Origin of the sequence: Quyinboa sediminis, assembly GCF_042219855.1 — a bacterium.
Lineage (GTDB): Bacteria > Bacteroidota > Bacteroidia > Bacteroidales > UBA5342 > JBHJHP01.
The window spans coordinates 164,961-269,213 of record NZ_JBHJHP010000004.1 but is presented as its reverse complement, the minus strand read 5'-3'; the positions used below and the strand labels follow the sequence as shown (position 1 = coordinate 269,213).

The 104,253-nt window shown below is 40.3% G+C and carries 79 protein-coding genes and 1 tRNA gene; 42 read left to right on the top strand and 38 right to left on the bottom strand.

Annotated elements, in window-relative coordinates; translation table 11 throughout:
• Positions 1–628: 628 nt before the first annotated feature.
• From ACE1EF_RS11600 to ACE1EF_RS11585, 4 genes are all read left to right on the top strand, one after another.
• A complete protein-coding gene (locus tag ACE1EF_RS11600) occupies positions 629–2,122 on the top strand; it encodes an ATP-binding response regulator (protein WP_375720834.1) in 1,494 nt (497 codons plus the stop codon).
• Positions 2,123–2,215: 93 nt separating this feature from the next.
• Entirely contained in the window at positions 2,216–3,691 is a 1,476-nt protein-coding gene (gene cysS / locus ACE1EF_RS11595) for a cysteine--tRNA ligase (protein WP_375720833.1), read from the top strand.
• Positions 3,676–4,689, top strand: coding sequence for a M28 family peptidase (locus ACE1EF_RS11590; protein ID WP_375720832.1), 1,014 nt, complete (start codon positions 3,676–3,678; stop codon positions 4,687–4,689). The genes cysS and ACE1EF_RS11590 overlap by 16 nt, the downstream gene beginning before the upstream one ends.
• Positions 4,689–5,285, top strand: a complete 597-nt coding sequence (locus tag ACE1EF_RS11585; protein ID WP_375720831.1) for a ribonuclease HII — start codon at positions 4,689–4,691, stop codon at positions 5,283–5,285. Before ACE1EF_RS11590 ends, ACE1EF_RS11585 begins: the two co-directional genes overlap by 1 nt.
• Positions 5,286–5,669: 384 nt before the next feature.
• Here the strand turns inward: ACE1EF_RS11585 and ACE1EF_RS11580 are convergent, their stop codons facing one another.
• The 4 genes from ACE1EF_RS11580 to ligA all read right to left on the bottom strand — a co-directional run bounded on the left by ACE1EF_RS11580 (position 5,670) and on the right by ligA (position 10,313).
• Positions 5,670–6,548, bottom strand: coding sequence for a hypothetical protein (locus ACE1EF_RS11580; protein WP_375720830.1), 879 nt, complete (start codon positions 6,546–6,548; stop codon positions 5,670–5,672).
• Between the two features lie 293 nt (positions 6,549–6,841).
• Positions 6,842–7,723, bottom strand: a complete 882-nt coding sequence (gene dapA / locus ACE1EF_RS11575; RefSeq protein WP_375720829.1) for a 4-hydroxy-tetrahydrodipicolinate synthase — start codon at positions 7,721–7,723, stop codon at positions 6,842–6,844.
• Positions 7,724–7,761: 38 nt separating this feature from the next.
• Positions 7,762–8,304, bottom strand: a complete 543-nt coding sequence (locus tag ACE1EF_RS11570; protein WP_375720828.1) for a DUF6913 domain-containing protein — start codon at positions 8,302–8,304, stop codon at positions 7,762–7,764.
• The gene (ligA, locus tag ACE1EF_RS11565) at positions 8,304–10,313 is read right to left on the bottom strand and encodes an NAD-dependent DNA ligase LigA (RefSeq protein WP_375720827.1); all 2,010 of its coding nucleotides are present in this window, start codon (positions 10,311–10,313) and stop codon (positions 8,304–8,306) included. Before ligA ends, ACE1EF_RS11570 begins: the two co-directional genes overlap by 1 nt.
• Before the next feature lie 145 nt (positions 10,314–10,458).
• On the opposite strand from ligA, the gene gcvH reads away from it, so the two are divergent.
• Positions 10,459–10,836: a glycine cleavage system protein GcvH gene (gcvH, locus tag ACE1EF_RS11560; RefSeq protein ID WP_375720826.1), complete on the top strand. Its 378-nt coding sequence runs from the start codon at positions 10,459–10,461 to the stop codon at positions 10,834–10,836.
• 125 nt (positions 10,837–10,961) lie between these two features.
• Here the strand turns inward: gcvH and ACE1EF_RS11555 are convergent, their stop codons facing one another.
• From ACE1EF_RS11555 to ACE1EF_RS11530, 6 genes are all read right to left on the bottom strand, one after another.
• The gene (locus tag ACE1EF_RS11555) at positions 10,962–11,531 is read right to left on the bottom strand and encodes a transposase (protein ID WP_375720825.1); all 570 of its coding nucleotides are present in this window, start codon (positions 11,529–11,531) and stop codon (positions 10,962–10,964) included.
• A gap of 126 nt (positions 11,532–11,657) precedes the next feature.
• Positions 11,658–12,038, bottom strand: coding sequence for a VanZ family protein (locus tag ACE1EF_RS11550; protein WP_375720824.1), 381 nt, complete (start codon positions 12,036–12,038; stop codon positions 11,658–11,660).
• Positions 12,035–13,843 carry a sensor histidine kinase gene (locus ACE1EF_RS11545; RefSeq protein WP_375720823.1) on the bottom strand — a complete coding sequence of 603 codons (1,809 nt, stop codon included), beginning with the start codon at positions 13,841–13,843 and terminating at the stop codon, positions 12,035–12,037. The genes ACE1EF_RS11550 and ACE1EF_RS11545 overlap by 4 nt, the downstream gene beginning before the upstream one ends.
• A gap of 1,301 nt (positions 13,844–15,144) precedes the next feature.
• Positions 15,145–16,143, bottom strand: coding sequence for a thioredoxin-disulfide reductase (trxB, locus tag ACE1EF_RS11540; RefSeq protein ID WP_375720822.1), 999 nt, complete (start codon positions 16,141–16,143; stop codon positions 15,145–15,147).
• 23 nt (positions 16,144–16,166) lie between these two features.
• Positions 16,167–16,799 (bottom strand): outer membrane lipoprotein periplasmic chaperone LolA1, encoded by a 633-nt coding sequence (lolA1, locus tag ACE1EF_RS11535; protein WP_375720821.1) that lies wholly within the window; start codon positions 16,797–16,799, stop codon positions 16,167–16,169.
• 176 nt (positions 16,800–16,975) lie between these two features.
• A complete protein-coding gene (locus ACE1EF_RS11530; protein WP_375720820.1) occupies positions 16,976–19,381 on the bottom strand; it encodes an FtsK/SpoIIIE family DNA translocase in 2,406 nt (801 codons plus the stop codon).
• Between the two features lie 194 nt (positions 19,382–19,575).
• On the opposite strand from ACE1EF_RS11530, the gene ACE1EF_RS11525 reads away from it, so the two are divergent.
• The 9 genes from ACE1EF_RS11525 (at position 19,576) to ACE1EF_RS11485 (ending at position 29,771) form a co-directional block, all read left to right on the top strand.
• Complete coding sequence (locus tag ACE1EF_RS11525; protein WP_375720819.1) at positions 19,576–21,132, top strand: LamG-like jellyroll fold domain-containing protein; 1,557 nt, start codon at positions 19,576–19,578, stop codon at positions 21,130–21,132.
• Positions 21,066–21,677, top strand: coding sequence for a LamG-like jellyroll fold domain-containing protein (locus ACE1EF_RS11520; RefSeq protein WP_375720818.1), 612 nt, complete (start codon positions 21,066–21,068; stop codon positions 21,675–21,677). Before ACE1EF_RS11525 ends, ACE1EF_RS11520 begins: the two co-directional genes overlap by 67 nt.
• Before the next feature lie 189 nt (positions 21,678–21,866).
• On the top strand, positions 21,867–23,135 hold the full coding sequence (locus ACE1EF_RS11515; protein WP_375720817.1) for a T9SS type A sorting domain-containing protein: 1,269 nt from the start codon (positions 21,867–21,869) through the stop codon (positions 23,133–23,135).
• 276 nt (positions 23,136–23,411) lie between these two features.
• Positions 23,412–24,338 (top strand): serine O-acetyltransferase, encoded by a 927-nt coding sequence (locus ACE1EF_RS11510; protein WP_375720816.1) that lies wholly within the window; start codon positions 23,412–23,414, stop codon positions 24,336–24,338.
• Positions 24,339–24,349: 11 nt separating this feature from the next.
• A complete protein-coding gene (locus ACE1EF_RS11505; RefSeq protein WP_375720815.1) occupies positions 24,350–25,675 on the top strand; it encodes a THUMP domain-containing class I SAM-dependent RNA methyltransferase in 1,326 nt (441 codons plus the stop codon).
• 232 nt (positions 25,676–25,907) lie between these two features.
• The gene (locus tag ACE1EF_RS11500) at positions 25,908–26,387 is read left to right on the top strand and encodes a WbuC family cupin fold metalloprotein (protein WP_375720814.1); all 480 of its coding nucleotides are present in this window, start codon (positions 25,908–25,910) and stop codon (positions 26,385–26,387) included.
• Positions 26,387–27,028, top strand: a complete 642-nt coding sequence (locus ACE1EF_RS11495; protein WP_375720813.1) for a TatD family hydrolase — start codon at positions 26,387–26,389, stop codon at positions 27,026–27,028. Before ACE1EF_RS11500 ends, ACE1EF_RS11495 begins: the two co-directional genes overlap by 1 nt.
• Positions 27,029–27,075: 47 nt before the next feature.
• A complete protein-coding gene (locus ACE1EF_RS11490; protein WP_375720812.1) occupies positions 27,076–27,900 on the top strand; it encodes an ion transporter in 825 nt (274 codons plus the stop codon).
• Positions 27,901–28,166: 266 nt separating this feature from the next.
• A complete protein-coding gene (locus ACE1EF_RS11485) occupies positions 28,167–29,771 on the top strand; it encodes a fumarate hydratase (protein ID WP_375720811.1) in 1,605 nt (534 codons plus the stop codon).
• Between the two features lie 221 nt (positions 29,772–29,992).
• Here ACE1EF_RS11485 and ACE1EF_RS11480 read toward each other — a convergent pair whose 3' ends face one another.
• Together ACE1EF_RS11480 and ACE1EF_RS11475 are read right to left on the bottom strand one after the other, a co-directional pair.
• Positions 29,993–30,976, bottom strand: coding sequence for an aldo/keto reductase (locus ACE1EF_RS11480; RefSeq protein WP_375720810.1), 984 nt, complete (start codon positions 30,974–30,976; stop codon positions 29,993–29,995).
• Positions 30,977–30,985: 9 nt separating this feature from the next.
• Complete coding sequence (locus tag ACE1EF_RS11475) at positions 30,986–32,230, bottom strand: aminotransferase class I/II-fold pyridoxal phosphate-dependent enzyme (protein WP_375720809.1); 1,245 nt, start codon at positions 32,228–32,230, stop codon at positions 30,986–30,988.
• A gap of 109 nt (positions 32,231–32,339) precedes the next feature.
• On the opposite strand from ACE1EF_RS11475, the gene ACE1EF_RS11470 reads away from it, so the two are divergent.
• Together ACE1EF_RS11470 and buk are read left to right on the top strand one after the other, a co-directional pair.
• On the top strand, positions 32,340–33,632 hold the full coding sequence (locus ACE1EF_RS11470) for a sensor histidine kinase (protein WP_375720808.1): 1,293 nt from the start codon (positions 32,340–32,342) through the stop codon (positions 33,630–33,632).
• Positions 33,633–33,733: 101 nt separating this feature from the next.
• Positions 33,734–34,801: a butyrate kinase gene (gene buk, locus ACE1EF_RS11465; protein ID WP_375720807.1), complete on the top strand. Its 1,068-nt coding sequence runs from the start codon at positions 33,734–33,736 to the stop codon at positions 34,799–34,801.
• 37 nt (positions 34,802–34,838) lie between these two features.
• Here the strand turns inward: buk and ACE1EF_RS11460 are convergent, their stop codons facing one another.
• Both ACE1EF_RS11460 and rfaD read right to left on the bottom strand, forming a co-directional pair.
• The gene (locus ACE1EF_RS11460; protein WP_375720806.1) at positions 34,839–35,567 is read right to left on the bottom strand and encodes a hypothetical protein; all 729 of its coding nucleotides are present in this window, start codon (positions 35,565–35,567) and stop codon (positions 34,839–34,841) included.
• Between the two features lie 61 nt (positions 35,568–35,628).
• Complete coding sequence (rfaD, locus tag ACE1EF_RS11455) at positions 35,629–36,597, bottom strand: ADP-glyceromanno-heptose 6-epimerase (RefSeq protein ID WP_375720805.1); 969 nt, start codon at positions 36,595–36,597, stop codon at positions 35,629–35,631.
• A 157-nt stretch (positions 36,598–36,754) separates the two neighbouring features.
• Here rfaD and folE point away from each other — a divergent pair, with 157 nt between their 5' ends.
• The 9 genes from folE (at position 36,755) to ACE1EF_RS11410 (ending at position 43,863) form a co-directional block, all read left to right on the top strand.
• Positions 36,755–37,366 (top strand): GTP cyclohydrolase I FolE, encoded by a 612-nt coding sequence (gene folE / locus ACE1EF_RS11450; RefSeq protein ID WP_375720804.1) that lies wholly within the window; start codon positions 36,755–36,757, stop codon positions 37,364–37,366.
• Positions 37,367–38,131: a TatD family hydrolase gene (locus tag ACE1EF_RS11445; protein ID WP_375720803.1), complete on the top strand. Its 765-nt coding sequence runs from the start codon at positions 37,367–37,369 to the stop codon at positions 38,129–38,131. It abuts the gene before it with no gap.
• 2 nt (positions 38,132–38,133) lie between these two features.
• Entirely contained in the window at positions 38,134–39,171 is a 1,038-nt protein-coding gene (locus ACE1EF_RS11440) for an asparaginase (RefSeq protein WP_375720802.1), read from the top strand.
• Positions 39,172–39,543: 372 nt separating this feature from the next.
• Positions 39,544–39,631: transfer RNA gene (locus tag ACE1EF_RS11435), tRNA-Ser, on the top strand.
• A 79-nt stretch (positions 39,632–39,710) separates the two neighbouring features.
• Entirely contained in the window at positions 39,711–40,544 is an 834-nt protein-coding gene (locus ACE1EF_RS11430) for a MotA/TolQ/ExbB proton channel family protein (protein WP_375720801.1), read from the top strand.
• Between the two features lie 16 nt (positions 40,545–40,560).
• Positions 40,561–41,004, top strand: coding sequence for a hypothetical protein (locus ACE1EF_RS11425; protein ID WP_375720800.1), 444 nt, complete (start codon positions 40,561–40,563; stop codon positions 41,002–41,004).
• 45 nt (positions 41,005–41,049) lie between these two features.
• A complete protein-coding gene (locus tag ACE1EF_RS11420) occupies positions 41,050–41,628 on the top strand; it encodes an ExbD/TolR family protein (RefSeq protein WP_375720799.1) in 579 nt (192 codons plus the stop codon).
• Between the two features lies 1 nt (position 41,629).
• Positions 41,630–42,103: an ExbD/TolR family protein gene (locus ACE1EF_RS11415; RefSeq protein ID WP_375720798.1), complete on the top strand. Its 474-nt coding sequence runs from the start codon at positions 41,630–41,632 to the stop codon at positions 42,101–42,103.
• Between the two features lie 149 nt (positions 42,104–42,252).
• Positions 42,253–43,863, top strand: coding sequence for an OmpP1/FadL family transporter (locus ACE1EF_RS11410; RefSeq protein ID WP_375720797.1), 1,611 nt, complete (start codon positions 42,253–42,255; stop codon positions 43,861–43,863).
• A gap of 87 nt (positions 43,864–43,950) precedes the next feature.
• On the opposite strand, the gene ACE1EF_RS11405 is transcribed toward ACE1EF_RS11410, so the two are convergent.
• The 9 genes from ACE1EF_RS11405 to porU form a co-directional block, all read right to left on the bottom strand.
• Positions 43,951–47,421 (bottom strand): PPi-type phosphoenolpyruvate carboxykinase family protein, encoded by a 3,471-nt coding sequence (locus ACE1EF_RS11405; protein WP_375720796.1) that lies wholly within the window; start codon positions 47,419–47,421, stop codon positions 43,951–43,953.
• A gap of 229 nt (positions 47,422–47,650) precedes the next feature.
• Positions 47,651–48,028 carry a YccF domain-containing protein gene (locus tag ACE1EF_RS11400; protein ID WP_375720795.1) on the bottom strand — a complete coding sequence of 126 codons (378 nt, stop codon included), beginning with the start codon at positions 48,026–48,028 and terminating at the stop codon, positions 47,651–47,653.
• A gap of 171 nt (positions 48,029–48,199) precedes the next feature.
• Positions 48,200–49,849 (bottom strand): diphosphate--fructose-6-phosphate 1-phosphotransferase, encoded by a 1,650-nt coding sequence (locus ACE1EF_RS11395; protein ID WP_375720794.1) that lies wholly within the window; start codon positions 49,847–49,849, stop codon positions 48,200–48,202.
• Between the two features lie 130 nt (positions 49,850–49,979).
• Positions 49,980–50,882 (bottom strand): 1,4-dihydroxy-2-naphthoate polyprenyltransferase, encoded by a 903-nt coding sequence (locus ACE1EF_RS11390; RefSeq protein ID WP_375720793.1) that lies wholly within the window; start codon positions 50,880–50,882, stop codon positions 49,980–49,982.
• Between the two features lie 45 nt (positions 50,883–50,927).
• A complete protein-coding gene (locus ACE1EF_RS11385; protein WP_375720792.1) occupies positions 50,928–52,274 on the bottom strand; it encodes a dihydroorotase in 1,347 nt (448 codons plus the stop codon).
• A gap of 1 nt (position 52,275) precedes the next feature.
• Positions 52,276–53,019 carry a polyprenol monophosphomannose synthase gene (locus ACE1EF_RS11380; RefSeq protein WP_375720791.1) on the bottom strand — a complete coding sequence of 248 codons (744 nt, stop codon included), beginning with the start codon at positions 53,017–53,019 and terminating at the stop codon, positions 52,276–52,278.
• A gap of 6 nt (positions 53,020–53,025) precedes the next feature.
• On the bottom strand, positions 53,026–53,520 hold the full coding sequence (gene ispF, locus ACE1EF_RS11375) for a 2-C-methyl-D-erythritol 2,4-cyclodiphosphate synthase (protein ID WP_375720790.1): 495 nt from the start codon (positions 53,518–53,520) through the stop codon (positions 53,026–53,028).
• Between the two features lie 93 nt (positions 53,521–53,613).
• Positions 53,614–54,768, bottom strand: coding sequence for a type IX secretion system outer membrane channel protein PorV (porV, locus tag ACE1EF_RS11370; RefSeq protein WP_375720789.1), 1,155 nt, complete (start codon positions 54,766–54,768; stop codon positions 53,614–53,616).
• An 86-nt stretch (positions 54,769–54,854) separates the two neighbouring features.
• The gene (gene porU, locus ACE1EF_RS11365) at positions 54,855–58,667 is read right to left on the bottom strand and encodes a type IX secretion system sortase PorU (protein WP_375720788.1); all 3,813 of its coding nucleotides are present in this window, start codon (positions 58,665–58,667) and stop codon (positions 54,855–54,857) included.
• A 300-nt stretch (positions 58,668–58,967) separates the two neighbouring features.
• Between porU and ACE1EF_RS11360 the strand changes: the two genes are divergently transcribed.
• Complete coding sequence (locus tag ACE1EF_RS11360; protein ID WP_375720787.1) at positions 58,968–59,360, top strand: hypothetical protein; 393 nt, start codon at positions 58,968–58,970, stop codon at positions 59,358–59,360.
• 2 nt (positions 59,361–59,362) lie between these two features.
• The gene (locus ACE1EF_RS11355) at positions 59,363–60,034 is read left to right on the top strand and encodes a DUF3267 domain-containing protein (protein WP_375720786.1); all 672 of its coding nucleotides are present in this window, start codon (positions 59,363–59,365) and stop codon (positions 60,032–60,034) included.
• Positions 60,035–60,052: 18 nt separating this feature from the next.
• On the opposite strand, the gene gdhA is transcribed toward ACE1EF_RS11355, so the two are convergent.
• On the bottom strand, positions 60,053–61,390 hold the full coding sequence (gene gdhA, locus ACE1EF_RS11350; RefSeq protein ID WP_375720785.1) for an NADP-specific glutamate dehydrogenase: 1,338 nt from the start codon (positions 61,388–61,390) through the stop codon (positions 60,053–60,055).
• Positions 61,391–61,626: 236 nt separating this feature from the next.
• Here gdhA and gldB point away from each other — a divergent pair, with 236 nt between their 5' ends.
• Positions 61,627–62,634 carry a gliding motility lipoprotein GldB gene (gldB, locus tag ACE1EF_RS11345; protein ID WP_375720784.1) on the top strand — a complete coding sequence of 336 codons (1,008 nt, stop codon included), beginning with the start codon at positions 61,627–61,629 and terminating at the stop codon, positions 62,632–62,634.
• Positions 62,635–62,686: 52 nt separating this feature from the next.
• On the opposite strand, the gene ACE1EF_RS11340 is transcribed toward gldB, so the two are convergent.
• Entirely contained in the window at positions 62,687–64,768 is a 2,082-nt protein-coding gene (locus tag ACE1EF_RS11340; RefSeq protein ID WP_375720783.1) for a putative porin, read from the bottom strand.
• Positions 64,769–64,960: 192 nt separating this feature from the next.
• Between ACE1EF_RS11340 and ACE1EF_RS11335 the strand changes: the two genes are divergently transcribed.
• Positions 64,961–66,331, top strand: a complete 1,371-nt coding sequence (locus ACE1EF_RS11335; protein ID WP_375720782.1) for a T9SS type B sorting domain-containing protein — start codon at positions 64,961–64,963, stop codon at positions 66,329–66,331.
• 228 nt (positions 66,332–66,559) lie between these two features.
• On the opposite strand, the gene ACE1EF_RS11330 is transcribed toward ACE1EF_RS11335, so the two are convergent.
• Both ACE1EF_RS11330 and ACE1EF_RS11325 read right to left on the bottom strand, forming a co-directional pair.
• On the bottom strand, positions 66,560–68,674 hold the full coding sequence (locus ACE1EF_RS11330) for a sensor histidine kinase (protein WP_375720781.1): 2,115 nt from the start codon (positions 68,672–68,674) through the stop codon (positions 66,560–66,562).
• A gap of 9 nt (positions 68,675–68,683) precedes the next feature.
• Complete coding sequence (locus ACE1EF_RS11325; RefSeq protein ID WP_375720780.1) at positions 68,684–69,418, bottom strand: LytR/AlgR family response regulator transcription factor; 735 nt, start codon at positions 69,416–69,418, stop codon at positions 68,684–68,686.
• 209 nt (positions 69,419–69,627) lie between these two features.
• Between ACE1EF_RS11325 and ACE1EF_RS11320 the strand changes: the two genes are divergently transcribed.
• Together ACE1EF_RS11320 and pgi are read left to right on the top strand one after the other, a co-directional pair.
• The gene (locus ACE1EF_RS11320; protein WP_375720779.1) at positions 69,628–69,996 is read left to right on the top strand and encodes a hypothetical protein; all 369 of its coding nucleotides are present in this window, start codon (positions 69,628–69,630) and stop codon (positions 69,994–69,996) included.
• Between the two features lie 204 nt (positions 69,997–70,200).
• Positions 70,201–71,859 carry a glucose-6-phosphate isomerase gene (pgi, locus tag ACE1EF_RS11315; protein ID WP_375720778.1) on the top strand — a complete coding sequence of 553 codons (1,659 nt, stop codon included), beginning with the start codon at positions 70,201–70,203 and terminating at the stop codon, positions 71,857–71,859.
• A gap of 440 nt (positions 71,860–72,299) precedes the next feature.
• Here pgi and ACE1EF_RS11310 read toward each other — a convergent pair whose 3' ends face one another.
• From ACE1EF_RS11310 to ACE1EF_RS11295, 4 genes are all read right to left on the bottom strand, one after another.
• Entirely contained in the window at positions 72,300–73,298 is a 999-nt protein-coding gene (locus ACE1EF_RS11310) for an NAD(P)H-dependent glycerol-3-phosphate dehydrogenase (RefSeq protein ID WP_375720777.1), read from the bottom strand.
• Between the two features lies 1 nt (position 73,299).
• On the bottom strand, positions 73,300–75,036 hold the full coding sequence (gene lysS / locus ACE1EF_RS11305) for a lysine--tRNA ligase (protein WP_375720776.1): 1,737 nt from the start codon (positions 75,034–75,036) through the stop codon (positions 73,300–73,302).
• Positions 75,037–75,196: 160 nt separating this feature from the next.
• Entirely contained in the window at positions 75,197–76,285 is a 1,089-nt protein-coding gene (locus ACE1EF_RS11300; protein ID WP_375720775.1) for a fibrobacter succinogenes major paralogous domain-containing protein, read from the bottom strand.
• Positions 76,286–76,295: 10 nt separating this feature from the next.
• Positions 76,296–76,769 (bottom strand): T9SS type A sorting domain-containing protein, encoded by a 474-nt coding sequence (locus ACE1EF_RS11295; protein ID WP_375720774.1) that lies wholly within the window; start codon positions 76,767–76,769, stop codon positions 76,296–76,298.
• Positions 76,770–77,157: 388 nt separating this feature from the next.
• Here ACE1EF_RS11295 and ACE1EF_RS11290 point away from each other — a divergent pair, with 388 nt between their 5' ends.
• Positions 77,158–78,624 (top strand): glycosyl hydrolase family 28 protein, encoded by a 1,467-nt coding sequence (locus tag ACE1EF_RS11290; protein ID WP_375720773.1) that lies wholly within the window; start codon positions 77,158–77,160, stop codon positions 78,622–78,624.
• An 18-nt stretch (positions 78,625–78,642) separates the two neighbouring features.
• Here the strand turns inward: ACE1EF_RS11290 and ACE1EF_RS11285 are convergent, their stop codons facing one another.
• Genes ACE1EF_RS11285 through ACE1EF_RS11265 form a run of 5 tightly spaced genes read right to left on the bottom strand, consistent with a single transcriptional unit; the run spans position 78,643 to position 84,383 of the window.
• The gene (locus tag ACE1EF_RS11285) at positions 78,643–79,959 is read right to left on the bottom strand and encodes a TolC family protein (protein ID WP_375720772.1); all 1,317 of its coding nucleotides are present in this window, start codon (positions 79,957–79,959) and stop codon (positions 78,643–78,645) included.
• A 7-nt stretch (positions 79,960–79,966) separates the two neighbouring features.
• Positions 79,967–81,094: an efflux RND transporter periplasmic adaptor subunit gene (locus ACE1EF_RS11280; protein WP_375720771.1), complete on the bottom strand. Its 1,128-nt coding sequence runs from the start codon at positions 81,092–81,094 to the stop codon at positions 79,967–79,969.
• 41 nt (positions 81,095–81,135) lie between these two features.
• Positions 81,136–82,419 (bottom strand): ABC transporter permease, encoded by a 1,284-nt coding sequence (locus ACE1EF_RS11275; RefSeq protein ID WP_375720770.1) that lies wholly within the window; start codon positions 82,417–82,419, stop codon positions 81,136–81,138.
• A gap of 3 nt (positions 82,420–82,422) precedes the next feature.
• Positions 82,423–83,691 (bottom strand): ABC transporter permease, encoded by a 1,269-nt coding sequence (locus tag ACE1EF_RS11270; RefSeq protein WP_375720769.1) that lies wholly within the window; start codon positions 83,689–83,691, stop codon positions 82,423–82,425.
• A gap of 2 nt (positions 83,692–83,693) precedes the next feature.
• Positions 83,694–84,383 (bottom strand): ABC transporter ATP-binding protein, encoded by a 690-nt coding sequence (locus ACE1EF_RS11265; protein ID WP_375720768.1) that lies wholly within the window; start codon positions 84,381–84,383, stop codon positions 83,694–83,696.
• A gap of 207 nt (positions 84,384–84,590) precedes the next feature.
• On the opposite strand from ACE1EF_RS11265, the gene ACE1EF_RS11260 reads away from it, so the two are divergent.
• The 10 genes from ACE1EF_RS11260 to ACE1EF_RS11215 all read left to right on the top strand — a co-directional run bounded on the left by ACE1EF_RS11260 (position 84,591) and on the right by ACE1EF_RS11215 (position 97,320).
• Entirely contained in the window at positions 84,591–85,025 is a 435-nt protein-coding gene (locus tag ACE1EF_RS11260) for a cupin domain-containing protein (RefSeq protein WP_375720767.1), read from the top strand.
• Positions 85,026–85,089: 64 nt separating this feature from the next.
• Positions 85,090–85,692: an SET domain-containing protein gene (locus ACE1EF_RS11255; RefSeq protein ID WP_375720766.1), complete on the top strand. Its 603-nt coding sequence runs from the start codon at positions 85,090–85,092 to the stop codon at positions 85,690–85,692.
• A 136-nt stretch (positions 85,693–85,828) separates the two neighbouring features.
• On the top strand, positions 85,829–87,688 hold the full coding sequence (locus ACE1EF_RS11250) for a glycoside hydrolase family 2 protein (RefSeq protein ID WP_375720765.1): 1,860 nt from the start codon (positions 85,829–85,831) through the stop codon (positions 87,686–87,688).
• Between the two features lie 374 nt (positions 87,689–88,062).
• Positions 88,063–89,637, top strand: coding sequence for a histidine ammonia-lyase (hutH, locus tag ACE1EF_RS11245; RefSeq protein WP_375720764.1), 1,575 nt, complete (start codon positions 88,063–88,065; stop codon positions 89,635–89,637).
• The gene (hutU, locus tag ACE1EF_RS11240) at positions 89,615–91,285 is read left to right on the top strand and encodes a urocanate hydratase (protein ID WP_375720763.1); all 1,671 of its coding nucleotides are present in this window, start codon (positions 89,615–89,617) and stop codon (positions 91,283–91,285) included. The genes hutH and hutU overlap by 23 nt, the downstream gene beginning before the upstream one ends.
• 220 nt (positions 91,286–91,505) lie before the next feature.
• Entirely contained in the window at positions 91,506–92,741 is a 1,236-nt protein-coding gene (gene hutI / locus ACE1EF_RS11235; protein WP_375720762.1) for an imidazolonepropionase, read from the top strand.
• Positions 92,742–92,746: 5 nt separating this feature from the next.
• Positions 92,747–94,438 (top strand): glutamate formimidoyltransferase, encoded by a 1,692-nt coding sequence (ftcD, locus tag ACE1EF_RS11230; protein WP_375720761.1) that lies wholly within the window; start codon positions 92,747–92,749, stop codon positions 94,436–94,438.
• A 128-nt stretch (positions 94,439–94,566) separates the two neighbouring features.
• Entirely contained in the window at positions 94,567–95,544 is a 978-nt protein-coding gene (locus ACE1EF_RS11225; protein ID WP_375720760.1) for a type IV toxin-antitoxin system AbiEi family antitoxin, read from the top strand.
• Entirely contained in the window at positions 95,519–96,352 is an 834-nt protein-coding gene (locus ACE1EF_RS11220; protein ID WP_375720759.1) for a hypothetical protein, read from the top strand. Before ACE1EF_RS11225 ends, ACE1EF_RS11220 begins: the two co-directional genes overlap by 26 nt.
• A 17-nt stretch (positions 96,353–96,369) precedes the next feature.
• Complete coding sequence (locus ACE1EF_RS11215) at positions 96,370–97,320, top strand: pectinesterase family protein (RefSeq protein ID WP_375720758.1); 951 nt, start codon at positions 96,370–96,372, stop codon at positions 97,318–97,320.
• A 349-nt stretch (positions 97,321–97,669) separates the two neighbouring features.
• Here the strand turns inward: ACE1EF_RS11215 and ACE1EF_RS11210 are convergent, their stop codons facing one another.
• Positions 97,670–100,249, bottom strand: a complete 2,580-nt coding sequence (locus tag ACE1EF_RS11210; RefSeq protein ID WP_375720757.1) for an alpha-L-arabinofuranosidase C-terminal domain-containing protein — start codon at positions 100,247–100,249, stop codon at positions 97,670–97,672.
• Between the two features lie 99 nt (positions 100,250–100,348).
• A complete protein-coding gene (locus ACE1EF_RS11205) occupies positions 100,349–104,239 on the bottom strand; it encodes a BNR-4 repeat-containing protein (RefSeq protein ID WP_375720756.1) in 3,891 nt (1,296 codons plus the stop codon).
• Between the last annotated feature and the right edge of the window lie 14 nt (positions 104,240–104,253).

Genomic DNA, 104,253 nt, shown 5'->3' with positions numbered 1-104,253 from the left:
GAAGTGTAGCGAAGCGGAATCCCGATGAGGAAACGATGTCGGGAAGTCCAGTCCCGGGCACTTAAAGGCTTCCATTTCGAGATGGAAGCCTTTTTTTGTTTTAACCGGACTGGACGGGAATTGTAGCGAAGCGGAATCCCAATGAGGAAACGATGTCGGGAAGTCCGGTCCCGGGCACTTAAAAGCTTCCATTTTGATATGGAAGCTTATTTGATTTAATCGGATAAGACGAGAAGTGAAACAGATCGGAATTTTGTAAAAAGCATTGCACCAAAACGGCTCACACCAGAATTCGATACAGGAAAAACTCCTGCCGGACTTTTAAACTTTATGTTAACAATAAAAATCAACTATTTTACAGAATGTAAGTAAAATATAACCGACCATAATACCGTTATACGTCCGAAACAAGTTCAATTAAAATGAGTTGCAATATAAATAAAACATTATCAGGTATCTTATTTTAACAACTACAAACTACAGAATGTCAAATACATATAATATATTTTAACATTTTATTTACATAGATATCGTAATTTAACAAAATATTTATATATTTGCATTGTAGAATTAATACGCCTCATCTCTTAAAGTGATAACTCCAAACTAACAATTTAATATTGTAAGCATGGATTTTATAGAAGAAGTTGTTATGCAGCTGAACGAAGGTTGGTTTGCATTTAACAAAAGATCATCTGAAATCAAAGTCAATTCCGACTGGGAATTTGCACCTGGAAAAACGATTTCAGAACCATTATCTCTCCAGACCTTTACAGAAACATTAAAGGTACTGAACAAAAGTCAGTTCGCTGAAATTCTGGAAGACTGCTCCAGGGAGCTTCCTGTTAAAAATTTTATCCTAAAGACCAAAAGCCGCACCTTCATTATTAATGCACAGGTTGCCCGAACTAATGATTTTCAGGTGATCGGGACGTTTATGAATGGTTCCGAAATTGAAAAAAAGCTTGAAAAATTAATACGGGAGAAAGAAACCGCAGAGTATAACGACAGGTTGAAATCAACTTTTCTTGCCAATCTGGCTCATGATATCAGGATCCCGTTAACGAGTATTTCCGGTTTTGCTGAAATGATGATAGAGGATGATTTCTCGGATGACGACAAGAGAGGGTTTGCCAGGATCATTGAACGCAATACTGAAAACCTGGTCCAGATTATCAACGACATCATTGATGTATCTAAAATTGAATCCGGCCAGATGGAACTGGTAAAATCAGTTTTCAATCCGGAACAACTCTTTCTGGATATGTTCAATCAGTATCAGGGAGAACTTGAAAGAGCCCGAAAAACTGACGTGTCCATTAAAATAGAGTTACCTGAAAACCGTGAAATACTTATTCTGGCGGATAAGTTACGATTAAAACAGATCCTGATACAGCTGCTTGACAATGCGGTAAAATACACCCATACCGGGACCATCAGATTTGGCTACAAATCTGGCAGGGGAAAAGAGATCGAGGTTTTTGTGCGTGATACCGGGATCGGAATTCCAAAGGAAAAACAGGACAACATCTTCCGTCTTTTCAAAAAAGATGAGGAGATTTACACTAAACCCTATGGCAGCAACGGGCTTGGTTTACACATTGTAAAAAACATTGCAGACCTGATGGGCGCGGGCCTGAATTTCAGCTCTGTTCCCCATGAAGGAACATCTTTTTCTTTTGCTCTTCCAGTTTATGACCAGACCAACAGCTCTCTCAGCAAAGTCAGGAAAAGTAAAATCAAAAAAACGATCAGTCCCTGGACCAACAAAAAAATACTTGTTGTGGATGACATCAAGGAGATCTATGAATACATCCGCTTATCACTCCGAAATTCAAATGTCACCTGTCTTTATGCCAACTCCGGAGATTCTGCTATAAAAATTATTGAAACCATCTCCGATATCGATCTCATCCTGATGGATATTCAGATGCCTGGAAAGAGTGGAATTGAAACGCTGGAAGAATTACGGGCACATAAATTATCCATCCCCGTAATCGCATTAACGGCATTTGCACTGACCGGTGACAAGGAGAAATTCCTCGAGCAGGGCTTCAATGAATATATTTCAAAGCCTATCCGGCAGAATGATCTCTTTAAAACATTGAAAGCATTTTTATAGGAACAGGTTTAACTGCAAAATATCGAGCCGGGAAATACATTGAATTTTCCGGCTTTTATTTGTATTTTTGCCGCTCTGATAAATGCAGGTAAAATGACTAGCAAACTCACTTTTTACAATTCTCTGTCGCGTAAAAAAGAGGTTTTTAAACCGATAAAACCACCTTATGTCGGACTTTACGTTTGTGGCCCTACGGTTTATGGTGAGCCACATCTGGGGCATGCCCGTTCAGCTATTACATTCGACCTGCTGTTCCGATATCTGAAACAACTGGATTACAAAGTGCGCTATGTGCGTAACATAACCGATGTCGGGCATCTGGAAAATGATTCCGATGAAGGAGAGGATAAAATCGGGAAAAAAGCCAGACTGGAAGAGCTGGAACCTATGGAAGTGGTTCAGTACTATACCAACAGCTACCATAATATGATGGACAAACTGAACGTTCAGCGGCCTTCCATTGAACCACAGGCCTCGGGTCACCTGATTGAACAGATTGAATTTATTAAAACCCTGGAGAAAAACGGCTGGACCTATGAATCCAACGGATCGGTTTATTTTGATGTGGTAAAATACAACCAGTCACACCAGTACGGCAAGCTTTCAGGCAGAAAGATTGAAGATCTGCTGAACACAACCCGTGCACTGGACGGACAGGATGAAAAGCACAACAGTGTAGATTTTGCCCTCTGGAAAAAAGCAGCCCCGGAGCACATCATGCGCTGGCCTTCACCCTGGAGCGACGGCTTCCCCGGCTGGCACCTGGAGTGTTCTGTTCTGAGCACCAAGTATCTGGGTGACACCTTTGATATTCACGGAGGTGGAATGGATCTTTTATTTCCGCACCATGAATGTGAGATTGCCCAGGGCGTTGGAGCCAAAGGGCATGAAACCGTAAAATACTGGCTTCATAATAACATGATCACCATTGACGGACAAAAGATGGGGAAATCACTCGGAAATTTCATCACCCTTGAGCAACTGTTTTCCGGTGATCACATAAGGCTGGAGAAAGCCTATGATCCAATGACCATCCGTTTCTTCATTCTGCAGGCACATTACAGAAGCACGCTGGATTTCTCGAACGAAGCACTTCAGGCTTCAGAAAAGGGACTGGCCCGTTTGATGGATGGTTTCAATAAGCTCAGTAAAATAGAATCGACTGATAAATCCACTGTGGATATACAGAAACTTGAAGATGCCTGTTATGCAGCCATAAACGATGATCTGAACAGTCCAATTGTCATTGCCAGCCTTTTCGATGGTGTAAGAATAATCAACAGTCTTCTGGCTGGTAAAGATACGATCACCAAAACTGATCTTGATAAATTAACAGCCCTGTTCCATATCTTTATATTTGACATTCTGGGGCTTACCGCCATAAATGAACAGAGTGCAGATTCAGGTTCAGAGCCGTACAAAAAAGCAGTGGACATGTTACTGAACCTGCGTATGGAAGCAAAAAAGAATAAAGACTGGGCTACGTCGGACCTCATTCGCGATAAGTTGAATGAGTTCGGATTTGAAGTGAAAGATACTAAAGAGGGTTTCGAATGGAAATTAAAATAAACAAACTTCTGCTTATCATTGCCCTTCCGGTTTTTCTGACCGGTTGTCCCAAAAGCAATACCGTTCAAAAAGTTTCAGAACCGGAGACGGTGAAAAAGCAGATACTGACAACACCACCTTTTAATCCGGATTCAGCCTATACATATATTGCAGAGCAGGTTGCGTTCGGGCCAAGGGTAATGAACAGTGCAGCACATACAGCCTGTGGTGATTATCTTGTACGTCAGATGAAGAGATTCGGAGCAAAGGTTTACGAACAAAAAGCCGATCTGACCGGCTTCGACAATACGGTTTATAAAGCCCGGAATATCATAGGCTCATTCAATCCGGAACTGCAACAGCGTGTCATGCTTTGCGCGCATTGGGACAGCCGTATGTTTGCGGACCAGGAAAAAGATGAGAGCCTGATGAAAAAACCCATTGACGGTGCCAATGATGGTGCGAGCGGTGTTGGTGTACTGATGGAACTGGCCCGTCAGATCGGTCAACACAAACTTCCCTTTGGTGTTGATATCATCTTTTTTGATGCCGAAGACCAGGGACAACCTCATTTCTTACCTGCATCCAATAATTCTGCCGACACCTGGTGTCTGGGCTCACAATACTGGTCAAAACACCCCCATAAAGAAAACTACTGGGCACAATACGGGATTCTGCTGGATATGGTTGGAGCAGAAAATGCGATATTTCCAATGGAAGGTTTCTCCATGGAGAATGCCCCTGAGTTAGTCAACAAGGTATGGAACCTGGCCTCAGAGATGGGATACGGACAGTATTTCCTGTTTGAACGTTCTGCACCGGTGACTGACGATCATTATTACGTAACCAAAGGAAGCGGCATCCCGTGCATCGACATCATACACTACCACAGGAGTAACAGACACGGGTTTGGTGATTTCTGGCATACACACGACGATACCATGGATATCATTTACAAGCCTACACTTTACGCTGTTGGCAGTGTATTACTGGAGCATCTGTATCAACAACCATTTTAATGCTGGAACTGTGTTATAAGAAAGGAATTCCTGAAGCCGGTTGCGACGAAGCCGGAAGAGGCTGTCTTGCAGGTCCGGTCTATGCAGCTGCTGTTATTTTACCACCGGACTTCAAAAACACACTGCTTAACGATTCCAAACAACTTTCAGAAAAGAACAGATACCAGCTACGCGAAATAATTGAAAGGGAAGCTTTAACCTGGGCAGTTGCGTCATGTTCACCCGAAGAGATTGATCAGATTAACATCCTCAATGCATCTATCCTTTCCATGCACCGGGCTATTGAAAAACTTAACATTCTTCCTGAACACCTGATTATTGACGGAAACCGGTTCAAACGGTATAAGGAAATTCCGCATTTATGTGTGGTAAAAGGGGACGGGAAATATCTGTCCATTGCAGCAGCATCCATCCTGGCTAAAACCTACCGTGACGATTATATGCTGAAACTGCATCGGGATTTTCCGGATTATGCATGGGAACGGAATAAGGGATATCCGACTAAAGCGCATCGGGCAGCCATTGCCGAAAAAGGAATTACACCGCACCACCGTAAATCTTTCCAGCTTCTGGACCGTCAGATGAAGTTGTTTTAATCAACATTTCTCGCTGATTATCGCAGATTAACACGCAGATTATCACAGAAACAAATAAGTACCGTTTAGAATTTTACGCGTTGACTTCGATATTACGAATGTAAAATTACATATTAATGATCCTTCGCATGAAATTTTGGATTACAATGGAATTTCAATTTTCGACCTACGGTTCACGAGTCACGACTAACGATTTACGTCTAACTGTTAACGATTCACGATTCACGGTTAACGAATTACGGCTCACGACAGCCCTTTTCCGGTTCCCGCAGATAACGCAGATTTACGCAGAGATAATGAAGTACGACTAACGATTTACGTATAACCGTTAACGATTCACGGTTAACGATTCACGAATTACGGTTCACGACTGACGGTTCACCTCTACCGATTAAGAAACAGACAAGTTCCGCTTTTATCTCCAATCTGTACCTTTACGATAAGAGATGTCTGGCCAGAAAAAGCAGATAAGTCCATCTCTCCTTTATACGTTGTTATGGCTTCAATCAGCTTTCCATTTAAGGTGTAAATATATACCTCTGCCTTTTCTCCCAGTGGATTTGAAAACATTATATCATTTCCTTTCTGCACAATCCTGAAATCAGCATTTTGATAAACATCAGTTTTACCGGATTTTGGACTGACAAAAATCTGATAAGCTGTGTTTTCAGCTGATTTACAACCTTTTTGATCAACAGCATAAGTATTATATTCAGTAGTCTTATTCGGCTTTAACCACACATAACCTTGTGATAATTCTGTCATTCCATCTTCTGATTCCCAGTAAAACTCCAATGGTTCAAATCCCCCACCTATACCGCCACCCGGTGAAGGTAAATAAATACTGTCACCTTCTTCAATATAAAAGCCTTGGTATCCTAAAGAATATGCATATACAGTAAACCACACATTAATGGTATCTGAAACGCTATCGCCATTGGCGTCATAAACGGTCAGGTAAAACGGGTTCCATTCGTTGCCTAACGGATAATCCAGAAACTCCGGAAATTGTGCTGTTGTATCATTCAGAAAAGCGCTTGCGGTATAAACCTTACTGAGACCGATATCATATGTGGTATGCCATGCAAATCGATAGGGTTCCACACCACCTGAAAGTTGCATCTTATCGCCCAACAGGTAAGGTTCATGTTGATCTAAGGCGACACAATAGGCGGTATCCGGTCCAAGATCAAGGGTCAGTTGTGCTGAAGCTGTACATACAGCAAACATAAAAATGAGAAGTGTAATGGTTGTTTTAGGCATAGTAAATAGTTTTATGAGTAACTGATTTGAACAAAGTTACTGAATTAATTACGAATTATGAATGACGAATGACGAATTACGATTCACGACAAACCTATTTCAGGTTCCCGCAGATTACGCAGAACTACGCAGAGATAACGAATGACAACTTACGATTTACGGCTAACGATTCACGAATTACGGTTCACGTTTCATGACTTACGATTCACGACTTACGACTAACAATTCCCTTTAAAACGTGACAGATCTGTGTGCATCCGCGAAATCTGCGGGATTCTAAAATGATGTAAGTTTTAGTTCAGCCCTTTCAGTAAACCGCTGAGTTTATTCTGAGTAGAAGTTGTGGCAGGAACAATCGGCAAACGCACCACATTTTTTATCATTCCCATTTCGTGCAGTAAGGCTTTGATGCCGGGAGGATTGCCATCCACAAATAAATAATCCGTGAACTTACCAATTTCAGCATACAGTTCTTCTGCCTTTTCCATATCACCGTTTAATGCTGCATGAATCGATCTTGAAAACCGTTCCGGGAATGCATTACCGATGACAGAGATTACACCATCACCTCCCTGTTTGATCAGGGGCAGTGTCAATCCGTCGTCACCTGAGATCATCATAAAACCGGCAGGACGATCTTTAATAATGGCTTTCATTTGTTCAACTGAACTCGAAGCCTCCTTAACACCAATAATATTGGGATGTTGCGCCAGTCTGAGACAGGTTTCTGCTGCAATATTGGCTGCCGTTCTACCCGGTACATTATATAACACAACCGGCACCGGTGACGCATCGGCAATGGCTTTAAAATGCTGATAAATACCTTCCTGAACCGGACGGTTATAATACGGCACAACCGACAGGATACAATCCACGCCGGCAAAATCAGTCGTAGCTATCTGTTCCAGTACATTTTTGGTACAGTTGCCGCCAAGGCCCATCATAATGGGTAGGCGTCCCTTATTTTTTTCAATAACAAACTGAGCAACCTTTTTCTGTTCTTCTTTATTCAGGGTTGGGGTTTCTGCTGTAGTTCCAAGCACAACAAGATAATCTGCACCACCATTAATCAAATGGTCGGTTAAGTTTCCCAATGCCTCAAAATCTACTGTTTCGTCCTCATTAAACGGTGTCACCATTGCCACACCTAATCCTCTTAGTCTGTTAGGATCCATAAAGTTACAGTTTGTTGTTTTAATCAGTGAAACACTTATTATACAGTGGATTTCACGCTGCGAAGATAATACTTTATTTGTTCAGCTAAAAATGTTTCGTCCTTATCATCGGTCACATCAATCACCAGATCGGCAACAGTTCCCTTACCAAAATTCTTACCTGCTTTCAGCTCTGCATCTGCTATCTGGCACAATACATCCACAAAATCAGACTTCAGGAGATTAAGGTTCAGACACAAATTATACCTGAATTTTAAAAACTCATCTGCAAAATCAGAATTTGGCAAGCCTTTCCAGTCAAATTCACTTCTGCTGATAAACTGCATGTTATTCTGGGTAAGACAAATGTCATCCAGTTCCTTTTTATCGAAAAAAGCCAGACAGGTCACTGTTTTCCCTTCATTTTGCAGTGACTTAATGATGTTGTTTATTCTCCCGTATTTTGAAATATCCGTACCGTCAAAAACAATTAAAATACGGCTGATATCGCTCAGTGACCGATATTGCCGCTGCGATTTATGGTGTGCCAGGACATCTTTCAGGGCCTTATTTTTCAGATATGTCTTAATCGCCTGTATCACTACTGCTGGTTTATCATTTCTAAAAAATCGTCCTCACTGACGATCGGAATTCCCAGTTTTTCAACTTTCTGGAGCTTGCTTGGTCCGATGCCCTCGCCACCAAGCAGGAAATCCGTATTTTTTGATATGGAACCGGTATTTTTACCACCGTTGTCCTCTATCATTTTCTTCAGTTCATCACGCGAATACTTTTCAAATGTGCCGCTGATCACAATGGTTTTACCTTTCAGCAATTCAGTTCTGTTCTCCAGTACCGATTGATCCAAAGCTAACTGAACCCCATATTCTTTCAAACGGCGAATAATTTCGAGATTATCGTCCTGCTGAAACCAGGCGATAACAGACTGTGCAATCCGGGTTCCGATCTCATCAATGGTAACCAGTTCATCTTCTGAGGCTTGCATCAGTTTATCGATATTGGTCATGGCATATGCCAGTTTTTTGGCAACCGTTGCGCCCACAAAACGAATTCCCAGGGCATACAACACCTTTTCGAAGGGTACCTCCAGCGATGCTTTAACACCAGCTACAATATTCTCTGCCGACTTTTCTCCAAGGCGTTCAAGCGATGCGATATCTTCTTTTTTCAACCGGTACAAATCGGCTATATTTTTCACCATATCCTGCTGATAAAACAAGTCCACTGTTTCGGCGCCTATACCCTCTATATTCATGGCCTTGCGGCTGATAAAGTGTTCTATCCTGCCCTTTATCTGTGGCGGACAACCGTTCTGGTTCGGACAGTAATGCGCAGCTTCGCCTTCGTAGCGGATCAGTTCTGTATCGCATTCCGGACAGTTTCTAATAAACTGAACCGGGACATTCTCCATAAACCGGGACTCCTTATCCACCCCAACAATTTTAGGGATAATCTCTCCTCCTTTCTCCACAAATACAACATCGTTCAATCGAAGATCCAGGCCCTCAATAATATCTGCATTATGCAACGAAGCTCTTTTTACCGTAGTTCCGGCCAGCTGAACCGGTTCAAGATTGGCAACCGGTGTAACCGCACCTGTACGCCCAACCTGAAATGACACACTTAAAAGCTGCGTTTTGACCATCTCAGCCTTAAACTTATACGAAATGGCCCAACGTGGAGACTTGGCTGTAAATCCAAGTTGCTTTTGCTGCCGGATTGAGTTCACCTTAATCACAATGCCATCAATGGCAAATTCAAGGTCATGTCGTTTGCTGTCCCAGGTATGAATAAAGTCATATACTTCGTCAAGCGTTTTGCATTTTTGGGTATGATCACTAATCTTAAACCCCCATTCTTTTGCCTTCTGAAGGTTTTCATAATGCCCGTCAAACGGTACACTGTCACCCGGCATATAGTAAAAGAACCCATCCAGCTTACGCTTGGCAACCTCTGATGAATTCTGCATTTTCAAAGATCCTGCTGCCGAATTTCGTGGATTGGCAAACTGAGGTTCACCGTTTTCCTCGCGTTCCCGGTTAATCGCTTCAAACACCTTGAACGGCATCACAATCTCACCACGAATCTCAAACTCATCGGGATAATCGTTGCCATGCAATTTTAATGGAATAGAACGGATTGTTTTTACATTTTCAGTCACGTCATCACCCTGCTCACCATCTCCCCTTGTCACTGCCCGGACTAACATACCGTTTTCGTAAGTCAGACTAATGGAGGTGCCATCAAATTTTAGTTCGCAGACATATTCGTACGGATCAGAAAGTGCTTTCTGCACACGTCCGTCAAAATCGGCCAGCTCATTCTCGTTATAGGTATTACCCAACGACAACATCGGGTATGTATGCTTCACACTGGTAAAACTCTGGTTCAGATCGCTCCCCACCCTTTTTGTCGGTGAGGAAGCATCATCAAACTCCGGATGTGCTTCTTCCAGTGCCTGAAGCTCCTTCATCATCATATCGTACTGATAATCGCTGACAGAAGGATCGTTCAACACATAATAACGGTAGTTATAGTCGTTGAGCTGCTCCCTGAGTTTCTCTATGTTTTGTTTTATCTCCGTATTCATGTTTCGTAATCAACAAAATTAAAAATTATTATTAGACACAAGACATAAGAAACAAGAATCAAGAGTTACAAAAATCATTATTTTTCAAGCTTAACCGTATATTTTTTCTAATTTTGATAAAAATTAAAATCAAAAGCTGAAAAACATGAGTATACCACAGGAATTAAAGTACACTAAAGATCATGAGTGGATTAAGGTTGACGGTGATGAAGCCTTGATCGGTATTACTGATTTTGCCCAGGGAGAACTTGGCGATGTTGTGTTTGTTGAAGTGGAGACTGTTGGCGAAACAATTGAAAAAGAAGAGGTTTTCGGTACCATAGAAGCCGTTAAAACGGTATCGGATCTTTACATGCCCGTGAGTGGCGAGGTTCTGGAACTGAACGCCAAAGTTGAGGATGATCCGGAAATAGTCAATAAAGATCCTTACGGAGATGGCTGGATCATTAAAATTAAAATTGCAGATGCTGCTCAACTGGACGACCTACTTTCTGCAGATGCCTACAAAGAAATGATTGGATAATTTTTAATACCATTATACCACCGAAGCCCTCGCTATGTACATCTTCATCTTTTAAATAGCGGGGGCTTCGGTTTTAATTTATCGATTCATCGTATCCATACAATACGTTTACATATTTGTTGATATCATTTGTTATGTTCATCCGCTTTCCAGTTTTTAACATTTTCTTTTATATAATTTCGGATTCTGTAATATTCTGATTCATTTCTGATGATATGATCATGGAATCGGGATTGCCACGCGAAATCACAATTGAATTTATGAATCTCAAAGGTTATACTTCCCTTGAACCACCGTATTATCCTTGATAAATTTTGATATAACATAGGATTTGTGTTCCCTGTAATCCCACCTCTTTTGCCATTATCAGAGACGCGATGAATCGGCGTCTCTACGAATACATTTTCCGTTGCAACAGATCTGCATTTGATTTGTATGATACCATGAATGTGATTCGGCATAACTATAAATTCGTCGATATCAGCAAAAGGAAATTTTTCGGGAATTTTATGCCATATATTTGCAACGATATTCCCCTCGGATGATGATATGAACGTATTGTTTTCTATCTTCCCTAAAGAACATTCCCTGTGTTTTGTACAAATGGTGATAAAATATTTACCCAGACTGCCATAATCCCAATTTTGCAACCGATTGGATGGAATCCTGTAATATTCCTGAAATTTATCCGACATATGGTTTGGTTTGGGGATTAACCACATACATATTTAGGACAAATAAATGAATTTATCAAATGATGTGCGAAGCTACCTGTAGAGACATCAATTCATCGCGTCTCCATAATACATGTTTATTTAATTCTATTCGCTTCCAGCCCTGTTCCTGTAAACCGGAATAATTACAAACCAAACAATTAAGCTGCCCAAAGCATCGGCCACAAAATCGCCCCATTCGGCAGAACGGCCCGATGTCAGTGCACTTTGCATCAGTTCTATTAATCCGCCCCAGATAATGGGAAGTAAAAGGATAATATACCATTTGGCTTTTGCAGGCTCATGCCGGTATCCGTCAATAAAAATGACAAACGACAGGGAAAAATAAAACATGAAATGCACCAGTTTATCTATTCCGATTTTTCCGGTCTCCGGTGCTTCAAGCGGTATTTTATTGATCAGACTGGCAAATGTGATTACACTGAACCAAAGCAGTGATCTCCAATAGGTTTTAATAAATTGTCTCATTCTTCGTCATCTTCAAGATAGGCAGGTAAAGAAAAATAAAACGTTGATCCTTTCCCTTCCTGCGATTTAAACCATAACTCCCCGCCGTTGCGCTCTATAAAATCCTTACAGAGAATCAATCCCATTCCGGTGCCCGATTCATTTTCTGTTCCCGGTGTGGTTTTAACAGCGTCCAGCGAAAATAACGACTTTTTATCTTTTGATGCTATTCCCATTCCAAAATCTTCCACAAAAATCACCGCTTTCCCTTCATCTCTGAAATGTTTAATGCCGACCACAATTTTTCCTCCGCGGTACGAAAACTTAATGGCATTGCTGATCAGGTTCCGCAAGACCGTATCTACCATCTTCTGGTCTGCAATGGCAAAAACCTCTTCACTGCAGTCTTGTTCCAGCTTAATTTCTTTTTTTGCCGCCTGTAAACCCGAGAATTTAATGGCATCATCAATCACTTTATTCAGGAAGATGATTTCCGGATCAACCACCATAGAGCCACTTTGCGACCTGGCCCAGGTTAGTACATCGTCAATCAAACGGACCAGAACCTGTGTGGCATTTTCCATGGCAGACAACACTTTTTCCCGTCCCTGATGCGACATGGAGTCGTAGTTTGTTTTCATGATTTCCGTAAATCCTGTAATAGATGCTATCGGATTTTTAAGGTCGTGAGCCAGAATGGATATAAACTTATCCTTGGTTTTGTTAGCCAGTTTCAGATTGCGTTCAGAACTAATGAGCTGATTCTCAAAATCGAAGCGTTTTTTTACGTTATTGGTTATGATAATACTCAGCAGCAGTACCAGGAAAAAACCGGTAATGATCATCGCATAATCCCTGGGTTCAAACACATGCGACCTAAGCTCTTTAAAATGCTTCATGGGAAGAAGGCTAACGATATACCAGTTTTCGTCCATTACTTTTTCACCATTTTGAGACAAGGCAAAATTATTCCTGTCAATTCTGTGAAAGGTAAATAAACCATAAGGTGTTAAAAAGGTTGATTTTTCATCCGGATTATCCAGAATATTTACATTTTTAAATTCATCCTGAAAGCGCGGTGCGTTGATGCTGTCCTTAAAAGAAAGCCACTCTTTCAGCGGATCAGGCCCCATAAGAAAGTTACCGCTCTGGTTCAGAAAGTAAGTCTGCCAGCCATACTCATTCCCGATTACCCGTAGGTTTTCAAAAAATTCATGTCCTTTTAAGTTGACCACAAACACGCCATATAACTTCCCGTCTCTGATGATGGGTGTTGCAATTCGTAATATGGGTTTTACGGGATAGGTTATGGCATTTTTCTCCGGATCAAGATCAAACCGTGATATATAAATTTCGTTTTCGCCAAGCTCCTTCGTTTTCTGAAAATAATAACGGCTGCTTATATCCCTGAAATCCTTCGGATCAACCACATGAGGTTTACCATTAATATTATTTACCCTGACATGTTCAATACCTGAAGCGCACACAATCCGTACCTGATCGAAAAAATTTGAGTTTTTAATCATCCCGGAAAAATAGTTCTCCATGTATTTTCGGGATTTTTCCTGCTCCGCTTTATTTTTAGAAAAGATCTCGGTCACATGTTCCTGCTGTGAAATAGTCAGTATTTCGGATTCCATAAACCGGAAATAGTCTGAAAGCTGCCGGACATTCAGCTCTACCTCTTTTTCCTGTTCTTTACGTACAGAAAGATTAAAGCGTTGAATGCGGCTGTTATAATAGGTATATTCAACTACAACTACCGGTAAGAGCAGCAGTAGAAAGTAAATAGTCAACCGTTTAAAATATGAAAAATGTCCGGGCATTGATTTTTACAAAATTTAACAATTGCAAATATATAACTTTTTTAGAACCTTTATAAATTCATTATTTGACTCACCCCAATCCATATGATGAATTCGTCAATTTCATACCGGCCCCTCTCTCTTTTTCCGTTTCACTCCAAAACAAAGAGGGGTACAACTCACAACTTTGACTGAAATTATTTAATGAAAGGCCTTAAGCCCCTGAAGGGGGCGAAGCAAATAACCCGGGGTAAATGAGCATTGCGAGTGCAACCCCGGGTTTTGAACAAAATGTAATTCAAGGCCTGAGTTGGTTTCGTTTATTGATAAACTGACGGAGCAAGGCCGCATAATAAGGCAGATACATGAAATATAACTCACCCCGGTTCTAAATACAAAATTGCTACTGGCATACCGCCCCCTCTCTTTTTTTGTTTCACTGCAAAACAAAAAGGGGTAGAACTCACAACTTTGACTGAAATTATTTAATGAAAGGCCTTAAGCCCCTGAAGGGGGCGAAGCAAATAACCCGGGGTAAATGAGCATTGCGAGTGCAAGCCCGGGTTTTGAACAAAATGTAATTCAAGGCCTGAGTTGGTTTCGTTTATTGATATACTGACGGAGCAAGGCCGCATAATAAGGCGGATACATGAAATATAACTCACCCCGGTTCTAAATACGAAATTGCTACTGGCATACCGACCCCTCTCTCTTTTTTTGTTTCACTGCAAAACAAAGAGGGGTAGAACTCACAACTTTGTCTGACTTCTTCTAATAAAAAACAATAAGCCCCTGAATGGGGCTAAGCAAATAACCCGGGGTAAATGAGCATTGCGAGTGCAACCCCGGGTTTTGAACAAAATGTAATTCAAGGCCTGAGTTGGTTTCGTTTATTGATATACCGACGGAGCAAGGCCGCATAATAAGGCGGATACATGAAATATAACTCACCCCGGTTCTAAATACGAAAATGCAACTGGCATACCGACCCCTCTCTCTTTTTTTGTTTCACTGCAAAACAAAAAGGGGTAGAACTCACAACTTTGACTGACATTATTTAATGAAAGGCCTTAAGCCCCTGAAGGGGGCGAAGCAAATAACCCGGGGTAAATGAGCATTGCGAGTGCAACCCCGGGTTTTGAACAAAATGTAATTCAAGGCCTGAGTTGGTTTCGTTTATTGATAAACTGACGGAGCAAGGCCGCATAATAAGGCGGATACATGAAGTATGACTCATCACGGAACCCACAACGTACCCTCCACATAAACCAAAACGGCCCCGTTAATACCGGAGCCGTTCTGAATTGCAATTTAATATCTTCTTATTCCTGTTCTGCAAGAAAGCGTTCAGATTCGATAGCTGCCATACATCCTGAACCGGCAGCAGTTACTGCCTGACGGTAAACCCTGTCCTGAACATCGCCACAGGCAAATACGCCCGGAATACTTGTTTTTGGAGTTCCGTTCATGGTTTTAATGTACCCTACCTCATCTGTTTCAAGGTAATCCTTAAAGATGTGCGAGTTTGGCGTATGACCAATGGCAAGGAAAAATCCATCGATCTTAATCTTCACTTCCTTCTCTTCCGGTGTTCCCTTTTTATGCCACAATACTGCACCTTCCACTCCGTTGTCACCAAACAAACCTTTGGTCTGGTGTTCCCAAAGCATTTCTATGTTTTTGGTTTTAAACACCCTTTCCTGCATTACTTTCGAGGCACGCAGTTCATCACGACGCACCACCATGTAAACTTTTTTACATAGTCCGGCCAGATACAATGCCTCTTCAGCAGCCGTATCACCGCCACCAACAACAGCTACATCCTTGCCACGATAGAAGAAGCCATCGCAGGTTGCACAGGCAGATACACCCATTCCGGCATATTTATCCTCATCTTCAAGACCCAGGTATTTCGCAGTGGCACCGGTCGCAATAATGAGTGCATTAGCTTCAATAACCTTATCATCATCAATGGTGACTTTAAACGGACGTTTACTCAGGTCGGCTGCAGTAGCCATTCCAAAGCGTACGTCTGCGCCAAATCGTTCAGCCTGTTTTTTAAGGTCTTCCATCATTTCCGGACCGGTAATCCCTGAGGGATAACCCGGAAAGTTCTCCACTTCAGTCGTAGTTGTCAATTGTCCACCGGGCTGCATGCCTTCGTACATCACCGGCGAAAGGTTTGCTCTTGAAGCATAAATGGCTGCAGTATATCCCGCAGGTCCCGAACCAATGATCAGGCATTTAACCTTCTCTGTTTCCTTAGGTTCATCCTTAGAAACTTTAGGAGCATCGGAGAGATTCATTTTCTTAAAGTCCATTTGTCTTATGTTTTAGTTACTATTTATCGCATATCAATTATTTCAACATCGGGATGTTGAGACGAATTGAAAACAAACTCACTTTCGTTTAGGTTCAACCCCTTTTGCATGTTTTTTATCTCAACTTTGGTATCCACACCATCCCTGCCATAAGCCTCCACTGCCTTAAACAGTTTTGCAGCCTTGTCAATCACCAGCCTGATCTTATAATAGGGCATATCCTTATCATCCGGAAACATGTCAATAGTCGCCTCATTTCCTTTTTCTTCCACAATTCTGAACCGGAATCCCTGCTCGTACAATGTAAAAAGATTAACCGGTGTCAGCTCCATTTTATCATCCGGATCAGGATTGGAAATATTCACCTCCTCTTCATCCACCATATGAACCCATTGTGTTGTTCCGTCAAAATAAGTCTCGGTTCCCATCACGGACAGGTGATATTTATTCCCCTGCAACACCAGTTTTCCTGAATCTGTTTCGCTCAGCTCCTTTTGCTTGTTTTCAAGAGTGAACACAAAATCAGCAGATACGCCACTTGAATTCAGAATCGATTCAGATACCGGTTTAATAAGATCAACCGCCTCAGGATTAAACTGGGCACTAAGCTGAAAAAAAGCCAACAGAAAAAGTATGGTGAATGACAGATGCTTCATAATTAATATTTAGTTTTTTACATATATCAAAAAGCAGGCCAAAATACTTCGACAGGCTGAGTAACCTAATTACGGATTAGGAATTACGAATTAGGAATTACGAATTACGAATTGTGTCTTGATTCTTATGTCTTGATTCTTATGTCTTGCATCTTGTGTCTTGATTCTTGTGTCTGTCAAAGGGCATTCAGATGATGCTCAAGCGATATCTCGTCCGGAATCAGTACTTTCCGGGCTTTGCTGCCTTCAAAGGGGCCGACAATGCTGGCTGCTTCCAACTGGTCCATAATGCGGCCTGCCCGGTTGTATCCAATGGAAAAACGCCGTTGCAACAGGGATGTTGATCCCGATTGGTGTGCCACCACAATGCGGGCAGCTTCCTCGAACAGCGAATCCTTGGAGGCCAACAAATCTTCAGCGCTTCCCGGCGTAACCTCTTCCGATTCATACTCCGGCAGCTGGAACGGCATCTGATAGCCCTGCTGATCACCGATGTAGGTTACAATCTCCTCCACTTCAGGCGTATCCACAAACGCACACTGCACTCGTACCAGTTCGCTGTTGTAACTGATCAACATATCACCACGACCAATCAGGTGATTAGCACCGGGTGTATCCAAAATAGTCCGCGAATCGATCATTTGAGATACCTTGAATGCAATTCTGGCAGGAAAGTTTGCCTTTATGACACCCGTAATAATATTGGTTGATGGTCGCTGAGTAGCAATGATCATGTGAATACCGATGGCACGGGCCAGCTGAGCAATACGTGCAATGGGTAGTTCCACCTCCTTACCCGCTGTCATGATAAGGTCTGCAAACTCATCAATAACCACAACAATATAGGGTAAAAACCGGTGCCCATTGTCAGGATTCAGCTTTCGCTTAATAAATTTTGTATTATATTCCTTGATGTTTCTTGCGTGTGCTTTTTTAAGCAGATCATACCTCGCATCCATTTCGATGGTCAGTGAATTCAGAGTCTGAACCACTTTTTGAACATCCGTAATGATAGATTCATCCGCATCCGGTAGTGTGGCTAAAAAATGATTTTCAATTTTTGTATATATACTCAGTTCTACCTTTTTGGGATCAATCAACACAAATTTAAGCTGAGCCGGATGTTTCTTGAACAGCAGTGATGTTAAAATAGCATTCAAACCAACTGATTTTCCCTGCCCGGTAGCACCGGCAACCAACAGGTGTGGCATTTTAACCAGATCGAATGTAAACGTTTCGTTGGTTATTGTTTTCCCGATTGCCACCGGAAGTTCATATTTGCTTTCCTGGAACTTTTTACTCGCGATCACACTTCGCATGGAAACCACCTCCGGCTTGCTGTTCGGCACCTCAATACCAATGGTTCCTTTACCGGGAATCGGAGCTATTATACGAATTCCGAGAGCTGATAAACTGAGTGCAATATCGTCCTCCAGGTTCTTAATCTTGGCGATCCTGACACCTTTGGCCGGAATAATCTCATAGAGTGTTACGGTAGGACCAATGGTTGCTTTTATCTTATCAATGGAAATGCCGTAGCTTTCCAACGTACGAACAATCTTGTTTTTGTTTTCGTACAATTCCTCATCTGTAACAACCTCATCGTTTTTATATTCCACCAACAAGTCAAGACCGGGATATTTGTAACGTGACAAATCCAGTGTGGGATCATAGTCCTCCATATCTTCCGTCTTCATGGCCTTTTTAACGACCTCTTCCTCCTCGCCTTCCTCAACCGTCATAGTCACATCATCATCTTCATCCTCCGGTTCATTTTCCTCTTCACCGGTTTCGGGATAGGACTCAATGGTCTCCTCCACTACCCGTTCCATAATCTCTTCTTCGATAACCGGTTCTTCATCATCAGAAAGATCCACCTCTTTGGCTTCCTTGTCATCCTGAGCCTCAATTTTGGGCTCTTCCATCGGCACATCCGGATTCATTTCCTTATGTCCTGATTTTAACCTGCCGGGAAGAGATTTTAAAATGGAGATCGAATTGCTGAAGGAGAAGATAAAAAAGAGTAACAATGTAAGAATGATCACACTGAATGTACCAAACTTGCCTATGGCTGCATTCAGCCAGATACTGATGTAATATCCGTGAATTCCGCCAAGAAAAAGATGTGTGTCTTCGTAGCTGTCGATAAAAAAGAACCCGAAAAACAGGCTAAACCAGATCAGGCCTAAAAGTGACCACACCAGGGCATGCCTGACTTTTACGATTTTAACATTAAAGAACCGGAATCCGACAACCCCCAAGAAAAAGGAATAAAACAGTGCTGCAATTCCAAACCCACGGTTAATCAATCTGTCAGCTAAAAATGCCCCCGTTTTCCCTGCCCAGTTCTGTACCCGTATATCCGGTGACTTGATCAGGTCTCCCCATGGCAGATCCAGTTTACTTTGGTCTGCACCACCGGTAAAAAAGAAGGATATAAACGATAGTGTCAGGTATAAGGTAAATACAATGATGATTGTCCCGATGGTAAACCGCACCTTTTCGTCCTGAAAAAACTGACGAAAAGAATGGGATGACTTCTTTGGTTTGCTCTTGGTCTTCTTAGTTTTGCTCCGGGGCATAGATTTTTTCTTTATCAGCACAAATATAAAAAGAAACGAAGTTATACGAAAAATAGTGCAAATAATGTATGAATAAAACATATACCTGTAATTAGCCCGAATTTTTCATAAAACTTTATCTGCAATTTTTGTAACTTTATTCACACTAAAAACTAAATTGACTAAAAAGCCTTTGATTTATTAATTATGTTACCATGAAAAAGATTCTGTTACCCATATTACTCTTCGTTTTCTGTTACTGGTTGTTAGCTGAAAACAAATATGGTTCCATTGATTCAGTACCTGACACAAGCGATTACCTTGTGGCACACTGGGATTTCTCATTAGAAAATATGGCCCCAAATGGTATGGATATTTTAGATTTAACAGAACACGGTTTTGTTGGCACTTTAAAAGGGACTTCCTGGATCAGAACAATAGGAGAAACAAAACAATTTGATGTATTTGTAACCGGAGAAGGAGAAGGTTATTTTGATTTGGGAACAGAATTAGGTGAGTTTATTTATGGTTTGGAGGATTATACTATTGCGTGCTATTTCAGAATTTCTGAGGAAGTTAATCTTGCCGATTATAACAATTATACCATCTGGAATTTCGCGAATGCATTAAATCCGGATTCATACCCAAACGGATACATGTATGCTAATCTGAAGAACTTAAGTCAACGAATTTCGGCTGACTCAACCAAAAATGAAACGGGATTATTTACTAATATAGATGCTCCCACAGGCAGTTGGCATCATCTGGCATATTCTCAGACGGACTCCATAGGAAGAATATTTCTTGATGGGGAACTTATGGATTCAGGCATTGTAAGATTAACACCCAAAACGGCGCTGCTTAAAGATAGCCTTGACGGAACTCCATTTAACTGGCTGGGCAGATTTAAAAGAGAGTTTTCTTCAGACCTGACCCTGTATGATTTCAGAATATATTCCAAAGGACTTACACAGGAAGAAATCAATAACAATAGCCCCGATGCCACAGGACTTAATATTGCAAACACGATTGAAGATCTTGAATATGCCTATGCAGATAATTGTGATTGCTATGCAGGGCGGATATGGAATGAAATCCAAAACTTTGAAATAAAAAATTCAGGCTATTTAACCCCTGGTGATACACTACCGTTAAACGGCTTATTGTATCCGGAAATTAATATTAGTTGGTTATCCACGCCTGGACTTGTAGATTCTGCTGGAGTTGTAACGTTACCAGACTACCTACCTCAAAAAACTAAGGGCTTAGATGTAAAACTTACCGGAATTTTCGCATACAGACAAGCTGTTTTTATGGCAGAATTTGATGCATTTATCCCAGCCAATCCGGAAACCCAATACACCTCGGATACACTTATCCATTTTAATTTTGGATCGGAACAGGTTATTGGTTCTACTGTAACAGATTTATCTGAACAACATTTTAAAGGAACCTTAATGAAGGGAGCTGAAGTAAAACAGCTTTGGGATGGGACAAACACCTATGACGTTTTAAAACTTTGGGATGACTCATCTTATTTTGATATGGGAACCGAAATTGGAAAAGTCATATATGCCCTGAAAGGCAATTTCTCCTTCAGTGTTTATTTTCTGGTAGATGCATCCAACACGACGCTCAAAGAAAACGGAAACTTTCTGTTTACTTTTTCTAACAAAGATACCTCTTCCTTACAACAAAAAGGATATTGTATTCACGCGCAACAGATGCCACCTATAACATTGCCAATGAATATTGGGGCATTGATCAGGTAAGTACAGCACAGAGTTCTGAAATGATCGAACAGGGTCAGTGGCACCATTTTGTGTATACACAGGATGACACCCTCGGTATTTCTTACCTCGATGGCAAAACCATTGATACTTCCGTGATAAAAAAATGGCCTGCCAACACCATTCCGCATGAAGGATTAACTGGTACGGCATTTAATTATTTGGGAAGGCCAAATTTCAGTGAAGACCGCTACCTGAGCAGATCAATGCTGTACGATTTTTTACTCTTAAGCCGAACCTTAAAACCGGAAGAAATATCTGAAATGTCGGACGTATCAGAAAATCTGACGATCGCTTACTTGCTTTCCATATCAGCTAATAAAGCACCTACGAATAACAGATACTTTATTGACGCCTCAGAACCTGGTGTCATTCAGATCCCTTACCTAAAAGGGAATGAAGATATCCTGGTGTATAATATTACAGGAAAGCAAATGCCGGTTAAGGATAATTGCAGAATTTATGTTGACCCGGGGATTTATATTGTTAGAATTAATCAGACCATTCAAAAGGTATTAATCAGATAGAAATAAAATACTTAATGTTATGGTAATTAATAATTGTAATGTGGTCTTCGATGCTGACGAAGTTATTGAAATCAATGGATATTTTGAAAGTGAATTAGGTTCAACAGTAGAACTAAAGTAGATTTTCATGATTTATTAGTGCATAATTCTAATATTTTAATCTGAGTAAACAATTTAAAAATATTATTAATGAAAAAAAGTTTAATTTTTTCAAGCTTCTGTCTTATTTGTTTCGGATCAATGTATTCCCAATCATACAGTTATGAGCCTGAAATAATTGATTCTCTTTTAACAGGTATTCCCATAAAGAAAATAGTTTGGGACAGCAAGGATACATTATGGTTTCTTTCGAACGCAAATGGTCTGAATAAATCATATGGGGATTCCGTTTGGCACTACAATTCAAGCAATTCCAACCTTACTTCAGAAGAAGTAAAGAGTATTGCGATTGATTCAAAAGATACCATCTGGCTTGTTACTGAAAAAGGACTGGTAAAGTTTGACCACAATAACTTTACAACTTATGACACCACAAACACTAATATCCTACCATATTCCTATCATGAGTTGGCTGTTGATAAGGATGATAATATTTGGTTTTCTTCAAGTGACGCTATAGGTGGAGGTCGAGGAGGTTTAATAAAATTTGATAAAAAAGAATGGCATGTTTATACGCCAGATAATTCATTACTACCTGTACCTCATATAAAATCAATAGTAATTGATAATGGAAATAATATATGGGTGGCTTGCAGTGGATTTAATACATATTTGCATAATATTGTTAAAATTAATTTGAATAATTGGACTGTATTTAATGAAGGAAACATTAAAATTCCTATCTATTCTTTTTTAGCAAAAACACTTGATATTGATAAAAACGATAATCTTTATGTGAAAATTGATTATAGTTACTCTTCAGGTGATAATACTGGTAAACCATCTCTAATAAAATTTGATGGGATGAATTGGTCAATTATTGATACAGTAAATGGTATTGGTGATTGGCCTTTTGTTTTTGGTTTTGATCACTACAATTATCTTTGGACTTATTCCTGGAATTCCGTTTTATATTATTATATTGATAATAAACGGATTAGATGGGATGAATTGAAAGTAAGTATGAACGATATAATGACTGGTATTGATAGTAATCTTTGGCTCTGCACATCAAATGGTGTCTATATATTAAAAACAGATATCCCGGATAAAACAAATAGCATCTTTAACAATGAAAAAATAACTATATTCCCAAACCCGACGCAGGGAATCATTAATATAGACTTTGATGAATATGCGTATTGTGAGGTTTACAGCATGATGGGGGTTCGTTTACTAACAACAAAAGATAAAACCATTGATTTAAAGAATTTTGAGAGCGGGATATATTTTGTGAATATTAAGGATAAAAGGGGTAAAAAAGAGATTAGAAAAGTGATTCTAAAGAAAGAATATTAAACCTTCGCTGAAATAGATAAATTGCCTTACCAATCTTGTTATACCAATTTAACTTTAAAACGGCGTATTGGTATCATGCCGATAGATTCCTAAAGCCGCAGTACGATTCGCCGGCCGGCGGAGAAGTAATGCGGCATTTTAGAAACAAATCGGTATTATCATAAACTTCCTGTTAAATCATGTTTTAATACGCTAATTGATTGCACACTTTTACCATTTAAATTGTTATACGCTCAATTTTCAACTATTTTTGCAAAACATTATTAGATAAAATACATGAGTCCTTTAAAATATTCTGCACGGCTGGTTTCTACCATTGACAAACTGGCGGAAACAGAAACGGTTAAATCTGTGTGCCATCAACACCGTGCCGGTGAGCCTATGCCGTCGCACAGTAAGATGGCAGACATTGTAAACCTGCTACGCGACATATTATTCCCGGGTTACTTTGGCGATTCTTCAGTGAATCCCAAAACTGTACAATATTATATTGGTGTCAACACCGAAAAAGTTTTTGAGCTGATCAGCGAACAGATCCTTGCCGGATTATGCTTTAATTGTGAAGATCCGGATAAAGTTCCACTCGAAACACGTCGTGAAAAAGCCACAGAACTGGCAGCTCAGTTTATAGAGTCTTTGCCGGAAATTCGCAGAAAGCTCGTAACCGATGTTGTAGCGGCTTATAACGGCGATCCTGCTGCCATAAATTATGGCGAGGTTATTTTCTGCTACCCGGCTATCAGGGCTATTGCCAGTTATCGCATTGCACATCAGCTAATAGATTTAGGCGTGCCTTTGATCCCACGGATCATAAGCGAGATGGCACATTCTGAGACCGGTATTGACATCCATCCGAAAGCGGTAATCGACGAATCATTTACCATAGATCATGGAACCGGTGTTGTTATCGGAGCCACATCAGTAATTGGTAAAAATGTAAAAATATACCAGGGAGTTACCCTTGGTGCGAAAAGTTTCCCATTGGATGAAGAAGGGAATCCGATTAAAGGTATACCACGGCATCCGATTGTTGAAGATGACGTGGTCATTTATTCCAATGCCACTATTCTTGGAAGAATAACGGTTGGCAAAGGCTCCGTTATCGGTGGTAACGTCTGGATCACCAACAGCGTTGCACCGGGATCCAAAATATCCCAGGTTAAGGCCCGTGATGGTTTATTTATTGATGGTGGTGGCATTTAATTTTAAACATAGTGACTGAAACAAAAGATTTTAAGATTGTTGTAAAAACATTCGGAGGCCTCGAGGAAATTTTAGCCGGGGAATTGCGTGATTTAGGTGCTAAAGAGGTGACACCCTTAAAGAGAGCAGTAGAGTGTGTAGGTGATAACCGGATGCTGTACCTGGCAAACTTCAGGTGCCGCACGGCTTTAAAAGTACTGAAACCGGTGTATGAATTTGAAGCCAGCGACCCGGAACAGGTTTACCATAAATTACGCCATCTGGACTGGAACGAATACCTCACGGTGGATAAGACATTTTCCATTCACTCGGTTGTACATTCTGATAACTTCAATCACTCCAAATTTGTTTCCTACAAGGTTAAAGATGCCATTGTGGATTTCTTTAACAAGGAAACCGGCAAGCGTCCGTCCGTAAGTCTCACCAATCCTGATATTCTCTTTAATATCCATATTGCGGGAGAACAGTGTACCTTATCGCTCGACAGTTCGGGCGAATCGTTGCATAAACGTGGCTGGCGTGTGGAACAGACCGAAGCGCCCATCAACGAGGTTCTGGCTGCCGGCTTGTTAATGCTGGCCAACTGGAAGGGACAATGCGATTTGTACGATCCGATGTGCGGATCCGGCACATTTCTGGTTGAGGCTGCGATGATCGCAACCAATACAGCTCCGGGTCTCTACAGGCAGGAGTTTGCCTTTGAAAAATGGAACGACTTTGATGCTGATTTGCTGGATGAAATCTATAACGACGATTCTGCAGAGAAGGAATTTGAACATAAGATATATGGCTCCGACGTTTCCCGTATTGCCACGGACAAAACATTGAAAAACGTCAAAAATGCCGGCATGAACCGGTACATAAAGGTAGATACACTGCCATTTCAGAACCTGGAGCCAAAATCAGATAAAGGAATGATTGTGACCAATCCGCCTTACGGTGAACGATTAAAGGTTCATGATCTGAACAACCTGTACGGCATTATCGGCGAACGGTTGAAGCACCATTTTTCCGGCTTCAATGCATGGATCCTTGGCTATCTTGAAGAAAGCTTCTACGCCATTGGATTACGTCCTTCGCATAAAATTAAACTAAAAAACGGACCGCTTGACTGTCAGTTCAGAAAGTATGAACTGTATGAAGGTTCAAAAAAGGCCAGCAAACAAGACAGGGGAAATTACAGACATGGCGGAAACAGGAACTTTAACGGAGACCAGAAAAGGCCACGATTCAATGCCGGATCAAACGGGAATAACCGCTTTAGTGCTGATGGTTCAAAAAAACATGAACGCCAGGTAAGAAGCGGCCAGAGAAAAAGAAGGGACACCAATGAATGAAGAATGAAAAGTGAACATTGAATAATTGTTCATTACTGTTGTCCGGTTAAAGCTTCAGAGATTCCTCGCTACACTCGGAATGACAAGCCATCCTCCAGCCCCATATAAACCTAAGAGACTGTCATTCTGAGCGAAGTAAAATGAAGCGAAGAATCTTTATGTAATATTGACTTTTAGCCGGACAACAATGCTTGTTCATCCTTATTATTCATTGTTCATTATAAAATTGATTATGAGCAAATGCATCCTTATATCATCCGAAGTATTAACCGATGTAAGCCATCAGGCAAAATTATCGGAACGGAAACGCAAAAACCATAACTACCACTTTGATTTTGCTGATCTGATGAACCGGATGTTGAATGCATTTGAACCGGGTACCTATGTCCAGCCACATAAACATGAAAATCCGGATAAACGGGAAGTCTTTATCGTATTAAAGGGTAAACTCGGCGTGGTATGTTTTGATGATGATGGCAAAATAACAGAAAAGCATGTTCTGGCACCATTTCCCGGAAATCCAGGTATTGAGATTCCCGAAAAAACCTGGCACATGGCCATTGCCCTGAAGGAAGGTACGGTAGCATACGAATTAAAGGACGGCCCTTATCTACCGGCCGACGATAAGAATTTTGCGCCCTGGGCTCCATCTGAAGGTAAGCCGGAATGCAGGGTCTATCTTGAAAATATCATAAGCAAAGCGGATTTCTGATGTCAACCTATTACAACATACATACACATCAGGCAAAAAAGGCCCCGGAAATCATTTCGGTAACATCCTATTCCGTTGATGATAAGCAGATCAACACCGAATCCTATTTCAGCATTGGCATTCATCCATGGTTCATTAAAGATCCGGAAAGTCAGCTGGATAAGCTGAAATCATATCTAAACTACCCGAATCTTGTAGCCATCGGAGAATGTGGACTGGATATGCTGGAAGGGAATGATCTTGAAAAGCAGATCATGGTTTTTAAGGGACAGGTTGAATTATCGGAATTACACCAAAAGCCGCTGATCATACACTGCGTGAAAGGATATCATATTTTGCTCGAACTGAAAAAAGAGCTGAATCCAGAACAGCCCTGGATCGTGCATGGTTTTAACGGCAAGCCGGAACTCGCGATACAACTTACGCAACAAAACATATCACTTTCCCTGGGAATTTCATGGCTCAAAAAACCCGACCATTTCAACAAACTTTCTGAAAGTATTCCGGAACAACGTATTTTTTTCGAAACAGACGAAGCACCGGTTGATGACATAAAAAAGATCTACTCATTGGCAGCAACATTCAATCCGGGATTGTACGATATAATAAATCATAACGTTAAAAAAGTCTTCAAAATTTAGTCGTTTTTCATCTAAATGTGTAGTTTTAGGCAACACTAAAATTTAAGGTGAGCGAAAAAACAACACATAAATCAATGGGCTGGCGTTCAAGAATGCACGAAATCATTTTTGAAGCCGACACCTTTGAGGGCAAACTTTTTGATGTGGCATTATTAATAGCCATTCTGCTCAGCATCCTCGTGGTCATGCTTGAGAGTGTGGACCCTATCCGTGCCAGTCATGGCGAACTGTTACGAAATCTGGAATGGTTCTTTACCATTTTATTTACCATTGAATACATTGCCCGTATCATTGTCATCCGCAAGCCAACACGGTATGTTTTCAGTTTTCTGGGTATCGTTGATTTTCTGTCCACTATTCCAACTTATCTCAGCCTGATCATTGTCGGTTCCCAGTCACTGCTTATTCTCAGAACGATCCGCCTGCTCAGGGTCTTTCGTATCTTTAAATTATCTCGTTACATGGGCGAAGCCAGTGTGATCCGGTCTGCTATGATGGCTTCACGGCGCAAAATAACGGTGTTTCTGGGACTCGTGGTCATTATTGTGATCATTGTCGGAACACTGATGTACCTTGTTGAAGGAAAAGAAAACGGTTTTACCAGCATACCGCGAAGCATTTACTGGGCTATTGTCACCCTCACCACCGTTGGTTACGGCGACATTGCACCTGTAACGGTCTTCGGACAAACCATCGCATCCGTATTAATGATCCTGGGTTATGCCATTATAGCGGTGCCAACAGGTATTGTGACCACCGAATTTACCATGGCAAAGAAACAAAATATGAATACCCAAAGCTGCCCCGTCTGCTCACGCGAAGGACACGACGATGATGCCATGCACTGCAAATATTGCGGCAGCAAACTTTGACTTCATGTACAAACGGACTAAAGTCCTGAAAAGAAAGGATATTCAATTAACTCTCGGCTTAAGCCCAAAAATTTATCTTATATCTTAAATCTTGTGTCTTATGTCTTGTGTCTTATGTCTTGTGTCTTATATCTTATGTCTTGTGTCTTGTGTCTTGTGTCTCATAATATTTTTACAACTTTTTAAGCATAAGAATTTTTTACGATCTCATTTAAACGTTAAATTTGTGTCCCTCAAATAGTCGAAAACTATTAACAATATATATTATGGCTGATTTTAAGTATCAAAAACCGTTTCCTGTTAAAAAGGATGATACGGAGTATGAGCTGTTGAGCAAAGAATACGTTCAACAGGTTGAATTAGATGGCAGAAAAATACTGAAGGTTGATCCTAAAGGGCTCGAAGTTTTGGCCAAAGCGGCATTCAGTGATGTTTCATTTTTTTTAAGATCCAAACATCTGAAGAAACTTTCGAATATCCTGGTTGACCCGGAAGCCTCAGACAACGATCGTTTTGTGGCGCATACCATGCTGATGAACCAGGTGGTTTCTTCTGAAGGCGAGCTGCCAACCTGCCAGGATACAGGAACAGCCATTGTAATCGGAAAAAAAGGTGAAAATGTATTTACCGGATCCGTAGATGCGGAACATCTTTCAAAGGGAATCTTTGACACCTACAAAGAACGAAACCTGAGGTATTCGCAGGTCGTTCCGTTTTCCATGTTTGAAGAAAAAAATACAGGTTCAAACCTTCCGGCTCAGATTGATATTTATGCTACAGAAGGTAACGAATACAACTTTCTGTTCCTCACCAAAGGCGGTGGTTCAGGGAACAAAACCTACCTGTACCAGCAGACTAAATCTTTACTCACAGAGGAAAACCTCACCAAATTTGTAAAAGAAAAAATCAAGGATCTGGGTACTTCTGCATGTCCGCCTTACCACCTGGCTCTGGTAATTGGTGGCACTTCGGCTGAAGCCAACCTAAAAACGGTTAAAGAAGCTTCTGCGCATAACCTGGATCATCTGCCAACCGAAGGAAATGAAGGTGGACAGGCTTTCCGCGATCTTGAATGGGAAGAAAAAGTATTAAAAATCTGCCAGGAAAGTGAAATCGGGGCCCAGTTCGGAGGAAAATACTTTGTGCACGATGTCAGGGTAATCCGCTTACCGCGCCATGCGGCGTCATGTCCTGTAGGAATAGGTGTAAGCTGTAGTGCGGACCGTAACATAAAAGCCAAAATTACAGCGGATGGAATTTTCCTGGAAAAACTGGAGAAGGATCCGGCAAAATACCTGCCTAAGGAAGCACCAACCATGGCAAAAGCTGTGGATATTGATCTGGACAGGCCTATGGAAGAGGTGCTGGCAGAGTTATCAAAATATCCGATCAAAACACGCTTAAATCTCAGAGGCACGCTGATTGTTGCCCGCGATATGGCTCATGCCCGGATCAAGCAAATGATAGACGAAGGTAAGCCAATGCCGGACTACTTTAAAAACCATCCGGTGTACTATGCAGGACCGGCCAAAACGCCTCAGGGTATGGCATCCGGTAGTTTCGGACCAACAACAGCAGGTCGGATGGATCCCTATGTGGATGAATTCCAGTCTTTGGGCGGATCTATGATCATGCTGGCCAAAGGAAACAGATCGAAGGCTGTGACGGATGCCTGTAAAAAACACGGCGGGTTTTATCTTGGCTCTATTGGCGGACCTGCAGCCATTCTGGCGAAGGACAGCATTAAATCGGTTGAGATAGTGGATTTCGAAGAACTTGGAATGGAAGCCATCAGAAAAATTAAGGTGGAAAACTTCCCGGCCTTTATTATCGTGGATGATAAAGGCAATGACTTTTTTGCAAACATGTAAACCTTAAAACAGAAAGTATAAAAGAAAGAGGCTGTCCAAAAAGAAAAATAAAAACATTTTGAACTTATAAATTGTAAGCAATCTTTATTTTACTCCTCCAAACCTCCCCTAAAGTGGGAGACTTTAAGTCCCCTTCAGGGGATTTAGGGGTAATTTTGTAAAAACTACTTACAATCCGTAAGTAAATATAATTCTAATATTACTTTTTGGACAGCCTCTTTTTATATTTCTCCTCTCACAAGGCTGATCACATCATCGTTATAAAATTTCCGGAGTTTTTCGTGTGTTTCCCATGGCAGCGGTTTCAGCGCTGATGCAGCCATATTTGATTCCACCTGGGATGGTTTGGAAGCTCCGGGAATAACCACCGAAACTTCTTTATGATCCAGAATCCATCGGATAGCCCACTGAGCCATATTGCCCTGTGGTAACATGCCGCGTAAGCCATCAACCAGTTTCACACCGTCATAAAATGGTAAACCGGAAAATGTTTCTCCAACATTAAAATATTCCCCTTCGGCATTATAATTTCTATGATCATAGAAACCAAATGTGGATGAATCATCAAACTTACCGCTCAATAATCCGCTGGCCAAAGGTACTCTGACAATAATTCCCACATTTTTAGCCGCAGCCTTTTCGAACAACTCATCGGCAACATTCTGCCGGAAAATATTAAAAATTACCTGTAACGTGGAAATTCCTTCTTCATCCAGACACACCAATGCTTCTTCAATGCTTTCAACACTGGCCCCCCAGTTTTCTATGTAACCCTCGTCCTGCAGTCGTCTTAAATGATCAAACACGACACCGCGATACAACTCATCCTTGGGAACACAATGTAACTGCTCCAGAAAAATGGAACTCATCCCCAGGCGTTTCAGTGAATCTTCAACATGATTCAGCATGGAATCATAGGTGAAATTTTCAGGCCATCCGTATTCCTTATCCGTCCTGCGCCCCAGTTTTGTAGCAACCAATACATCGGCTTTTGTTTCTTTAATAAACTTTCCAATGTATTTTTCACTCAAACCAGAACCGTAAACGTCGGCCGTATCAATAAAGTTTCCGCCTTTTTTAACGAACTTTGTTAGTATTTCAAATGCTTTTTCTTCTGTCACATTTCCCCAATCTGCACTCCCAAGCTGCCAGGTACCTAATCCAACTTCAGATACTTTTTTGTTACACAACAGACGTGTTTTCATGTACTATATTTATTTTTTAAAAAACCTCATAATTTTTTCAGGGGTCAGATTATATTTTTCCAATCCCTTTTCATACTCAGATTTAAAATTAAACAAAAAATCTTTTATATCATCCAAACTCTGATAATTACTTAACACAACACGGGTTCCTGAATTCCGGAGGGGTACAGCGGGATACACACCACCCGTTACGTATGCTCCGTATTTTAACATCCCAGCCCCCAAATCATTCGTAAAGTCAGTTAGTGAAGTTGCAATGTAGAAGATTGGCGTGTCTGTTTTTATAACCTGTGGCAAATTGTAGGCATCGCATAAATCATTAAACAGTTGAATTCTTTCATCCAATTGTTTTTGCCTTTCATAAATTTCAGGGGATAAGTGAATTTTTGCTGCTTCAATAATAGCACCCAAGGTTGCCGGACTTACAGGAGAAGAAAACATTAATGGGGCACCGCAGGTAGCAATGCGTTCTTTTTGCACTTCATCATGACAAACAATGGCTGAACCGCCTGCACCAAAACCTTTCCCCAGTGAAGTTACCAAAAATACACGGGGATGATCCGGCATTTTATCCAGAAAGTATCCCTTCCCGTTATCCCCGCGCCAGCTCATACCATGAGCATCATCCACATAAACATTAAGCTCTTCATATTTTTCAAGCAGGGATTGAATGCCTTCAAACGGAAAAGTATCACCATACATGGAGTAGACACCATCAGTCAGATACCAGATTTTTTTATACGTTTGCTTTAATTCCTTGATCCGGTCCTCAAGCCTGTTTAAATTATTATGACGTAGCACCTCAATGGTATTACCGGTAGCCTTCATCACATCACTGCCCAGTTTCACACTGGTATGAGCCTGATGATCAATAATTACTGCATCTTTGTCATCAATAATAACCGGCAGTACCGATATATGTGCCAGTGTTGTTCTGGGAATTAATACTACTGGTTTGTTAAATATGCGTGATACATACTGCTCTGCTTCCTCATACAGATGTAATTTAACATAAGTTCTTGAAACAGCCGTATAGACACCATATTTCTCAATCGCTCTTATGGCCCCTTCCTTTATGCGCGGTTCCTGGGAAAGCTTAAGGTAATCACAAAGGGTATAATTCACATAGAACTTCCCGTTAATTTCAATAGGACTTCCACTAAAACTGCCCAGATCAGTCGTCAAATGCGCCATTCCGGCTTTTTTGGATTTTCCTACTTCTTCAAATACTTCATCAAAAAATTCTTTTCTCATAAGTTTAAAATTTAAATAAAAGGTAAAAGTATAATATACAAAGATAAATCGTTGACTTTTTAATAAAGCTTAAATTTATTTTATTAATTTGTAAAAAATTTGAGTTAATATGCCTGATAAGGAAAATCTGAGAAGTTTTTTTGCATCCTCTTTTAAATCTGTTAACTATAAGGAATTTGGTTCCTTTGAACGGAATTTTCTTGTATCCATAAATATTATTTCGGTTTTTATCTCGGGAATAGGGAGCATAATTAACATTTTACTTAATTTCTCAAATACATTAATCGTTTTTACTTCAGCCGCATTTCTCGTTTATATTGTTTTATTGATTTACTCTCTCAAAGCCAAAGGCATTACACATGTGAAATGGATTTACACCATTTTCACACTTTTTGCCATGAACTTTTTATGGTTCTATAACTTTGGCAGCAAGGGCCCTGCCCCATATTTCTTTGTCCTTCTTTACAGTCTGTTAATATTTATTTTTCACGGCAAGCAGAACACCTTTATGTCAATTGTCCTGGTTCTGAATATTGTGGTTATTGCAATTATTGACATTACCCATCCCGGAATAACAGGTGAATATGCGACTATATTAGCACGAAAAATAGATGTATATACAGGTATTATTATGTACCTGATCATCATATTCGGATTAATGAATCTTGCTAAACGAAGCTATATAAATGAATACTATGAAGCAAAGAATTCCGAAAAACTTAAATCTATTTTTTTAGCCAATCTGTCACACGAAATCAGGACACCTATGAACGCCATCGTTGGTTTTTCAGAATTAATTTCGCAGGATGATGTAGATGATGATTCAAAAAAAGCCTATGCTAAAATTATTGATGAAAACGGCAACTCGCTTTTAAAACTTATAGATAACATACTTGAGATTTCAAAGATTGAATCGAACCAGTTAAAGGTTAATATCACAGAGGTAAAACTGAATGATGTGGTTCAAAGCATGAACAATATCATTAACCGGAAAATTGCCGACACAGAAAAACCGTTAAAACTCGTCATCGAGAAACCGGAAAAGGACATCAGCATCAGCACAGATAAATTTATCCTTGAGAAAATCCTTTTCTTTATAATGGAAAATGCTGTAAAATTTTCTGATTCAGGAGAAATCATTTTTAGTTGCATCCCGGAGAAAAAACATATCTCATTCATAATTAAAGATTTTGGTATCGGCATTGATAAAAATGTGGGGCAAAATATATTCAATATATTTTCAAAATCCGAACGGAGTGTGAGTGTCAATATTCTGAATGAAGGGGCAGGTTTGGGATTGTATCTTGCCAAAACATTTACCGACAAATTAAATGGAAACATCTGGTATAAAAGCAATGAAAATGAACAGGGCACTACTTTCCATGTTAATATTCCATATTAATACCAATTTCCTCAGCATTTATCCGGAACAAGACTTTTATCAGCGGTTTTAAGGTGTTTAATTTTTTAAGTTTGTGGTATAACTTGAAATAAAAACAAAGCTTGAATAAGATCTTAGTCATAAATCCGGGATCAACCTCCACCAAAATAGCTGTATTTAAAGATACGGAAGAAGTCTTTACGCTAACAATCCGTCACTCAGCTGTTGAACTGGAACCCTATCAACGCGTTTCGGACCAATATGCATTTAGAAAAGAAGTTATCATTCAAAATCTGAAGGCCAACGGGTTTAAACTGCAGAATTTTACTGCCATTGTTGGTCGTGGAGGATTAATTCGTCCGGTTGTTTCAGGCACCTATGAAGTAACGGAACACCTTATTACGGATCTACGGAAAGGCGTAATGGGTGAACATGCGAGCAACCTGGGAGGGATTATATCTGCAGAACTTGCCGCTTCTGTTCCGGGATGTAAGGCTTACATTTCCGATCCTGTTGTTGTAGATGAGCTTGAACCTGTTGCAAGAGTCAGTGGTCATCCATTATTTGAACGCAAATCAATTTTTCATGCCCTGAACCAAAAAGCAACAGCCCGGAAATTTGCCCGGGATACAGGTAAAAAATACGAAGATTTAAATGTTGTTGTTGCCCATATGGGAGGCGGCATAACCATTGGTGCACATAAGAAGGGACGCGTTGTTGATGTAAATAACGGTGTTGACGGATACGGACCGTTTTCTCCTGAGCGGGCTGGTACCATTCCTGCAGGTGATCTTGCAAAACTCTGTTTTGAAGGAAGATATACATTGCAGGAGGTCAAACGCATGTTAAACGGACAGGGAGGTTTGATGGCTCATCTTGGTACCAATCAGGCCCACCTGGTGCAGAAAAAGGCACAGGAAGGGGATCCGAAAAGCAACCTTATTCTTTCTGCTATGGCCTATCAGGTTGGCAAGGAGATAGGTTCTATGTGCAGCGTACTGGAGGGTGAAATCGACGCTATTCTGCTAACAGGAGGAATTGCAAACAACAGCTATGTTGTTGACAGAATAGTTAAAATGGTAAGGCATTTTGCTCCGGTCAAAATTTATCCCGGCGAAGAAGAAATGCGGGCTCTGGCAGAAAACACGCTCAGGATACTGAACAATGAAGAAGCGTGTAAGATTTATTAAAGGGTCTGATTGTTTTGTTGCGTGTGAGACATAAAAATTAATCCCCGCATAAAACATAGATGTCATCCCTTGGATTAATGATTAACACGGGTCTGTTTGACTTCCGCAGTACATGGTACTCTTTTGGACCAAATATATCGTCATCAAGACCATAGGCCCTTGAAGCTGAAATAATCAGCATATCGGTCTCATGTGAAAACTTTTCCAATGCTTCAAATTCAATTTTAAAACTGCTCTTTTCTCCATTTACAATAGTGCAGCTGTTTTTCTGTGTTTTCAGAAACTTTGCAATAAAATCAACATTCCTTGCAGCGCGTGATCCACGATCTTTGGGCTTAAGAAGCGTTATTTCGGCACCACAGTATTTTATAAAACTATTACTCCATGGTGCTTTCTCCTTCTCCTCGGTCAGAAAACCAACAGGTACCATAACCTTACTGACTGTCCCTGCAAACTCACAGGACTCCGACACACCGACATAAGGGATTCGTAAATCCCTGAAGGCTAACAGTATTTTTCTGATATTTTTTCGTTGAACCGTTTTTTCAACAGCATAGCTGAACACGATCATAACAGGATCAAACTCCCTGATCAGTGCTTCTGCAAAATCACGGTCCGGTTTTAAGGATTGACGGTCATATTCTGTATTTCCGGTTCCTAATATGATAAGTTTACGGCTGAACCTCTGGCTGATGTACTGTGCAAATTCTGCTGCAGGATTTGAATCAGATGTGCTGAAAAGTATGATGGATTGCTTTTCTTTCATAATACCCTTGTCTGCATTTTGAAAAGTTCCATCAAAAATAAGGAAATATTACGGGAGTTTTTTAAACCGCTACCCTGGCTTCATTCATTAAATAGTGTTTCACATAATCTGCAACACCACTTTCAAGGGTGGTAAACGGTGCCGAATACCCTGCTGATCTCAATTTAGAGATATCTGCCCTGGTATAGTACTGGTACTGTCCGCGTAGTTTTAAGGGCGTATCCACATATTTTATTTTTGCAGGAAGGCCTAATGCCTTAAACGTTGCCCGAACCAAATCTGAAAATGTTCTGTTAATTCCGGTTCCCACATTAAAGATACCCGATTCCGGCATCTGCTCCATATAAAACAGCATAACATCACATACATCGTCCACATAAATAAAATCACGTGACTGATCACCATCTTTTACATCATCCCTGTGCGAGCGGAATAAGTTAACATAGCCCTGCTTCTGAATCTGGTTGAATGAGTGCAGGACCACACTGGCCATAGAGTTTTTATGAATTTCGTTGCGCCCATACACATTGAAAAACTTAAGACCGGCCCAAAAAAGTGGTTGAACCTCCTGTTGGAGCGCCCACATATCAAAATCCTGCTTGGACTGACCGTAAAGATTGAGTGGTTTGAGTTCAGGAATCAAAGCATGATCGTCAGAATATCCGTGTACTCCGTTTCCATATGTTGCAGCTGATGATGCATACAACATCGGGATTCCGTATTTCACACAGCTATTCCAAAGTTGCTTTGAATAGTTAAGATTTAATTCGTCAAAAATACGTTTATCTGTTTGGGTTGTATCTGAGCAGGCACCCAAATGAAAAATAAACTCGATAAAGAGATGTTTGTCTTCAATGAAGTCAAATAATTCTCTGTGGTTTATGTTTCGTATATGCGGATCTTCGCTTATGTACTGATTTCTTTCAACATTCTCTAAATCAACACAAACTAAATCCTTGTATCCACGCACTAATAACTTCTCCACCAATACGCTACCAATAAACCCCTCTGTTCCTGTGACAATTATCATGTTTTAATTTCCCCTTTAAACAACAAAAATCACTTATATTAGTTATGTAATTAACTGGTATTTTTTTCAACGACAAAAATAAGATTTTATTGTTAAGAAGTATAAAAAATTATTGAAACGTCTTAATTTTGACAACTCAATTTAATAAAACAAGTACATGAAAGAAGGGAAAGGCTATAAAAAAATTGAAAAATACGATAAAGAATTAACTGGTGAGATGGCCACTCATTACAGGGAAATTATACAAAGCTTAGGTGAGGATCCTGAAAGGGAAGGGCTGCTTAAAACGCCCCTGAGGGTAGCTAAAGCAATGCAGTTTTTCACTCAGGGTTATGAGATGGACCCATATGAAACAGTACGTTCTGCCATGTTTCATGAAGAATATCAGCAAATGGTAATCGTTAAGGATATCGATTTCTTTTCCTTGTGTGAGCACCATATGTTACCCTTCTTTGGAAAGGCGCACGTGGCTTATATCCCAAATCAGTATATTACAGGCCTGAGTAAACTTGCCAGGGTTGTGGAAATTTTTTCACGAAGGCTGCAGGTTCAGGAACGTCTGACAACACAAATAAAAGATTGCATACAGGAAACTCTAAATCCGCTTGGAGTCATGGTTGTTATTGAGGCGCAACATATGTGCATGCAAATGAGAGGTATACAAAAAATTAATTCGATAACTACCACATCAGACTTTACAGGAGCATTTACCAGTGCTAAAACAAGAGAAGAGTTTATGGGACTTATCCGTATAAACGGCACTAAATAGATGATAGACACCCATTCGCATATTTATTTAAGCGAATTCAATTCAGACCGTTTGGCCGTTATTGAAAGATCGAAAAACGCGGGTGTTGAAAAAATCATATTACCCAATATCGATCTGGAATCAATTGAGCAACTCCGGTCCACCCACAATGGTGATCCGGACTATATCGAAATGCTGAATGGTTTACACCCGACAAGTGTTAAAGCGGATTTTAAAACCGAACTGGATAAATTGTTTGATTTCCATGCCGATAATGAATTCAGGGGAATTGGTGAAATTGGAATAGATCTTTACTGGGACAAAACATTTATTGAAGAACAAAAGGAAGCATTCAGGCTTCAGATTGATTTTGCAATACAACACAATCTTCCGTTTGTGATCCATGCAAGAGATTCATTTGCTGAAATATTTGAAGTGCTTAAAGAATTCAATCCGGGCACATTGAATGGTGTATTTCACAGCTTTTCAGGTGGCATTTCAGAAATTAATCAGATTAATAAACTTGGTAATTTTTACTTTGGTATAAACGGTATCGTAACTTTTAAAAATTCAGGACTGAGGGATGTGATTAAAGATATCGGGCTTGACAGGATTCTTCTGGAAACTGATGCCCCTTACCTTACACCCGTTCCTTACAGAGGAAAGCGAAACGAATCCTCATATCTTTACTATATTTGCAAACACATTGCAGAACACACTGGTGCTGATTTTGACAAAATAGATGAAATCACGACCAGGAATGCAACGGAACTTTTCAATTTATAAGAATGGTTAAATCGCCGACTTCAATTCTGTTAATTTATACAGGAGGTACAATTGGTATGGTGCAGGACCCTGAAAACGGATCACTCATGCCCATGGATTTTGAAAATATTCTCAACCAGCTTCCGGAATTAAAGCGGCTGGACTGCTGTATAACAGCGCTTTCTTTTGATCCCATCATCGACTCATCAAACATGACCATTGACACATGGGTAAAAATTGCCGATCTTATATTTAAACATTACGATGCATTTGATGGCTTTGTAATCCTTCACGGAACAGATACCATGAGTTTTACTGCTTCGGCACTGAGTTTCATGCTGGACGATCTTCAAAAACCTGTCATCTTAACCGGAGCACAACTTCCCCTGGGAATGCTTAGAACGGATGGTAAGGAAAACATCATTACAGCCATTGAAATAGCCTCTGCCAAATTACGTGGTAAAGCCATCGTTCCGGAAGTGTGTGTCTATTTTGAAAACAATCTGTTTCGTGGTAACAGAACAACGAAGCACTATTCTGAAAAATTCAATGCGTTTAAATCGCATCACTATCCTGCTTTGGCTGAAGTAGGAGTCAATATAAACTATAATTCCCAGTTTATTCACCAGGTAAAAGAGAGAAAACCACTTACCATATCTACGAATATGGATAACCGGATTGCACTGGTTAAGATTTTTCCCGGCATGAAGAACTTCATTAACTCGGTATTGGAATCGAATGAACTTAAAGCCGTAATTGTTGAGACTTACGGAACGGGGAATGCGCCAACCCATGACTGGTTTTTAAAAGCCGTTGATGCCGCCATAAAGAGAGGCGTTATTATCATAAATGTCAGTCAGTGTCCGGGTGGCCGTGTTGAAATGGGCAGATATGAAACAAGTCTCGACATGTTAAACAAAGGCGTCTTAAACGGCTATGATATTACAACAGAAGCAGCCTTAACAAAACTGATGTATCTGCTTGGAAAATACGACGATATTGAAGAGGTAAAATATTGGATTCCCAGATCAATCCGCGGAGAGTTATCCGTGAGTTGTTAAAAATACATACTCAATAAAATAATAAACGTTAATTATTTATCGTTTAAATTAATGGATAAAAAACATTATACCATTTGTTTAAAAAATATTTTTGTTAACTTCACGGCGCGTTTTTTTCGCCACTTTTGTGAAGTAAAATGGATTTAAATTTTTACATTTTAGTTCTTTTATTTTACATTTGAGAGTTCTTTAATTTATTTAGTATTACAGACCCTATTTATAGAAGTTGACCCCAGGATTTCAATAGCGGCTTTTGGGGCTGCAGCGCAACTATAAAAGGTTTAATACCATCTCATTAGAGACTTTCAGATACTGAATGCAAAAGACACAGGTTCTTTGAATAAAAAATGGAGTCATTTTGCACTACATCCTGGAGAGGTGCAGGAGTGGCTTAACTGGCACGCCTGGAAAGCGTGTGTTCCTCAAAAGGGAACCGGGGGTTCGAATCCCCCTCTCTCCGCGTGTATGAAAGATATTAGAGATAATTATTAATAATCAATAAATTAGATTGAAACTAAAGTCAAATTAAATTTTTAGAAATGAAAAAATTATTCGCGTTTTTAGCAGTATTTGGTTTGCTTACTTTCGGAATGTCGCAAATCATTGTAGCACAAGATGATGCAACCACTGACGAAATGACTATGAGTGAAGACTCTGCTGGTGTAGATTCTACTGCTGCTATGGAGACTATTGAAAATGCTTCGGCAACCGATCAGGCTCCTGCAACTGAAGAGCCATCAGGCATTCACAAAGTAATCAAGAAGCAGTTCATTGAAGGTGGTGCCGGATTTATGGGTATAGTTGTACTATGTCTTATCTTAGGTCTTGCACTGGTTATTGAAAGGATTATTTACCTGAACCTTTCATCAACAAACACTAAAAAGCTTCTCGAAAACATCGAAACAACACTTAATGAACAAGGTGTTGAAGCTGCTCTGGAAGTTTGCCGTAACACCCGTGGTCCTATTGCATCTATTTTCTACCAGGGACTTAGCCGTCTTGATGAAGGTGTAGATGTAGTTGAAAAAACCGTTGTTTCTTACGGAAGTGTTCAGATGGGTCTTCTTGAAAAAGGATTAACCTGGATTTCATTATTCATTGCTATTGCCCCGATGCTCGGTTTCATGGGTACAGTAATTGGTATGATTCAGGCATTTGATGCGATTGCCGCAGCCGGTGAAATTTCACCAACACTTGTTGCTTCAGGTATTAAAGTGGCCCTGATCACAACAGTAACCGGTCTTATCGTTGCAATTATCCTCCAGCTGTTCTATAACTATCTGATTTCAAAAATCGACAGCATTGTAAATGATATGGAAGATTCTTCTATCACTTTACTGGATATAATTGTAAAATATAACGCTAAGAAATAATTAAACACCGTTTAAAATGACAGCACACAAAATATCAACATGGGTACTTTATCTGCTCATTGCTGTATCAATAATTTCAACACTTATTTTCTACGGCATTGGATTCTCAGATAAAAACCCACAAAATGCAGATCAGTTCCTGGGACTTACCTATCTATTCGTCATTCTGGGTTTAGGAGTAACGCTGTTACTTTCAATCGTGAATTTCGTAAGAAAGGCAATCGCTGAACCGAAGTCTGCGTTAAAATCTTTAATCGGACCGGTATTTATTATCGTGATTTTTGTAGTAGCATATGCTTTATCAGATGGTACTCCTCTAAAAATCCCCGGATATACCGGTACAGATAACGTAGCCAGCATGCTTAAATTTGCAGATACATTTCTGTTCAGCATGTATGCACTCATTGTTATAGCAATAGTTATGGCAATCGGCAGCTCAATCATTAAGCTGTTTAAATAAACAAAAGTCAACTACGGATTTTTTATCCGTTTAAAAACCAAATAGATGGCTAGTCGAAAAATACAGGAAATAAATGCAGGTTCAATGGCAGACATTGCCTTCCTGCTGTTAATTTTCTTCCTTGTAACCACAACTATGGATGTTGACACTGGTCTGCAAAGAAAGCTACCTCCCATTGAGGAAGAGCCGGAAAATACGCCTCCTATCAAGGAACGGAACGTATTTATTGTTTTGATCAACAGTCAGGATCAACTGCTCATCGAAAAAGAACCTTCTGATATCTCAGAATTGAAGGCAAAAGCTAAAGAGTTCATCAAGAACCCTGAAAACAAAGCGACCCTGCCTGAAAAGAAGATGAAATATATTGAAGGATTGGGCCGTGAGGAATTTGTTTGTATAAATGCTGTTGTGTCACTTCAGAATGACATGAACACTACATACGCCAAGTATATGGAAGTTCAGAATGAACTTGTTGCAGCATATAATGAACTCAGGGATGAATTCTCGATGAATGAGTGGGGTAAAAAATTCAAGGAACTTAACGAAGAACAACAGGAGGCAGTCAGGGAAGTTTATCCGATGAAACTTTCTGAAGCTGAACCTAAAAACGTTAATTTGGAATAATATGGCAACATTTAAAAAGAAAAAAGGCGGAGACCAACAGGCGATTAATACAGCATCTTTACCTGATATTGTTTTTATGTTGCTCTTCTTCTTTATGGTTTCAACAACCATGAGGGAGGTAACGTATAAGGTTCAGATAAAATTGCCGAATGCAACAGAGCTTGATAAGCTTGAGAAAAAGTCACTCGTGAGCTTTATTTATATTGGTTCACCTTTACCACAGTACAGAGGATTGTATGGTAGCGGTTCCCGTATTCAGTTGAATGATAAGTTTTCATCACCCGATGAAATCATGGGATATATTGCAACCGAACGTGAAAAAATGAGCGAGGTTGACCGTCCTAAAATGACTGTATCACTTAAGGTGGATAAGGATACCAAAATGCAGATTGTACAAGATACAAAATATGCATTACGTAAAGCTCAGGCGCTTAAAATAAACTACTCTGCGCGTAATCCGCAAAAAACGCAATAATACAGATATATTATTATCAAAAAAGGCTGTCTGAAATTCAGACAGCCTTTTTTTTGTCATTTCCAAATTAGGACGACATTTACTTCAATTATTTCTTTACATATATAAATTATTATATCTTTAATAGTTATTAACTAAAAATCCATACAATGAAAAAAACACTCCTCTCGTCATTCTTCTTATTAACAGTCGGCTATGCCATGGCTGGTGGAATTTTAACAAACACAAATCAAAGTGCCATGTTTACACGATTACAGGCACGCGATGCAGTCATCGATTTAGATGCCGTTTATTACAATCCGGCTGGCCTGAATTTTCTACCTGATAATGGGCTTTTTGTTTCACTGAATAATCAAACCCTTGGTCAAACAAGAACCATTAAAAGTGATTATATGTATTTAAATGATGGCAATTATCAGGGAAAAGTCTCTGCGCCCTTTTTCCCAGGTATATATGCAAGCTATAAACTTGACAAAATTGTTATTTCTCTGGGTTTTAATCCAATTGGCGGTGGTGGTGGCGGAATATACGAGAAAGGCCTTCCATCCTTTGAATATCCGGTTGCGGACCTTGTTCCTTCTCTGAGCAGCCAGGGTGCGCAAGGTTATAATCTGGATGCATACTTTAAAGGTTCATCTGTATATTTCGGGTATCAGCTTAATGTTTCTTATAAAATTAATGATAAACTATCCGTAGCCCTTGGCGGAAGATATGTTCAGGCTAAGGAGAGTTATTCGGGCTATCTAAAGAATATTGAATTAAATATGGGTGGCACCTGGATGCCTGCCAGTGATGTTTTAAACGGCATTGCAGCACAAGCCAATGCTGGAGCCACAGCTGCAAGTTCCGCTGCTGCGAATATGCAACCGCTTATCACTGGGGGCTATGGCGGATTAACTTTCGAACAGGCACAGAATAATGGAATAATTGATGCAACAACCAGGGCGCAACTCGAAGGTGGACTTACAACACTAGGAATTTCACCGACAGGTTTAACTCTTGCACAAGCCCAGGGTGCCTATTCAGGTGCTGCTACCAGCTTAACCGCTACTGCTGCTAAATCAGCGGCAACAGCATCAATTTTGCAGGATCAGGAAGTGGAATATGAAAAGACAGCCTCAGGAATTACACCTATCTTCAGTATAAACTATAAACTGAACGATCAGCTAAACTTTGCTTTTAAATATGAACATAAAACTGAACTTATATTTGAAAATTCCACAAAAAAGGACTTTACCACCGGATTTACTTCTGATGGAACTCCTGTAACACAATTTCCGGATGGAGCGAAGGCACATTTGGATTTACCGACACAGATAAGTATCGGAGCGACCTATCGCCCTGTAAAATCATTACTTATTTCAACAGGATATCATACATTCCTGGATAAGAACGCAAACTGGAATGGAAAAGAACAACTTTTGGACGGCAACAGTTGGGAGTTTGCAATGGGGCTTGAATATACACTGACAGAAAAATTATTAGTTAGTGCTGGTTGGCTCAAAACAAGCACTGGTGCCACGGAAGCATACCAAACGGACTTAAGTTACAGCTTACCTACCAATACGCTTGGCGGAGGATTTGCATACGATATTAACAAAATGATAGAATTAAATCTTGGAGGTTCATATACGATGTACCAGCAAGGTGAGAAGAATTTTTTACATGATATCGGTGGAAGCGGTACTATGGTTCCGGTTAAAGAAACATATGACAAAGATGTTTGGATCGTGTCTCTTGGGCTAAACTTTAGATTCTAAAGCAAAAATATGGCGTACTAAACTGATAAAAAAAGCCATCCGTTGATTGACGGATGGCTTTTTCACCTTACAAATTTGGTAGTTTTATTAATCGATAATTGGTATTAACGGATCAACACCAATGGTCCCTTCAAGCTCTTTAAGATACGCAGGAGATTTTACCCTTTTAAGTTGTTTTTTTGCATCTTCAAGATTAGAAGCAATATTTAATTTATCAGCTATTTCTTTAAAACTGCTCTGTTTCAATTTACTTTCAAGGTATGCAATATTTTTTGTCCACAAATCTATATCGCGTCTTTGCTTTTCAACCAGGCGTGCATTATACCATTTGCTGTTCAAGACAACATCTCTGCTGAACATTTTCCTTATATCCGGATGATTCCTGTCTTTCCCTTCAAATTTACCGGTAACCATTATACTTACAAGAGCCTTCAACGGAGGACACAATGTTTCAAATGTACCATCAGTCATATATCCTTCGGCTACTCTCTTCTGGGTTATGGAGAGGTTCTCAACCGAAGCAACAAATGCATCCATATCCTGAAGTTCCGGCTTAAGCATTTCTTCCGTAAATACGGCATCAGGACGACTGAAAATCCTTGCCATAAAATGTTTCACAAATTTCAGAGTGATTCTGTATCCCAGCAGACTGGCTTCAACCTCCTTCCCCTTGAATGTAAAATTGTTAACTTTTTCCAGATAACCATTTTCTATCAGGAACTTAGGATCACGCTCAGCCACTGTCATTCTACACCACACTTCCGGGACCAGCAGGCTGACATCATGATCCACTTTATATTTTGGCCCAACATATCCGGCTGCAGAAGAGAATCCTTTATAACCCGTTAAAATGTAAGACAGAAATGCATTATTCAGATCCACGGATGGAAGCAGGGAATTAAAAGGTCCCTTTGTCAACGCGCCTTCTGATCCAAATCCTGTAGTTGATGGAGATTTACCGGTAATACTACACATGAAATCGATAAAAAGCTCCGGTAACTCCTGGTAATGGATAGGATTGTATACAGCCAGTGGCGGAACATTATTTGCCGGTTCAGCCGGGTTATTTCTACGGCCCGTCAATACGGCATTTACCGGTAAAAAGACTGGTTTATCCAAAGGTATATTCCGGAAAATCCGGGTACTGATCTCAGCTACATACTTATTTGTACCGTCCACAAGATCCGGACGCGTCTGCAGATACCGCGGATTCTTCGTCGGAACGCCATCCACTAACCTTGGTTCAGAAGAAATAGCCAGATATTCAGGTGTATCACCTTTGAGGAAATTATTGATCAGATCCTTAACCGGTTGTGTATACATTTCAAAACCAATGGCATCCTCTTTTATATCCAAAACCTGTTCCCTGTTCAGTGGTTCAAAATTTGAAAGGAAAGTATTCGGTCCCGATATATCCTTCTCTCCCTGTTTATCATATCCCTTAATTACACAGTCATCCGGTCGCTGAAAAAGTCTGGCTTCGACATTCTTTACAATTTTTACACTCGGATTTTTATAATCGGGATTAAGATTTTCGAGTTTATCACTTTTTATAATTACCGAAGCAGTAATATCATCCTCTACCTGAACCTTCTGAGCAGCGTTAAAATCCTGGCGCAACAGGAATACCCGCCATGATCCATCTGTATCAAGACCTACTCTAAGGTAGTTTGAAATAAGCTTGGTATTATGGAACTTCAATTCATGCCCCGGTATACCATTAACCTTATCAACGGTAAAATATTTTCGCCAGTTTTCCTTGTCCCATGTGGCATTATAGTTCCCTTTTATTACGTACATCAGCATCTTGATGGGCTGAGCGATTGAAGCCAGCCAATCATTGTACTCATCAGTATAGTCTTCTGATGGAGTCAGAAGTTTTATCACTGACCCTAAAGATCTTCTGGAACTTAAAATGGAACGGGGCGGATTATCTGAATAGTCAGCAGGAACCTTAAACCGTTTGGTATAGTCCTTATTCATGATTTCTTCAATCATATCCAGGTCTTTCTGAATATCGCCGATAATGACAGGACCCTGAATCATGGCATCCTGAATGGATTTTGATATTTCGGACTTACCTCCACCTGATACGGTACAGGGTTTATGACACAAGGTTCCTTCCGGCACGGTACCAACAAGATGCCAGCGTGAGGTCCCCCTTCTTTTACGCATTTCAACTTTATACCCTGTTGGATATATATAGTGTTTGTAAGGAAGTAGTTTAATACTCTTTTCAACTCCTTTAACCTTCCATGTAATTTTCTGGCTCATCAGGTCGAAAAGTGCATCTTCAGGAACATAAATTATATTGCTGTAGTTCCTGTCTATAGCATATCCTTCATGCTTAAGATCCATAATATCCCCAAACTTATACAGCATTTCAGCAAATGACATATCGTTTGATGGCAGGCGTTCATCGAGATAGAACTTTTCTCCCAGGTTATAACTTCTGAAAGCCAATGCACCACCTGCATGCTCTTCTTCAGCCAGTCCATAGAGATTTGCCGAATAACTGATCAGAGTTTTTACCTCCTTCTTACAATAACCAAAATAGTTATCCGCAATGATTGTTACGGCTACGCCTCTCTCATCACGGGCAGTAATTTTAAAAGCGCTTCCGTCATTATAGAGTTCATCTTCAGTTTTCCAGCACATTCCGTCTTTCCGCTGCCGTTCATTCGCATTGTCATAATGCGGCAGGCCCAGCTCTTTTTTAGTATGACGAATCAGATGTGGTGCCAGGATTACACAGCCGGTGTGACCGGTCCAGTTATCCGGATTCAGCGCTGCATCGTTTTCCGGCAGTACCGGATCGCCTGCGTTGCCAAAAATGGATTCCACAAAATCAAGGTTACTCACCAGACTTCCCGGAGCAAGGAAACGTATCTCCATTGATTTCTCCCTGCTGACACCTTTTACTTCCGGCACAACAATCGGACGAAGCAATAAACTGACAAATAACTCCGCTTCCTCTTCCTGCCCCGCAGTGTAAGGAAGTTTCATATTCTCAACCGGAGGATTCAGCGCACTCTGTAAAAGCTTGGCGAAAGTGATCTTTGGAACCGCCTTCTTATCGTTGGGGATGGGCAAACCACCTTCACAAACATGAAAAACACCTTTGGTAGTACGCCGGTCGTTTTTCGGATTATGTAAAATACCCTGCCCTATTCTGTACGATTTAATGAGGTCTGTTTCATAAATGTCAGAATCCGGCGGTATAGAAACCGTTCTGGCAATGCCATGCCTGTCAAGATTAAGAGGGCGTTTGGGAAATTCAATTTTTATTTCCCCCGGAACATCATTCAGATAGGCATCCAAAAAGGATTCAATTCGGATACCGACAGGCGATATTTCACCCGGCAAAAACCTGGATTGTTCTTTAAAATTATCAAATAATGGCTGAGCCATTTCCAGAAATTTCGAGGTAGAACTACTATTGTAAACAGGGTATCCCAATGCAGCGAGCTTTAAATTGATGTACTGAATCATCTTTTTTTCAGACACATCAGATTTTTTTGCATCGATGCCAATTCCAAAAGTGCGTTTAACTGTCATTTTATTTGGTTTTATTATATACTGATCGGAGTTACAAATTTAGGGAATTAATGTTTTACAACATATTTTCAAGAGGTTAAAATATGATAACATTTTAACACGCATGTCCATGTTGAAAATCAATCTTTTTAATGTAATTCTGTCTCCCGTAACTCATTGCTTAATAAACAGAGTCGTGGCAGTAAATGTTGAAGGAAATACGTCTAAAATGAAGTGACAGAAGATAAGATCAGTATTTGTAGACCACGTCTTTTCCAAAAGGTGCAAATGCAAGCCGGGCCATCTTAAAGTGTTGTTGTCCCCAGGGAATTCCAATGATCGTTATAAAAAGGAGTGTTCCGAATAAGATATGGGTAACAAGAATCCAGAAACCACCTATAATAAACCAGATTATATTCATTGGAATAGTAATACACCCATCCGGTTCCGGACGATCCTGTATCTTCTGGTTAAATGGCCATAATGCAAACATTCCGAGTTTAATGGACTGTATTCCAAATGGAATTCCAATTATCGTCACCATTAAAGCAATGCCTGAAACAAAATACTCAAGGGCGACAGCAAATCCACCAAAAACCAGCCAAATAATATTTCCCAGAAATCTCATTTTATATACACAGTTTCAATTTAGTTAACAGATATTGAAGTTGAAGTTGAATTTTCAAAATCAAGTTTAAAAATATAAGTTAAAATAATATTTTCAAAATATTTTTTTAATGTTATAAAAAAAAGCCATCCGTTGATTGACGGATGGCTTACATTTACGGGGAAATATGTGTTACTGTTTTTCTATTTTTAAGGTCTGTGTTGTAAGATCACACACTTCTGTCGGGCCAAAGTATTGAATCGGTCCGGGATAAACAAAAGCAGTCTCCTGAGCCCACTCTTCCCTGTGCTCCCTGAACTTCAGGAACGGTTTTCCATCCAGCTCAACCAGAGCTTTCTGAATCACAGGTTTCATATGTCCGTGGCGTCTCTCCATATTCATCATCATGGTAACGGGAACACCGCCGGCAATCCATTCATCCGCCGGAGCAGTTGTATTGCGTACAGAGGTCATATAACCTGTTTTCCCCTCTCCGATCAGCATGGAAGCTGTATATCCCAGTGAGAAGCAATAATCTGCATCAAAATTAGATGGAGCTGCACAACGACCTTCATAGCCAAAGAAATGGTTGAGGGCAGAGAATTTGCCTTTAAATTCCTTTGCTTTTTTCATTTCAGACAGTTTGGTATCCACCATTTCGATTAACAGTTTTTCAGTTTCGATACGGGATACCTGAACATTACCGTGCGGATCTCGATCGAGAGTTAATTGTGTAGCAATTCCATCTGGTAAGGATTTAAACACTTCGGAAGAGTGATCTGAAAGCTTTCCTGCAACCCACTCATTTCTGTGTGATTTCTTGATATGTTTAAACTCCTGTTCTGTTTCAGATCCCTCAGCCAAAAGTTCATTGAGTTCTGATATAAGAATTTTCATCTCAGGAATAAATTCCACCAGCCCTTCAGGAATCAGGATCACACCAAAGTTGTAACCATTAGCAGCTCTGCTGCTTATTGTATCAGCTATATTAGAAACAATTTCAGCCAATGTCTGTTTCTTCTGAGCAACCTCTTCTGAAATAAGACAAATATTCGGTTGTGTCTGTAGCGCACACTCCAGTGCAATGTGTGACGCAGAACGCCCCATCAGTTTTATAAAGTGCCAGTATTTTTTTGCAGAGTTGGCATCACGCATTATGTTACCAATAAGCTCGCTGTAAACCTTACAGGCGGTATCAAAACCAAAGGAGGTCTCAATCATTTCGTTTTTAAGGTCTCCGTCAATTGTCTTTGGACATCCGATAACCTGAATCCCTGCTTCTTTCTGAGCATAGTATTCAGCCAAAACACAGGCATTTGTATTGGAATCATCACCACCAATAATTACCAGTGCGTTAATTCCAAGCTCCTTGCATATCTCAACGCCTTTGTCAAACTGTTTTTCTTCTTCCAGTTTGGTACGTCCTGAACCAATAATGTCAAAACCACCGGTATTCCGGTATTCATCCACTATTTCAGCAGTAAGTTCCATATAGGTATGATCCACAAGACCACTGGGACCACCCATGAAACCGTAAAGTTTATTCTCGGGATTCAGGAATTTCAGTCCATCAAATAAACCGGAAATCACATTATGCCCACCCGGCGCCTGGCCACCGGATAAAATTACACCAACATTCATCACCGGATTCTCTTTTACCGACCCGGGTTCAAACGTTAAAATCGGCATGCCGTATGTGTTAGGGAAAAGCTTGGCGATCTCTTCAGGATCTGCCACACTGTTTGTTTTTTCACCTACTACAAGGTTTACAGGACCCTGTAATGACTTTGGCAATTTTGGAGCATATGCTGCTCTGGCAATTTGTAACGGACTCTTTAACATTGTTCTGACTTTATTAATTTATAATGATTTTTTTCTTTAATTAAAGGAGGTGCAAATTTTACGATTTTTTTTGGTTTTTAAAAGTTTTCATTCACATTAATCACCTGATAACAACAGGTGTAAATAAACTTTAACAAATAAGAAAGGAGATAGCAAAAAGCACTGAGAATAAAAATGTTGACAGTGACAACTCCCTTAACAAGGGATCAAGCAGAGCCCCTTCCCGCTTTATAACTTTACGAATGTGAGCGATAAAAAGTGGTAGTGAAAGGAAGAATAGAAAATTGAATACTGAACAATACGCTAATGCTAAATAGAAAATGGCTGCAATCCACCCCGTTGATATGAGAACAGCATGATAATTCTTTGCCTTCCTGATTCCCAGCCTGACAGGAATAGTATGTTTACGGTGGTTTCTGTCGTTTTCAATATCCCGCATATTATTCAGGTTTAATACCCCCACTGAAAACAATCCAAGGGTTAATGCAGGTAAAAAAACAGTAGCATCCAGGGTTAATGTCTGAAGATAATAACTTCCTGCGACACCTACCATTCCAAAAAAGATAAATACAAAAATATCACCTAATCCTGAATAGCCAAAAGCCCCCTTACCAACTGTATATTTAATGGCTGCCCAGATGGCTCCGATTCCAAGAAAAAAGAACAGAACCAATTCAGGAAATCTCTCTTCAGGAAAACTTGTATACAAAAGAAGCAAACCGGTAATGAGCGAAAGCACGACAAACGCGATAACCAATCTTTTCATTTCCTTACGCGATACTTTACCGGACTGAACAGAACGCAATGGACCGACTCTGTTATCATTATCCGTCCCCTTTTCTGAGTCGCCGTAGTCATTAGCCAGATTAGACAATATCTGTAAAAAGATTGTTGTTGCCAGGGTCAGTACAAAAACACCGGGGCGAAAATGACCGACACGAAGTGGCAATAAACCACCGGTAATAACTGATGCAAGGGCAAGAAACAATGTCCTTAGCCTGAAAGCTTCAATCCAGTTATTTAACCTTTGCACAGAAATAATTTGTTTTTAAATTATACTTCGGAATCAATTGGATCTTCAGGAGAAACGAAGACGTTGTCCCTTAACAGATTCATCGAACCGGCCGGCATCAAATACTTTGCGACCGTTTACAAATGTTGTTTTTACAGCGTGTGAGAATGTCATACCTTCAAGTGGCGACCATCCGCACTTATAGAGTATATTTTCTTTTGAAACAGTAGTCTCACCATTCGGATCAACAAGAACGAGATCAGCCTTATAGCCAGGTTTTATGAATCCACGCTCTTTAACCTTAAATAAAACCGCCGGTGCATGGCACATCTTCTGTACTACTTTTTCGTACGATAATTTTTTATCCTTTACGAATTCAAGCATGGCAACCAGACTGTGCTGAACCATGGGCCCTCCCGACATAGCTTTTAAAGCTCCACCCTTCTTTTCCTCAAGGGTATGCGGTGCATGGTCTGTAGCAACAACATCAACCTTATCGCTCAGTATGCCCTGAAGCAAAGCAGCTTTATCATCTTTACCTTTAACCGCCGGATTCCATTTTATCATTGCTCCCCTGCTTTTATAATCTGAATCATCAAACAGCAGATGATGTACGCAGACTTCAGCCGTAATCTTCTTTTCTCTTAAAGGGATTGAATTGTCAAAAAGCTCAAGTTCCCTTGCCGTTGATAAATGCAGAATATGCAATCTGGCATTATTTTTTCTGGCCAGTTCCACTGCAAAAGAAGAAGATAAATAACAGGCCTGCGCACTTCTGATTACAGGATGCTGTTCTATGGGCGCATCATCACCAAAAGTCTCTTTTGCTTTTTTAATATTGGCCTGAATCGTTGCTTCATCTTCACAATGCGTCGCTATCAGCATCGGTATTTCCGAAAATATTTTTTCCAGCGTCTCTTTGTTATCCACGAGCATATTACCGGTTGATGATCCCATAAAAATCTTCACCCCACAGACTTTTTCCGGATCAACCTTTTTCAGTTCATCCAGATTATCATTTGTAGCCCCCATGAAGAAGGAGTAATTAGCCAAGGACTTTTCTGAAGCCGTATTATACTTTTCTTCCAGAATATCGACGGTCACAGCCTGAGGTTTGGTATTCGGCATCTCCATAAACGATGTTACACCTCCTGCAACAGCCGCTTTGGCCTCGGTATAAATATCTCCTTTATATGTCAGGCCAGGATCTCGAAAGTGTACCTGATCATCAATAACACCGGGGAAAAGGAGTAAACCTGTTGCATCGATCCGTAACGTATCTCCAAACGCCTCCGGATTGACCGGTGTTTTAAAAATTTGCTGTATTCTGTCATCCTCTATCAATACAGAACCTGTAAACTTTTCATTCTCATTTACAATTTCCGCATTATATATCAGTGTCTTTTTTGCCATATTATGCTGCATTTTTCTGAGGGTATTTTCTGAAATAACTTCTCAGTTTCAGCTTAATTACACCCCACACTGCTTCATTAAATATTCCACCGCTCATTTTTGAAGTTCCCAGTACGCGGTTAGTAAATACAATCGGAACCTCCTTGATGGTAAATCCACATTTATACGTTGTGAATTTCATTTCTATCTGGAAGGCATACCCTTTAAACCTGATCCTGTCAAGATCGATGGTTTCCAGTACCTGCCTCCGGTAACACTTAAAACCGGCCGTTGTATCAAATACTTTCATTCCGGTTACAATCTTCACATACTTGGATGCGAAGTAAGACATCAGTACGCGGCCAATGGGCCAGTTCACCACATTCACACCACTTATATATCTTGAACCAATTGCTAAATCCGCTCCCTCATTCTTACAGGCATGAAGCAAGCGCGGCAAATCATTCGGACTGTGAGAAAAATCGGCATCCATTTCAAAGATATAATCATACTGTCTTTCGATGGACCATTTAAAACCTGCGATATAAGCTGTGCCCAATCCCTGTTTTCCCTGTCGTTCCACTATAAACAAACGATCCTTAAACTCTTTCTGCAGATTTTTTACAATTGCCGCAGTACCATCAGGTGAGCCATCATCAATAATCAGAATATGAAAACCTTCTTTAAGATCTGTTACAGCACGGATAATATTTTCTATGTTCTCCTTTTCGTTGTAAGTCGGAATAATTACTACACTTTTTGCCATGTGCTTTTAAATGTCTTTTGCTTCTTTTTTATAAATAAGAACTACTGCATATGCCGATATCCCTTCTTCCCTTCCTTCAAAACCTAAGCGTTCGGTTGTAGTAGCTTTTAACCCTACACTGTTTTTATCTATGTTAAGAACTTCTGCAAGTTTCCTTTTCATATCCGACATATAATCTGCCAGTCTGGGCTGCTGCGCTGCAATGGTACAATCGATATTTCCCACTGCAAATCCCGATTCACTAAGCAACCTGACAACTTTTAAAAGGAGTTTTTTGCTGTCTATATTTTTAAACTCTTCGTCCGTATCAGGGAAATAATGTCCAATATCCCTTAAGCCGGCCGCACCTAAAAGGGCATCGGATAGTGCATGTATCAGTACGTCACCATCTGAATGAGCAACCGTCCCCTTTGTGTGAGGAATCTCGACTCCACCAAGCCACAACGACTCACCTTCAGCCAGCCGGTGAACATCATATCCGAAACCTACCCTGAAATCCATAATGCATCAATTTAGTATTGCAAAAGTAGCAAAAGATGAAGATACAAAAAAGGCCGGGTTAACCGGCCTTTTAATTAAAATATTTCAAATACGTTATTGTCCGTTAATCATTTTTTGCAATCCGTCCACACCAAACGATAAAGTAAACCTTAAGGTGTTGGCCAGCGGACTTGTAGAATCTGTTGGAATAAGATAGGAAACATCAAGACTTAATACATTCATTTTAAAACCTGCACCTGCAGAAAAGAATGTTCTGTTACCTTTAATTTCTGATTCATGGTAATATCCACCCCGAATAAAGAACATTTCATCGTATACATATTCCAGACCTGCTGACCACATCACTTCCTGCATTTCTTCCTTAAATCCGCCCGGAGCATCGCTGAAGGAACGTACAGCACCTACCAGCACGTTCATATCATTTCGCAGCTGAGCATCACGATCTGCATCAGTCGGATCATAACCACCCGGGGTTGGTACCAGCAGCTTTGAAAATTCGAGTGAAGCTGACAGTTTATTATATTCGTCCAGAACCATACCCCATGTTGTACCCAGGCGCATAGTCGTTGGCAGAAAATACTGTTCTGCTTCGTTGTAAGACATTTTCTGACCAAGATTTGAAATGCTTAGTCCGACATTGTAATTTACTTCATATCCGCTTATCTCTGTCTCCCTGGTATAGAAGGATGACATGTCTGCGGCAAATGAACTTCCGGCACGATAATCTTCACTGCCCTGCTGGGTGGCTCCACCACTCAGGTCAGAATAAATGTACCGGAATGTTACCGCACCGGTTACATAATCAGAGAATTTCCTTGAATAGGCGGCGTCCAGAGCAAATTCATTAGGTTTAATGGTACCAAGGCCAAAACCCGTTTCATCTGTCCACTGAATTTCACCCAGTGAGAAATACTTCATGGAAGCACTAACGGCATGCAAATCGCTCAGTTTATAGTATCCCGAGAGATAAAACAAACCGATATCATTTACAAGCGCTCTTAACCACGGTGTATAAGAAAAGGTAAACCCAAATTCATCGGTTGTATAAGGATATTTTGCTGCATTCCAGTATTGCGAGTTAAAGTCTGCTGAGGTTGAAACGCCAATATCCCCCATGGCACTTGAACGTGAATCCGGTGCAATGGTTAAAAATGGTGTTGCAGTAGTAATAACATTGCTGGTATTCTGTGCAGATAAGGCTGCTGTAGCAGCGACAAATAATAGTAATAATTTCGATCTGAACTTCATATTTCCTAACTTATTAAATACGTTTTAAAAAAACGTCTTTCTAAAACGCAAAGAAACTGTAAATTATTTTATTAACCAACCAAAAACTAATTAACAACGAGTTTTTGGGCTGAGCCTAAACTCTCCTTCCCGTTTGATGTTATGCGTACCCGGTAAAAATATATTCCCCTGTTAACCTTCCGACCAGACATATCTTTTAAATCCCAGTAAAAAGGATTTGCCGTATTATCCGAGCTGTATGCTATCTGATTTAAGGTATTTATCAACTGCCCGTTGCTTGAATAAATATCAATTCTGATATCTAGAACGGATTCCGGTCTGTTGTGATCAAATTCGAAATTAACAAACGAATTTGCCGGATTCGGATAGCATTTTACCATGGTTATATCGGGTTTATCATTTTTGTCGACGACAAAACTGAGTGTTGCAGAAGATGAATTATTATAAATATCCCAAACCCTGAAAAACAGCGTATGTTCACCTTCTGTAAGGTTGCTGAGTTTGTATCGCACCTGTCCCTCCGAAGAGCCGACAACCGGTTGAAAGTAGTCATTGAGAATATAACTCTGATTAGGATCATCATCAAGAATCAGCAAAATATCATGCCCTATACCCGCTCCCGAAGTATTTATACCACTCTGATCGAGAATATCAGCAAAAAACAAAGGTTCTGAGCTCACCGAAGCACCATCGGTGAAGCCGGTGCTGTTAAGATAGAGCTGCAGGTCGGGTCCTGCATCATCAGCAATAAAGTTATCATTAAACCCACCAATCTTAATATCTTCGGTGTATCCCCTGGCTTCTGCAGATTCAGAAGTGGCGTAATATACCATCCGACCGTTGCCAACCATGTAATTGATCTCCTTGGGAACCATAAACCCGAATTCAAACTTGCCATCTGTAACCTGTGCCTTACCGTTAAAAATAGTTTTATCCCAGAGTTTAAAGGTTAAGGGATCATCATAATCCCCGGCATCATTCATCAGCGTGGTAATGGTTGAGATCTTATCATAGATTTTTATATATACATCACCATTAAAAAAGGTGGCGGTATCACCGTTAAGATCTTCGATGTAACCGCTAACAACTGCACTTTCAAGCGCGGCAACAGTATCATTTCCGGTTCTGAAATTAGTATTACCGTTAATAGCCGATGTTTTAACTGTTAATTCCGGCTGCAGCATTTTAAGGGCCGGATCACCCAGCAACATAAATTTTCGTTTGTTGGCTCCGGTTCCGGTATGACTTTTGGTTTCCCGACAGATATCACCCAATCGCAATGGTTCTCCACTGGCATTCTGTTTAAAGGCATAATCAAAAAAGTTGCTGTTGATGGTATAATTCGAGCTGGAAAATACCAGGCGCGTTGTTGTAAACAAAGATACACCACCACCATTCTGGCTCAGCAGCACCCATTCACCGGCAGATGTACTTTCCTTCATATCAAAGCGACTGAACTCGCAGGTGGCCGTTACCCAAACCGGTAAATTATTAAGGTTACTAAGCGCCTTTATCATATTTTTAGTCACGATCTTTTCATCGGTGAGTCCTGTTATTCCACCATGTCCAGAATAATTTAAAAGTAAAACGCCCTTTTGCAGATCTCTTTCCAGGGCTTTGTTGGCATCGGGATAGGAAGGTCCTGAAGCTTCAACAACCTGCTGGTAAGCATCCAGCAGAATTTTATCAACCACCATTTCGGGATGCATACGCATAACCTTATCTGCCATGAGATTGGCATCCCGCATATGAATATTATGATCTCCGTCATCCGCAACAAAGGTGACAGAATTTTTCCACATGTTACGGTTTAGATTTTCGTCATAATATTTTGATTTATTGACCATGGCCTTGGCTTGTTCAACCGTATAAACAGGATAACGCCCAATGCCTATATCAACTTTATCACCATTTCCCAGGTCACCCTCAGAATCGTCCAGGATACCAAAATAGTCATCCGTCACATAGGTATTTGACTGCCATAAAGACTCATCCGATTCAAAGGTGATTATTTTATTTTGTTCTGTTTTTTCTCCGGGTCTGTTATCATAGGTGCCATCACCAAAGATCAACAAATATTTCAGGGTGTTTTCGTCAGTTGTTCCCCTGTCGTAAAGCATTTTCATAAACCAGCGTATTGCCGTTACATCAGGCTGACCACATGAGAATTCATTGTAAATCTGTTCAGGAGTGACCAGTAACACATTTAATCCGTCAGAAGAATGTAAATCATAAAGGTCCTGTGCCATCCCTTCGCCGAGAAAATCCTTGCTGGACAAAATAACCATATCAATATCTCTTTCAGCATGCAGGTTCTGATTTTCCACCTCCCCTATTACCTCAGGTTTAGGGAAAGATCCCCCAAGATTTATGGCCACATAGTTTCTTAAAACCGAGGCGTCATCGTTAAAGGTCAAACTGCCATTTGTATAAGTTGTTGTCACCTTCTCAATATTCAAGCGGTCCGTAACGTCAATAACCGCAGTATTTGCACTCACACCTGACAGTTTAAAGTGATGAGACATTCCACTCCCGGTATTGTAAGGATATCTGAACTGTAACTCATCACCGGTCATCTGAAGAGGGCGTACTACATTTAAACGGACAAAATCGATCCAGCCGGTTGCGGACTCATCCGTGTTAAGGAGTTGAACATCAATGTTTATATCTGATGCAGACGGCATAAACGGTCTGTTTAAATCTCTCTGATATCCCACATAGCTTAATTCCGATTCAACGGTACTAGGAACAGACAGGGTTCCAAGGGTATTATCATTATAGCGGATGTAAACATTAGAACCGTGTTTTACAGATCTGGCAACATAAGATACATATACATTTGCCTCTGCAGATGTTGAAATGGTTGGAAAACTGAACGAAACAGACCGGGTTGTTCCTTCATCCATCTTTGGACCATACCAGTCATCCCCTGACTCCAGAAGATTTTCAGTCATCGGCTCGTATACATCGTAGTCCACAAATGTTGTCACTTCATCGCTACTTATATCAACGGTATCCGGCTTAGAAGCAAGTTCCTTTGTTGATCCTGAACCGGACGTCAGAAAATAATATGCTCTATCACTAAACGGGTGCTGTGTATGAACAAACTGCTGCGATGCTTTATCCCATTCCCATTTATAGGTTCCAACTGCATAAAACAAAATATAATCACCGCCATTAAATACACCGTCTGAACCTTTCTCTACCCAGACTGCGACTTCATTCAGATCATCATATTTATAGTTTGCAATAAACTTATCCAGTACCTCTCCACCATTTCCGTATACCTTTACAGTTTTCGGATCAAGTCCCATACCACTGATATCACTGTAACTCAGCTTATAAAAACCGGTTTCTTTTACTGCAACTTTTATCCATTTACCTGTAGCCAGTGTCGAAGAGGGTTTAAAATAATCCTTTTTTTCGACTGCAGCAGATTTCATCTTGATAAGAGGCTGTTTGTTTATCACAATGGTAAAAGATTTTAATCCCTCTATGGCAGTTCCGTTCTTTCGCAGAGGAACAACAGAAATATCCAGGCTGACATTCCTGCGTGATACCGTAACATAGTGATCAAGCAATGCAGAATCAGTAATATATTCACTGCCCTGAATCTGATCGCCTGCATCAATCTGCATTGCCTCCCATTTCTTATTTGTAAGTGCAACCTGAAATGTATAGTTTTCCTTTTCACCGTCATTTAACGGTATACTGGTATAGTATTGCGGTAGAAATCCATACTGATCCGCATTATAAGCGCCTTCAAAGTTCAGAAATCCTACAGAGTCCTCACGTGTCACCTGCCCCTGTGTATTATACCAGTTCAGTTCCACGTTGATCTGTGCATTCAGGACACTGAAAACACAAACAAAAAGTAATAAGATGAAGCTCTTTATCATAATTTATTAAATTGGTCACTAAAATAGATAAGTTTTGCAATTCAAAAAACTTTTCTGTTGAGTAATGATAGTCAGAGTAACTTGTACTATAACGAAGACATTCGGAAATTATTTTACAATTTTAAACCGTTTTAAACACACTTTAATCTCCACAAATTCTGCTCATTTAAAGGCCTTTCGAAATTTCAGTATCCAAACCAATAGTATAGACGCAATAATTCGTTTATTCTTACATCAACTTTTGTAATTTTGCATCGTTGTTTTAATAAACATTCAGGTTTTATTATCAGGGAGAAAGAAATGAATTTTATTTTAGCGGTCATAGCAGGTTTTGTTATCCTGATTCTACTCGGGATTCTTTTTCGTTCCAAAAAGAACGAAAGCCAGGAAGAGCCTGTGTTGTTACCTGATGCAGATTGTTGCGGGGCACATGAAGTATGTGAAGCGGAATCGTTAATGAACCATACCAATAAACCTGTATATTTCGAAGATGAAGAACTGGACCGCTTTGCAGGAAAGGATATTCATGACTATACCAACAAAGAAGTTACAGAATTTGAGGATATATTGTACACCTTAAAGGAAAAGGATGTATCAGGCTGGCTTAAGAGCTTGCAACTTCGTAATATTGAATTACCTGTTCCGGTAAGGGACGAAGCACTGATGATAATAAGTGAACGAAGGTTTGGATAAGCATGGACAGTCATCCCAGTACAGACCAGCTACAGTCAGGACATGAATTTACCTTACTTAAAAAGCTTGAATTCAAAGAAATTAAACCGTTTATTTTACAAATTATATCCAGGCGCAACAAGCTGATAAATTTCTATATCCTCTACCAGACTGTAGCACTTGCGGTATTGGTTGCTTTAATTGCTTATCATACATACAGGGCTGTAACTGGAGATACTTATACAAAAAGCTATTTCATCTGGCTTATCCTGGGCTTGTTTTTCTCTTTTACTGTTTTGGTTGTACTCCATGAACTAATGCATGCTCTGGCTTATTATGTCCTTGGCAAGCGGCAGCTGAAATACGGAGCTGAGATTAAAAAATTCATTTTTTACGTACATGCACATTTGCAGGTTGTAAACCGAAACGAATTTATCATCGTAGCATTGACCCCCTTTGTACTGGTTCAGCTTATTTGTATCCCGCTTATCGTATATTTCTGGCATTTACCGGTTTCCATTTTTTTTACCGTGATCTTTTTGGCTCATGCCCTGTTCTGTGCAGGAGATTTTGCTATGATGAGTTTTGTTATGCAACACCGAAAACAAGAGATGTACACGTTTGATGACAGTAAAAATAAAACGGCCTATTTCTACATAAAAAAGGCTGATACCCCCAGTGGACACCAGCCTTAACCTATTAATTTCTTTTGATCAGATTACACCCTGAGCCAACATGGCATCAGCCACTTTAACGAAACCGCCAATATTTGCTCCCTTGACATAATTTATTTTTCCTCCGGGAACCTTTCCGTAGCGCAAGCAGGTTTGATGGATATTATGCATGATAATTTGCAGACGTCCATCCACCTCATCTGCCGGCCAGTTCAGCCGCATGCTGTTCTGGCTCATTTCAAGTCCTGAAACAGCCACACCGCCGGCATTAACCGCTTTACCAGGTGCATACATAATTTTTTCGGTTGCCAGTTCAGCAGCTTCTGCAGTCAGTCCCATATTCGATGCTTCAGCAATCAGCTGGCATCCGTTATCAATTAACATCTGAACATCCAGATGATTCATTTCATTCTGAATAGCACAGGGAATCGCGATATCTACTTTTTCGCGCCATGGCCGTTCTCCTTCAAAAAACTGTACACCATACCGTTCAGCATATGGTTCAACCACATCCATATTTGATGCCCTTAATTCAAGCATGTAGTCGATCTTTTCACCTTTTATGCCATCCGGATCATAAATATAACCATCCGGACCTGAAATAGTCACCACCGTGGCTCCCAGTTCAGTTGCCTTTAAGGCTGCCCCCCAGGCCACATTTCCAAATCCTGAAATGGCGACCCGCTTTCCGGCCAGTGTCTGGTTCACATCCTCAAGCATCTCCCTCACAAAATATACAGCGCCAAAACCTGTTGCTTCCGGGCGGATAAGGCTTCCACCAAATTCAACACCTTTACCTGTCAACACACCTGTAAATTCGTTCTTCAGCTTTTTATACATCCCAAAAAGGTAACCTATTTCACGACCACCTACTCCAATATCACCGGCAGGAACATCCGTATGAGGTCCGATATGTCGGTAAAGTTCAGCCATAAATGCCTGGCAGAACCGCATGATTTCAGTGTCGGATTTACCCTTGGGATTAAAATCCGAACCACCTTTACCACCACCCATTGGCAAAGTGGTCAGGCTGTTTTTAAATGTTTGTTCAAATCCCAGAAATTTTAAACCACTTAAAGTCACACTGGTATGGAAACGTAAACCACCTTTATAAGGTCCGAGGGCACTGTTAAATTCAACGCGATACCCTCTGTTAATGCGAATTTCTCCACTATCATCAATCCAGGGAACACGAAACATTATGACACGTTCCGGTTCAACCATACGTTCCAGTATTTTTGCTTTCAGATACCTTGGCTGCGACTCATAGTAATCCCAAACTGATTCAACAACTTCTTCCACAGCCTGCAGAAATTCATCTTCTCCGGGATTCTTTGCTTTTACATCTTCTAAAAAAGCAGTCATTTTTTCTTTCATCTGCCATTTAATTTTTTGTTCTCAAATTATCAGATCACACCCAAAAATAATGATCCGATTGTGGTTCATAGTCTCAATACTAAAGTTTTAAATGCGTGCAATTTCTTAATTAGGTATAAATATAGGTATGATTTTTATCAATTTTAATTTTTACACTGCAGTTAAACAATTTATAGTTTTTTTTTGGGTTAAAGAGATAGTTTTTGTTTTTTCGTTCATCAATAATTCTGAAGAATATGAAATATCCTGTTTTTACTTTCATTCTCATTTCAGCACTGCTTTTTGCCTGTAAAAAAAACGACAGATTTGCCGTTAATACAGATGACATAAATATCAACATGCACTTCATCCGCTTCGATCAGGAGTTGGGAAAGGAGGACACCGTTTACACAAAAGTTAAAATCGATTCCTTACAGGCCAGATATTCCGGTTTTTTTCAATTATACACCTCACGGGTCATAAAAATTGGTGTTCCGGGCGAAAAAAACTTCGAACTTTATTTTAACCGGTATATAACAGATACGGTGTATTGCCAGGTTTATGATTCTGTTGAGCAAAGATTCAGCACAACACAGCTTTACGATAATGTGATAAGGAACGGTTTTAAACGGTATCACTTTTTTTTCCCTGAACAGAACATCCCAGATATTTACTATATGATTTCAGGCTTTAATGAATCCGTTGTTGTAAGTGACAACATACTGGCTATTAGTCTTGAAGATTATCTTGGTATTAACCACTCTTTTTACAAGTGGTTATCTATTTATGAATATATCAGGAATAACATGTATCCCGACAAAATTCCTTCAGATGCACTATGGGCTTGGCTGCAGTCCGAATATCCATACCAATCAACAGAACAAACACTGTTAAGCAGAATGATTTATGACGGTAAAATATTATTTGTACTGAAACAGCTCCTGCCTGACGAACCAACCCAAAGGATACTGGGTTATACCCAACAACAGCTGCAATGGTGTAAACTCAATGAGAAAGCCATGTGGAGTTATATCATTGAAAACAAGCACCTGTTCAGCAAGGATCTTCTGACCATAAAAAAATATACTGATCCGGCACCTTTTACGCAGTATTTTGGCAATGAATCTGCACCACGAGCCGGCGCTTTTATAGGATACCAGATTGTAACTGCGTTTATGGAAAATAACAAAGATATTTCACTTTCCGGGCTTTTAAATCTCACCGACAGTCAGGATATTCTTGGAAAATCAGGCTTCAGGCCATGAAGTGTGTTCCGATTTATAAATGGTTTAAATATGGAATTTTTAAACCTGAATTTTAATCATAAAAATTCCAGGACACCCCAATCTTGAGAAAACGGGGATTATAGGCATAGTGAAGTGCCGAGAAGTGCTTTGGAGGAACCAGGTCTTTCAGTACATTGTAGTACATCACGAAAAACCGCATACGCTTAATCTGGAAATTGGCATATGCATGGGTCATAGGAAAATTTCCGATTAAAAGCTGATCCTGGTTATAAAACCTTCCCGTAGCAGGCATATAGGCCGGTGCATAATAGGCGGTGTGATAGTAATTATCAAAACCTATCTGTGCCCATAAAACATTGGCATAAATATTTTTATAATAAAAATTCGATCTGACCGCAAGATCTGGCAAAGGCAGCACAGATGAATTTCCCGTTACCTGGTATGTTGCAGTATTATCCCAATGAAATTTACCAAAAGTTAAATCCTTATAGAGTGTGGCTTCAATCAAAGGCAAACCGGTAGTATACTGCCGTGGAAAAGATGCCGTATCATAATATATATAATTGACAATTGTATTGAGCTTAACTTTTGCTCCGGCTCTCCATGCGGGAATCTTAAGCTCACCTTCCAGACGCTGTTCAAATACATCCTTAAAATTGTTATTCCACCAGAAATGATTTGAAGCGTAATGATTCAGGAAATAATCCGGAGTTGTTTTTAGAAAATCAGCTTTCAGGGTTAACGAAGCCGAATCAATTACGGCAAACCATTTGGTAAGTTCACCTTTAATTCTGTAATCTCCCTGACGATAGCCAAGAAAATAAATCTCTGCCCCCGCTTCGAAAAAGAAGTTTTTCCCCTTTCTCCTGAATATCTGACCACCAAAAGATGTATTGGAATACGTGGTATCGTTAGCATGTCGCATATACTCAAACCTAGATGAATCCGCAACCAGACCAGGATAAGCTGTTTTAGCAGCTGAATAACCGTATCCGAATATCGAATCAGGCATGAATGACCATGAATTATTTTCCTGACGAATCAATTCATTTTTAAGGTAGGCCCCAAATCCAAAAGGCATATATTTATTCATTCCTTCCTCAAAATATACTTTAATCTTATTCTCAATTACTCTTCTGTAGGTACTGTCTAAAGTTGTAGAAGAGTTGATGTAATTATGCGCATAGAAACCGTTTGTTGGCAGGGGTGAACCCTCACTGTAATTCTTTGAAAATTCAGAATACTTAAAGGTATGACCAATTGTATTCACTGCAACAAATTTTTTAACAACCGTATCCTCAAGTTCCACATCTTTCTGATAACCGATCCTGTATTCATGGTTCAGATACAGAAAACGGTTTTTTAGCTGTGACTGTGCATTGTTTAAATTAACCTGAAATGTAGCATAGTCTCTTGATGCCCTTCTGTCATTAAATATAGCGTATGGATCTGAGATATACCGATCATCACTAAAACCACCATTTTCAAAATTCTGCAGGTTATTAATACCTCCTATAAAATAGAGTACATATCTGGGTTTTAATATGGATGTTGACAATGAGAAATTTAAATGCTTTGTAGACATTCGGTCATAAAATCCGCGTCCATAGATATAATCACCATATGCTGTGATATTTATATCTTTATGAATATTTCGTGAATGGATGATTTTAACCTGTTCTTCCGCCTGAAGCTTCGGTCCTCCTGTCCAGTAGTTCAGACTTGTATAAGGAGTTTTTGTATTATAAAACCTGTAATCACCGGGCATTTTCATATAATCGCGGTACACATCCATAAAGAGAAACGGCAGATCAACCGGCCGGTCAAAATAAATCATCGATTGATACGGGCTTCCCAGATTTCCAAGATGGGCATTAGCTATACTGGTTCTGTAAACAGGATAATAGACAAAAAAGTCATTCATGGCTGTATCAAATTTCACATGAAATGTATCCAGGTTATTCGGATCAATTTTCCATGAAAAAATTTCAGATTTTTCAACCTTCTTTTCCTTAACTTCCAGTTTTTTGGGGCCTACATATGTTGATTCTTTCTTTTCTTTGTTGCTTCCGGGTTTAGCCAGCTCCTGGCTCTTTAAACCTGAAACAAATCCTAATAAAGAAACAATTAATATTAAGGCTCTTAAATTCATGGGCACAAATATAATTAAATAAACAAATGCCATTTCTTACGGCACACTTACTTTAAAAACTTTAACAAAAAACATGGTTTTAAAGCTACCTGGAATCAACAGATCATAAATCCGGTTGCTGAATAAATAATAAACCATGATAATTTTCTCATGTAATTTGAACTAAAAATAAAAGGACTAAATTTGCGTTTTATGCGTAAACAAATCAACATAATGAATCTGATTAAAACGGTTACTTTAGCAATTAGTCTGATGAGCACTTCTGTATTTGCACAGTTTAGCCTGAACAATGGAACCTTGTTGAATTCAGGTAAAAATTTCAGTGCCTCAGGACTGGATACAATTTTTGTGGTTGCCGGTTTTAATAATGTAGTTTTGCAGTATACCAATTCTGATACAACAGATTTTTCCTGGAGCCGGTTTTCAATTCAGGACGGTGCAGTAACGACACCATCTCTTATACCGTCATCCATCGTATCGAACCAAAAAATAACAACACTGTCAATTTCAGAGCCGGGCGGCTACCAGGTAGAAATAGGTCCCACCGGAAGTTCAGTAACCAAAAACATCTGGGTAATTGATTATGAAGAACATACACCACAGGTTGATTCAGTTGTGATATATGACAGTTCACGGCAGGGCGCAGACAGTTGCTCATTAATAAAAGCTGAAGCTTTTGTAAGCTCAGATTCAGTGATCACAGGCGATCCCGTATTGAACAAGGTAGTGCGGCTAACACGCTATCAAAGCGTTAACTGGAGTTCGGATCCTGCACTTACATTCGATAGCAAGGAATTCAGTATAAACCTATTTGCACCCAACATTCCATACCAGGATACCAGGGTTAAGGCATCACTGGCAGAATCCTTTTTTGATAATGTTCTACCATTTAACACAGGGGTTGAAAATGACACCTTGTATATTCCGGTTGCCGTAAAACTGGATGACATAAATGCCATTATTATTGAACGAAACAATAATAATGAACTGGAAAAAAAAGTTACAGGCGATGTTAAAGGTAGTGCCCCTTTGAATGTGGATTTCTCGACCAAAGGTGCCACATCTAAGGTTGAGTTCTATGATTGGGAAATTCTCGCAATGAGCGAAACGGACTCACAAAAAATCACTTTTGCACTGGACTCGTTCCGGTATGAGTTCAGGAATGATGTAAACGATAATGAAGAAGCAGACTACCTGGTAAGAGTGACCGTTAGTAACGATTACTGCAGTGCAAGTACCGATAAGGAAGTACGTATTGTGAGTTCTTACCTCGATGCTGCCAACATTATGATCATTGGTTTTGGTGCCAGTGAAGAAGCAGGCCAGTTTAAAGTAGTCTATAAGTCCCTGAAACCGGAAACCTTTCGTGGGGCAATTTATAACCGCTGGGGACGCCGGGTTTTTTCATGGACAGATCCTGAACTTGGGTGGGATGGACGGTATAACGGAAAGTATGTCTCACCCGGTGTATATTACTATGTGATAACCGCAACCGGAACCGATGGTGAAAAGTGGAAAATCAAGCGTGATCTCAACGTTATCCGCTCAAAAGACGGTAAATAATTACATGTAAAAAACCCTTCGGGACTTGGAATCACCAAAGGGTTTTTGAAACTGAACGAATCTTTCCGGGACGAACTTACTTTCTAAGATGGTCTAGGATTGTTGTATAACCTAATTTAACCTTTATTAACTGTAACAAATATCACATATTTTTAGCGATTAATCGGAAATATTCAAATCTGTTTATTAAAAACAACCTTTCATTTAATGAAGTTAAACAGGCCGGGTTTATTTTGCAGGTTTAGCTATTAAAAAGCTGAATTGGTGTGGAATAGACACTTTTACCAGGGTGCCTTTAGCATGTCCTTTTTCTTCCAGATCGACTACCTTTATCTCAATATGCCTGAGATTATACTTATTAAAAAGATTAATTTGTTCCTCCATTACATTCATCCCAATACCACTGCCTTTGCTGGTGTGTAATTCTGCAGCTCTTTTACGACCTATACCGTTATCTTTTACTGTTATCACCGTGGCATCAGAGGTTCTCTCAGTGTTTATTTCTATCATTCCCTGATAATCTATCTGATAAAAGCCATGCCGGACAGAATTCTCTGCATACCCCTGAATGAGCATTTTAGGAACCTGCATTTTCCGTTCCACACCGGCTCCTGTGTTGACCACAAAATCAAACTTGTCTTTAAACCTGTATTTCTGAAACTCCAGATAATCGGTTGTAAACTGTATTTCAGCATCCAGTTCGCGGGTAATATTGGTACTGTCAATAAGGCTGAACCTCATTAAGCGGGAAAACCGGGTAAAATAATCATAGGCCACATCTTTATCTTCTTTATAAATCACTGATCCGATTACATTGAGGGCATTAAATGTAAAGTGAGGATCAAGCTGGTTCCGGAAGTTTTTTAGCTGCAGGTCCGTTATTTTACTTTCTATAGCTTTGAGCTCAAGTTCCCTTTTACGGGTTAACTGACTCCTTAACCATACGCCAAGGTTCAGTAACAGAAATATGCCTAACCAGTATGGATATTTTAACCACACCCAGTTTGTACTTCTGTATGTCAACCGGTTAATATAGATTTCACCTGGAATAATGAGGGAAAATATTTTACCTTTTCGTACAGAGAACTGGTCGAAGTAAAACTTTTCATCGAGAATTTCAATGGATGCCGGATTTTTAAATCCTCTGCGGTATACAATTAACTCGTTGCTGATATTATTAAAAAGCACGTGTTCCTTTCCCGGCTTATTATCAAGTTGAACAGAAGTAATATAATCATAGCCATCAAGATTTATCTGTGCAAAAATGCTTTTACTGAGACTTCCGTCTTCCTTATCCACCAACCAGTAATCACGTCCCTCTGTTTTAATATACAATTCATTTTCTTTATCCTGAATAAGAAGCAAATCTGTAATGACCTGATCCAAAAAAAGATTGGCATTAAAGATAATATCCCCTTTCAGGTTCATTTTGATGAGCTTCCGGTTATTGGTATCAATACTAAAATCCCACAGAAACAAAAAGACGTTCTTACGTCCGGTTTCGGCATTATCAAGCACAACGATATCTGCGTAACCATATGATTCAGCCAGAACAACGGGGTCAAACAGGAAATTAAAATTCTCGTCAAGAACCATAAACCGACACGCCATATCACCATATTCCCAGGCCAGAGCCTCCTTAATCTGTCTGTTTGATACGGTATTGATAACTATAGAGAATTTATTCTCATCGTTTTCAATCACTTCCACCTGTGGATTCATGGAATCAAAGTGAAAACGACTCATATGCCTGGTGGTCACATTAAAGCACATAATTTCACTGGAACCAAGAGTTTCACTGTCATCCACCCAAAAATACAACAAGACCTCTTGAATTGCATTGGTCTTATATCCCAGCCATTTAATCTTTGACGGCCCCATTTCACCACTTATATTCTTTTTTACCGGATAACCATAGACGTTATGCACACTATCTTCGATAGAAAAGACAAAAAGATACACCGAATCAATACTTCGTGTAAAAAAGGCTGCTGAGACGTAACCGGTTTTAAAAAGATCTTCAAAATAAAACTCGTCGATATTGGCTACGTCGCCGTATTTTTCTTCATACTGTGTCTGATATATAATGTTTCCGTTTGCTCTGGATACAAACATCTGCGTTCCGTTACCGGTAAGAGCGGAAGATCTGAAACGAAAAAATTCAGATACTCCGTCCTTATCCAGATCATAATATACACGGCTTACGCTTTCGTTATTAAGCACTTTAAAAGTTGTTTCAAGCTTATATTGATTAAAGGGAAATGGTAATAGCCAAATGAGCAACAACAAAATTGCTGATGTTATAAAAACAGGATGTTTTACTATGGTTTTTAACCGGATCACATTTTACAACTATAACAGGTTCTGTAAATAATTTCGTGAATATTTGAGATTAATATCTTTGCCCTGATCTCCCTGCAGCACAATTTCAAGATTATGACGTTCAACGCGCTTGAGGTAAGAAACATTAACGACATAGCTCCTGCTGATTTGCAAAAAACCATTTGCAGGGAGGTGTTCACTTTTAATTCTTCCCAGATTAAAGCTGGAAAAAATAACCTTATCATCCTTCAGAACCACATGTGTGTATGTACCTTCTGCCTGCAGATAAATAATCTGCGACGGATCGAGCAGCTCAATACCGGAACTGGTTGGAATTTTAATTTTACCATAAAAAAATTTCCCTTCCTCTTCTCTTCTTTTAATCAGAGGTTTAATCCGGTTCAATGTATCATAAAGTTCCTTCCGGTCCACCGGTTTCAACAGATAATCGAATGCATTTAACCTGAGAGCATCCAGCATATATTCATCAAAAGCTGTTACATAAACCACATGCAGATCAAGATTAACAGATCTTATTTTTTTCAGAACCTCAATTCCGGATATGCCAGGCATTTCTATATCAAGAAACAGGATATCCGGTTTTAAAAGCTGTATTTGATGATCCAGATCCATTGGATTCGTCAGTATCCCACACACTTCAGCAATACCGGTATTTTGTATCAATGTTTTAAGCAATTCGTTGGCTTCATATTCGTCGTCAACCAACAATGCCCGGATTTTTGTTTGATTAGCATCAGTCGTCATAATCCCGGTTATTTTGAATCAAGATAAAGATAACAGTATCTGTTTACATTTCAGAATAGTCCCTCTGCTCAACACAATGTTTTACAACATAATGACAGCACGGCTTAAACCATTACGCAAATATTTTACTTCAATTTTTATAATGTGTAACTTTATCACAGGAGAAGGGAAGGTTAATATGTCTTCCCGGTTAAATAAGTTATATCGGTATGAAAAAGTTTGTATTTTTCCTGATCATAACACTATTTTTCAGCTGCGAAAATGAACCTGAAAAAACCTGTCCAAAAGCAAGGGTTCTGCCAACAACCTGTGCCGGTTCAGTTGTACAGTTTATCAGCAATAATGAATCTTTTGGCGAAAACTGGAAGAACACACTCGAAACTCCTGAACTGACCTATTCAAATTGTGCGCTTGTAGAAAACCTACCTTCAGATTTTCATAAAGGAGATACGTTGAACCTGAATTATGTTCAGGTAAACCGGTTTACTACTGCGGGCTTATGCACTATGGATGGTTTACCAAAAACGAAAATCAGGATAACTGAAATACTGAACAACGATTGCAACAGGCTGCAATAAGGTTTATTCTTCTTACAAATCAGAACACTGCACTCAGGATACCCATTTACTTTTTGCTTAAATGCTGTTAAGAACATTTAGATTATCCTTCAGGAACGATTGAAATTAAAAATTTCAAATAATCTGTTATATCTTTGTGTTGATGAAATAGTGAAGGCCACCCACCTTGAATTAATGCAGAAAAAACAATAAAAATATAAAATTATGTTACCAAACATCAATCCGACAACAACAAGTGCATGGAAAGAGTTAGAAGCTTATTATAATAAGTTTAAAGGCACTCAGATAAAGGATCTTTTTGCAAACGACGACAACCGTTTTGAAAAATACGCACTTCGGTTCGAGGATATTCTAATTGACTTTTCAAAAAACATTATTGATGATAAGGTTCTTGAACTCCTGCTTAAACTTGCAGAAGAATGTGGATTGAATTCAGCCATAGAAAGTGAATTTTCCGGTGAAAAAATTAATCAGACAGAGGACCGGGCTGTGCTTCATGTAGCCTTAAGAAATCGCAGCAACACGCCAGTTTTAGTTGATGGTAAAGATGTAATGCCTGAAATCAACAAAGTACTGGATCAAATGAAAGCTTTTTCTGAAAGCATTATTTCCGGTACATGGAAAGGGTTCAGTGGTAAAGCAATAACAGACATAGTCAATATCGGTATTGGTGGTTCCGATCTTGGCCCGTTAATGGTCACTGAGGCTTTAAAACCTTATAAAAAAGAAAATATAAACCTGCATTTCGTTTCCAATGTTGACGGGACACATATAGCCGAAACATTAAAAAAAGTCAATCCGGAAACCACCCTTTTTATAATTGCATCCAAAACATTTACCACTCAGGAAACTATGACTAACGCGAATTCAGCGAAATCATGGTTCCTTGAAGCTGCTAAAAATGAGATGGCTGTGGCCAAGCATTTCGTGGCCCTTTCAACCAATTCAGAGGCAGTTTCTGCGTTTGGAATAGACACTAAAAATATGTTTCAGTTCTGGAACTGGGTAGGCGGTCGATATTCTTTATGGTCAGCGATAGGTCTTTCCATTGCCTGTGCCATCGGCTTCGATAATTACGTTAAATTGCTGGAAGGTGCTCATGCTATGGATCAGCACTTCAGAACAGCACCCTTTAAAAATAATATCCCGGTTATTCTGGCCCTCATTGGCATTTGGTACAACAACTTTTATGGTGCTGAAACAGAAGCTATTCTGCCTTATGATCAGTACATGCATCGTTTCTCAGCGTATTTCCAGCAGGGGAACATGGAAAGCAACGGGAAATATGTGGATAGAAATGGTGAAAAGGTGTCTTACCAAACCGGACCCATCATTTGGGGGGAACCCGGCACCAATGGTCAGCATGCCTTTTATCAACTGATTCATCAGGGAACAAAATTAATCCCCTGCGATTTCATGGCACCTGCAATCAGTCATAATCCATTAAGCGACCATCATCCAAAATTGCTGGCAAATTTCTTTGCTCAGACCGAAGCTTTAATGGTGGGTAAAACACCTTTGCAGGTTGAAGCAGAATTAAAAGCCGCAGGTAAAACTCCCGATGAAATTGAAAACCTTCTGCCATTTAAAGTATTTGAAGGCAATAAACCAACCAATTCAATTCTGTTTAAGGCACTGACACCGCACACCTTAGGATCACTGATTGCCATGTATGAACACAAAATATTTGTACAGGGTATCATCTGGAATATTTTCAGTTTTGACCAGTGGGGTGTCGAATTGGGGAAACAGTTAGCCAATCAGATTCTTCCCGAGCTGGAAGGAGATGGCGAAGTAACAGCGCATGACGGGTCAACCAATGCCCTGATAAATGCTTACAAAACGATGAGAAAACAAATATGATCATAAAAAAGAGAGGCGGCCCGGAAAGATCGCCTCTCTTTTTCATCCCAAGAAATACCTTTACCTGATATAAATTATCTGGATTATTTATCATTGTTATCCGGCTAAAAATCAATATTACTTATAGATTCTTCGCTTCCTCTTACTACGCTCAGAATGACAGCCTTTTAGGTTCACATGAGGAAGAATCTGTGAAGCTTTCACCGGGCAAGAGTAATTATTTATTTGTAATTCGCATCACAAATTGACCAAGATAATAGGCAATAAGAATCGGAATGAGCGCAAATCCATTGTACTTTTCAATTATGCCATAATGATTAAAAACTAACAAAATGATCGTTGATATAACGATAAAAGTAATATCTGCTATTGACTTTTTCATACTGACGATTTTAGAATAGATTCCGGGCTATTATTTCAAAATAAACGAAGGCATATCCCTACCGTAGATTCTCATGCAATAATTTAATCTCTATTGCAGGCGAAATACGTTCATAAACAATATTATAAACGGCATCTGTAATCGGCATTGACACTTTATATTTTTCGTTGATTTCCTTGATACATTTCACACCATAATAACCTTCTGCCACCATATGCATCTCCAGAATCGCATTTTTCACTGAGTAACCTTTACCAATCATATTTCCGAAGGTTCGGTTACGGCTGAACTGTGAATAACAGGTTACCAGCAGGTCACCCAGATAAGCCGAATCCTTGATATCGCGTGATATCGGATGGACCGTATCAACAAACCGTTTAATCTCCTGAATAGCATTTGAGATCAGCACCGCAAGAAAATTATCCCCGTAATTCAGTCCATGGCAAATGCCTGCTGCAATGGCAAACACGTTCTTCAGAACCGAGGCATATTCTGTTCCATAGATATCATCAGATATATTGGCTTTTATATAATGACTGCCTAACAGCTGGGCCATCATGCGAGCTGTTTCACGGTTCTGGCAGGCTAGCGTGAGGTAAGACAAGCGTTCCATCGCCACTTCCTCGGCATGACAGGGTCCGGTAATGACACCAATATTTTCAATGGGCACTTCGAATACCTGGTTAATATATTCCCCGATTATCATGTTCTCGTCGGGAACAATTCCCTTTATAGCAGAAAACACAATCTTATCCTTCATTGAAACTTTGATCTTTTTCAATGCCGGTTTCAAATAAGGTGAGGGAATGGCTAAAATGAGAATATCAGATTTTTCAATGACTTTGTTAATGTCACAATTCAGAAAAATACGATCCGTATCAAAACGAACCATCGTAAGATAGGACGGGTTATGTTTGAGCACCTTAAACCGTTGCAGGTTTTCCTTATCGCGCATATACCAATTGATCCGCTCAACATTTTCAAGCAACATCTTGGCAATAGCTGTAGCCCAGCTACCTCCTCCTACAATTCCTATTTTAGCATCTGATTTTTCCATGTTATTCAAATGAGGCAAACCATGCATTCACCTCATCTATTGATGGATTTTTTAAGCCAAGTTTATTTTTTTTGTTATAGCCGCAAAGGTCATTGAAAAACTTAGAGGCTTTAACTTCTTTAAGCTGTATTACCTTTTTGTAACCTAAACTCCGAACCACATCAACCCATTCAGGCGCAATACCGAGTTCAATAAATTTCTCATCGCTATCGGGCAATGAACGTTTTTCAGGTTTCATTTGAGGGAAAAAGAGTACTTCCTGAATGGCCTGCTGATTGGTCATCAGCATGACAAGACGATCTATGCCTATACCCATTCCTGAAGTAGGTGGCATTCCGTATTCCAGTGCACGCAGAAAATCCTGATCGATAAACATAGCCTCATCATCTCCTTTTTCAAGCAACTTCAGTTGTTCTTCAAACCTTTCACGCTGGTCAATGGGGTCATTGAGCTCAGAATAGGCATTGGCCAGTTCCTTACCATTTACCATGAGTTCAAAGCGTTCAGTCAGCTCCGGATTTGAGCGATGTTTTTTACACAAAGGAGACATTTCCACGGGATAGTCGATAATAAAAGTTGGCTGAATGTAGCTTTCTTCGCATTTCTCACCGAATATTTCATCAATGATCTTTCCTTTACCCATTGTTTCATCTACCTCCACACCGATCTGCTTACACACATCACGCAGTTCAGTTTCGTTCATGCCCGATATATCTATACCGGTATGTTCCTTAATGGCATCCAACATGGTAATCCGCTTATACGGGCGCTTAAAATCAATCTCTTTATCTCCCACTTTAAGTTTGGTGGTACCATGAAGATCGAGCGCAACTTTTTCAACCAGTTCTTCGGTCAGATCCATCATCCAGTTGTAATCCTTATAGGCTACGTAAATCTCCATAGCCGTAAACTCCGGATTATGGGTTCTGTCCATTCCTTCATTCCTGAAGTTTCTTGAAAACTCATATACACCATCAAAGCCACCAACAATTAACCGTTTCAGGTAAAGCTCGTTGGCAATACGCATATATAATGGAATATTCAGCGCATTGTGATGAGTTACAAACGGACGGGCAGCTGCACCACCCGGAATTGGCTGTAACACCGGCGTTTCAACTTCAAGATATCCTTTGCTGTTAAACAGATCACGAACAGAATTAATAAGTTTTGTACGTTTTACAAATGTATCTTTCACCTTCGGATTAACCACCAGGTCAACATAACGCTGTCGGTATCGCATTTCCGGATCAGAAAATGCATCATAAACCTTTCCTTCCTTTGTTTTTACAATTGGTAAAGGCTTCAATGATTTAGACAGCACTGACAGTGATTCCACATGAATGGAAATCTCACCAACCTGGGTCCTGAATACATGACCCGTGATACCTACAAAATCGCCGATATCAAGCAACTTTTTGAATACGGTATTGTATAATGTTTTATCTTCATCAGGACAAATATCGTCCCTGGAAATATACATTTGAATACGGCCCTCTGCATCCTGCAGTTCAGCAAAAGATGCTTTACCCATAATACGGCGGCTCATCAAACGTCCTGCCAGGGTAACCTTTCCAAAATCTTCTTCGTCCCTGAAACTTTCCTTAATCTGTGCGGAGTAATGGCTTACATCGAATTTTTCTGCGGGATAAGGATTAATGCCCAGACTTCTTAATTCGTCGAGGCTGTTTCTTCTGATTAATTCCTGTTCGCTTAGTTCTGTTTGAAGATTATTTGACATATTCAATTCCCTTGTTAAAAAAGTTTTGCAAAGATAATAAACCTGTAGTGATAAAATGAAAAAAGGCAAAAAAAAGGACCGCCCTCCGGCGGTCCTACCTCATCCTACTACCTCAAGGTCAATAACCCTCAAAATATATTTTTTATCATCGAACGATTTCTTATTCCTTAATACATCTTACAGATATATTAGCATCTTTTTTAATGTTCACTTTAATCACAAGATTATTTTCAGTATTAAACTGGTATGCTACAGCATAATCCGGGTTGTCTGCAGATTCCTCTCCTGTCCAGACATAAGCCCTGGTTCCGAGACCGGTACTTGATCCGTCGGCAGCAACCATTCCAGCAGGCACAATCTCAGTTTCAGCAGCACCACTTACCCCATTGGCCTGAACATCCCAGTGAAATGTACCAGCTTCCTTAAGTGCTGCACCGGCCATAACAGATCCACCATATTTTTGCAGCAACACACTCCATTCAGCACTGCTTGGTAAACGGTAACCATCGGGACAGATATTCTTGTCTGCAGCGACAATGGCTTCATAACTGTACAGATACCCGTATTCCTGAGCAACCACCGGATCGTTATTGTATGCTTTAACATCCTGAATAGGTGTACCATCAGTATATATTTCAGCTTTCAGGTTGTCTGCCATCCAGTTAATATTATCCTTGGTGGTAACAGTATCGTAAACAACAATATTATTTATATCCCTGTCATCAACCAGGCCATCTCCCATTAACACCTTGTTTACTGATTTCAGCTTGGTTTGTAAATCTGCGACACTTTTTTTGAGGTCGTTTATTGCTTTGGCATCCACACCGTCGACTGACTGAGCGGTTGATGCACTCTTTGCGAACATAGCATAAGGCACACTTAAAAGCTGACTTGTTGACATATCCACATATTCATGACCACCATCCGGATCCATGGCTACACCTACAAAATACTCACCAACCGACCAGTCGATATCCTCAAAATAGCCAAAAGTTGGTGATCCTGTACCTATGGTCAGGTTTATGATACCATAGTTATTGGTCATGGGTGAAAACTCTTCTACGTAAGCCAGTTCACCCTCTACGGAGTTCTTCAGAATGCTGATCTCAATACCTACTTTCTGATTAGCAATAATGTTACCACCAGCATCTCTTGCAACAGCCTGGTAACTGAAACCAGGAACTGATTGTGCGATTGTGGCAAATGACGTTGCCACAACTAAAACTAATATAAGTATTCTTGTTTTCATGCTATGAGATTTAGTTTTTTACGATTTTAGTTGCCCCGGAATTGTTGCCATATCTGTCGAATGTGTTAACCGTGTAAATTCCTGAAGCAAGTGATGAAACAATAAGTTTTGTATTTTCTTTTTCCAATTCACCGGACAAAATGTTTTTTCCGGACATATCGGAAATATAAACCTTACCACCTTTCATTCTATCATTTTTCACAGAAACTGTTACATATTCAGTAACGGGATTTGGAAAAACACCGACTTCAACAGCCGGTAAATTAGCTTTAAGGCTTAATGCTGTTTTTTGACTTTCATAAAACTCTGGTGTTAATACCGGTGAGGCATCATTCTGGCTGACAGAAATTCCGCCACCAACAACCCAGGTTAAAGAAGCTTTATCAGATTTTCCTTCAGCACCCGAAGAAATAAACATATCTTGTGCAGCCATTGTTCCTGTTAAAAGGACCATCCCCAATATTAATTTTACTATTCTTTTCATGGCTTTTAATTTATATTCACATAACAAAGATAGATTATTTAATTTTACCAGACAACATTTTAACAACATTTTATTAATATTATTTTAACATTAGTGCATACACACAGACCGTGCCAGTATCAACACACTGCAATACTGATAGTTACAAACTCTAGTCCGCGCAAGACTTAATTATATGCTTAACAGCATAAAATGCGTTACTGCCTGACTTACTGCGCATTACAATATATCCATTCATATTTTAATTATTTAACATTATATTAACATTAAGTGCTATTTTGTGTTAATATATAGTAAATTCAGCATTCTTCTTACCTTAAAATCCATAGCATAAAACTGAAGATCAAAGATTTATGACAAATTCATATCTTTGCACAAAGATTCTACCATGAAAATCATATGCTTAACCGGTCTGTTCGTACTTTTATCTCTAAATACAGGTGCAGAAGTCTACCTTCATAGTTTACCACCATCGGTAAATCCATCAAAAGCATTTATTGTTAAAGCGGATAATAAAGTACTTAGTCTTCTATCTGTCCCCTCACGATATGGCAATAACATATCCTATGGTATATTTAGCTTTACAGATTCAGCAATGGTAGAGATTAAGACAAATTTCCCCTCCTCAGGTTATACCAAATGGCGGTTTCTGCCTGAATCCGACAGTATAAAATATAAAATACAAAACAATGGTACTGTTTCCTTTAAGCTCTATAAACCAACTCAGCTTACGGTGATCCTGAATGGTGATTACAGGGGCAGAACCCTGCATCTGGTTGCCGCAAATCCTTCTAAAGATGCACCAAAACCGGATAGTCCGGGACTGTTGTATTTTGAACCCGGGATCCATGACATTCCTGCTTCAGCAAATAAAACCATCAGTCTTGAAAGTAACCGGAAGCTTTATTTAGCACCAGGTGCAATTATTAAAGGATATATCAAAGCTGAAAATGCTGAAAACATAAAGATCTTTGGTCAGGGCATCATAATTCCCCCGGGCGACTCCATAATACACAATGCGATAGATTTTGAAGCCTGTAGCAACATCAGCATAAACGACATAAGCATCATTCTGCCAGAGGAAGGCAATGGGATTTTCGTATATAAAAGCGATGAAGCCAACATCCGGAATATAACTATTATCAATCCGGCCATATGGGAGAGCAATGGTGTAACAATTGCGAACAGTTCCAATATAAACATATCAGGATGCCTGATCCGAAGCGGCGGAAATGTGGTTTCAGTAAAAGGGATAGGCAATAACAGGGAATTTTCAAATGACAGCATTAACCCTGGATCAGCTTTACCGGCATCGGATATATCCGTTAAAAACTGTCGTTTCTGGTCTGATAATAACAACGCCGTAAGTATTGGTCCTGAAACACTAGCGGAATATATTTCAGATATTCATGTTTCGGATTGCGATATTATGTTTGTACGTGATGAGGAGACAAATAAGGCAGCCCTGTCAGTTTTATCACTACAAAGTACAGATATATATAATGTAACCTTTCAGAATCTCAGGATATACACCTCTGGCCAGCTAATTGTAATCCGGAATACAGATCAGCTGGGAAATAAAAAAGGTTCACAGAGCTGGCCGGGTGAGATACACAACATTAGTTTCGACCAAATTCAAACCTTTGAACGTGGAAATGATCGCATTCAGATTGACGGTTGGGATAGTACAAAACTGGTGCGGAATATACATTTCGACACTCTGATATCAGGAGGAGATACGCTTAACGCCGATTCACCACTGTTCAATTTAAACCAGTTTACAACAACCATTACCGTAAACGGAGATACCATAAAAAAACCGGTTCAGGATGAACCGGTTACTTCTACCTATTAATTAAGGTTTGCAGGTATATTAGAACGTAATGTTATTATTTTTATAAAACTCCAGAACCTTTGAAGAAAAGATAAACTGGTATTTTGACCGTAACATTTCTGATTCAGCCTGCATCAACTGACTTTTTGAAGTATTATAGTCGTACGGGGAAATGGCTCCAACCTTATACTTTTCTTCGGCAAAACGGAAAGATTCTTTTGTGGCATCCAGTGTTTTCTGGGCTGACTCATAGTTGGACTGCGCTGCTACTGCCGAAACATATGCTTCTTTTATGGTTTCACGCAACTGATTTTCTACCAGGGCCAGTTGCAGGTCCATGGCATCGTAATTCAGCTTCGCCCTTTTAACATTGTTCCGGTTACTCAGTCGGCTAAAAATCGGAATATTTACATTTACTCCCAGGTACGGTCTTGAATATGCATCAAGCTGATCGGAAAATGACAGGTTGGACGTATTGTAATAGTTGGCCGAATACCCTGCAAAAGCTGATATTGATGGATAATAACCGGATTTTGCCTGTGCAACCATGTACTCTGAACTTTCAAGATTCTTTTCTGCACTTTTTATATCGGGCCAGGTCAGTTTGGTTTCATTAAACAATATGGCCGCATTATACAGTGTAACTTTTGCCATTACTTCCGGCAGTTTAAGAGTCACCACATCGAATTCTTCAGGATTCTCCAGATCCAGGATATGAGCCATCACAAGTCTTGAATAAGCCAGGTTATTTTTAGCCTCATTCAAAGTCGCAGTCTCCCGTGCTTCCTGAGCCAGGTTTTCCAGATAGATATCTTTTGAGACTTCCCCCACTTCATATTTAATCTCCACTGCTTCCTTTTCCTTTTGGGTACTTGCCAATTGTTCTTCCGCAATTGTCACCAATTCCTTTTTCATTAAAATATCCAGATAACTCTGCAAAAGCAGCAGAAGGACATTGTTTTTTCTGGATTCCAGGTTGTATTCTGCAGCTTCCCTGTCAACCCTCGCCTGTGACACACTGTTTCGTATAGCAAATCCGTTAAAAAGGGGCATCCCTGCAGACGCGCCAAATCCAGTATTAAATGAATTACCCTGTGAAAAGGTGTTATCACTTGATCCGGAGAAATTAAAACTTTCCGTTAGATTTACACTCCCGGATAAATTTGGCAATGCCTGATTTCTGGCACTTTTCAACAAAACCTCCTTATCCTTTACATCCAGTTCCTGGAGACGCAGGGAGAGGTTGTTTTCCAGTGTGTAATCGATGCATTCCTGAAGTGTCCACAGTTTTTGTGCCCTGGCACTCAGCAAAGTCACTCCAAGAAAAAGCAGTATGACTGAATATCTGATCTTCATAATATTATTAGATTTCTTCGGTTGTTGGTTTATCCTTTTTTGCTAGTTCCTTTTCACCTTTAATCTCATCATCTAGTGTCAAACCACTCAAAACCTGAATCTTTATTCCATCTGACAAACCGGTTTTTATCTCTTTCTTTTCAAACATTTGTCTTCCATCTTCGTTCCCTTTGAAAATTTCAACATAAGCCGTGTCATTTTCAAACCTCACGAGACTTTCATCTATGGTCATCACACTATCCTTTTTATCCAGAACGATATCTGCATTGGCGCTATAACCAGCCCTTACAAAGTCTTTATCATTCAGTTTTACATCTGCTTTGATCTCAAACTGAATGGCCCCGTTTTCTTCTACGCCTTTTGGTGCCACATAGGTCAGTTTTGCATCAAACTTTTTCTCTTCAATGGCACCAATAGTCAACATCAGGTCCATCCCGCTTCTGATCTTGCCGACCTCAGTTTCATCAATCTTTCCTTCAAAGATCATATCGCTCATATCTGCAATGGTAGCAATAGTAGTACCATCATTAAATGTGTTGGCCTGAATGACCGAATTACCTTCCTTCACCGGCACATCGAGAACCATGCCTGTAATAGTGGCACGAATAAGCGTGTTCGATGCATTGGCATAATCTTTAATTACACCTTCCTTTATCAGCTGGAGATTATTTTCAGCTGCAGCCAGTTCCTCTTTGGCTGCATTAAACGACGTGACCACTTTCTGAAACTCACTTTTGGAAATAACCTCGCGGTCATACAATTCCTTTTGCCTGTCATAATCCAGTTTGGCATCATTCAGTTTGATATCTGCCTGTTTAACACGTGATTCTGCGGAATTCAGGTTCACCATATCAGGAATAATCTTTACCCTGGCAATGACCTGTTCTTTTTCAACATGATCACCCGGTTCCACATAAATCTCATCAATAATCCCTGATATTTGTGGTTTTATCTGGATTTCCTGTCGGGGAACCACACTGCCGGTTGCAACTGTTTTATTAATGATGTTACCAATCTCAGGTTTCTTAATCTGGTATTGAACAGGAGGTTTCTGCGATTTTTGATATAAAAAGTAGAACGTCCAGATAAAAAGGAGCCCAATAATCACTCCAAATGCAATTTTAACGATCTTCATAATGGCTATATTTTTATGTTTATTATTCTTTTTAGTTCATATTATTCATCGCGCAATGCGTCTATTGCTTTCATCTTTACGGCTCTGTATGCAGGGAGCAAACCTGCCAGTGCCCCACCTATGATCAGTATTATCAGCGAAGCAATTCCAACACCAAAACTAATCTGCGGGTTCTGCAATACGATTGTATTATCCGGATTTTCAGCTGCTTTTTCCAAACCATATGAAACACCTTCCAAAAGCATCATAGCCAAAAACAAACCTACATATCCGGCAATGGTTGTCAGTACAATGGATTCTGACAGAATTTGCGTAATTATTTTAGCCGGTGTGGCTCCAATGGCGCGCTGAATACCTATTTCATGCGTTCTTTCACGAACAATGACCAACATAATATTGCTTACGCCTATTACGCCTGCAAACAGCGTCATAATCCCTACAAACCATGTTAAAATATTGATACCCGAGAAAAGCATGCTAATCTGCTTGAACTGCATTTCAACATTCACATGTCCCACTCCATCCTTATCATTAGGGGCAATATCATGCCGGTCCTTTAAAATCTTAACAACCTTATCTTCCACTGTCGAAACAGGCACACCCGGCTTAGCGGTAATTGAAAAAAAGTGAACTTCATTCCCGTAATTGTATGTCTGTTGTAACGTTGTAAAAGGGATAAAGACCGACTCTTTTTTATCACCACCAAAATTCATTTGTGTATCCGGAGTGAATACACCTACAACCTGAAACCAGACACCATTGACCTTAATATATTTTCCTACCGGATCTTCATCCTTATCAAATAATACTTCCTCAACACGTTCACCAATTATGCAGACTTTCCGTTTTTCCATGATATCGATATCATTAATAAAACGGCCCTTTAGTACAGTGAACGGATCAATATTCCTGTAAGAAGGATAATCGCCTTTGATATAAAATGATCCGCTTTTGTTGTTATAATGTGTATTGTCTCCATTGCTTTGTCGCCATCCCTGTAACCGGGGAGCGATATATTGTAACTCTTTTACATTCTCCTTTATATAGGCCATGTCATCATTGGTAAGATCCCATAAACGGCCGCGTTTGTAACCTTTATACGGCTCACCGGTCGGCTGGGTCCAGAAAAAAGCACTGTTTGTTGCAAAATTACCAAAGCCTTCAGTGATTCCATTCGCCAATCCCTGTCCTGCTCCAGCCATGACAACGAGCATAAAAATTCCCCAGAATATCCCGAACGACGTTAAGAACGTACGTAGTTTATTCTTTTTCAGAGAACTCCATATCTCCTGCCAGAAATCCGAATCAAAAACACTTATATACATAACTTATTCGTCTCTTAATGCCTCAATAGGTTTAATTTTAGTTGCCTTTCTTGCCGGAAAATAACCTGCTATTACACCTGAGATAATCAGAACCAGCGTTGAAATACCGGCAATAGTAAGATTAACCGTTGGATTACTGAATGGCATACCTCCCTGTCCCTGTTGACTCTGCGCCGCCTCTGCACCCTTCTCCATAGCCATATTGAGCAGTTCCAGCAAACCAATGCCACAGACCATTCCAAGATAACCTGCAATCCCGGTAATTATAACCGCTTCAAGTATAATAAGTGAAATTATACTCCCCGGTGTTGCTCCCAGTGCCTTCCTTATTCCTATTTCCTTGGTCCTTTCTTTTACGGTAATCAGCATGATATTACTGACACCTACAACACCAGCAATAATTGTGAAAATACCGATGATCCACACAAAGGCTTTAATACCCACAAATACGGATTGAACCCTTGTGTAGTTTTCAAGCCTGTTATTGATGTAAAGCGCTTTTTTATCTTCAGGATCAAACTGATATTTCTTTGAAAAGTATTTTAAAAAACGGGATTCCAGTTCATGATTCTGCTTTATCGACATATCATCTACGGTAAGCGCAATATTATGAACCCGGTTTGCTCCGTTGAACAGTTTTTGTGCAGTTGTCATGGGCACATACACTCTTTTATTATCCCAATCTGATTTATCATGATAAACACCGACGACCCGAAACATAACACTGTTTATTTTAATAAACTTACCCAGTGGCTCATCGCCATTAAACAGTTTATTAGCCACTTCCTCACCTATTACTGCATACTTCCGGGTCATTTTTAAATCCACATCATTAATGAACCGGCCTTTCATCATTACGGCATTCTCAATTTTCTGATAATCGGGCATACAAGACAATACCTGGTAACTCCCGTATTCATTCCCATAAGAAACATTTGTTTCACCCCAGGGCAGAAAAAACCGGCCTGAAATATCATCTACCTCAGGAAAATTCTTTTTTATATTGTCAATATCTTCATTCTCAAACTGAATACGCCTGCCGGGTTTCAATCCCTTATATGCCTTACTTGTGGTTCCTGAATTAAAGAAAATAGAGTTTGTGGCATCATCCGAGAAATTCTCCTTCATGCCATTTGACAACCCGTTACCGGCGCCAAGAAGCAGAATGAGCATGAAAATCCCCCAAAAAACACTAAAACTGGTGAGAAAAGTCCGTAGTTTATTTTGTTTTATTGTTGAGGCAATTTCCTGCCAGATATTGGAATCAAACATAATTATACGGTTTGAGCTTCAATGTATTCTTCTTTCTCAATACGGCCATCTTTCAGCCGGATAATCCGGCGTGTCATCTTCGAGATGTCGTTTTCGTGAGTTACAATCAATATGGTCTTTCCTTCATTATTAATCTGCTTCAGCAGCTCCATAACTTCATACGATGTTTGGGTATCCAGCGCTCCGGTTGGCTCATCGGCCAGGATAAGCTGCGGATCTGAAATCAGAGCACGTGCAATGGCGATTCTTTGTTTCTGCCCTCCTGAAAGTTCACTGGGTAAATGCGTCGCCCAGTCCCTTAATCCAACCTTATCGAGATATTCCATTGCAATCACATTCCGCTTTCGTCTGCTGATACCTTTATAATAGAGGGGCAATGCCACATTTTCCAACGCGGTTTTAAACGAAATCAGATTAAAAGACTGGAATACGAATCCCACCATTTTATTGCGGTAACGGGCAGCTGTGGTTTCTGTCATGTTAATGATATGCTTACCTCCCAGAATATATTTCCCCTTATCGTAATTATCCAGCATCCCAAGAATGTTCAGAAGGGTGGATTTTCCTGATCCGGATGATCCCATTATGGAAACGAGTTCTCCCTTTTCTATATGCATATCAATGCCCTTAAGCACATGCAGACGATTATGTCCGGTTATATAGGATTTATGAATATTGGTGAGTGAAACCATGAATAAAATTTTATTGAATTACGACAAGTATCTGTATTTGTTACAAATTACATCAAAAATAATCCATCGTCAATCGAGCTCACAGCCAAATAAGGTAAACGACAGGTTTTCGTCGGTAAACGACGGTTATTAAAATTCAAGTGTATGCAAGATCTAACCGTAAAAAAAACGTAAATTCGAAGAAATTATTCTTTTATGTACTTCGAAATGAAAAACATACTTATCACCTCAATATTTATTTTTTCAGCCTGCACAATATTAAGTGCTCAGAAAAGGGTTGAAACAGCAACATCACAAAAACAGTTTACCATTGAAAACTGTGTCTCCCGATTTTCATGGGAAGATACGGTCAAAACAAAAGTTGGTTATCAGTTTTGGTTCGCGGATAAGGAATTTCTCGATGGCCGAACGCTTAAGATGAGCGTAGTCGCACCTCATTCTGCAACACATCCACCACATAAACACCTTGAAGATGAGTTCTTTTTTGTTCTGGAAGGAACGGCAGAATTTTATCTGGATGGAAAAACAAAAGTGGCAGGACCATATGCCAGTTTTTACTGTCCCCCTAACACTGAGCATGGCATTAAAAATGTGGGTGATACCGAACTAAAATATTTAGTCATCAAAACGTATCTGAAATAAACTTTTTACAGATATTTGCACCTGCCATCAGCATAAATAATATGGCCATAATTGTTGTTCTGTTATGATACACCCGCATACCGAATTAAAGTTCATCAGCGAAGAGATTGGCTATGGAGTAGTTGCCACCAAAACCATACCAGCCGGAACCATAATATGGGTTCACGATAAACTGGACCGGGAATTTACGCTTCAGGAAATTCAGAATATGGAACCGGTTTACCAGTCCGTTATATTAAATTACACATTCAGGAATAACAAGGGCAACTATATTTTTTGCTGGGATAACGGCCGGTTCATAAATCACAGTTTTAAATCCAACTGCCTGTCAACAGCCTACGATTTTGAAATTGCCATACGCGACATTCAACCGGGAGAAGAATTAACAGATGATTATGGTTATCTGAACATAGTAGAACCTTTCAGGGCAGCCAACGAAGGTACAAAACGCAAAATGGTCTATCCCGATGATCTGCTTCGCTATCATAAAACATGGGACAAGAAGATTGCAAGAGTCTTTATAAAAATTGCAAAACTCGACCAACCTTTAAAACCGTTGATCGCAAACGGAACATGGGAAAAAGTCGAAAAAATCATATCAGGTGAATTGCAGGCAGATTCTATTCTTAACAATTATTTTGATCCGGCACAAAAACTTCAGGAATAATCTCAAATTCGTTTCCAAACCGTTTTTCAGTATCTGGATTTATCCAATTCCTTACAGAATCTGTACAATCCGTTATAGTATGAACTGACTAAAACCTCTATCTTTAACCACTGTAATATTAATTAACGTTATAAAAATGGCATCAGTAACAACCTCTTCCGGAATAATCAGAAAAAATATTATATGGCTCTCAGCTTTCATAATGGCGGTTTTAATTATTCCTCACAATGCAGTTGGACAGGATAACTTCATCACTAACATCCAAAATCGTACAACACAGTCTTTAAACGGAAAGTGGAAGTATGTAATGGACCAGTATGAAACCGGACAAATCGGGTTCAGCCCTATTTACAGAAATGCTAAACCAAAAGACAAATCTGATCGTGTGGAATATAGTTTTGACTATGCACAAAACCTTTGGGTACCCGGTTCATGGAATTCGCAAAAAGAAGATCTCTACTACTATGAAGGCAGCATATGGTACCGCAAAACGTTTGATTTTCAACCTAAACTGAAAAACTCCAGGGTATTTATATATGTTGGAGCAGCCAATTACAAAACAACCTACACATTCAACGGTAGGCGTCTGGGTTACCATGAAGGTGGTTTTACACCCTTCAGTTTCGAGGTAACAAACCTGATAAAAGACAAGGATAACTTTCTTATTCTTGGCATTAGCAACAGCAGGGAAAGTGATTACATTCCAGGAAAAGTAACAGACTGGTATAACCACGGCGGCATAACCCGCGATGTATACCTGGTTGAAGTACCACAAACTTATATCGATGATTATTTCCTGTATCTTGATAAAGCTTCATTAAACAGTAAAAAGAAAACCATCCGGGGAAGCATAAAAATATCAGGCGAAAATCTGCCGGATCAGGCAACTATTTCTATCCCTGAATTAAAGATCAGCAAAGAGGTTAAGCTCGATGAAAACGGAGCAGCAAAATTCACACTGGAATCGGGAAAATTAAGTTTGTGGTCACCCGAAAACCCGAAACTATATAAGGTAACCTTAAAAGCCGGTGATGATGAGATTTCAGATAAAATAGGATTCAGGACGATTGAAACAAAAGGGAAAGAGATTCTTTTAAACGGTGAACCGATCTTTTTAAGAGGGATCTCCATTCACGATGAAAATCCGGTTCGCAGAGACCGGGCACATAGCTTTGATGATGCAAAACTTGTACTGGGTTGGACTAAGGAACTGGGCTGTAACTTTGCACGTCTGGCACATTATCCGCATCAGGAAAACATTGTACGTCTGGCCGATGAAATGGGAATTCTGCTATGGGAAGAGTTGCCGCTTTACTGGGGGATTGAATGGTCTAATGACAAGGTGTTGGAGAAAGCGAAAACCCAGTATTCAGAGATGATCCGAAGAGATAAAAACCGGGCATCGAGCATTATCTGGTCTATTGCCAATGAAACCGGACCGACCAAAGCGCGTAATGCATTTCTGACTGCTGTTGCGCATCATGTACGGGAACAGGATCCAACCCGTTTATTGAGTGCTGCCTGTAAAAAAGATCAGGCCGTGGATGGACATCCGGACAGCACTTATGTGGTGAGTGATCCGATAGGCAAGGAACTGGACATCATCAGTTTCAATGAATATCTTGGATGGTATGGTGGCAGTCCGCTGGAATGCCGTAAGAAAACATTTGTGATCGACTATGACAAACCCGTTATCGTCAGTGAATTTGGCGGTGGAGCAATCCAGGGATTTCATGCTGACTCACTGACGCGCTGGAGTGAAGAATACCAGGAATTTATGTATAAAGAAAATATTGCCATGTTTGATCGGGTCCCTGGACTTTCGGGTATGACACCCTGGATTCTGGTGGATTTCATGTCGCCACTCAGACAACTTCCCGATGTACAGGATGGATGGAACCGTAAGGGTTTGGTTTCAGAAACCGGAGCTAAAAAGAAGGCCTTTTATATTCTTCAGGATTACTACAAACGCAAAAAGAAGGAGTATCAGAAATAGCAGAACGAAGGTTTATATTTGTAATATACAAAAGTTTATATTGGTAATATATAATTTGAGTCATACTGTCCAAAAAGTGATATCAGAATTATATTTACTTTCGGATTGTAAGTAGTTTTTACGAAATTACCCCTAAATCCCCTGAAGGGGACTTAAAGCCTTCCGTCAGCTGACGGAGAGGTTTGGAGGGGTAAAAGAAAGATTGCTTACAATTTATAAGTTCAAAATATTTTTATTTGTCTTTTTGGACAGCCTGACTGTTTTCCAAGCTGTTTAAAATCATATATCCTTCCTAATTTTTATCATTTTTCGAGCCTGTTCAAAGCCGTATATTTAGTATCTGATGTCTTATATCAGAAATTAAAATAACAGGAATGTCTAAACAAGAATTTCGGTACGGAGAGGATCATATGAGTGTTGGGCTTGCACTTGAACTGGCCCGGGGCACTACAAACGGAATCCTGTCCGAAAATACAATAAACAAAGTCAATGAAAACCGTCAGGTTGTACTTAATATCGTTCACCATAAAAAGGTGGTTTATGGTATTAATACCGGCTTTGGGCCACTCTGCACCACGTTGATCAACGAAGAGGACACCAGGCAACTTCAATACAATCTGCTGAAAAGTCACAGTGTAGGCGTTGGTGAACCGGTAGATCCGGAGATCGCTAAACTCATGATGATCTTCAAGGTTCATGCACTGGCGAAGGGTTTTTCCGGTATTGCGCTTGAAACTATTGAACGCATAATGTGGCATATTGATCACGATGTCATTCCGGTTGTTCCTTCCCAGGGATCTGTTGGTGCCTCGGGCGATCTTGCTCCACTGGCCCATTTGTTCCTTCCTTTAATCGGCCTCGGAAGTGTGATATACGATGGTCTGGAATATCCAACTGAAGAAATATTCAGACTTTTCAAACTTGAGCCCATTGAACTGGGTCCCAAAGAAGGTCTGGCCCTGATCAACGGTACACAGTTTATGCTGGCACATGCCACGCTGATCACAGAGCGGCTCAAAAACTGTCTGGATCATGCCGATATCATTGCTGCAATGAACCTGGAAGCCATGATGGGTTCCTTTAAAAGTTTTGATGAAGCCCTGCATGAACTTCGACCCTATGAAGGCAATAAATATGTGGCGAAACGCATCCGTACGTTGCTGAAACATTCGGAAATTGAAAAATCTCACGAAAACTGCACCCGCGTTCAGGATCCGTATTCCCTAAGATGTATCCCACAGGTTCACGGGGCTTCCAGAAACGCCTGGTTGCACTTGAAGGAAGCGGTTGAGATTGAGATGAATTCGGTGACTGACAATCCCATAATTTTCAGCGAAGAAAAAACCATAACAGGAGGCCATTTTCACGGTCAGCCCATCGCACTGCCCATGGATTATGCAGCGCTTGCTGCTGCCGAAATCGGGAATATATCTGACCGTCGCATCTATCTATCACTCATTGAAAGCGTACCCGGTTTGCCAAAACTGCTGATGAAGACCACCGGCCTGAACTCCGGTTTTATGATCCTTCAATATACCAGTGCAGCCCTGGTCAGTGAAAATAAAAGTCTCTGCTTTCCTGCCAGTGCAGACAGCATTCCAACTTCTCTGGGGCAGGAAGATCATGTGAGTATGGGATCCATCAGTGGACGGAAAACTTTGAAAATAGTTGAAAATCTGGAGAAAATTCTGGCTATTGAATTGCTGACAGCTTCCCAGGGTTTTGAATTCAGAAGACCCATGAAATCAGGGTTTCTCATGGATCACTGCTACGATTTTATACGGTCAAAAATTGAGTTTGCAGAAAGCGACAGGCTCTTTTATCCTGATATTAATAAAGCAATTGAAATTATTCAGTCCAAAGAATTGTTACGCCTGACAGATTATCTGGCTCAGGAACACCATATTGATTTTAAAAACGACACACATGAATTATTCGGAATTTATTAAGACATATGCTTCACATCCAAATTACAAAGCTCCCGTGGGAAATACGCTCCATGCCAAATCATGGCAAACGGAAGCACCTTTGCGGATGCTGCTCAATAATCTGAATGCAGAGGTAGCAGAAGACCCGGAAAACCTTATCGTATATGGGGGAACCGGACAGGCTGCTCGTAACGTGGAAGCTGTTCAGAAAATCATCAAGGCCCTGCTCGAGCTGGATGAGCATCACAGCCTTTTGGTTCAATCGGGAAAACCGGTTGGGATGGTCCGCTCCCATCCTCATGCACCGCGCGTTCTCATTGCCAACAGTAACATTGTGCCTTTCTGGGCCAATTGGGAACATTTTGAAGAACTGAAATCCCGCGGACTGATGATGTACGGCCAGATGACTGCCGGAAGCTGGATCTATATCGGAACCCAGGGGATTTTGCAGGGCACATACGAAACCTTTGCAGAATGCGGTAAGAAATACTTCAACGGTGACCTCAGACACAAACTGATTGTTTCCGGTGGTTTAGGTGGCATGGGTGGTGCTCAGCCCCTGGCGGCAACACTTGCCGGTGCTACTTTTCTGGGTGTGGATATTGATCCGGAACGCATAAAGAAACGTCTTGAAACCAAATATGTGGACCGTATGACCTCTGATTACAAAGAAGCCACACAATGGATTTTAGATGCAAAAACAAAAGGAGAAGCTCTTTCTGTCGGTCTGGTCGGCGACATTGGCGATGTGCTGGAAAAACTGATTCAGGATGATATAATCCCTGAGATTCTGACAGACCAGACATCTGCTCACGATCCGGTTCATGGCTATGTACCTAATGGCCTTACGCTGGTGGAAGCCGGTAAACTAAGGGCATCTGATCCGGAAGCTTACAAGGATAAAGCCTTAAAGAGCATGGCCCGACATGTGGGTTTTATGTTGAAAATGAAAGCCAGGGGCAGTGTGGTTTTTGATTACGGCAATAATCTGCGGGAATTTGCCCGCCGGGGTGGTGAAACCAATGCATTTGACTATAATGGCTTTGTACCGGAGTTTATCCGTCCGCTTTTCTGTGATGGACAGGGGCCGTTTCGCTGGGTAGCCTTATCGGGTGATCCGGAAGATATCTATACAACTGACCGTGCCCTGATGGAAGCTTTTCCGGAAAACACACACCTGATCAAATGGCTGGAAGAGGCACAGAAAAAGGTGGCATTTCAGGGCTTACCGAGCCGGATCTGCTGGTTGGGTTTCGGTGAGCGCGAAAAGGCCGGTCTGATCTTTAACGACCTTGTAAAAACAGGCAAAGTGAAAGCGCCGATTGTCATTGGCCGCGATCATCTGGATTGTGGATCGGTAGCATCACCGAACCGGGAGACAGAAGGCATGCTGGATGGTAGTGATGCGGTGTCGGACTGGCCGCTGCTTAACCTGATGGCAAATACGGCCGGTGGAGCCACCTGGGTATCGTTCCATCACGGAGGCGGCGTGGGTATGGGATTTTCACAACATGCCGGCATGGTGATACTGGCAGACGGAACTGAACAGGCTGCCAAAAACATATCACAGGTGCTGTATAACGATCCTGCCATGGGCATCTTCAGGCATGCAGACGCAGGATATGACAAGGCTGTAGGAAACAGGGATAAGTTTGGTTTGTCATTGTAAAACTACTCCTCGTTTGCAACAAGGAGTTCATGGTTGGTCGTTTTAAACGACAAAACAAGTTTTTTCAATTACCCCTATGACTCCCCTGAAGGGGAGAAAATTCAGATGTACATCTGATATTCCCCTTTAGGGGTTAGGGGTAGAATTGATAACACATGGTTTTAATTGTATATTAACAATTTACCTTACATTTATAACGAAAGATCGTAATAACAAGATTATGAAACTAACAGGTCCGTTCCGGCAAATTGTAACCATGGATAAACTTCCGGTTAAAGGTCCGTTAAACGATGATCAGCTGGAAATAATTTCGGATGGAGGAATTCTGTCTGACCACGGAAAAATCATAGCTATCGGTGACTTTACGGAGCTGGCTTCGCAAATAGACCGATCCACAACCGAAATTGAATGGGTCCATGGCAATCATGTGGCATTCCCGGGTTTGATTGACTGTCACACACATATTTGCTATGTCGGATCGCGGGCCAACGACTATGCCCTACGACTGGCCGGTAAAACCTATCTGGAAATTGCGGAAGCCGGTGGCGGTATCTGGAATACCGTGCAGAAAACACGGGAAGCATCGCAGGAGGAACTGAGTCGGATAACTACGAAACATGCTGATGTCATGTTTAAGGATGGCATTACCACCATTGAAGTTAAAAGCGGATATGGATTATCCGTTGCCGGTGAACTCAAAATGCTCAAAGCAATACAAAGTTCAGACACTAAAGCTGACCTAATTGCAACCTGTCTCGCGGCGCACATTAAGCCAAAGGATTTTTCCGGTTCAAATAAAGCTTACCTGGAAGTATTGGCTAAAGAGCTCCTTCCTGAGATTAAGAGACTGGAACTTTCGCGGCGTGCAGATATTTTTATAGAAAAAACAGCCTTCTCAGCGGATGAAGCCAAACCCTATCTAAATGCAGCTAAAAACCTGGGATTTGACATCGTGGTTCATGGTGACCAGTTCAGCCTGGGAGGTAGTCTTCTGGCTGTTGATATGAAAGCTAAAAGCGTGGATCATCTGGAAGCCAGCGATGAAAAAGTCATCTCTCAGTTAGGGAAAAGCGATGTAACCGCTACCGTATTACCCGGTGCATCCATCGGGTTAGGTTTACCGTTTGCCCCGGCCAGAAAGCTTTTAAACGCAGGTGCTTCGCTGGCGATCGCATCAGACTGGAATCCCGGTTCAGCACCAATGGGCGACTTGCTTATTCAGGCAGCCATTCTTGGTGCTTACGAAAAACTTACCGTGACAGAAACCTTGGCAGGAATTACCTGCCGTGCAGCGCATGCTTTAGGTCTGAATGACCGTGGCATAATGAAAGAGGGGAATATGGCCGACTTTATCGCGTTCAGCATAAATGATTACAGGGAAATTATCTACCGGCAGGGTAAACTGAAACCGGATTTCGTCTGGAAAAACGGCAATAAACTGACATTTGAAAATTAAATAGTATGACACAACTGATAGAATGCGTTCCCAATTTCAGTGAAGGGAACAACATGGAAACCATCAAACAAATCACGGACAAAATAGAAACGGTTGAAGGCGTAAAGCTTATTGACGTGGATCCGGGAAAGGCTACAAATCGCACAGTTGTAACGTTTGTGGGAACACCGGATGCAGTTTGCGAAGCTGCTTTCAGAGCCGTTAAAAAAGCTGCAGAACTGATTGATATGAGCAAACACAAGGGGGCTCATCCGCGGTTTGGAGCTACCGATGTATTACCATTGGTTCCTGTTTCCGGCATCTCCATGGAAGAAACAGTTGTGTATGCACATAAACTGGCTGAACGCATCGGCAGGGAATTAAAAATCCCCATCTACTGTTATGAATTTGCAGCACGTGAAGATAAACGAAAAAACCTGGCCAGCTGCCGATCAGGTGAATACGAAGGTCTGGCAAATAAGCTGGCTGATCCGGAATGGAAACCTGATTTTGGCCCGGCAGAATATAACGCATCTGTCGCCAAATCCGGAGCAACAGCTGTCAGTGCACGTAACTTTTTAGTGGCCTATAATGTGAACCTGAACACCACCTCAACCCGTCGGGCCAATGCTATTGCGTTTGATATTCGTGAAAAAGGCCGCATTAAACGAGAAGGTGGAACACTTACCGGTAAAAAAGTCCTGGACAAAAACGGCAAACCGGTTTATGAGCCCGGCCTGCTGAAGTGTGTAAAAGGTATCGGATGGTTCATTGAGGAATATGGCATTGCGCAACTTTCGTTTAACCTGACCGATACTACAGTAACCTCTGTTCATGAAGTATTCGATGCTGCATGCCAGAGAGCCCAGGCAAGGGGACTACGTGTTACAGGTTCAGAACTGGTTGGAGTGATTCCGCTAAAAGCGATGTTGGATGCCGGGAAGTATTTCCTGAAAAAACAACAGCGCTCCACCGGTATTTCGGATGATGAAATCATAAAAATCGCTGTTAAATCACTTGGCCTGGATGAACTGAAACCTTTTGATCCCGGGAAAAAGATCATTGAATACATGATTGCTGAACTCAGGCCAAAGCTGATTGACATGAACCTGAAAGCCTTCGCAGAAGAAACGGCATCTGAATCACCTGCACCAGGTGGTGGTTCCATTTCGGCATACATGGGTACAATGGGTGCAGCACTGGGAACCATGGTGGCTAATCTTTCTGCGCACAAACGCGGCTGGGATGAGCGCTGGGAAGAGTTTTCCAACTGGGCAGACAAAGGCAAATATTACCACGATGAGCTGCTGAAGCTGGTGGACGAGGACACGAATGCCTTTAATGCCATAATGGATGCATTTGGATTACCTAAAACGACAGAAGCTGAAAAAAAATCCCGCCAAAAAGCTGTTGATGACGCCACCAGATACGCCATAGAAGTTCCTTTTAAAGTTATGAATCTATGTTACAAATCCATGGAAGTAATGAAAGCCATGGCGGAAATTGGCAATCCCAACAGTGTATCCGATGCCGGCGTAGGTGCACTGGCTGCGCGGGCCGGCGTCCGTGGAGCCTATCTGAATGTTAAGATCAATGCAAAGGATTTTTTCGATAAAACATTTGTAGACGACATTCTGAAGAAAGCTGATGAACTGGACAGGGCCACCGAAAGTTTGGAAGATGAAATTATGGAGATAGTAGATAGGAAAATAAATTAATTCTCTTAGGGATTCAATTCATCATGTAGTTTAGATTACGGATGCATTTTACATATCAACAGATAAAAATATATTTGTTCATAAATTATATTTGTTCACGTGCAGTGAATTTAATATTTTTGTGAACAATGAAAGATGAATTAATAAATATTGCCATTGAGAATGTAAATCAACAGACTTACATAAAAGCTGAATGGATTGCAGAGAACGGCCTTGATGGTCTTTTAAAACTCATTATTAATAAAAAAGAATATTTCTATAATATAGAAGTAAAAAAAGAACTTCGTCAATATCAACTCGCACAAATCAATGAGTTAAAAAAACAGTTCCACAACCTAATAATTATTGCAGAACAGATATATCCAAACGTAAAAGAACAATTACGAAAATTGAAGATCCCATACTTAGAGGCTAATGGAAATTTTTTTCTTCAAAACAAGGATTATTTTTGTCTAGTTGACACAAATAAAAAAGTTACTTTACGCAAAGAAAAGGCAAACAGAGCATTTACAAAAACCGGCTTAAAAATTGTATTTCATCTTTTAATTAATCCCGAATTAATAAATAAAACACAACGCGAAATTGCTGAAATAGCAGGAGTCGGTTTAGGAAATATCCCTCAGGTAATAAATGGGTTAAAAGAAACAGGCTATTTGCTAACTCTAAAAAAAGGGATCTATGTATGGGAAAAGAAAGATGACTTAATCAACAGATGGATAAACGGATATGCAACAGAATTACGTCCCAGGTTGACTAAAGGAACATTTGCAATAAAAGAAGACTGGCAGAAAATTGATTTGAATACGGCTAAAACAATTTGGGGAGGTGAGCCTGCGGCTGATTTACTTACCAATTATTTAAGACCTGAAAAGCTTCTTTTATATACAAAAGAGAGCAATCCTGAATTAATAAAGAAGTACAAATTCATACCTAAAAATAAGGGAGAAGGAGATCTCGAAGCGCTTGATATATTTTGGCATAAAAAAGATAATGAAACCGTAGCTCCCCCGTTACTGATATATGCAGAATTAATAATTACAGGTGGGAAACGTAATATTGAAACAGCTCAATTAATATATAATGAGTACATTAAGCCAAAGTTATAAGGAACTTGCGATTCCATACTTTAAAGAAGTATTCGATATTATTGATGAAATTATGATAAAACATGCTGTTCCTTACTACTTAATCGGAGTAAATGCCCTTGCATTAGAACTACTTAAAGATGGAATAAAGCCAGGAAGAGGAACAAAAGATATTGATTTTGCCATTATGATTTCATCATTTGACGAATACGAAGATATTAGTGCTTCACTCCGGAAAAAGGATTTTAATAAAGTAAAAGCACCATGGACGTTTTATTCTGATAAATATAATGTGGCCATTGATATTTTACCTTTTGGTGAAGTAGAAGAACGAGATACTTTAAAATTTAATGACCGGTATTCAGACCTGCATGTTCTTGGCTTTAAAGAAATTCTGGAAGATCCGGAACAGGTTCAAATCGAAGAAAAAATAGCCAACATACCACCTCTTCCCGGAATGATTATTCTGAAACTTGTGGCATGGAGTGACAGACCCGAAGAAAGAGGAAATGACCTTGCCGACATTTTAAAAATTATTGAATACTATTTTGACGATAACTTTGATGAAATAGTAGAGCATCATAATGATACTTTCCCAGAAGATGGATTTGATCAACTTATAATTGCAGCGGAAGTGCTTGGGAGAAAATCAAAAAAATACCTTGATAAATCTAAAACATTGATGGAACGGATTAAAACCATTTTGGAGAATAATCTGAATATTGAGATTGAGTCAGATATTGCAAAAGAGTGGGCAAGAATTAAAAATTGGGAAATTGAATACGCATTTTCAATATTAAAATCATTTCAAAAAGGAATTAATGAATAGTGATAAAATTTAAACATATGAAAAACTTAGGTAAGATCTTATTTATTGTGTTGTTATTCTCATCAGTTGCAACTCACGCCCAAACATATGATATCACGGTCGCCAAAGATGGCAGCGGCGATTTTACATCTATACGGGAAGCGATTCAGTCCGTCAGATCATATACCCCGGAACCCAAAACAATTTTCATTAAAAATGGCATTTACAAGGAAAAAATTCTGATTTCAAGTGATAAATGCGATATAACACTGATCGGTGAAAGCAGGGACAACACCATCATTACCTGGGCAGATCATGCCAATATGAACAACATGGGAACCTTTAAAACCTCCACCTTACGGATTGACGGAGACCGGATCACCCTGAAAAACCTGACGATAGAGAATAATGCACCAATGCTTGGACAGGCTGTGGCACTTCATGTGGAAGGTAAAAACCTGATGGTTATTAACTGTAACCTATTGGGTAATCAGGACACTTTGTTTACGGGCAATGAATATGGTACTGAATTTTTCAAAGACTGCTACATTGAAGGGACAACAGACTTTATTTTTGGTCCTGCTACAGTATGGTTTGAAAATTGCCATATTCACAGCAAAAAGAATTCCTATATCACCGCTGCCTCAACACCGGAATTCAGACCTTATGGTTATATCTTTAATAAATGTATGCTGACCGCAGCAGAAGGGATTGACAAGGTCTATCTCGGTCGTCCCTGGCGCAAATATGCTGCCGTGTTGTTCATGAACAGCTATATGGGCAACCATATCCGTCCTGAAGGCTGGCATAACTGGGGTGATCCTGAACGGGAAAAAACAACCCGGTATCTGGAATATAACAACAATGGTCCCGGTGCCGATCGGTCACAACGTGTAGCATGGTCAGGTGAACTCAAAAAATCAAAGGCTAAAAAGATCACGCTGGAAAAGGTATTCCCTGACTGGGAAGCAGTACACGATATGGACTAAAGTCCGGTAAGAAATATTTAATGTGAGTTAGACATAAAAATTAGCTCTTAATAGCGTTAAATCCTCCGTCTCCTTTGCTTCGCTGAAGCTATGCAAAAGCAATGCCGACCCTTTGGTAGGGATCCACTTCCTTTCGGGCAAGGAGGACACTCACCTAATGAATTGCGGATTTCAAAGTCCCCCTTTGAAAAAGGGGGTGTCATGAATGGAACATCATGACGGGGGATTTTTCACCAGTTATAAACAGTAATAATCAAATTATATCCTTACATAGAACTGTCATCATTTAAATAACTCCGCCCATCAGGGCGGAGTTATTCATAGTATATTATCTATGAGTTTTAACCCTTTATTTCAAACTTATCCGGATCACAGAGAACGAATATGGATCCATTTTATAGCTAAACCGCTTATCCACTTCAATGGAACTATCGGCAGGTTTGGCATCACGATCTTTCGGATCACCCTCAAGAACCGACAGTTTAGCATTTGCTGCTTCCAGATCAAAATCCGATAAGTCCAGGCTGGAATTCACCTCAACCGGCAGCATGTTGACCAGTTTAACGATCAGCTCATTATTTTTCTCATCTTTCACAACAGACACGCCTACCCTGTTTTGTACCTTCACATTCTGATCAGACAGTTTAACATCCGATGCAAAATAGGTTGTCCCTGAATGCTGTCCGTACATTTTCTGTACATAGTAATCGGTTGTAGGCTTAACTTCAGAACTGTTAAAGTATATCAGATCCGGATTCCATTGCGTCCGGTGTTCCCTTGCCAGAAGCGGTGCATAAGACGTCATGTGTACAACATCCCCGTTCCGTTCTATGGCTGTCAGATATAAGGCTTCAGACAGAGCTGTTTCAATATTCAAAGGTCTGCGAGGCAGATGTGATGCATATTCGCCCAGATACACCTTCGGACCGGAGCGGTCGTATTTATCGTAATAATCCTGGTTGTAAATGAACCATCCCGGTGGCACATAATAGTGCTCATCCAACAGATCCACACCAAGTTTCTTCCCAATTTTCCAGCCTTCTTCATAATCCGTACCGTAATAGAATGGTCCGGCAGTCCCGATCACTTTCATTTCAGGATACTTCTCTTTCACTGCTTTATAGATCATGGTAAAGCGTTCCTCAAAAATGTCTGTAATCAGATCCTCATTCCCTATACCGATATATCTTAAATTGAAAGGTTCCGGATGTCCGGCTTCAGCCCTTTTTCTGCCCCACTCACTATTCTTATCTCCGTTGGCCCACTCTATCAGATCAAGCACATCCTGTACATAATCATCCATATCGCACATTGGTATTCCGCCTTGTTGTCCGTCGCCACCGATACTGGAGTTCTGACATGGCACACCTGCTGCAAGTACAGGAACCGGTTCAGCACCCAGGTCCTCACAAAACTGAAAATATTCAAAATAACCCAAACCACCCGACTGGTTATAGCCCCAGGTATTTCTTTGCTGTATACGCGATTCCAGGGGTCCAATTGTATTTTTCCAATTATAAATATTGTCTATGCCATTTCCGTGAGCCACACAACCACCCGGGAAACGGACAAACCGGGGATGCATATCAGCAATCGTCTGAGCCAGATCCTGACGCAAACCGTTTTGTCTTCCTTTAAAGGTATTCTCAGGGAACAGTGAAATCATGTCCAAACCGACCTTACCAACTTTGGCTGGTTTAACTACAATTTTAGCTTTAACGCAGTTTTCCTTTGCCTTAATTACCGTGCTCAGTTTTTTCCATTTGGCAGATAATGCTTTTGTTTTGGCTTCTCCAATCACTTCATCATTCTGGTTAAGCAGTTGAATCAGCAAACTGTTTTTTGAGCCATCCAGACTTTTAGCAAAAACGGAGAAGTCATATTTTTCACCGGCTGTTATACCCATCCCGTCATATCCGGGATTTACAAGTCCGGCTCCTGTTTTCTTCACATCAAGCACAGCATAATATTTGTTATGCGCATGAATCGGATTTACGGTATCAATGGAAAACTCCACATCAGCCTCATTTTCAAGCGACCAGTATGATTTATGATTCCATTCCCGTCTGATGCCTGAATTGTATTCAAAATCCCTGTTTTGTACAAACTCTGCATATAAACCGCCGTCAGCAGCATAGTTGATATCTTCAAAAAAGATACCGATCAGCATGTCTGAAATCTGCTTGTTGTCGTCGGCTTTTACTTTAATCTCAGCATCCACTGCTTTTAAATACCTGAATCTTTCCGGATCATCCTCAGCACGTTCATTATTCAGTTCATCCCGGTATTTTTGAGCTTCCATATCAGTTGTTAAGCCATCTATGGTTGACCATGCCACTTTATATACTGTTCCGGTCTCAGGCTTTTCATTAACCTTAAACTCCCTCCTGTTATTGATCCGATCTTTTTCTGATGCTTTTTGAGTATCACTGTAATTGACAAAATCCGGTGTGGTAACCATGTATATTCCTTGTTCATCGCCTCTGTCACTCATCCAGGTCACAACAAACCTTTCGTTGGCCTTATCGTAGGATACTTCCGGAAGCAGGCAGTTCCCTGATTCCATCACATATGGATACGACTGTCTCCACCAGAAAGACAGATCATCGGATGCAGCATGTGCAAACTGGGTAACCCTGTGGTTAAGCGTCCATACGGCATGCCACTTCCCATCCGGATCAAGGAAGACATAGGGATCAAACATACGCTTTTGCGAACCCCAGCTACCAAAGTCACTTTTTACAAAACTGAAATCGGGACCTATAGCATGCCAGTTTTCCTGGTCAATACTCCACGCAAAATGCAAACCACTCCGTCCGTCTGCATCGGCGTTTGTGTAAGAAAACACATAGGCAGAATCCGGTTCATTTGCATATACGAAAGAACTGATTGCCAATACTATAACAAGAAGATAAGATTTTATTTTCATGAATACCATAATTAGTTGATCAATATCCGTGGTTAAGATAGCTGTTTTATGATAAATGAGGAAACGTAACAATGTTTTTTGTATCCATTCGGGAAAGCATTACCGCACAATAAATTTACCCTGCATTACATTGCCGGAATCTGTAGTTACCCTTACGAAATAAACACCACCGTCAAATTCATTTTTTAATTCCAGGGGAAAATTATCGGCATGCATAGACAGGAGGATCTGTCCTTCCATGTTTAGCATCTTTACTGCAATTCCATTTTTTTCTTTAGCTACAGACGAAGAATGTATAACCATATTCTGCCCTTTAAGAACCGGATTGGGATAGACAGAAATAAGATTATTTTTTGGCGTATAAAGTGAAGTAGCCTGTTCCAGTGATTTGATTTCTGATGAGGTTAAGGCAATATCAAACAGGTAAAAATCATCTACGGTTCCACAGTAATCTGCATTATCATTGGCTACACCTGAATCCCACCATTGTGTTCTACCGATGTAATTCCTGTTATCCGAACCTGACAATACCAGCTGATACGGTTCGTATTGAATACTTGTCGAACTGCCTTTCTCTTCCCCATCAACGTAAATTTTAGTTGTACCCGATTTGGCATCATAAGTAAACGCCAGTCCTGATTCCATACCTGAAGAAAGTGCTTCTGAAGAATTTATCATGACCGTAGTTCCGCCATTGTATTTCAGACCTGCCACAAAGGTATTCAGACGAGCAAACACACTGTTTGATGCCGCGGTTCCGAAATCATAAATCCTGGGTTGATTTTCAAGCCTGACAGGATTAACTTTCATCACGAAAGTGTAACTTCTTAAATTATCCAGTAAACCAGCAGGTGCAACAGCATAACCATTTGTAGAAAACCCTGTATTGGTATTGGCTGATAAATCCAAAACTCCATTTACAGCGGCACTGCCGTATATGGCCGCATCATTCCCGTTTCCGGTTTTATCCGTCACATATCTTATTCCGGCAGAAGTATAGACATCAGAAGCCTCAAAACCATAGTACAGCATTTTATTATGGGTAATGCTCCTGGGATGAACCGTGACATTAAATGTCCGTGGCTCAAGTCCACTTTCATCGGGTGTCGCGGTAAGTACAACAGTTGTTTCCTGTTCAGGAAGATTTACAAGTCCGTTATTCGTGATCAAACCAGTATTGGAAGAGGACCAGGTAACAGAATTTCCCAGGTCAGGAAGAACGATGTCCGTGTACACATCTTCCGGAATTGTAAGCATTCCAAATTCCACCAGGCTGCCCTTATTCTCTGTATTTACCTTGTTGGCTGCTGAAATGTTCTTGATTTCATCCTGAGACAATACACGGCTGTATGTTCGTAAATCATCAACAGCTCCGGTAAAACCACCAATGGTTATGTCAGAAAGCATTAAACCATCTACTTCAATGTACTGATCAAGTAGACCATTGATGTAGGTTTTCAGTACTCCGTCTCCGTACGTAAAAGCCAGACTGAAGAAATCAAATTTCGTCGGTGTGGGCCAGTTTCCGCCTGTACCTCTGCTCTGGGTCTGCCAGACATCCGAGCTTCCAAGCACATTGCTGCTGGTATAGGTATCAGCTGCTATTTTTATGTAAGGGTATGTATTCCCGTTAACGGCTAAACCACAAGTCAGATTTCCCGTTGTCAGCAGTTCACCGTAATAGCTACTGTGGTCCACATATGGAGACAATACAATAGTGAACGAGTCCTGTTGATTCATAGCAAACGTTGCATCCTGACCTTCATTAACGAACAACAAACCATTTCGAACAGAAGCATCACCCGTGAACCCATCAGATGTATCAAACGTCTCATGTTTGATAAGATCTTTCTCCAGTTCAACCGCTTGGTGTGGAATATCGAAACTGGCGCGAATGCCGGTAGCAAATCCTTCAGGTCTGGCCGAACTTACAATCCAGTCATAATAATCACCGTTCATCCACACCAGTTTATCTCCCGAACCGGGAATAACATATGGCCGGACATTATTTTTCGCTGAAGCACCTGTCACCTGCGCTACTGCAGACAAGGTTCCATCCTGCCCTACCGTATATTTTTTAAGCTCATACACCTTACCGTTATTTCCGTCAACCGGTACAGAACAATAAACAACATCAGGATCTGCATCGTCCAGTGCCATGCCGCCACTGTAACACTCTTCCAGCCCGGCTGACTGATGAAAATGACCACCTCCGTTCTCCAGGAATGTGCGTTGCCATGCACTGCCGGTCCATCTGGCATAATAATAATCGTGAGAAGACTTATCGTTACTGATACGAACCATGGCAATGACAGGATAATCATTGTCGTCCATGGATACTTCCCAAACCCAGTTACGGTAAGGCGAATTATCCACAACAGCATTGGGATGCGCATTGTAATATGTGGTAGTAGCAGCAATATTGTGCACTCCGTTTTCAATGGATGACAACTGCGACCCGCTTATATCGTGCAAGGTCATATCATTTATATCAATATAATTGAAATACACATAATTGACTGCCTCATTATCCGGATGGCCGGTGGTATAGGTCATATAGATCTTATCCTTACCGTTTGACGCATATTTAGCGTATGGCCGGGCTGCTGTAGACTGTACAATCTGTTTTGGTCCCCAATCGAATGAAGCATCATCATTTTCATCAGGAATAGTGATACGCCCAATTGTCGGATGCCAGTTAATGCCTCTCCAGCAGATGTAAATATGATCCGGATCATCTGACATAATAAACGGTGAAGGGTATGTTGTATTGGCCGAGGTTTCCAACCGGACTTCTCTTCCCAGCGTTGTTATATCTCCGGGTTTTTGTGAAATACGGTAGTAGAAACAGGCTTCATCCGTATGGCGGGTATAGAAAATCATGATGCGTTCATCCGGGAGTACCAGAAACGTTGGATTATCATGATCATCCGGCTGAAAATAAGAACGTACCAAAACTTCATTGCTCTCATTTTTTAGATGATCAACCTGGGTGGCCTTAATGGCTCCGTGCACATCAATATAACCGATATAGGTATTGTTAATGGTTCCGCTTTCATTCTCATAATGCAGTGCCCGCGGATCTGCAAACCAGCACCAGGCACCTTCTTCAGCAACCACGTTAACATCAACCGGATCATCACTGGCTGAATAGGTTCCGGTAACAGGTACAGTAATCTGTTCATCACCCTGAGAGATAAGGATATCCCCGGAAAAATCAGAACTGTTACCTGAACTCACTGTAAGTGTACCACCTTCAGCAGGAAGTTCTGCCGGATTTACGGTCACGTCAGCCGGAGCATCAATACTAATTATGTCGGCTGATCCGTTTGGGTATACACTGATTTCAGCTTCGCTGACAAAGTTGTTAAAACTTAAAGATGACACACTGCAGTTCAACGCGGGTGGAATTTCCTTTACAGAAAGCTCTCCCAAAGCACAAAGCGTACCGGATCCTCCTGTTATTGTAATATAGTATGTTCCTGTTTCCGAGACGCTAAAATCCATTTCACCGTTTAATAATACATTCCGGGTCGGACTACAGGTAAAATCTTTCGTCGTTTCATTAACCGTCGCCTGCTTATCCTTACTGATTCCAACAGTCAGCGTTGGAGAAGCTCCGTTATTCCACCATTCGTAAATCCAGGAAAAATTGTAGCGTTTGCCCTGTTCCAGGTTTACAGGATAGCTAAACACTGAGCCTGAAGTTGTGGCTCCTGCACCATCCCAGCGAATCATCATCAGACGCCCGATGTAATTTGAACCATCTAAAGTATGAACGGAGCTTACATCCATATAACGAACACCTCCATTCGAATTGGCATAGTTAAACTCACCCGGAATCACAGCCCAGCCATACTGGTCGGGATATGATGTAGACTGATCTGTATCACCGTTTCCGTCCCAGTCCGCAACAAGGTTTGTCTGTGCAAAACTCAATACTGAATATGCAGCAAACAGCGCACTGCTTATAAATAACTTAAGTCTCATTTTTATTTGTTTTA

What these genes read in the sequence shown, in the direction of transcription:
- ACE1EF_RS11600 (WP_375720834.1), top strand. Translation starts at nt 629, where the DNA reads ATGGATTTTATAGAAGAAGTTGTTATGCAGCTGAACGAAGGTTGGTTT.
- cysS (WP_375720833.1), top strand. Translation starts at nt 2,216, where the DNA reads ATGACTAGCAAACTCACTTTTTACAATTCTCTGTCGCGTAAAAAAGAG.
- ACE1EF_RS11590 (WP_375720832.1), top strand. Translation starts at nt 3,676, where the DNA reads ATGGAAATTAAAATAAACAAACTTCTGCTTATCATTGCCCTTCCGGTT.
- ACE1EF_RS11585 (WP_375720831.1), top strand. Translation starts at nt 4,689, where the DNA reads ATGCTGGAACTGTGTTATAAGAAAGGAATTCCTGAAGCCGGTTGCGAC.
- ACE1EF_RS11580 (WP_375720830.1), bottom strand. Translation starts at nt 6,548, where the DNA reads ATGCCTAAAACAACCATTACACTTCTCATTTTTATGTTTGCTGTATGT.
- dapA (WP_375720829.1), bottom strand. Translation starts at nt 7,723, where the DNA reads ATGGATCCTAACAGACTAAGAGGATTAGGTGTGGCAATGGTGACACCG.
- ligA (WP_375720827.1), bottom strand. Translation starts at nt 10,313, where the DNA reads ATGAATACGGAGATAAAACAAAACATAGAGAAACTCAGGGAGCAGCTC.
- gcvH (WP_375720826.1), top strand. Translation starts at nt 10,459, where the DNA reads ATGAGTATACCACAGGAATTAAAGTACACTAAAGATCATGAGTGGATT.
- ACE1EF_RS11555 (WP_375720825.1), bottom strand. Translation starts at nt 11,531, where the DNA reads ATGTCGGATAAATTTCAGGAATATTACAGGATTCCATCCAATCGGTTG.
- ACE1EF_RS11550 (WP_375720824.1), bottom strand. Translation starts at nt 12,038, where the DNA reads ATGAGACAATTTATTAAAACCTATTGGAGATCACTGCTTTGGTTCAGT.
- ACE1EF_RS11545 (WP_375720823.1), bottom strand. Translation starts at nt 13,843, where the DNA reads ATGCCCGGACATTTTTCATATTTTAAACGGTTGACTATTTACTTTCTA.
- trxB (WP_375720822.1), bottom strand. Translation starts at nt 16,143, where the DNA reads ATGGACTTTAAGAAAATGAATCTCTCCGATGCTCCTAAAGTTTCTAAG.
- lolA1 (WP_375720821.1), bottom strand. Translation starts at nt 16,799, where the DNA reads ATGAAGCATCTGTCATTCACCATACTTTTTCTGTTGGCTTTTTTTCAG.
- ACE1EF_RS11530 (WP_375720820.1), bottom strand. Translation starts at nt 19,381, where the DNA reads ATGCCCCGGAGCAAAACTAAGAAGACCAAGAGCAAACCAAAGAAGTCA.
- ACE1EF_RS11525 (WP_375720819.1), top strand. Translation starts at nt 19,576, where the DNA reads ATGAAAAAGATTCTGTTACCCATATTACTCTTCGTTTTCTGTTACTGG.
- ACE1EF_RS11515 (WP_375720817.1), top strand. Translation starts at nt 21,867, where the DNA reads ATGAAAAAAAGTTTAATTTTTTCAAGCTTCTGTCTTATTTGTTTCGGA.
- ACE1EF_RS11510 (WP_375720816.1), top strand. Translation starts at nt 23,412, where the DNA reads ATGAGTCCTTTAAAATATTCTGCACGGCTGGTTTCTACCATTGACAAA.
- ACE1EF_RS11500 (WP_375720814.1), top strand. Translation starts at nt 25,908, where the DNA reads ATGAGCAAATGCATCCTTATATCATCCGAAGTATTAACCGATGTAAGC.
- ACE1EF_RS11495 (WP_375720813.1), top strand. Translation starts at nt 26,387, where the DNA reads ATGTCAACCTATTACAACATACATACACATCAGGCAAAAAAGGCCCCG.
- ACE1EF_RS11485 (WP_375720811.1), top strand. Translation starts at nt 28,167, where the DNA reads ATGGCTGATTTTAAGTATCAAAAACCGTTTCCTGTTAAAAAGGATGAT.
- ACE1EF_RS11480 (WP_375720810.1), bottom strand. Translation starts at nt 30,976, where the DNA reads ATGAAAACACGTCTGTTGTGTAACAAAAAAGTATCTGAAGTTGGATTA.
- ACE1EF_RS11475 (WP_375720809.1), bottom strand. Translation starts at nt 32,230, where the DNA reads ATGAGAAAAGAATTTTTTGATGAAGTATTTGAAGAAGTAGGAAAATCC.
- ACE1EF_RS11470 (WP_375720808.1), top strand. Translation starts at nt 32,340, where the DNA reads ATGCCTGATAAGGAAAATCTGAGAAGTTTTTTTGCATCCTCTTTTAAA.
- ACE1EF_RS11460 (WP_375720806.1), bottom strand. Translation starts at nt 35,567, where the DNA reads ATGAAAGAAAAGCAATCCATCATACTTTTCAGCACATCTGATTCAAAT.
- rfaD (WP_375720805.1), bottom strand. Translation starts at nt 36,597, where the DNA reads ATGATAATTGTCACAGGAACAGAGGGGTTTATTGGTAGCGTATTGGTG.
- folE (WP_375720804.1), top strand. Translation starts at nt 36,755, where the DNA reads ATGAAAGAAGGGAAAGGCTATAAAAAAATTGAAAAATACGATAAAGAA.
- ACE1EF_RS11445 (WP_375720803.1), top strand. Translation starts at nt 37,367, where the DNA reads ATGATAGACACCCATTCGCATATTTATTTAAGCGAATTCAATTCAGAC.
- ACE1EF_RS11440 (WP_375720802.1), top strand. Translation starts at nt 38,134, where the DNA reads ATGGTTAAATCGCCGACTTCAATTCTGTTAATTTATACAGGAGGTACA.
- ACE1EF_RS11430 (WP_375720801.1), top strand. Translation starts at nt 39,711, where the DNA reads ATGAAAAAATTATTCGCGTTTTTAGCAGTATTTGGTTTGCTTACTTTC.
- ACE1EF_RS11425 (WP_375720800.1), top strand. Translation starts at nt 40,561, where the DNA reads ATGACAGCACACAAAATATCAACATGGGTACTTTATCTGCTCATTGCT.
- ACE1EF_RS11420 (WP_375720799.1), top strand. Translation starts at nt 41,050, where the DNA reads ATGGCTAGTCGAAAAATACAGGAAATAAATGCAGGTTCAATGGCAGAC.
- ACE1EF_RS11415 (WP_375720798.1), top strand. Translation starts at nt 41,630, where the DNA reads ATGGCAACATTTAAAAAGAAAAAAGGCGGAGACCAACAGGCGATTAAT.
- ACE1EF_RS11410 (WP_375720797.1), top strand. Translation starts at nt 42,253, where the DNA reads ATGAAAAAAACACTCCTCTCGTCATTCTTCTTATTAACAGTCGGCTAT.
- ACE1EF_RS11405 (WP_375720796.1), bottom strand. Translation starts at nt 47,421, where the DNA reads ATGACAGTTAAACGCACTTTTGGAATTGGCATCGATGCAAAAAAATCT.
- ACE1EF_RS11400 (WP_375720795.1), bottom strand. Translation starts at nt 48,028, where the DNA reads ATGAGATTTCTGGGAAATATTATTTGGCTGGTTTTTGGTGGATTTGCT.
- ACE1EF_RS11395 (WP_375720794.1), bottom strand. Translation starts at nt 49,849, where the DNA reads ATGTTAAAGAGTCCGTTACAAATTGCCAGAGCAGCATATGCTCCAAAA.
- ACE1EF_RS11385 (WP_375720792.1), bottom strand. Translation starts at nt 52,274, where the DNA reads ATGGCAAAAAAGACACTGATATATAATGCGGAAATTGTAAATGAGAAT.
- ACE1EF_RS11380 (WP_375720791.1), bottom strand. Translation starts at nt 53,019, where the DNA reads ATGGCAAAAAGTGTAGTAATTATTCCGACTTACAACGAAAAGGAGAAC.
- ispF (WP_375720790.1), bottom strand. Translation starts at nt 53,520, where the DNA reads ATGGATTTCAGGGTAGGTTTCGGATATGATGTTCACCGGCTGGCTGAA.
- porV (WP_375720789.1), bottom strand. Translation starts at nt 54,768, where the DNA reads ATGAAGTTCAGATCGAAATTATTACTATTATTTGTCGCTGCTACAGCA.
- porU (WP_375720788.1), bottom strand. Translation starts at nt 58,667, where the DNA reads ATGATAAAGAGCTTCATCTTATTACTTTTTGTTTGTGTTTTCAGTGTC.
- ACE1EF_RS11360 (WP_375720787.1), top strand. Translation starts at nt 58,968, where the DNA reads ATGAATTTTATTTTAGCGGTCATAGCAGGTTTTGTTATCCTGATTCTA.
- ACE1EF_RS11355 (WP_375720786.1), top strand. Translation starts at nt 59,363, where the DNA reads ATGGACAGTCATCCCAGTACAGACCAGCTACAGTCAGGACATGAATTT.
- gdhA (WP_375720785.1), bottom strand. Translation starts at nt 61,390, where the DNA reads ATGAAAGAAAAAATGACTGCTTTTTTAGAAGATGTAAAAGCAAAGAAT.
- gldB (WP_375720784.1), top strand. Translation starts at nt 61,627, where the DNA reads ATGAAATATCCTGTTTTTACTTTCATTCTCATTTCAGCACTGCTTTTT.
- ACE1EF_RS11340 (WP_375720783.1), bottom strand. Translation starts at nt 64,768, where the DNA reads ATGAATTTAAGAGCCTTAATATTAATTGTTTCTTTATTAGGATTTGTT.
- ACE1EF_RS11335 (WP_375720782.1), top strand. Translation starts at nt 64,961, where the DNA reads ATGCGTAAACAAATCAACATAATGAATCTGATTAAAACGGTTACTTTA.
- ACE1EF_RS11325 (WP_375720780.1), bottom strand. Translation starts at nt 69,418, where the DNA reads ATGACGACTGATGCTAATCAAACAAAAATCCGGGCATTGTTGGTTGAC.
- ACE1EF_RS11320 (WP_375720779.1), top strand. Translation starts at nt 69,628, where the DNA reads ATGAAAAAGTTTGTATTTTTCCTGATCATAACACTATTTTTCAGCTGC.
- pgi (WP_375720778.1), top strand. Translation starts at nt 70,201, where the DNA reads ATGTTACCAAACATCAATCCGACAACAACAAGTGCATGGAAAGAGTTA.
- ACE1EF_RS11310 (WP_375720777.1), bottom strand. Translation starts at nt 73,298, where the DNA reads ATGGAAAAATCAGATGCTAAAATAGGAATTGTAGGAGGAGGTAGCTGG.
- lysS (WP_375720776.1), bottom strand. Translation starts at nt 75,036, where the DNA reads ATGTCAAATAATCTTCAAACAGAACTAAGCGAACAGGAATTAATCAGA.
- ACE1EF_RS11300 (WP_375720775.1), bottom strand. Translation starts at nt 76,285, where the DNA reads ATGAAAACAAGAATACTTATATTAGTTTTAGTTGTGGCAACGTCATTT.
- ACE1EF_RS11295 (WP_375720774.1), bottom strand. Translation starts at nt 76,769, where the DNA reads ATGAAAAGAATAGTAAAATTAATATTGGGGATGGTCCTTTTAACAGGA.
- ACE1EF_RS11290 (WP_375720773.1), top strand. Translation starts at nt 77,158, where the DNA reads ATGAAAATCATATGCTTAACCGGTCTGTTCGTACTTTTATCTCTAAAT.
- ACE1EF_RS11285 (WP_375720772.1), bottom strand. Translation starts at nt 79,959, where the DNA reads ATGAAGATCAGATATTCAGTCATACTGCTTTTTCTTGGAGTGACTTTG.
- ACE1EF_RS11280 (WP_375720771.1), bottom strand. Translation starts at nt 81,094, where the DNA reads ATGAAGATCGTTAAAATTGCATTTGGAGTGATTATTGGGCTCCTTTTT.
- ACE1EF_RS11275 (WP_375720770.1), bottom strand. Translation starts at nt 82,419, where the DNA reads ATGTATATAAGTGTTTTTGATTCGGATTTCTGGCAGGAGATATGGAGT.
- ACE1EF_RS11270 (WP_375720769.1), bottom strand. Translation starts at nt 83,691, where the DNA reads ATGTTTGATTCCAATATCTGGCAGGAAATTGCCTCAACAATAAAACAA.
- ACE1EF_RS11265 (WP_375720768.1), bottom strand. Translation starts at nt 84,383, where the DNA reads ATGGTTTCACTCACCAATATTCATAAATCCTATATAACCGGACATAAT.
- ACE1EF_RS11260 (WP_375720767.1), top strand. Translation starts at nt 84,591, where the DNA reads ATGAAAAACATACTTATCACCTCAATATTTATTTTTTCAGCCTGCACA.
- ACE1EF_RS11255 (WP_375720766.1), top strand. Translation starts at nt 85,090, where the DNA reads ATGATACACCCGCATACCGAATTAAAGTTCATCAGCGAAGAGATTGGC.
- ACE1EF_RS11250 (WP_375720765.1), top strand. Translation starts at nt 85,829, where the DNA reads ATGGCATCAGTAACAACCTCTTCCGGAATAATCAGAAAAAATATTATA.
- hutH (WP_375720764.1), top strand. Translation starts at nt 88,063, where the DNA reads ATGTCTAAACAAGAATTTCGGTACGGAGAGGATCATATGAGTGTTGGG.
- hutU (WP_375720763.1), top strand. Translation starts at nt 89,615, where the DNA reads ATGAATTATTCGGAATTTATTAAGACATATGCTTCACATCCAAATTAC.
- hutI (WP_375720762.1), top strand. Translation starts at nt 91,506, where the DNA reads ATGAAACTAACAGGTCCGTTCCGGCAAATTGTAACCATGGATAAACTT.
- ftcD (WP_375720761.1), top strand. Translation starts at nt 92,747, where the DNA reads ATGACACAACTGATAGAATGCGTTCCCAATTTCAGTGAAGGGAACAAC.
- ACE1EF_RS11225 (WP_375720760.1), top strand. Translation starts at nt 94,567, where the DNA reads ATGAAAGATGAATTAATAAATATTGCCATTGAGAATGTAAATCAACAG.
- ACE1EF_RS11220 (WP_375720759.1), top strand. Translation starts at nt 95,519, where the DNA reads ATGAGTACATTAAGCCAAAGTTATAAGGAACTTGCGATTCCATACTTT.
- ACE1EF_RS11215 (WP_375720758.1), top strand. Translation starts at nt 96,370, where the DNA reads ATGAAAAACTTAGGTAAGATCTTATTTATTGTGTTGTTATTCTCATCA.
- ACE1EF_RS11210 (WP_375720757.1), bottom strand. Translation starts at nt 100,249, where the DNA reads ATGAAAATAAAATCTTATCTTCTTGTTATAGTATTGGCAATCAGTTCT.
- ACE1EF_RS11205 (WP_375720756.1), bottom strand. Translation starts at nt 104,239, where the DNA reads ATGAGACTTAAGTTATTTATAAGCAGTGCGCTGTTTGCTGCATATTCA.